This window comes from Maribacter spongiicola (assembly GCF_052119685.1).
In the GTDB taxonomy this organism is placed as follows: domain Bacteria; phylum Bacteroidota; class Bacteroidia; order Flavobacteriales; family Flavobacteriaceae; genus Maribacter; species Maribacter spongiicola_A.
In genome coordinates this window covers 1-110,102 of the sequence record NZ_JBGQOO010000015.1, presented here as the reverse complement: position 1 = coordinate 110,102, position 110,102 = coordinate 1, and the positions used below count along the sequence as shown (strand labels likewise).

Below are 110,102 nucleotides of genomic sequence, written 5' to 3'. Positions count from 1 at the left end.
GACAACGGACAACGGACAACGGACAACGGACAACGGACAACGGACAACGGACAACGGACAACGGACAACGGACAACGAAAATCTATTCTCTCACCTCTATATCCTCAATTCTCATATTTAAACTCACCTCTTGTAGTCACTCAAACTATCAATATCGAATTTTTGTAAGAAAAAGATTATTAACTCGATGAACTGCGCAAATACGGGGTCTAGCGGAAGATTATTTTGTAGGAAAACGGACTACAAAAAGAAGTAATACATCGAAAAGCAAACTTTTCATCGTAAAAACCGTACCTCTTGTCGAATTCAAAATACGTTTACTTACAAGTAGATGGTTATCTATAAACCAAATTTACCTACTTTATTATGCGTACAATTATTTTTTTATTCCTTGTTATCTGTTTGGGAACCCAGTCCCAAGCACAATCGAAGTCACCAGACATCAAAGTACAGACTATTGTTATGCCCATGGCAGATGTAACAATAAAATCTGACGTAAACGCTCAGGGTTTTCAAACAGCTGCAAGGTTTTTCAAAGTCAAAAATGCAAGAGTTAAACAAGCCTTACTTTTTAGAATAAGAGTACGAACAGTATTTTTTGCTTAGTTTAATTCTTCTACCAGTTCTTCGGTTACCTCTGTTCCCCCTTTAGGTAACACGATAGTTTTTAATATTTCCCAAACATTTTCGGTTACTATTCGCTGACCTTCTGCAGTTGGGTGAATTCCATCTTCTAAGTTTAATTTCGGAATTCCGGCAACACCTTCCAATAAAAAAGGAATCAACATTATATTATTCGATTCTGCCAAGGCAGGATACATCATCTTAAATTGAGATGCATAATCTGCACCCATATTTGGCGGTATTTGCATACCTGCCAAAATAATTTGAGTTTCCGAATTTTTATCTTTTACCATATCTATCATTTCCTGTAAGTTATTCATGGACTCTGTAATCGGTATTCCGCGCAATCCGTCGTTCGCACCTAATTCCAAAACAAAAATATCTACCGGCTGATTTAGTACCCAGTCTAAACGATTTAATCCTCCAGAGGTAGTTTCTCCGCTCAATCCGGAATTTATCACCTTGTAATCCAAGCCTAAAGAATCTAATCGTTGTTGAATTCTATTTGGGAATCCTTCCTTTGTATCTAGTCCATATGCAGCGGTAAGGCTATTTCCGTAGAATAATATCACGTTATCATCCGCAGAAACATCTTCCTTTTCAACATTACTTACAGCTTCTGTTTGGGTGTTAGATGTTTTCTTTTCTGTACTTTCTCCACATCCAACGAATAACAACGCTAATAAAAAATAACGAAACTTTAATACTTTCAACATAGTCTTACCTAATTAGATTCCAAATCATTTGCTTATTTTGTTGTCTTGTACCAAAATGATTTATGACAAAGATATTAAACGTAAGTAATCTAAAGAAAACGTATTCAAGCGGATCTAAAAATTTGACAGTAATTGATGATATTACTTTTTCTATTGAAGAAGGTGACACTTTTGCAATTGTTGGTCCGTCAGGTAGTGGTAAAACCACATTATTAGGACTCTGTGCCGGATTAGATGAAATCAACGAGGGAGTAATAGAACTTTGTGGGGAAGATTTAAGTGGATTAAATGAAGATCAACGTGCATTACTTAGAAATGAAAAAGTAGGATTTATTTTTCAAGACTTTCAATTACTGCCCACATTAACAGCTTTAGAGAATGTTAGTGTCCCGTTAGAATTACAAGGTGTTGCCAATGCTTCTAAAGATGCTATGGAACTTTTAAACAAAGTTGGTTTGGGTGATCGCTATGATCATTACCCATCTCAATTATCTGGCGGCGAACAGCAAAGAGTTGCTGTGGCAAGAGCATTTTCTAATAAGCCTTCTATACTTTTTGCCGATGAGCCAACGGGTAATTTAGACGAGGAAACTGGTGAAAAGGTCATTAAATTATTATTTGACCTTAATAAAGAGATGGGCACTACCTTGGTTATTGTTACCCATGATCTAGAATTGGCTAACCTGAATAAACATGTATTACGACTTAAGGGTGGTAAAATAGTAATCAACGAAACCACTTCTATATCTTGAATTTAACACAAAGAACATCAAAAGCCGGTTTTAATTGGTTGTTGAAAATGGCTTGGCGAGATGGCAAAGCTAGCGGTAAACGACTGTTATTATTCATGGCATCTATTATTCTAGGTATCGCAGCAGTGGTATCTATTCAATCTTTTAGCGATAATCTTAAAGATAATATTGGGTTACAATCAAAAGCACTTATGGGTGCCGATTTTCTTATAGATAGCAATCAGCCGGCAAATGAAAGGGTAACAGAATTAATGGATTCTTTAGGTGGCTACGATGCTAGAGAAGTCAATTTTGCTTCGATGGCAGCATTCCCTAAAAGTCTAGCTACAAAATTGGTACAGGTACGCGCTATTGAAGGTGATTTTCCTTTTTATGGCGAGTTGGAAACTGAACCTGCCTCAGCTGCAAAAGAATATTTAGAAAAAGGTGGTGCATTGGTTGATGCCACTGCAATGCTTCAATATAATTTAAAACCAGGTGATAGTGTAAAGTTGGGTACAACCACTTTTGCTATTGTTGGGTCTTTGATTACGGCACCTGGCAGTACAGGTATCGGTGCTACAGCTGCACCACCCATTATTGTGCCATTTCGTTTTATGGAAGAAAGCGGACTTTTGCAACGTGGTAGCCGTTTGGGGTACAATTACTATTTTAATAATGATAAGGCAGATCTAGAAGCACTGAGTAAAAAAGTAGATTCATTATTAGATGCTGAAAATGCAGATATGGATACTCATACAGATACTAGTGAGCGACTAGGTCGTAGGTATGAAAATGTAGGTAGGTTTTTAAATCTGGTAGCATTTATTGCACTTCTGTTGGGGTGTGTAGGTATTGCCAGCTCAGTGCATATTTACATAAAAGAGAAACTAAAGGCAGTAGCGGTTCTTAAATGTTTAGGGGCTACACGAAAACAAACGTTTTTAATTTATCTTATTCAAATTGCAGGAATGGGCTTGTTGGGCGGACTCATAGGTACGGTAATCGGTTTGCTGTTACAACAGACTTTTCCGCTTATACTGCAAGAGTTTTTACCTTTTCAGGTAGAAATATCCACTTCTTTTCAGGCGATATTCGTCGGTTTATTGTTGGGTGTATGCATGTCGGTTTTATTTGCTTTGTCGCCATTAGTAAATACATGGTTTGTTTCGCCTTTACAGGTATTACGTGTGCAAGAAGATACGAGTAAAAAGGCAAGACCTTATCAAATTTGGGTAGTGGTTGCTATTGTGCTTTTTGTATTATTATTCGCTTTTTGGTTATTGGGTAAATGGGAGTTTGCATTGAGTTTCGTAGCAGGAATACTGGTGTCATTTTCCATTTTAGCGGGAGTGTCAATTTTATTTATGCGATTGATAAAAAGATACTTTCCTAAGTCTTGGAGTTTTGCTGCCAGACAAAGTTTGTTGAACTTATTTCGACCAAATAATCAGACCGTAGTGTTGATTTTAGCTATTGGGATTGGTACATTTTTAATAAGTACTTTATATTTCACTAAAGATTTTCTACTTGCCAAAACCTCGTTCGAAGCGAGTGCTGAGAGTCCGAATTTGATATTATTTGATGTCCAGACGAATCAACGGGATGCTGTTGCAAATACTATTACTCCGAAAGGATTACCTGTCATAGATAACATACCGATTGTTACCATGCGTTTAGAGCGTATAAAAGATAGAGACGTTAATGATATTCGATTAGATTCGACAACCCGAGTAAATAAATGGATTCTTAACCATGAATTTAGGACCACTTATAGAGATTCTATAATCGGTTCTGAAAAGTTGTTGGAAGGGGAGTGGATACCCACTGTTGCCCCGAATGCCAAAGTAATACCTATTTCGTTGGCAGATAATGTAGCAAATGATGCTTTGGTAACAATTGGTGATACCTTATTATTTAATGTTCAAGGTAAACTAATGAATACGGTAGTTGGTAATATTCGTCAAGTAGATTGGGCGCGGATGCAACTTAATTTTTCTATTGTTTTCCCTAAAGGAGTATTAGAGAATGCACCCCAGTTTCATGTGGTAACTACTAATGCACCAGATAAAAAGTCTTCAGCTGATTTACAGCGAGAGCTGGTAAAGAAATTTCCCAATGTTTCTATCATCGATTTAAGACAGGTAGTAACGTTAGTTGAAGATATATTAGATAAGATTTCATGGGTCATATCTTTTATGGCATTCTTCAGTATTCTTACCGGTATCATTGTGTTGATAGGATCTGTTCGTAACAGTAAATACCAACGAATTCGTGAAAGTGTTTTACTAAGAACACTTGGTGCTCAGAGTAAACAAATATTAAAAATCAATGCTTTAGAGTATTTATTTCTTGGTGTCTTGGGCAGCGGAGTAGGAGTGTTACTTTCTTTAGTGAGTAGTTTTTTACTGGCGTATTTCATTTTCGACACACCATTCGTTCCTTCATGGGTGCCATTTTTAGTGGTGTTGCCGGGTATAACACTATTGGTTCTTGCCATTGGTTTAATGAATAGTAGAGGGGTCTTAAATAGTCCGCCATTACAAGTATTGAGAAAAGAGGGGAATTAAGAAGGTGTTTTTCAGTGGAAATGCTAACAATTGCATTTTTACTTTTCTACCTTTAATAGCATGAAAAAGCAACTATTCTTTTTATTGGTGACTACATTATTGGTTTGCTCTTGTAGTACCGATAGTGTAAAAGCAGATTTGATAATTACCAATGCCAATATTTGGACAGGTAATACTAATTCTCCAAAAGCCGAGGCTATGGCTGTAAAGGCAGATACTATTTTGGCTATTGGCTCTTTAGATGATATTCATAAGTTTAAAGGCTCAGATACCGAGATAAAGGATGTAGGAGGAAAATTCATCACACCAGGATTTATAGATACTCATGTGCATTTGTTAATGGGAGGTAATAGCCTTTTAAGTGTGCAATTAAGAGATGTAAGTACAAAACAGGAATTTATCGATAGAATTTCTGGGTTTACTAAAAAGATAAAACCTGGCCAGTGGATTGTTGAAGGTAATTGGGACCATACCCTCTGGGGAGGAGAACTACCTAATAAAGATTGGATTGATGAATTTACAGGTGATAATCCGGTTGCTATTTATAGAATGGATGGTCATATGATTTTAGCCAATTCTGCAGCACTCAAAATTGCAGGAATAGATAAAAATAGTGCCGATGTAGAAAATGGAGAAATTGTTAAAAATGCTGATGGAACGCCAACCGGTATTCTTAAGAGTGAAGCTATGTATTTAGTTTTGAATAAAATACCAAAGCTTACAGATTCTGAAACGGAAGAAGCATTAAATGCGGCGCAAGATTATTTAGTTTCTCAGGGCGTAACCACCGTACATGATGTAGATAGTTTAGGTGGTTACAAGATTTTAGATAAGATGAATTCTAATAAACAACTGAAGGTGAGAGTTTATGCTGCCGATCCTCTGAAGTATTGGAAAGCAGTATCTAAGGATACAAAAGATATAAAATGGTTGAAAAATGGACTCATGAAAGGTTTTGTAGATGGGTCTCTGGGGTCACATACGGCAGCTTTTGATGAACCGTATTCAGATAAGCAAGATGATAATGGTCTGTTTATTGTCGATGTAGATAGTTTAAATAGTTGGATCTCTAGTGCCGATAAAAAGCAATTACAAATTACCGTTCATGCTATAGGTGATCGAGCAAACAGTACTATTTTAAATATATATGATAGTGTAGTTCAAAATAATGGCAAGCATGACCGACGATTAAGAATAGAACATGCGCAACATTTAAATATAGAAGATATCAATAGATTCTCTAAACTAGATGTAATTACAAGTATGCAGCCATATCATGCAATTGATGATGGTAGATGGGCAGAAGAGCTTATTGGTCCAGAACGTATAAAAACCACCTATGCTTTTAAATCTCTCTTAGATGCAAATACTAAAATGGTATTTGGTAGCGATTGGCCAGTAGCACCTGCTTCTCCGTTATATGGCATGTACGCAGCGGTTACCAGACGCACATTAGATGGAAATAATAGTGATGGTTGGGTTCCTGAGCAGAAAATTAATGTGGAACAAGCATTAATTGCGTATACAAAAGATGCTGCTTACAGCTCATTTGATGAAGACATAAAAGGAACATTAGAACCAGGCAAGTTGGCGGATTTTGTTATACTTAGCGAAAATGTACTTCAAGTTGAACCAACGACATTAAAAGATGTGAAAGTTTTGGAGACTTATGTTGGTGGTAAGAAAATTTACAATAATGATTTAGATACAAATAGGTGATATATAAAATGTACTGATAAGAAAAGAACAAAAGCTGATTGGTTTAACACTTAATGTCTATTCGCCTTGAGTAGGTTTACCCATATAAATATAAAGTCTGTCATTTGTATTGGGATCAAGAAATCGAAACAGTTTTGTTCGTATTGTTGGGAGTTGAAAGTCTTCTTCATTATATACTTCTAATAAAAGTGATGCATAATTTGAACGCGAAAAACCTCCGTTTTTTGTATTAATTTCAGATACCCGTTGATTAAATAGCATGCTCTTTGATTGCGCTATATTTCTATAGTGTATTAATGGTATCGTTTTCATAGTTTTTGCCAGTTCGTAATTATAGCGCTGAGAATTTAGTGTTAGAGAATCTCCTAAAGCAAAATCACTAACTACTTCATAAGTACTATCATTGCTTATTTTGGTTAAGACTTTGACATAATTTTCATAGCTACCATCTGAAATTACTTTTTTAATAATAAGTTCTTGCTCAAAATCATCTAATACTTTTAGTAGTGCTGTGTGGTATTCTGGGTATTGTTTGGCAATGGCGTTATTAATTGCTTCATCATATGTCTTATTAGTCATTTGGGCAGAAGTTTTATTTATATATAAAAGGAATATCGATACGAAAAAGAGTGTAGTTGATTTCATTAGATATGAATAATCTGTTCTATTTGAAATATAATAATTTATGTTTATCCAATTAATAAAATCAATGTAAACTATTTTAATATGTCCTCCTGAAAAGAAAATGCCCTTAATCTTTTCGATTTAAAAGTCATATTTGACATAATTGCCGATAAATCTCTCACTTTATGTGATTTGTCAACTAATCGGCATAGCTTTGCGCTTTAATTACAAAAGTGATTGTTATGCCGTTGTTTACCGATTTAAAGATATCTAGAAACTTAGAAAAAGCACTTGAAGATCTAGGTTTTAAAAATACTACTCCAATTCAAGAGAAAGCTTTTCCTATTGTAATGAGTGGTAGTGATGTTGTAGGTATAGCCCAAACGGGTACTGGTAAAACTTTTGCCTATCTGCTTCCTATTTTAAATACACTGAGTTTTTCTAAAGAAATACATCCAAAGGTCATAATTCTTGTACCTACTCGTGAGCTTGTGGTGCAAGTTGTAGAAGAGGCAGAAAAACTAGCAAAATATGCAGGCATTCGTGTTCTAGGCGTATTTGGTGGTAAAAGTATGTTGCGCCAAAAAGATGCCTTGGCATTAGGTACAGATGTTCTTGTCGCAACGCCAGCAAGATTGTATGACTTGATCTTAACAAAGGCTGTTCAGTTAAAACAAGTAAAAAAACTTGTAATTGATGAGGTCGATGTAATGCTAGATTTAGGCTTTAGGTTTCAGCTCGTAAATATATTTGAGCTTTTACCACAAAAGAGACAGAATATTATGTTTTCGGCTACCATGACCGATGATATTGAATTGTTCATTACCGATTTCTTTACCGGTGTTCAGAAAATTGCGATTGCCGTTAGTGGAACTCCGTTAGAGAATATTACCCAATACGGGTACGCTACACCTAACTTTTATACGAAGGTAAATCTGGTAGTGAATTTATTACAGAATGTAGAAACGTATCATAAAGTTTTAGTATTCGTTTCAAGCAAGCGTAGTGCCGATTTACTGTTTAAAGAGTTGGCAGAATTTTTCAGTGAAGAAATCTGTATTATTCACTCCAACAAAACTCAGAATTACAGACTACGATCTATTAATCAGTTCGACGAGGGTAAGAACCGTATTTTGGTTACTACCGATGTTATGGCTCGTGGATTGGATCTACAAGAGATATCTCACGTTATAAATTTTGATACGCCAACATATCCTGAAAACTATATGCACCGAATCGGTAGAACGGGTAGGGCAGAGAAACAAGGTACTTCTATCTTATTATTTACTGAGCAAGAAGAAGAGGCTAAAGATGCTATTGAAGATTTGATGTCGCATAAAGTTAATTTATTGCCTTTACCTAATGATGTTGAAATTGCTACTAAACTTACTTTCGACGAGCAACCAAAGCACAAAGAGCACGAGAATCCTTTAAATATTAATGAAGATGAACGTGGAGCTAGTTTTCATGAAAAGTCTGAAAAGAATAAAAAGGAAAATCAAGGTGGTTCTTATAAACGTATCATTAAAAAGAAATACACGAAATCGAAAACTCGTGGCGACAAGAACTACGGTAAACGTGGAAGACATAAATTTTAAATCTACTTATTTCTTCATTTTGAAGCTTTGTTTTGGTAGCAAAGCTGTCTGATATTACTCAGTTTTGAGCTAACAGCTATAAAGTCCTAAATTAAAAATACCGATGAAATACACACCAAGTCGGTGTGGTGTTTTTAGGTCAAAAACCATTCGTCGACACTTTTTGTCGATTCATCACAGATTTTTACACTAGCCGAAAATTATAGCAGTTCAGCGAGGTCACAATGCTTAATCTTAGACCTCAAGGTACTTTTACATTGTTCAATATTACAATATGAAAGCACTAATAACCATACTAATAGTAATTTTCGCTGGCGCATTAGCAATAGCACAAACACCCCAAACAGATGATAAAGTTAACCCTACTGAAGTGGGTATTGTTTTGGTTGATAGCCTTAACGATATTAGCAACAAGAAAACGATTACAATTACTACTGAAACGTCAATAGCACGTTTATACAGATATAAGAATGCTAGAGTTAATAAAGAATTAGCATTTGTTACTAACAAGACTTATGGTAAGTTGGCATAATCTTTGCCATATATTAAAAGGTGCAATGAAGCACCTTTCAAATTTAAAATTATGATGTTACTTTCAATTATAATACCAGCACTTATCGTTATAGCAACAATTGCTTTTACTTCAAAAAACGAAAAAAAAGTACGTCCAATTAAAGTGCCGGTAGACAAACGTAAGTTTTAATTTTTTATACCAGGCTGCTTAATAGTATAGTTACTTTTAGCTTTAGCCTCATCTACTTGTCTTTTAACATCTGCCAATAATGCTTTGGAATCGTAAACGATTCCATCTTTGACGGTATATTTTACGCCACCAACACGAACCACCTCGTTATCATCGGTCAGTTTTATAGCTCCCGTACCATAGAGTACTTTGAAATTTTGAAGCGGATTTTCCTCAACAATGACGAAGTCTGCCAATTTGCCTATTGTCACCGAACCTAATTTGTCATCCATTCCTAATGCTTCAGCTCCATTTAAGGTTGCTGATTGTATAATTTCTAAAGGATGAAAGCCTGCTTCACGCATAAGTTCCAATTCTCGTATATAAGCAAACCCATACAATTGGAATATGAATCCAGAATCTGATCCTGTTGTTACTCTGCCACCTCTATTTTTATATTCATTGATAAAGGTCATCCACAGTTTATAATTATTTCTCCAGGCAACTTCTTGCTCTGTACCCCAATCATGCCAATAAGAACCATGAGATACCTTACTTGGTTGATAGAATTCCCATAAAGAAGGCAATGTGTAATCTTCATGCCATTCAGCTCTTCTAGCACGCTGTAAATCTCTACTAGCTTCATAAATATTGAAAGTTGGATCCATGGTGAAATCCAATGCTAATAATTCATTCATAACATTATTCCAATGCTCAGAATAAGGTTCTGCAGCTTGTGCCCATAATTTACCAGCATTCTCAAAACGGTGTTGTTCGTTTTGGTAATTATAGTCCAATGGAAAATCTTGTACGGTTCTATCATCGAACAAAGCTTCGGGTAAACCATACCAATGCTCCATAGAAGTTAGACCGGCTCTGGCGGAATGTAAAACATTCCAACGGGCTACACTCATTTGTGCATGGTGGCAGGCAGAGCCAAGACCTAATTTTTTATTTTCATCAAGTGCTGCGGCCATAATTGCGGGTTCGGCTCCGAAGAACTTAATACCATCTGCTCCCTTTTTTGCATTGGCACGAACCCATTCTCTTGCTTGTTCGGGAGTAGAAATCGGAATATCGTTTAGCGGATTGAATGATTTACTTGTTTGCCCAAATGCAGTGTAAGAAATAATTCGTGGTGCTATGATTTCGTTTTTCTCACTCTTGTGCTTTAGTTCCAACGTAAAATCAATACCCCTACCTGCAACTTCCCGAACAGTGGTAACACCATGTGCCATCCAAAGTTTAAATACATAATCTGGATCTGCACCTTGGGCATCGCCACCAATATGAGTGTGCATATCTATAAACCCAGGCATTAAATACATACCGGTACAGTCCAATTCTTTACCACCCGCTTTTAATTGCGGTCTTTTTGAATCATCAATGGCAACCCCAGGATAGCCCACAACTGAAATTTCTTTAATAACATTATTCTCAACTACAATATCAATGGGGCCTTGTGGTGGTGCTCCATTACCGTTAATGAGCATAACGCCCCTAATTATTAATTGTGAATGTGGACCATCGCCTTGCAATGATTGGGCATTGACCGTTAGCATGACAGAGAAGGTCATTGCTGTCGCAAGAATTAATTTACGTAACATAAAGTGGTTGTTTGAGTTAGTTACCTTAAATATAGATAAAGCAATAGAAATTATAGTAACTGTTAACCAACTTTAAATTGGAATAATGATTTTAGTATTTAAGAGAGGTATTCTTTAAGCTACAGGAGATAATTGCTGCTTTATTTCTTGAAACTTTATAATGTAATTAGTTCCCTTTTTAGAATTGTCACGTTTTATGGTTCCTCTTAATTGACGTGTAAGGTTATGAATTAATTTTAAACCTAATGATTTTGTGTTTTTATAATTGATCGTTTCTGGAAAACCTATTCCGTTATCACCAATCTCTAAAATATAACAGTGCTCTTTTTCTAAATCTTTCTGTAGTTTGATGCTGATTGCGCCATTATTTTCGCCTTCAATTCCGTATTTCAGAGCATTTGTCAAGGTCTCGTTTATTAATAATCCTAAAGGTATCGCTGTGTCTATGCCTAATTTAATATCAGGAATATCTATTAATAAATCTACATTGTTTTCATTTCCTTTTATTGAACGAATTAAATACTCTCCCAATTCTTGAACGTAAGATTTATACTCAATATGGCTAATATCGTTACGCATGTATAGCATTTCGTGAACCATTGCCATCGCAATAACTCTATTCTGAGTACCCTTCAAAAGCCCTCTCATTGGTCCTGCTTCTATATTTCGCGATTGTAGACTTAATAGACTAGAAACGGTTTGTAAATTATTCTTTACCCTATGATGTACCTCTTTTAAAAGATTTTGTTTTTCGCTTACCTGTATCGCTAAATCTTTCTTTGATCTGTACATGTCGTTATAAGTCTTCAACAGTGTTTTTACTAAAGTGTTACCTAAAATAAAGACTGAAAATAAAACAGAAACTAGACTAAATATAGCACTAGAGCTTTCTGGAACTACGTTTTCTGTAAAACTAAACTCAGGTATCGATTGTGAAAAAACTAAAAGTATGAGTACTACAATAATATTCAGATAGACTCTACCATATCGCGCACTTGTAATGAAACCACCAACGGCAATAAGAGGTATCATAAATATGAACGGACTATGAATGCCGCCACTATACAAGGTTACGATTACTGCGCATATCAATCCGAAAATTGATGAAATATTGAATGTTGGTAAAATGTTCTTATGAACTTTGAAATACAGTAAATTGATAATATTTAATAAGGCAAAGCCAAATAGTACAAATGGAATGACTTGGGTAATATTCAGAACAAAATAACACAATGCTCCAAAAAGGAACGAGATGATACTTGTGGTATAATTTACCCTTAAGAAAAGTTTGGTTTTATCCTGAAGACGTTCTTTGTCAATGGTAAATCCGGGCATAGATATTATTTAGGTACTATAAAATATACGAATTACGTAATGTAAATCTAATTATGTTTTTATCATTATACTAGTATTTTCTGCTTTAGTATGATAAAAACCAGGAATATTTTTTTGAATTACATATTTTTTTTACCTAAATAATGGTTAAAAATTTTAAATCAATTGTTAATTATAGTTTTCTCTGTATGATCATAAAATAGAATAAATATTTTCATTCTTTTCTATCATGTTTATTCATAACTCGTTAGAAAGAGCAAATTAAAAAGGCATCCGATTGGATGCCTTTTTAATACTAATACTATTATATAATTTAATCTTTGGTTAACACCCATGAACCATTTTGTAAAAGTGGTTCAGCTTGTTTGAACTTTACCGTTTTACTTTCACCGCTCATAACATTTTTAATGGTAACGCGTTCATTACGGCCAATTTTTGGTTGTTCTCTGGTAATAGTTTCTGTAACTGAAGGACGTTCAGCTTGATTTTGACTAACCGCTCTGCTACGTGCCGCCATTTCATCACTATTCGGAATTTCTTCTTTTGAAGTCTGTAAATTTTCTTTACGTTGAACGTTTCTTTCCTCTTGTATTGCATTCGGATTTTCAGAAGGTAGTTCTCCTTTGAACAAGAAAGAAACAACATCTTTATTCACCTTTTCGATCATTGATTTAAAAAGTTCAAATGCTTCGAACTTATAAATTAATAAAGGATCTTTTTGCTCGTGAACCGCTAATTGTACAGACTGCTTTAACTCATCCATTTTACGAAGATGTGTTTTCCACGAGTCGTCTATAATAGCCAATGAGATATTTTTTTCAAAATCGGTAACCAATTGCTTACCGTTACTGTCATATGCTTCTTGAAGGTTCGTTACTACATTCAAGCTTTTAATTCCGTCTGTAAAAGGAACTACGATACGCTCAAAGTTATTGGCATTATCTTCATGTACCTTTTTAATGACTGGAAAAGCCGCCGCAGCATTACGCTCCATCTTATCATTATAATATTCGTATGCAGCCTTATAAATTTTACCGGTAATTTCTTGAGCGGTCATTTTACCAAATTCTGCTTCATCTACAGGCGATGTAATCGAGAAGTATTTGATCAATTCAAATTCTAAATTCTTAAAATCACTTGCAGCTTTATTGCTTTCTACGATTACCTCACAGGTATCATAGACCATATTGGCAATATCTAGCTTTAAACGCTCGCCTTGTAATGCATGACGTCTTCTTTTATACACAACTTCACGTTGCGCGTTCATAACATCATCATATTCTAAAAGACGCTTACGTACACCGAAATTGTTTTCTTCCACTTTTTTCTGAGCACGTTCAATAGATTTGGTCATCATGCTATGCTGAATAACTTCACCATCTTCCAAGCCCATTTTATCCATCATCTTAGCAACCCTGTCAGAACCGAATAAACGCATTAGGTTATCTTCTAAAGAAACATAGAATTGAGAACTGCCTGGATCTCCTTGACGACCAGAACGACCACGTAACTGTCTATCTACACGACGAGAATCATGTCTTTCTGTACCTATAATTGCTAGTCCGCCTGCTTTCTTAACAGCCTCAGATAGTTTAATATCTGTACCACGACCCGCCATGTTGGTGGCGATAGTTACCACACCTGCATTACCCGCTTCGGCAACTACATCTGCTTCTTTTTTATGAAGTTTTGCGTTCAGTACATTATGAGGTACTTTACGTACACTCAATAATTTAGATAGCAATTCTGAGATTTCAACAGAAGTTGTACCTATAAGTACAGGTCTGCCTGCTTGACTTATTTTGGTTACTTCCTCAATAATAGCATTGTATTTTTCTCTCTTAGTCTTGTAAATTAAATCGTTTTTATCCTCTCTAGCAATAGGTCTGTTAGTTGGAATTTCCATAACATCTAACTTGTAGATTTCCCAAAATTCACCAGCTTCGGTAACAGCAGTACCTGTCATACCCGCAAGTTTGCTGTACATTCTAAAGTAGTTCTGTAAAGTTACCGTTGCAAAAGTTTGAGTTAATGCTTCAATTTTTACATTCTCTTTTGCTTCAATTGCTTGGTGTAAACCGTCAGAGTATCTACGACCGTCCATAATACGACCCGTCTGCTCATCAACAATCATTACCTTATTTTCCATTACCACATATTCCGTATCCTTTTCAAATAGGGTATAAGCCTTTAATAATTGGCTCATGGTATGTATACGCTCACTCTTAATAGTAAAATCTTTAAAAAGATCTTCTTTAAGTTCAGCTTCTTTTTCAATCTCAAGATTTTGATTTTCAATCTTGGCAATTTCTCCACCAATATCTGGCATAACAAAGAAATCTCTATTTTGCTCTCCAGAAATATAATCGACACCTTTATCTGTCAATTCTATTTGGTTATTCTTTTCATCGATTACGAACAATAAATCTTCATCAACAACCGGCATTTCCCTGTTGTTGTCTTGCATGTAAAAATTCTCAGTTTTCTGAAGTAATTGTTTTACACCTTCTTCACTTAAGAATTTAATTAATGCTTTATTTTTAGGTAAACCACGATATACACGAAGTAAAAGAAAACCACCTTCTTTGGTGTCACCTTCTGCGATTAATTTTTTAGCTTCTGCTAATACACCTGTTAAATGCTGACGTTGTTTTTTTACAATTTCGTCAACCTTTGGTTTCAGCTCATTAAATTCATGACGGTCACCTTCTGGTACCGGACCAGATATAATTAACGGGGTACGAGCATCATCGACCAAAACTGAATCGACCTCATCGACCATTGCATAATTGTGCGGGCGTTGTACCAAATCTTTTGGCGTATGCGCCATATTATCTCTCAGGTAATCGAATCCGAATTCATTATTTGTACCATAAGTAATGTCGGCATTGTAGGCTGCGCGTCTACCATCAGAATTTGGTCTGTGGTGATCAATACAATCTACCGATAAGCCGTGAAATTGAAATATGGGTGCCATCCAAGCACTGTCTCTTTTTGCCAAATAATCATTTACGGTTACCAAATGGGCACCGTTACCGCTCAAAGCATTTAAATATAAAGGTAAGGTTGCCACAAGTGTTTTACCTTCACCAGTTTGCATCTCTGCAATTTTACCTTGGTGCATGGCTATACCGCCAATAAGTTGTACATCATAATGTACCATATCCCAAGTAACTTCTTTACCGGCAGCGTTCCAAGAATTTTTCCAGATGGCATTAGCACCTTCAAGTGTGACATAATCTTTAGAGCCTGACAACGTTCTGTCATACTCAGAAGCAGTCACTTGTAACGTTTCGTTATTGGCAAATCGCTTGGCAGTTTCCTTTACTACAGCAAAAGCTTCAGGTAGTAATTTGTTCAAGGTCTCTTCAGAAATGGTATATGCCTCTTCTTTTAGTCTATCTATTTCGGTATAGATATCTTCATTCTTATCAATATCGGTAGAGTTTTTTACCTCTTCTTCTAAAGTGCTTATTTGGTCTGTTTTCTCTTTTATAGATTCTTTTATAACCTTCTTGAATTCTATTGTTTTCTGCCTAAGTTCGTCATGACTAAGACTTTCTAACTTTGATTCGAATGATCTTATTTGATCTACTAAAGGCTGTAGTTCCTTTACATCTTTTTGTGATTTATCACCGACGAATGCCTTTAGGATGGAATTAATGAAACTCATATATTTTAAACTATTAGAAATGAAATTTACCCTGCCATAATTATGACGAAGATTCTATTCAAATTATTATAGAGTCGACAAATATGCTCGACACGGTAAAATAGCAAAAGGTATTCCAGTCTTGTTTTTTGAACCGTTTAACCTAATAACCTGCCAAAATTACATAAAAAAAAAGCCTCCAAGGAGACTTTTTAGTAGTTATTATAATATCGAATATTAATATTCGTCCTCGTTCCAGAGGTAGTCTTCTTCCGTAGGGTAGTCAGGCCAGATCTCTTCGATAGATTCATATATTTCGCCACCTTCTTCTTCCATAGATTGTAAATTTTCTACTACTTCAAGAGGGGCTCCAGTTCTGATGGAGTAATCTATTAACTCATCTTTACTTGCCGGCCAAGGTGCATCGCTTAAATAAGATGCTAATTCTAATGTCCAATACATAGTAATTGTTTGATTTTAATTTTTTGCAAAAGTAATTTTTAAATCGAGACAGCAAAGAAATTAGTTAAAAATTTCATTTTTTTTTTTTCGATTTTTTTTGCATTTGTTTATTGATAACGAATAAATTACAGATTTATTAGTCCTTTTTTTTAGGAATCCATTTTATTTCATTCGCCTTTAAATCATAAGACAATTTTCGTGCCAATACAAAAAGATAATCTGAAAGCCTATTAATAAAAGATAGCACATTTTTATCAAATGGCTCATTTTGATACAATAAAGTGGAGATGCGTTCTGCTCTTCTGCATACAGTTCGTGCAATATGACAGTATGACACTGTTGTGTGACCACCAGGTAGAATAAAATGAGTCATTGGTGGCAATTGACTATCCATTTCATCTATAACTCCTTCTAAAAATTCAATTTCAATGGTACCTACTTTGGTAATCTTCAAGCGATTTTTACCATTTTTAAGTATTTCCTTCTCTGGGTCGGTAGCTAAAATAGCCCCAACGGTAAATAAATGTTCTTGAATGGCAGTAAGTTGTTGTTGGTAAATAGGGTCTATGTCTTGATCTCTAATGAGACCTAACCAAGAATTCAATTCATCGACTGTACCATAGCTATCGATACGAATATGATGTTTAGGTACACGGGTGCCCCCAAAAAGTCCGGTAGTGCCGTCATCTCCTGTTTTGGTATATATTTTCATTTTATAAATTGTAGAAAGTAGAGGTGTAGTTTACTTTATATAAATAGGGAGAATTATTGTGATATAAAATCTGAATGATTAATTCTCTTTCTTGTCTTTACGTTCATAATCTTCCATGAACTTTCTTGATTTTCGCTCGCTAGATTTACCTTTACTGGTAATACGTATAGCTAAGTAAATAGCGAAAACGACACCTAGGGTAATATAAATAGTATTACTGCTCATTAAAAATTTACTTTAGTCTAAAATTACTGGTTTAAATCCGTATTTTAAAATGTTCCTTTACTTGTTCTTTTCTGAAGAATAGAGCTCCGCAATAAAACATATCTATAGAAACGCGAACATGCTTTAATTCTGTAAGTTGTGTCCAGGTTTTAAAATTTTTACTATTGGTATGTATATTATCTAATAGTAACATGCAATCATTAGATAAATTGTTGATATCTAAATTAGTATCACTAAGGTCAGATATGTTGCAAACGATAACTTCGGCATTATTTTCTGTTATTGAAATAGTTGTAAAGTATTGTTTTATAATTTCTTCAGATGTTTTATAATCTCCAATTAGATATATGGAATCATATTTAAAATAGGCAATACTTTTTATGAGCACTTTTAAAGTTTTCGGAAGCTTAAGCTGCTTTTTCTTGTAAAGGCATTTGGTTATGTAACCATAAACAAAAGGTGAATGAACCCCATGTTGATTGGTAGAAGTAAGTATAAATTTAATTAAGGATATAAAACGGAACAAGATTTACTTTTTCAATGGATTTAAAAGTAAAGATAGTGCTTGAACTTAGAATTGTAATGATTTAAAAAGTAGGTTTTGGTAAGAAATGGGGTAGGTATACGTTTGGGGCGAAAAGGGTATTTGAAAATTGTATTAAGAAAGTTTAGCGTTGTTCATTTTTGTTGTGAATTCTAAAGCCTTGATTACTCTGTTGTTTTTGTTCTTGTATAATCTTGCAACTTCGATTGTGTTTTCAATTGTTGGAAGAACGATATCATTACTTTCAATTGTTTGAACCAGCTCTACTTGTATAGTTTCGATTTCTACAGAAATATTCTCGTTGTTAGCTTGCGCCTGTACTAAGAAAGTAGAGAAGAAAAGAGCGGTTAAAAGAATAATTGATTTCATACTATTTGTTTTACACTGCTAAAGTACAGGGATGAACAAACATATTTTGAAGCACGTCGTTGGGCGTCATTTATCTGTAGACGAATGGTAAAAATCATTCGTCTACGGTCAATGTAGCTTTAAAATATATTCGGAAATAAATGTGTTACTCTAATTTAACCTTCCATTAGTGCTGAAAGCTCGAACCAACGCTCGGTCTTACTTTCAATAGTGTCGGTTACTTCTTTAAGTTCTATACCTAGTGCTTTAATATCATCGCCACTTAATGAACCATCGGTGAACTTCTCTTGTAGCACAACTTTTTGTTTTTCTAATTTTTGAATTTCACGCTCCAGTTTTTTGAACTCCTGTTGGTCTGCGTAAGATATTTTCGGTGTATCGTCGGGTTCTTTCCAGCTAGTTTTTGGTGCACTTTGAATTTCTTTCTGCTCGCGTTTCTCCAATACCTGACTGTCTTCGTATGCTCTGTAGTCAGAATAGTTACCTGGGAAATCTTCAACTACGGCATCACCTCTAAATACAAATAGGTGATCTACAATCTTATCCATAAAGTAACGGTCGTGAGATACCACCATTAAACATCCTTGAAAATCTAACAAGAAGCTTTCCAATACATTTAGGGTTACAATATCTAAATCGTTGGTAGGCTCATCTAATATTAAAAAGTTCGGATTCTGAATTAATATGGTACATAGATATAATCGCTTTCGCTCACCACCACTTAGTTTGTCAACGAAATCATATTGCTTTTTTCTGTCGAAAAGAAAACGTTCTAATAATTGCTGAGCGGAAATCTGTCTCCCTTTCATTAAAGGAATGTAGTCTCCGAACTCACGAATGACATCAATTACCTTTTGACCAGGTTTTATATCAATACCTTTTTGTGTGTAGTAGCCGAATTTAATTGTTTCGCCTACAATTACTTTACCGCTATCTGGTTGGTCTCGTCCACTTAAAATATTTAAGAAGGTAGATTTACCGGTACCATTCTTACCAATGATACCAATACGTTCTCCTTTTTGAAAAACATATTCGAATTTGTCTAGAATAGGTTTGCCAGGGAAGGATTTAGAAATCTTATGAAGCTCAAGAATTTTACTTCCCACACGTTCCATATTCAACTCTAGCTGAACTTGATGATCTTTTCTACGTTGGCTAGCTTTGTCTTTAATTACGGCAAAATCATCTATTCTGGATTTAGATTTTGTAGTACGCGCTTTTGGTTGCCTACGCATCCAATCCAACTCCTTTTTAAATAGTAATTCTGTTTTATGTTGCTCTGTGGCTTCTTGCTCAATACGGGCTTCTTTCTTTTCTAAGTAGTAAGAATAGTTTCCTTTATACGGATAAAGCTTTCCGTTTTCTAATTCAATTATTTCATTACACACGCGCTCTAAAAAGAAACGGTCGTGCGTTACCATAAATAAAGTCATGTTCTCTTTGGCGAAAAACTCTTCTAACCATTCGATCATTTCTAAATCTAAATGGTTGGTAGGCTCATCTAATACCAAAAGGTCTGGCTTATTTATTAGCGCATTGGCAAGTGCCAAACGTTTCTTTTGTCCACCAGAGAGTTTGCCAACTTTAGCATCTAAATCTTCTAGTTTTAGCTTAGATAGAATTTGTTTGTATTGGGTTTCAAAATCCCAAGCTTCAAAACGATCCATCGCATCAAAAGCTTTTTGATAAGCATCTGCATCTTCAGGGTTTAATAATGCTTTTTCGTAATTTTCTAAGACTTTTAAAATCTCATTATCAGAAGCAAAGATAGTTTCCTCTACAGTTAAGTTGGGATCCATTACTGGCTCTTGATCCAAAAAAGATACGCGTGTAGATTTACGGTAGTTCACCTGACCAGAATCGGGAGTGTCAGCCCCTGACAATATATTCAGTATAGAAGTTTTTCCTGTACCGTTTTTAGCGATTAAAGCAATTTTTTGGTCTTTATTGATCCCAAAAGATAAGTTTTCAAAAAGAACATTTTCGCCATAGGATTTCGAAATATTTTCAACGGTAAGTAGATTCATGTAAAGTAACTTGATTTTTATTTTTTTGCTAAATATGTACTCTTAAAATAATAGATTAGATATAAATAGCGAATAGCTAATGCTAATAATACGATGATTAATAATATAGAAAACACTTGAATTTTGAACATCCAAAGTATACAAGTGATACCTAATAATATGATTAAAAATATGATGTAAGTGATCATCCATGACGGAATCTGCTTTTTAATCATAATAAATGCGATTATGACATTGGGTGCAAATGCCCACAACGAGTTAAAGTTTGCCTTCGTTGCCAAATGGTCTGTGCCAAACCAAAGGAATAAAATTAGAACGCCTGCTAACCCAGTAACCGCGAATAGTCCGAAGTCTAACCATTTATTTCTTCGTAAGTTTTTAAAATCTGTATAGGTGATATAACAAACCAATACCAGTAAGATGAAAAGCCAAAATAATGGGGTTAGAAATATAAGTGATCGGTATTCTTGTTCAGGTATATCTAAAATAACGGACTCACTTTTAACTATCGGCTTGCCATTTAGCGTAGAATGTTTCATCTGCTCGTACACATAAATTGGTAAGAACAAATGTTCGTATGGCGTTGCTTCTCTGTCAATTACGGATCCTAACGCAAGGTCAATACCGAAATTAGACCACGAATTCGGATTCAACTTCAAACGGATCAATTCTCGAAATGTCAGTTGATCTTCTAAATAATTATAATCAAAATTAAATGTGCTACCTAATGTCTTTTCAAATACCATTGGTATTCTGGTAGCGCAGTTGTCGAACAAAAAGTCATACTTATATTTCTTGTTTTCAGGTAGTAAGTTGTGCTCTAGAAAAGTGACGATCTGGTTGCGTTGTTCTAAGTTTACATCTAAAATTTGTTCTCTGATCCACCGTTTTTCTTGTTGGTATGAGTAATCGAAGTATTTGAACGGAATTCTAGATATGGTGTATGATAACTTACCTCTAGTAAAATTCAGATAAAAATTAGGGTCTTCAAAATCGTATGTACCATAACCGTAAACTTCATCTATGCCCAAAGTTGGGTCTTGTAGTCGTATAGCGCTATGTCCAAATTTGGCTGCTAAATCTTCACCTGTACCAACGGTTAGCAAACTAATTTTTGATAATGGCGAGAGTTCTACATTTTGAGAATGTCCCAAAAGTGCAATGAAAAATAGAAATAAAATTAAGATTCTTTTGAACATACGTATACTAACTCATAGCAGCTGCAAAGATGCGAATAATAAGATACTTAATTCTAAATGCTATTATAATTTACCATTGAAAATTTGTATTGATTTTTAGATTGGCGGTAAAACTGATTTTACTTTCTTAATTTAAAACTTAGAACCAGTAGAAATATCTTATTTTTATCGCAGATAATCAAGGTGTATATTAAGATATGTCCTTGTCATATTAAATAGGTACTTATTGTTTAATTTAGAATCAAATGAAAAAACATATTCCTAATGTTATTACACTTTTAAACGTATTTTGTGGCTGTGTGGCTACTATGTTCGCTGTCATGAATAGATTAGAACTTGCTGCAATTTTTGTTGCACTAGGTATTTTCTTTGATTTTTTTGACGGATTAGCAGCGCGTGTTTTAGATGTAAAAAGCGAATTAGGTTTGCAGTTAGATTCTTTGGCAGATATGATTACTAGCGGACTCGTACCAGGTATTGTAATGTTTCAATTATTGGCAATGTCACAAACTAGCGGATGGGGAGATGGTTCTCACTTTTTTATGGAAGCTGGTAAATTTCAATTTATTCATTTAATACCCTTTTTTGGTTTTATCGTTACCATGGCATCTGCATATCGATTGGCGAAATTCAATATTGATGAAAACCAGACGTCTTCATTTATTGGTTTGCCAACACCTGCAAATGCACTTTTAATTCTTTCATTACCATTGATACTTTTATATCAGAACAATGATTTTTTAAATAGCATCATCCTTAATCAATGGTTCTTAATCATTTTAACACTGGTAAGTGCATATTTGCTGAATGCTAATTTGCCGCTCTTTGCTTTAAAATTTAAGAATACGAGCTTTAAAGATAATGCCATGCGTTATATCTTTCTTATCATTAGTCTTGTGCTAATCGTTACCATGAAATTCATGGCTATTCCCTTAATTATTCTGTTTTATGTAGTAAGTTCTGTCATACAAGAGAGACTTTAAACTTAGATTTATTTAGGAAAACGATTATGGATAATGATGAATATGAGTTTTGGTTAAGCGGACCTATACAAGGTGTACCAGATTTATTACAACCTGCCGCACATGCATTATTGCAGTCTGAACGTGAATTGAAAAAATACACTTCAGATTTCCCTAAAGAGTTATTATGGGCAAAAACTGCAGGCAGAGCTTCCGTTGGTTTCCACATGAATCATATCACGGGAGTTTTAGATAGAATGTTGACCTACGCAAAAGGAGAATCGCTAACCGACGTGCAATTTCAATTTTTAAAGAAAGAAGGTGCCTTTAATTTAACTACCGATGTTGTTGATTTACAAGAGCAATTTTCAACTAAGGTTGAAGAAGCGCTAGCATACTTCAAAACGATACCAGAACAAACACTTACAGAGAAAAGAACTGTTGGTAGAAAGAAGCTGCCATCTACTGTAGTCGGACTCTTATTTCATGCTGCAGAGCATAGTCAAAGGCATATTGGGCAATTATTAGTAACTGCCAGTGTACTGCAATCTAAAATATCTTAGTCCGTCATTTAATCAGAATAACTTTATAGCATGAAAACATCGGTAGTAATTATCGGCGCAGGATTAACGGGTTTGTTAACTGCATATCGTTTACAAGAACTAGGTTTTGATGTCAAGGTTTTAGAAGCACGAGAAAGAATTGGTGGTAGAATTAACACTATAGTATCTGGGAAGGCAAAAGTTGAAATGGGTGCTACTTGGTTTAATGAAAGTCACTACCATTTATTAGATGTTATAGAGGAATTTAAAGTTCCTTATTTCGAACAATTTATGACCGGTACATCTTATTTTCAAACATTTTCAAATGTACCACCCCAAGAAATTGCGGTTCCAAATGATAGTCCGAGTTACCGATTTAAAAACGGGACTGTTGATTTGCTAAATTCAATAGCTGCTAAACTGAAACCAAATACTATCTTTTTAAATGAAGAGGTTAATGAGGTAAATGTGATTGATGATGATTTTGAAGTGAAAACCAATTCTCGCACTTTAAATGCTGATATTGTTATTACTACATTGCCACCAGCAGCATTAATAGATCAAATAACATTTACACCTCAATTACCTAATGAATTGGTTTCTTTAGCAGAACAAACCCATACTTGGATGCAAGATTCCATTAAAGTTGCCCTAACCTATAAAAAACCGTTTTGGAGAGCGCAAGGTAAATCGGGTACTATATTTAGTAATGTTGGACCGCTTACCGAGTTCTATGATCAATCTAATTTAGAAACGGGTTCTTACGCGCTGGTTGGTTTCGCATCTGGCAGTTGTGCTCGTTTTACAAAAGAACAACGCATAGAGAAAATAGAAGCACAGTTGAAAATGGTATTTGGTGATGAGGCTTTGCAATACGAATCGTATCACGAGACGCCTTGGTACAATGAAGAGTTTACCAAATCGAATAGGCAAGAAGAAAATTTATTTCCACATCAAAATGGGGGGCATGCACTGTATCAAGCACCCTTATTCGAGAATAAATTATTTATTTCTGGTGCAGAAACCTCAAAACATCACTCTGGTTACATGGAAGGCGCTATTTTTGCAGCTGAATCTGTTGTTGCAAAACTGAAAAGTTTGCACCTAACGCAGTAATATATACATGTCAGTTACCTTATTATCATCCCCATTACAGGGCTTTACCGATTTTAGATTCCGCAATGCGTTTCATAAATATTTTGGAGGTATCGATACCTTTTATGCGCCATACATTCGTTTGAATGGTAAAATGGTGATAAAAAACTCCTATCAAAAAGATTTACAGCCAGAGAATAACACTACGTTAGAAGTTATACCGCAAGTTATGACGGGTGATGCCGATGAGTTTCTGTTCGTTGTAAAGTATATTCAAAGTTTAGGATATAAGGAATTGAACTGGAATTTAGGTTGCCCTTACCCAATGGTAACAAAACAAGGTATGGGTAGCGGACTCATTTGTAATCCCGAAAAAATAGATTACATTTTAAAACGTGCTCATGAAGAAACTGATGTTGTAGTTTCTATGAAAATGAGAATGGGCTACGACAATGCAGAAGAGATTCTAGATGTTTTTCCTATTCTAGATAAGTACCCGTTAAAGAATATTGCTATTCATGCACGTATTGGAAAGCAATTGTATAAAGGCGGAGTAGACCTTGAAGCTTTTCAGAAGTGTGTTGAAAGTACCAAACATACATTATACTATAACGGCGATATTACTACGGTAGCGAAGTTTAAAGAAATGCAAGAACGTTTTCCTTCCATAGACCATTTTATGATGGGAAGAGGATTAATTGCCGATCCATTTCTGCCAAGTATGATCAAGAATAACACCACTGAATACCCGAAAGATCGATGGAAGATTTTCTCAGAATTTCACGATACCATTTATCAGCAATATGATGAAGCATTATCTGGACCAACGCCCATTAAAATGAAAATGCAGGGCTTCTGGGAATATTTCGCTCAATCAACTTCTAATCCGCAAAAGGCATTCAAGAAAATAAAGAAAGCAAATAATCCAAAGGCTTATCAACAAGCGGTATGTAAGATATTGAATAATGAATAAGCGAACAGTTATCTTTGCAGCATTGCTCTAAAATAACTTTGTGAAAGATCTCCTTTTAATAACACCACCTTTTACCCAATTAAACACACCGTATCCGGCAACGGCATATATTAAAGGGTTTTTGAATACAAAGGATATTTCTTCTTTTCAGTCCGATTTAGGGATTGAGGTTATTTTGTTCCTCTTCAATAAGAATACATTTCAGCAGCTATTTGACATGGCTTTTTCTTCAGATGCTATTGTGTCTGAAAATTGCCGGAGAATATATGCTCTCCGCCGAGATTATTTGAAAACGCTAGATTCCGTTATTCTTTTTTTACAAGGAAAAAATGACACCTTGGCAAGGCAATTATGTACCGATAACTTTTTACCGCAAGCATCTCGATTTAATCAGTTAGATGATTTAGAATGGGCTTTTGGTAACATGGGTATGCAAGATAAAGCCAAACATTTGGCGACTTTATTTCTTGAAGATTTATCAGATTTTATAGTAGAATGTATTGACCCAAATTTTGGGTTTAGTAGGTATGCCGAACGGCTTGGCCGTAGTGCCAATTCATTTGATGAGCTTTATGATCATTTAAATAATGCACCTACTTTTATTGATGAATTAACACTGAAATTACTAGCTAAGCAATTAGAAACCGTACAACCTAAACTGGTGTGTTTTTCAGTGCCTTTTCCTGGTAATTTATATAGTGCTTTTCGCTGTGCCCAATTTATAAAAGCAAATTATCCTGATGTGAAAATAGCCATGGGTGGCGGATTCCCAAATACGGAACTCCGTAGCCTTACCGATGTTCGCGTGTTTGAATTCTTCGATTTTATTTCGCTAGATGATGGGGAACTTCCTTTAGAACTTGTTCATCAATTTGTAATAAATGGCGAAGGAGAATTGAAACGCACTTTTATCTTAGAGGATAACCAAGTAGTTTATAAAAATAATAGAAGTCAACCAGATTATAAACAGCAAGATGTTGGTACACCAGATTATGCTGACCTGCAATTAAGCAATTACATTTCGGTCATTGAAATTGCCAACCCCATGCATAGTTTATGGAGCGATGGTCGTTGGAATAAATTGACAATGGCACATGGTTGCTATTGGGGGAAATGTACTTTTTGCGATATCTCTTTAGATTATATTAAAATATACGAACCTGTTGCAGCAAGTCTTTTGGCTGACCGAGTTGAAACATTAATGACCCAAACAGGTGAATCAGGATTTCACTTTGTTGATGAAGCAGCACCGCCATCATTAATGAAAGCTTTTGCATTGGAGATTTTGAAAAGAAATTTGACCATTACATGGTGGACAAATATTCGTTTCGAGAAAAACTTTACGCAAGACTTGTGCTTTTTGCTAAAAGCATCGGGTTGTATTGCGGTTTCTGGCGGATTGGAAGTGGCATCAGATAGACTTCTGAAACTCATAGATAAAGGCGTAACGGTAGAACAAGTTGCGCAAGTAACGCGAAATTTCACCGAAGCGAACATTATGGTGCATTCGTATTTAATGTACGGCTACCCAACGCAAACGATTCAAGAAACGGTAGACAGTTTAGAGATGGTTCGGCAGTTGTTTGAACTGGGAATCATACAATCGGGATTTTGGCATCAGTTTGCATTGACAGCTCATAGTCCGGTAGGTTTGCATCCTGAGGAATACGGAGTAATGCCAGATTTGAAATCTATCACCTTTGCTAACAACGACATTGATTTTAAAGACAAAACAGGAGTAGATCATAGTAAGTTTAGCTTCGGATTAAAGAAATCGCTCTTCAATTTTATGCACGGTATCGGTTTTGATATGAGCTTGCAAGAATGGTTCGATTTTAAAATTCCGACTTCAACTATATCCGCAGATTATATTTATAATTGCCTGCAGCAAGAATTGGTTTTGAATACGAAACCAACCGCAAAAATTGCGTGGATCGGTCCTTTGCCTTTAGCTACAGAAAGAGTAAAAAAGAAAAAAGGTGTGACTTGGCAGCAGTTAGATTTGGGTTTTCATACAAAGACTGATATGTATGAAATAACAGTAGATAAAGATAAAGGCGAATGGTTACTTGCTACGCTAGAACAATTGAAACCTGAGAATAAACCAGTAAGTTACGGTCAGTTAAAAAAAGATTACGAATCTCAGTTAGAAGATTTTGAACTTTTTTGGTACTCTAAACAAGTAGTAGGTTTACGTGATCATGGGTTGTTAGTTCTATAATTTAAGTAATGAGCATATGAAAATTGAAAACGTTCGAATAGAAGAAATAGATGAGATTTTCAGGCTATATGATATAGCTTCCGCTTATCAGAAGAGTAAGAAAACAGTTGTGGTGTGGCCAGAGTTTGATAGAGGTATGGTCACCAATGAAATAGTAGAAAACAGACAGTTTAAGTTATTAATAGACGATACGTTTGCTTGCGTGTGGGCTATCACTTTTTCTGATGCTCAAATATGGGAAAAGCGAAATGAAGACCCAGCTATTTATATTCACCGTATCGCAACGAACCCAGATTTTAGAGGGCATGATTTTGTAGGTGCAATTGTGAAATGGGCTAAAGATTTTGCTAAAACTCATGACAAGCAATATATACGTTTGGATACTATTGGTGATAATACCGGTCTAATCAATCATTATTGTAAGTGTGGGTTTAACTTTCTGGGTTTATTCGAACTACCGAATGTTGACGAATTACCACCACACTATAAAGAAGGTCCAGCTTGTTTGTTTGAAATAGACTTAAAAAAAGATGAAAATGACGGCTAGAATTGTTGATTTGAAACCTAAAAATCTTGTAGGTCTATTTCAAGAAATGAGTTTTGTTGATAATACAACGCTAGCACTTTGGAAGAATTTTAGATTGCGAAGTAAGGAGATTTTAAATAGGTCGTCAGATGATTTTATCTCGTTACAAAAATATCCTACTGACTATTTCCAAGTGTTTTCTCCTGCTAAAAAGTTTGTAAAGTGGGCTTGTGTTGAGGTTGCTGATGTAGGGCTTATTCCAGAAGAAATGAATAGTCTAGTATTGCAAGGCGGACTATTTGCTGTCTTCAACTATAAAGGAACTGCGCAAAATGCATCCGCTTTTTTTCAATATATTTATGGAGAATGGATTCCTAATTCGGAATATGAATTAGATGACCGTCCGCATTTTGAAGTGCTGGGTGCAAAATATAAAAACAACGATCCTAGCTCAGAAGAAGAAGTTTGGATTCCCATTAAAGCCAAGTAAAATAGCTTCTGATTGCATTTTCGTGATAGTCGTTGTCATTAGTTTTAGTGGCATTTAACGTTATTATACTACTCCTTTTAAGGTTACTATTGTTAGTTGTATTTTTACTAAGTAGTAGAATAACTGCGTTAAGTTACATTCAATTTTATGGCAAACCATTCAATGATGAATCAAAAAAATCTTAATTTATTATTATCAGGAATTATAGTCATCATCGCCGGTATAGTCTATGGTGGTCACCCAACGTATATTATGCCCGAACTTTTGGGTTTTGAAGTGGTTGATTTAGAGCTAAAGAATATGTTGCGTGCAGTAATGGGTATTTATATGGGTGTGGGTCTATTCTGGGTGTTAGGCTCTTTTAAAGCAAAACTTTGGTATGGAGCTACTGTCTGCAATGTTTTGTTTATGGGCGGAATTTCATTTGGTAGAATAGTAAGTACACTCTTTGACGGTGTATCACCACTATTTACGCCCGCCTTACTTTTAGAATTATTATTCTTCGGATGGGGATGGTATAATCTTAAAAAGTATTCGGAAATGGAGTAGGTGTATAGTGCTCTTTAGAAATCTAACTTCTTCTTACGAAGTTCAAAGTTCTGACCTAGATACACTTTACGTACCATTTCATCTGCAGCCAATTCTTCTGGTTCGCCAGATTTTAAAATACCACCTTCGAACATTAAGTATGAGCGCTCTGTAATAGCAAGTGTCTCTTGTACGTTGTGATCAGTAATAAGTATACCAATGTTTTTGTCCTTTAACTGCGCTACAATACGTTGTATGTCTTCTACAGCTACAGGATCAACCCCTGCAAAAGGTTCATCCAATAAAATGAATTTTGGATCGGTAGCCAAAGCCCGAGCAATCTCTGTTCTTCTTCGCTCACCACCAGATAATAAATCGCCTCGACTTTTACGAATATGACCTAAACCGAACTCTTCAATAAGCGACTCCATTTTCATGTGTTGCTCTTTCTTGCTCAATTTAGTCAATTGAAGTACGCTTAAAATATTCTTTTCAATACTTAGCTTTCTAAAGACAGATGCTTCTTGTGCCAAGTACCCAATACCATTCTGAGCTCTTTTATACATGGGAAATTTTGTGATTTCCATGTCATCTAAATAGATGCTACCGCCATTTGGTTTTATAAGTCCAACAATCATATAAAAGGAAGTTGTTTTACCAGCACCGTTTGGTCCAAGTAATCCTACAATTTCACCTTGGTTAACTTCAAGAGAAATTCCTTTAACCACCCTACGACCTCTGTAGGACTTCATAATATTGTCGGCACGTAACTTCATGTATTCAAATCTATTGGTTATTGGTCTGTTAGAAAAGTAATTAGGGATTATTTAACCTTGTTGGTTTTCTAATTCTTCCCAATACTCATATGCTCTTCTTAAATGTGGTACCACAATTGTACCGCCAACAAGAGTAGCAATACTTAAAGTTTCCATTACTTCTTCTTTAGAGGCGCCTTCTTTATGTGAGCTTTCTAAATGGTATTTTACGCAATCGTCGCAACGCAAAACTGCTGAAGCAACAAGACCTAACAACTCTTTTGTTTTAACATCTAAAGCACCCGCAGCATAGGCATTGGTGTCTAAATTAAAAATACGCTTAATTATCTTATTGTTATCGGCCAACAGCTTTTCGTTCATCTTAGAACGATAGGCATTAAATTCTTCAATTTGGTTTGACATTTCTATTTGCTTTTTTTTCTTTTTCAGCTTTTCTTCTTTCTTTTCTAAGTACCATGGCAGATATATAAATACTTATTTGGTATAAGAATATTACCGGTATGGCAACTATAATTTGACTTGTAACGTCTGGTGGGGTAATTACCGCAGAAAGTATTAGAACAATTACCAATGCAATTTTTCGATACTTTTTCATTAGTTCCGGTGTAACCAAACCTACCTTGGTCAAAAAGAAAATGATAATTGGTAGTTCGAACAAAATACCACAGGCAAGCACAGATATTTTTAAGGTGCCGATGTAAGAATCTAAGTCGAACTCGTTTAATACAGAATCACTAACAACGTAAGATCCTAAGAAATTGATAGAAAGTGGTGCTACAATATAGTATCCGAATAATACTCCAACAAAAAATAATAGAGAAGCAATAAGTATAAATCCTCGAGAATTCTTACGTTCGTTCGCATGAAGACCAGGACTAATAAATTTCCACATTTCATATAAAATATAAGGAAATCCGATAATGACACCTGCCCAAATAGAGGTCCAGATGTGTGCAGAAAATTGTCCGCCCATTTCACGGCTCTGAATAGTAAACGGAAATTCATCACCACAGAAAGAGGAATCTATTACGGTAAAAGATTGAATTTCATTTAACCATGTGGCTATATTGCAAAAGAAACGATAGGTAGGGAAATCCATGTTTTTAGGACCGAATATAATCGTGTCAAAAATGAAACCTTTCATTAAAAAGGCAACACTTGCAATTATGACAACAGCCAAAGTCGATCTAATTAAATGCCATCTTAGTTCTTCTAAATGGTCGAGAAAAGACATCTCGTTTGGAGGCGTGGTAGCTTTGGAACTCATTATAAAATACCTTCGTTTATTAAATTATGTAAATGGATAACGCCGACGTACGTGTCTTTGTCCATGGCTAATAATTGAGAAATACCCTTTTTCTGCATGTGTTCTAATGCTTTAATAGCCAGCGTATTTGCAGGTATAGTTTTAGGGTTGCTGGTCATAATATCTTCAGCGGTTAGGCCTTTAATATTGTCATGTTTATTTAGCATACGCCTAATATCGCCATCGGTAACGATACCAACAACTTTTTCGCCATCAAGAACAGCGGTAACACCAAGCATTTTTTTAGAAATTTCTACAATCACTTTTTTGACCTCTTCGCCTTTTTGAACTTGAGGCACTTGGTTTTTACTTACTAAGTCTGCAACTCTTAAATATAATCTCTTACCCAAAGAGCCACCTGGGTGGTATTTTGCAAAATCTGAACTACTGAAACCTTTAATTTCTAAAAGAACAATAGCCAAGGCATCGCCCATAACTAATTGTGCCGTTGTACTCGTTGTAGGTGCCAAACCATTAGGGCAAGCTTCTTTTTCTACATGGGTATTTAAAATATAATCGGCTTGTTTTGCTAAAAAAGATTCGGTATTACCGGTCATGGCAATTAGTTTGTTTGTTCCTCTTTTTATAAGTGGAACTAACATTTTAATTTCAGGGGTATTACCACTGTTAGAAATACAGATTACTACATCATTATCTTGTACTGTGCCTAAGTCTCCGTGTATAGCATCACCAGCATGCATAAAAATTGCGGGAGTACCAGTAGAATTAAGGGTAGCTACAATTTTTGTTGCGATAATGGCGCTTTTACCAATACCAGAAATGATAACGCGACCTTTAGCCTCAATAATGCAGTTGACTATTTTTGCAAAATCATCGGTTAAATGAGTGGTAAGTTGTGCTATAGCATCACGCTCAGTTTCAATGGTTTTTTTCGCTAAGTCAATAATGGTGTCCGTTGCAATCAATCTATTATTCAAATTATGGATTGTATTCCTAAAAGAATGTATTATCTTTAAGATGACAAAATTAAACAAACTTAATTTTATATGTCGATTATCACATAATAATTTAGAAACGCCAAGTCTGGTATTTTGTAATTTTGTTCGCTTATAAATTTAAAAGCAAGTAGTGTCCCCTTAAATGTAAAATGTGACAGACAGTAAAGAATTTGACAATATCGATTTACATTCCTCTTTAAAAAAGTTTTTTGGTTTCTCTCAATTTAAAGGACTTCAAGAAGAAGTAATCAAAAATGTTTTACGACAGAATAATACGTTTGTAATCATGCCCACTGGTGGTGGTAAATCTCTTTGCTACCAATTGCCGGCGCTTATGCAAGAGGGTACGGCAATTATTGTATCGCCGTTAATCGCTTTAATGAAGAATCAGGTTGATGCCATTCGTGGAGTTTCTTCTGAGGTTGGAATTGCCCATGTGTTAAACTCCTCTTTGAACAAAGGTGAGATCAAGCAGGTAAAACAAGACATAACAGATGGTGTTACCAAATTGTTATACGTGGCACCAGAATCGTTGACTAAAGAAGAGAATGTAGAATTCTTGCGTTCGGTATCGGTTTCTTTCGTAGCAGTAGATGAGGCACATTGTATTTCTGAATGGGGTCATGATTTTAGACCTGAGTATAGAAATCTTAAATCAATAGTGGAGCGTCTGGGAGAGAATATTCCGATTATCGGTCTTACTGCTACCGCGACACCTAAAGTACAAGAAGATATCATCAAGAATTTAGGTATTGGCGGTGCGAAGTTGTTTAAAGCTTCATTTAACCGACCTAACCTATTTTACGAAGTACGTACGAAAACAGAGAATATTGAAGCTGATATCATTCGTTTTGTAAAACAAAATTCGGGTAAATCAGGAATTATATATTGCCTTAGCCGTAAAAAAGTCGAGGAGTTAGCGCAAGTATTACAGGTTAACGGTGTAAGTGCCGTACCATATCATGCAGGTTTTGATGCGAAAACAAGATCGAAATACCAAGATATGTTCTTGATGGAAGATGTAGATGTGGTCGTTGCTACCATTGCTTTTGGTATGGGTATCGATAAACCAGATGTACGTTTTGTAATTCACCACGATATTCCGAAAAGTATAGAAAGTTACTACCAAGAAACCGGTAGAGCTGGTCGTGATGGTGGAGAAGGGCATTGTTTGGCGTATTACTCCTATAAGGATATTGAGAAGTTAGAGAAATTTATGTCGGGTAAACCGGTCGCTGAACAAGAAATTGGGAATGCACTGTTGCAAGAGGTAGTTGCTTATGCAGAAACCTCGATGTCTAGACGTAAATTCATGCTTCATTATTTTGGAGAAGAGTTTGATGATGTTAACGGCGATGGTGCCGAAATGGATGATAATACCAGAAACCCTAAAGAGAAAGAAGAAGCTAAAGATAATGTTGAAAAGCTGCTTAAAGTTGTAACGGGTACAAGTGAGAAATTTAAATCTAAGGAAATTGTAAATACATTGCGTGGTAAAATGAACGCAATTATTTCTTCGCATAAAACCAATGAAAAAGAATTTTTTGGCATTGGTTCAGATAAAGATAAAAGCTATTGGATGGCGTTGATTCGCCAAACCTTGGTTGCCGGACTTCTGAGAAAAGAGATAGAGCAATACGGCGTATTGCACGTAACTGATAATGGAAATGAGTTTTTAAGTAAACCATCATCTTTTATGATGACCAAAGATCATGTGTATAATGCAGAAAATGATAATGCCATTGTAGGTGCCGCTAAGTCTGGTGGTATTGCAGATGAAAAATTATTGAAGCAATTAAAAGATTTACGAAAAGCACAAGCGAAGAAATTAGGTGTGCCTCCGTTCGTAGTATTTCAGGATCCATCTTTAGAAGATATGGCGCTGAAATACCCAATATCGCATGAAGAGTTATTAAATGTTCATGGTGTTGGTGAAGGTAAGGCGAAGAAATATGGTAAACCTTTTCTAGCTTTTATAAATACGTATGTTGAGGAGAATGAAATTATAAGACCAGATGACCTTGTAGTAAAAAGTACAGGTGCAAATTCTGCGTTGAAATTATATGTCATACAGAATGTGGACAGAAAACTGCCCTTATCTGATATTGCTTCATCAAAAGGATTAGAAATTCCGGATTTGATTAAAGAGATGGAACAAATCGTATATAGTGGTACCAAGTTGAACATCAATTATTGGATTGATGAGATTTTAGACGAGGATCAGCAAGAAGAGATTCATGAATACTTTTTAGAAGCCGATACTGACGATTTAGAAGAGGCTATGGCCGAATTTGATGGTGATTATGAGGAGGAGGAATTAAGACTCTACCGTTTAAAATTTATTAGTGAAGTGGCGAATTAATCTCGAATAAATAATTTATTTACAAATCCATCAAACCCTCTAGGTAGTTTGATGGATTTTTAATTTGAATCTAATATAAATAGAATTTGATATGCTATTTATAATAGACTTTTTTGTGTGATAGGTGCTATTTGTCATACAAAAAGATTGATTTTAGGTTTTATATCTTTAATTTTACTTGTTAAGTGATTGATTATGAAATACTTAAAAATTGTTTAACTTTTTTATTAAAATTTTAAACAAAATTTAAGACTATTACTTGTAGTTCCGTTATACTTTTACAGAAATCTAAATAAAGAACTATGAAAATTTTAAAAATTACCTTACTAAGTGCAATTACATTATTTGCTACCAACATTTACGCTCAGTCAGAAACTATTGTAGATGTAGCGGTATCAAATGACAATTTTACAACTTTAGTTGCGGCTGTTACAGCTGCCGATTTGGTGGAAACATTAAGTAGTGAAGGACCGTTTACCGTTTTTGCTCCTTTAAATAGTGCATTCGAAGCTTTACCAGCTGGTACAGTTGAATCTTTGTTAGAGCCAAGCAGTAAAGATGCCCTAAGTGGTTTGTTAACGTATCATGTAGTATCTGGTAAATTTATGGCTGCTAATGTTATCAAAGCTATAACAGATAACAGTGGTTCTTTTGCTGTAAAGACTGTACAAGGTGGTACAATTACTTTATCATTGAATGGAGATAAAGTAATGTTGAAAGATGAAAAGGGAAATATGGCAACTGTTGTAATGGCTGATGTAGCTGCTAGCAACGGAGTTATTCATGCTATAGATTCTGTAGTAATGCCAAAATAAATATAACATACTACAAGTAATAAAAATCCCTTTGTAATTCTTTCAACAGAATAGCAAAGGGATTTTTTCTAAACACTACTTAAAATCTTTGTGTTTTTTAGCGTGCCGCTGTACCACTACCAGATTTGTCTTTTCGCAATTGTCTCTGTATTTTCTTAATCGCAGATTCAATTGATTTTTCAGGTTCTATGATATTGTATTCTCCCCAGAAATCTGGATCAGCAAAACCGATTGCCTCGTCACTTAATATAATAGATGACTTCATTCTATCTTTAGACTTTGGTATACTGTTATCAATATTCTTTTCCCAGTCGGTAATTGCCATTTCACAGCTCATACTGTAAACAGAATTGAACAAGCGCTTGTCCCAATTAATTTTAAATTCTAAAAGTACATTGCTATACCCATAGTACCATTTACCATTTTTCTCGCGGTAGTCAACTCGATACGAAACCTCTGTTGGCCAAACCTCGGCATTCTTCGGCTTTCTGCGCACGAACATTTGAGATGCTAATCTCTTATCGGTAATGTTTAAAGAATATACAGCACTGGTTAAAATTTTGTTCTTTGCATCTATATATAATTTGCCATTATATAAGGGATCAATAATTTCAGGCTTTTGTTTGAAATCGATAACATATATTAATTGATCGTTTACACGGGTGGATGTATTGAACGAGAAATCGTAATATTTCAATGTCTCTTCAGTGAATATATAATTTGGATACTTTACCATATCAACAAATAAGGTGTTGAACGGACCACCTTGTAATTTTAATGCAACCGTATCTAATTTAGAATAGTCGGTGCTTTTACGTGCTTTATAAAGCTCAAGAGCATCGGTCTTTTTAGAGGAATATGGAGTTTTATATATATTAACTACAGCCTCAGATAAACTAACATTAGTTTTTCTTTTCTTAATCGTTTCTCTATAAAATGCGGTCATTACCGTATTTTCATCAAGGTAATTATCCCCTTTTCTGTCGAGTGTTTCTTTGACTAAGGCTTCTGCATCGTTTGGAGCGTCGATACGCGCTTCAGCTAGTGCAACGACAAACTCATCCATAACTATTTTATTTTTCTCCAGTTCTAATTGAGAAATAGCTATTTGCTTGGTCTTATAACCTAGAAAGCTAATCGTTAGGTTGTTGCTAAGGTATTCTTTGGGTACTTTAAGGGAAAACTGTCCTTCAGAGTTTGTAATAGTAGTAACGTTGGTATTGTTAATCGTTAAGGTTGCAAAAACCAAAGGTTTTTTACTATCTGCATCTATAACTTCCCCAGAATACTCTGTAAAGTTATTTGTTTGCGCGGTAATGGTCGTAAATATAGATCCTGTTAAAAAAAACAGAACCAATACATACTTTAAACTAAGAGGTCTAATAATGTTGAGGTTTTTTCTTGACATAGCGTAACTTTTTGTTTTAAGATAGTGATTTTTAGTTAATTAAGGTGTTATTTTTATATTAATTAACTGTGCTGTCCTTTAGAAAAAATAGCTAGTATGTAATGATTATTTGTTGCTATCAAATGTTTTTGATGACGTACTAACTAATCTATTTATCTCTTTTAATTCTTCTTCGGTAAGATCACGCCATTTACCGACAGGTATATCTAGTTGAACATTCATAATCCTAATTCGTTTCAATTTCTTTACCCTATACTCTAAATACTCACACATTCTACGAATTTGACGGTTAAGGCCTTGGGTAAGAATTATTCTAAATTGGTATGTGCTCACTTCAAAGACTTCACATTCTCTAGTTACTTGGTCTAGAATAGGAATGCCTCTTCGCATCCGATTTAAGAAATCTATTGTAATGGGTTTGTCTACAGTTACCAAATATTCTTTTTCGTGGTTATTACGGGCACGCAAAATTTTATTCACAATATCACCATCATCGGTTAAAAAAATGAGTCCCTCACTAGGTTTATCTAATCTACCAATAGGGAAAATACGCTTTGGGTAATTAATATAATCTATGATGTTATCTTTTTCAACACCCGTATCTGTCGTACAAACTATGCCTACAGGTTTGTTAAATGCCAAATAGGTCGATTTTCCTTTTGGTTCTTTTATTAGCTCACCGTCAACTTTAACAATATCACCAGTAGATATTTTGGTACCCATTTCTGGCACCTCTCCATTTATAGTTACTCTACCCTGATCAATAAGTTTGTCTGCAGCTCTACGCGAGCAATAACCGGCTTCACTTAGGTATTTGTTAATTCTTGTTTTATTGGTGTCGTCTTGCATAGTCAACTTACAGTTCTGTTATTGTTTTCTGTTTACTTCTTGGTTATAGATCTCTCGTCCTAACTGCGCTAAAAACGGAATTCCGATTTCATCATATTCATAGGCGTCATCATTAAAGATACCATCTTTGTTTACCAAAATTGTTGCAGTTAAAAGAAAATCTATATTCTTTTCGGTGTCTTTTATATATGCGCAATCGGTTAACGTACCATAAGCAAATCCTACTTTATTATAAATTTCGATATGTTCGGGTATGTCATCCTTCTTATCGCCATACATGAAAAATTTACAATAGCCATCATAATATGTTGTTGGATCATAACCAACTTTTTGAGGTACGGTATGCATGGCTTTTAAGAGAAGATCTCGTTGTTCGGGATTAATATCAAAACGTTCTGATGCATCGAAATTCTCTGGGAATACTACTCGCTTTAATAAGTTGTGTTGTGATGATACAGGATAGTAGTTTTTTTGACTAAAATCGAATGGTTCTACAATTAGCTCATCGTCTTCATAATAACCTATTCCTTTTTCAATTTCTAATAGTTCTAGTTTGTCAGGGGTTTTATTTAGTATAGACTTTGTGATGCCCGTTGTTGAGTCGTTTAAATAAATAATTAGGGGTTTGGTTCTTAAGTCATCTGAATGATACCCTAATCGATGACTTATTCTAACTGGTGAAATACCTTTATTGGTTAAATTCTGATTTATTTCTTCAAAGCCTAAAAATTCGACCAGTCTATTATTTGCTAGATTATCGCTAACTGCAAAAATTTGAGATACATCTTTGGCTACCGTACTTTCAATTGTATCACCTTCTATGTAATATCTGGTGTTTAAGTTTAAGCTGTCTATTTGGTTAAGCTTTTCTAAAGCTAATACCGCCACGGGAAACTTTACCGAACTCGCTGGGTAAAAATACATGCTATCATTAATCTGAAAATCGTAGTCGGTAAAAATAACACTGTCGTTTCTTCGATCTATTTGTGTGTACCGTATTTGAACTTGATAAAGATCTAAGCTATCCATTACCCTTTTAATTCTTGAGTCATTTGAGGATAGTGCAACTTCAAGAAAATTTAAATTCTGCTTTTCTTGGGCGCAAGAGAATAAAAGTACAAGGCATATAAAAAAAAGAAAATGCTTCATAACCATATTTTAGGGGGTGTAAACTTCACCTCTGTGTGGTTTCAATCTATCTCTTACCGATATCATTTCTTTCTCCTCTACCACCATAAATGCAATGCTATACATATCATTAAGTTCTTTAAAACCCGTAATGTTCAATGCGGTTTTTTCAATAGCTATAAATTCATTAAGGTGCTTAACATGGTGTTCTGCAGTTTTTAATGCTGCAGGACCTCGAAAATCCCAAATTAATTTTATTTGTCTGTTCAAAAATATGCGGTGTTAAATTAAAAATATAAGTACACAAATTTACCTAAAAAATGGCAGTTTATGGTGAGTTCGCAGCCAGATTACAATTTTCTCAATTACTAATTTTAATTGATTATTAGGTAATTGTTATATCTTGTAATCCCTAAAAACGTGTTAAGTAAATCATGAAGCATTTGCACACGATTTGGTAATTACTATTTTTGCTCGATGTTTTTTAAGAAATCAATGTTTTTACTCCGCAAATTTTATCCTATAATAACCATAGGGTTAATTTCTATCGTCTTTATTTCATGCGACGGTCTTTTTAAGAAAGAAGAAGAAAGAAAAGTTATCGCTAGGGTAGGCGAGCGTTTTTTATATCAAGAAGACTTAGAGCCGTTGCTAACAGAAAATATGACAAAAGGGGACAGTGCTTCTTTTGCTACAAATTACATAAACAATTGGGCTTCTAAACAGCTACTGCTTTCTAAGGCTAAAATTAATTTGTCTGAAGAAAAACTTGCAGAGTATAATGCGTTGGTCGATGATTATAGAACCGATTTATACACACGTGTTTATAAAGAAGCTTTGGTTGCACAGGCTACAGATTCTTTAATTACCGATGAGCAATTGAAGGATTTCTACGAAAAAGGTAAAGAGAATTTTAAGCTTAAAGAACGAATTGCAAGAATTCGCTTTGTAGCACTACCTAAAGGTTTTTTAGATCAAGACGAGGTAGCTAAAAGACTAAAGAGATTTAAAAAAGATGATGTTCGTTATTTAGATTCCATTGGTGTTCAGTTCAATAAACTGAATTTTAATGATTCTATTTGGGTACGTTATACTAGAATATTCGAAGAAATACCGCCAATAAACGTCGACAACGCCAATAAGTACTTAAAAAATTCACAATTTTTTGAATTGGAGGATTCAATCGGGGTATATTTGGGACAAATAGAGGAAATTAAAGATGTTAATGATATTGCACCTTTGTCCTTTATAAAGCCTACCATAGAACAAGTTTTATTAAGCCGTAGAAAAATGGACTACCTACGCAAATTAGAAACTGAATTATTAGATGAAGCAATCAAGGATAATGAATTTGAACTTTTCGAAAACAAAAAATAGTATTTACATCGGTGCAGTGTTGCTGTTCTCAGGTATTGTAACAGCACAAGATTCTATACCAAATGTTCATGAAGAACAGATAGAGCCAATGGAAGCTATTGCAGAAGCTACTCCCGTTAAAAGAGACTCGACAATTAATTTCAAGAGAATTAAATTAGATGGTATCGCTGCAGTTGTTGGCGACTACGTAATCTTAGATTCTGATATTGAGAAAACACTTATAGATCTTAAAAGTCAAGGCGCATCTACAGAAGATATTACGCACTGCGGACTTCTAGGAAAGTTGATGGAAGATCGTTTGTATGCAAACCAAGCTGTTCAAGATAGTATTCTGGTGTCAGATGATGAGGTAAATGCTACCGGAGACCGTCAACTACAATCATTAGTACAACAGATCGGTTCTATGGACAAGGTGTTGAAGTACTACAAAAAAGAAGATGAATCTAGCTTTAGAGAAGAGCTGTATAAAATAAACAAGTTACGTATGCTGTCTGAGCGTATGCAACAAGATATTATTAAAGAAATCGAAATCACACCTGAAGAGGTTCGTCAGTTCTTTAATAAAATTCCTGAAGATGAGCGCCCGGTATTTGGTGCTGAGTTAGAAATTGCCCAGATTACAAAAGAGCCAGAACCATCTGATGAAGAAAAGCAGAAGGTAATTGATAAGTTGAATCAAATTAAGGCAGATGTTGATGATAATGATGCTAGTTTTAGTGTAAAAGCAATTTTGTACTCTCAAGATCCAGGTTCGAAATCGAAAGGTGGGTTCTACAGTATTACTAAAGAAACCGGTTTTGATAAGAAATTTAAAGATGTTGCTTTTAGTTTAAGAGAAGGTGAAGTTTCTGAACCTTTTGAAACTGCTTTTGGTTACCATATTATTTATATCGAAAAAATTAGAGGTCAAGAGCTAGATTTAAGACACATTTTGGTAATTCCTGAAATTTCGCAAAATGTTATGGAAGAAGCGAAAGCGGAGTTGGACAGTATTCGTAAGAAAATTATTGATGGAGAATTTACTTTTGCAGAGGCTGCTTTAAATTTCTCTGATGAAAAAGAAACGAAGTTTGATGGCGGATTGTTACGTAATCCCGTAAACTTCGATTCTAAGTTTGAGTTGACTAAAATGGATCCTACACTTTATAATCAAGTTCAGAACTTGAAGGATAATGAAATTACATATCCTGTATTAGAAGAAGATCCAAGAGGTGGTGCTCCGAAATATAAAATCTTGAAGATTACCAACAGGTACGATGAACATGTTGCCGATTTCTCTAAAGATTATACTAAAATCCAAGAATTAGCACTTACTGAGAAAAAATACAACGCCATTAAAAAATGGATGGACAAATATATTAAGGATACCTATATAAGCGTTAATGAAGAAAATCAAGATTGTGATTTCGCTAATAAATGGGTAAAAGAATAAATATATGTCAGACGTTGCAGCAATAGAACGCCTAGTAATAAAACATGCGGAGCTTAAAAAGGAAATAGCCAAAATCATTGTAGGTCAAGATGAGGTTATTGAGCAGATTCTGCTTTCTATTTACACAGGTGGTCACTCATTGTTGATCGGCGTGCCAGGCTTGGCAAAAACTTTAATGGTCAATACTATCGCCCAGGCAATAGGTCTTGATTTTAAAAGAATACAATTTACGCCAGATTTAATGCCAAGTGATATTCTTGGTAGTGAAGTGTTAGACCAGAATAGAAACTTTAAGTTTATAAAAGGTCCGATTTTTTCGAATATTATTTTGGCTGATGAAATCAATAGAACTCCCCCAAAAACTCAGGCAGCACTTTTAGAAGCGATGCAAGAAAGGGCGGTAACTATTGCAGGTCATCAACATAAGTTAGAATTACCATACTTCGTTTTAGCTACACAAAACCCAATTGAGCAAGAAGGTACTTACCCATTACCTGAAGCGCAGTTAGACCGTTTTATGTTTGCTATTGAATTAAAATACCCATCCATAGCAGAAGAAATTCAAGTAGTTAAAAATACGACTGCAGATAGAAAACAGGTGGTTAACCCGTTATTTAACGCACAAGATATTATTGATATTCAAGAATTGGTGCGTAGAATACCTGTTGCCGATAATGTTGTCGAGTATGCAGTTAAATTAGTAAATAGTACACGACCTAATTTAGACTCGGCTTCAGATTATGTAAAGCAGTATTTAGATTGGGGTGCTGGTCCGAGAGCTTCTCAGAATCTTATTTTGGGGGCAAAGGCAAATGCAGCTATTCATGGCAAATTCTCACCTGACATTGAAGATGTACATGCCGTGGTAAAGGGAATATTACGTCATCGTATCATTAAAAACTACAAAGCTGAAGCAGAAGGTATCAGCGAAGAAGATATTATAAATAAATTGCTTTAATGAGGTGCGTTTTTTAAAGTCTCTGTTACATTTATTAGTATATATCACGAATTTGTTTTAGAACACTTAGCTTTTTACTTCATTTGATAAAAAGCTCCTTATCATACTTATTTAGTTTTAAATGCGTTCTATAATGCGTAATTTTACTGAATTGCGTTAACCTAAAATTATATAACGGATGACTTTTAATATGATTATTGGCGACTATTCTGCTCTTATTCAACATAGTAGTATTCAAAAATCAAGGTTATCATTCAAATTGAACCAATTGTGATAGTACATTTATCTTCAATTCTACTGTTACGATGATGAAAATCGGACTTCAATTTTATTCCAAAATTAAAATTCAAATTACTTTTTAATGAGCATTTATAAAGATTACCTAAAGGAGATCGAAGATCGTAAAGGTCAGGGTCTTCACCCGAAGCCGATTGATGGAGCTGAATTACTTAGCAAAATTATTGAGCAGATTAAAGATGTAGATAATGAGTATAGAGAAGATTCTCTTCAGTTTTTTATCTATAACGTTTTACCTGGTACTACTAGTGCTGCCAGTGTTAAAGCTAAATTTTTAAAAGAAATTATTCTTGGTGAGTCGGTTGTAAAAGAAATTACGCCAGCATTTGCTTTTGAACAATTATCTCACATGAAGGGTGGCCCTTCGGTTAAAGTGTTATTAGATGTCGCTTTGGGATCTGATGTTATATTGGCAAAACAAGCGGCCGATGTTTTAAAAACACAGGTTTTTCTTTATGAGGCTGATACTTCTCGTTTAGAAGAGGCTTTAAAAAGTGGTAGTTCAATGGCAAAAGAAATTATAGAAAGCTATGCTAAGGCAGAGTTTTTTACAAAGCTTCCTGAAATAGAAGAAGAAATAGAAGTAGTTACCTATATCGCTGGTGTCGGTGATATTTCTACAGATTTGTTATCTCCAGGTGGTGATGCACACTCAAGATCAGATCGTGAGTTACATGGTCAATGTATGTTCGAGCATAACAAAGAAATGCAAAGGGAATTATTGGCTTTAAAAGCGCAACATCCTGATAAGCGTGTAATGTTGATTGCCGAGAAAGGAACAATGGGTGTTGGTTCTTCTAGAATGTCTGGTGTGAACAACGTAGCATTATGGACAGGGGTGCCTTTTAGCAAATATGTGCCTTTTATCAATTTTGCTCCAGTTATCGCTGGTACCAATGGTATCGCTCCAATTTTCTTGACAACTGTTGGTGTAACCGGTGGTATTGGTTTAGATCTTAAAAACTGGGTAAAGCAAAAAGATGCTGAAGGCAATACTATTGTCGATGCAGATGGTGAGCCAATTCTAAAGCAAATGTATTCTGTAGCAACGGGTACAGTTCTTACTATAAATACTAAAGAGAAAAAACTTTATCACGGTAAAGTAGAATTGAAAGATATTTCTGCAGCATTTACTCCGCAAAAAATGGAGTTTATGAAAGCAGGCGGATCTTACGCTGTTGTTTTTGGTAAAAAACTACAAACTTTTGCTTCTAAGGTATTAGGTATACCTGTAGTGCCTGTATATGCTCCTTCAAAAGAAATCACAATTGAAGGTCAAGGTTTAACAGCTGTAGAAAAAATATTCAATAGAAATGCTGTTGGTACATCAGGTGCAACTTTGCACGCTGGTTCTTATGTACGTGCAGAAGTAAATATTGTAGGATCTCAAGATACTACAGGTTTAATGACTTCTCAAGAATTAGAGATGATGGCCGCAACGGTTATTTCTCCAATTGTTGATGGAGCATATCAATCTGGTTGTCATACAGCATCAGTTTGGGACGATAAGTCAAAGGCTAATATTCCAAGATTAATGAGCTTTATGAACGATTTTGGTTTAATTACCGGTCGTGATCCTAAAGGAAAATATTTTCCGATGACAGATGTTATTCATAAAGTATTGAATGATATTACGGTTGGTGATTGGGACATCATTATTGGTGGAGATTCGCATACTCGTATGTCTAAAGGTGTTGCCTTTGGAGCAGATTCAGGTACAGTTGCATTAGCACTTGCTACAGGTGAGGCTTCAATGCCAATACCTGAGTCAGTTAAAGTAACTTTTAAAGGGCAAATGAAATCTTATATGGATTTCAGGGATGTGGTACATGCAACGCAGTCTCAAATGTTAAAGCAGTTTGGTGGTGAAAACGTATTTCAAGGTCGTGTAATAGAAGTACACATCGGAACATTAACCGCCGATGAAGCTTTTACATTTACTGATTGGACAGCGGAAATGAAAGCGAAAGCATCTATTTGTATTTCTGAAGATGATACCTTAATAGAGTCTTTAGAGATTGCAAAAGGTCGTATCCAAATCATGATCGAGAAAGGTATGGACAATGCTAAGGGAGTACTTCAAGGTTTGGTTAACAAGGCTGAAACTAGAATTACAGAACTTAAAACGGGAATAAAACCTTCTTTAAGACCAGATGCAAATGCTAAATATCATGCAGAAGTAATTATTGATTTAGATGAAATATCTGAACCAATGATTGCGGATCCAGATGTAAATAATGACGATGTTTCTAAACGATATACACATGATAATATTAGACCATTATCTTACTATGGTGGAACTAAGAAAGTAGATTTAGGTTTCGTAGGATCTTGTATGGTTCATAAAGGCGACATGAAAATATTAGCTCATATGTTGAAGAATTTAGAAGCTAAATATGGTAAAGTAGAATTTAAAGCACCATTAGTTGTTGCACCACCGACATACAACATTGTTGATGAGTTGAAAGAAGAAGGCGATTGGGATGTTTTAGTAAAATACTCAGGCTTCGAATTCGACGATAGCGCACCAAAAGGTTTGGCACGTACAAAGTACGAAAACATGCTATACCTAGAACGACCGGGTTGTAACCTATGTATGGGTAACCAAGAAAAAGCAGAACCAGGCGATACGGTAATGGCAACTTCAACACGTTTATTTCAAGGTAGGGTCGTAAAAGATTCTGGTGAGAAAAAAGGGGAGTCCTTATTGTCTTCTACTCCCGTAGTCGTATTATCTACAATTTTAGGTAGAACCCCTACTATGGCAGAATATGAAGCTGCAGTAGATGGTATTGTTTTAACTAAGTTTAAACCTTCAACAAAACAGTTGGTAAGATAACTAATTTCAAAATATATAGTAGTAAAAGAGCCTGAGTAGAAAACTCAGGCTCTTTTTTTTTGGTATTTTTTCTAGTTATTCTTTATTTCAAATGCGGTTCTTAATTCATTGTACATTTCGTATATTGTACAGGTAAGATAGAATAACAATTTATATAAATAGATTTTATGGCTTTTGACATAGATATGATTAAAAAGGTTTACGCTTCCATGTCGGATCGTGTAGACAAAGCAAGAGAGGTTGTGGGTAAACCGCTTACTCTTTCAGAAAAGATTTTATATTCTCACTTGTGGGAAGGCACGCCAACCAAAGCATTCGCGAGAGGAAAAGATTATGTTGATTTTGCTCCTGATCGTATTGCTTGTCAAGATGCAACCGCTCAAATGGCGTTATTGCAATTTATGCAGGCGGGCAAGCCAAAAGTTGCGGTACCAACAACTGTGCACTGTGATCATTTGATCCAGGCTAAAAATGGTGCCACTGCCGATTTAAAATCAGCAAATACTACAAGTGCAGAAGTTTTTGATTTCTTAGAATCTGTTTCGAATAAATACGGAATTGGTTTCTGGAAACCAGGTGCAGGTATTATTCACCAAGTAGTTTTGGAAAATTATGCTTTTCCTGGCGGGATGATGATCGGTACCGATTCACACACTGTAAATGCAGGTGGTCTAGGTATGGTCGCTATTGGTGTTGGTGGTGCAGATGCTGTTGATGTAATGGCAGGTATGGCTTGGGAACTTAAATTCCCGAAACTAATAGGTGTAAAGTTAACCGGAACTATTTCTGGATGGACAGCACCAAAAGATGTAATATTAAAAGTTGCCGAAATTCTTACCGTTAAAGGTGGAACAGGGGCAATCGTTGAATATTTTGGTTCTGGGGCTAAATCTTTATCATGCACTGGTAAGGGTACAATTTGTAACATGGGTGCAGAAATAGGGGCTACTACTTCTACTTTTGGATATGACGAATCTATGGAGCGCTATTTAAGAGCTACAGACAGAGCTGATATTGCCGATGCTGCAAATCAAGTAAAAGAATATTTAACTGCCGATGCAGAAGTGTATGCAAATCCTGAGCAATATTTTGATGAGGTAATTGAAATCAACTTATCTGAATTAACTCCATTATTGAACGGACCTTTTACTCCAGATTTATCTACAAAAGTAGGTAAAGACATGACAGAAAAAGCTACTTCTCACGAATGGCCGTTAGCTGTAGAATGGGGATTGATCGGTTCTTGTACCAACTCTTCATATGAAGATTTGTCTAGAGCTTCCTCTATTGCACAACAAGCAATTGATAAAGGAATAAAAATGAAGGCCGAATTGGGGATCAATCCTGGTTCTGAGCAAGTGCGTTATACTGCTGCGCGTGATGGTATTCTTGGAATTTTCGAGAAATTAGACGCCAAGATTTTTACGAACGCATGTGGTCCATGTATTGGTCAATGGGCTCGTTACAGTGATCCAAAAAATGCACCTAAGAATAGTATCGTTCACTCTTTCAACAGAAACTTTGCAAAACGTGCAGATGGTAACCCAAATACACATGCCTTCGTAGCTTCACCAGAAATTACTGCGGCAATTGCAATTGCCGGTAGATTAGATTTTAACCCGATGACGGATAAACTGATTAACGAAAAAGGAGAAGAAGTAATGTTCGACGAACCAACAGGGTGGGAGTTACCTCCGAAAGGTTTCGAAGTAGAAGATGCAGGTTTTCTTGCCCCAGATGCTGATGGCTCTGGTGTAGTTGTTAAAGTTGCAGCAGATTCTGAACGTTTACAGTTGTTAGAACCTTTTACACCTATAAAAGACGAAAGTTTAATGGGTGCGAAATTGTTGATTAAGGCATACGGTAAATGTACAACGGATCATATTTCTATGGCAGGACCATGGTTACGTTTCCGTGGGCATTTAGATAATATTTCTAATAACTGCTTGATCGGTGCTGTTAACGCATTTGGTCATAAGACCAACTTGGTTAAAAATCAATTGAATGGTGAATTCGGTGGTGTACCAGATACTGCGCGTGCATATAAAGCAGCAGGTGTAAGAAGTATTGTTGTGGGGGATCATAATTACGGTGAAGGTTCTTCTCGTGAGCATGCTGCAATGGAGCCTCGTCACTTAGGTGTTGCCGCGGTAATCGTTAAATCTTTTGCACGTATACACGAAACAAACCTTAAAAAGCAAGGTATGTTAGGGTTAACTTTTGCAAATGAAAGTGATTATGATCTTATAAAAGAAGATGATACTTTTAACTTTATAGATATAGCAGAATTTGCTCCTGATAAACAATTAACCATAGAAGTTGTTCACGCAGATGGTAGTAAAGATGTAATTAAAGTAAACCATACTTATAATGAAGCTCAAATTGGGTGGTATAGAGAAGGTTCTGCTTTAAACGTGATTAAGAGAGAAAATGCCTCTTAATTCAATACTTTAAAATTTATAAGGAAAACTCCTGATATTGTTCAGGAGTTTTTTAGTTTTGACCCCTATTAAACTTTTATGAAGAGACAAACGTTTTTTACCTTATTGATCATGGCTTTTGTGCTTTCTTTTTTTGTCACTCCTTTAGGTGATTATAGTAAGATTATGCTCAACAGGGTTTTTGCTACTTCTCCAACAATAATCAAACTAGATAAAAGAGGTAAGATAGCCAACTACGACTGGAAGTTAAAAGACGAAAATTGGAAATTCATAAATTTTAATGAAGCAAAAGGTAAAGTTGCTTTAGTTACTTTTTGGACTTCTTGGCACATGCCATCACAGGCGCAATTAAAAGACATTCAGTATCTTTTTGATACGTATGGTGATAAGGTTAGGTTTTATGTTATTACTAATGAGGAAAGAGCTCCTGTAGAGCTTTTTATGAGTGAGCAAGGATATACTTTTCCAGTAACCTATCAAATTATAGGCGAACCGAGTCCGATTTCATTATTAAAGCCACCAGGGTCTTATTTAATCGATAAAACTGGTACTATCGTTATACACCAAAATGCTATTGCAGACTGGAGTAATGAAAAGGTAAATAAGCTTTTAAACGAATTGATATCAGAGTGATCAGATGTCTCAGATTACAACAATAACTTTATTTAGGTATACTACTTTTTTTAATAAGTTCTGGGCTTTTGGAATGATGCAATTTGCGCACAGTCCATTAAAAAAAGTTAATGGGCTGCAAGAGTATAAACTAATGGGAAGCGGAAAGGACGGTTTTAATCCTTTTGCAGATTGGTCGGTTTATGCATTGCTTCAAATATGGGAAAATGAAGAAGCGGCAAATAACTTTTTTTCAACCTCTAATTTAATTGAGCGATATCTAGAAAGGACTGACGAACGGTATACCTTATTTTTAAAAAACACCAAATCTAGGGGGTTTTGGTCTGGTAATAATCCCTTTATAGAAAGTGATACTGTTAGTCAAAATAATCCTTTTATCGCGGTAATTACTAGGGCTACGATAAAAATTGGGTCATTATACAAATTTTGGAAGTATGTTCCAACTTCTCAAAGACCATTAGCAGGTAATAACGGATTAATTTATACAAAAGGAATAGGGGAAGTTCCCTTTTTGCAAATGGCTACATTTAGTATTTGGAAGGATGAAGAATCTTTAAAGCAATTTGCGTATAGAAGTAAAGAACATGCAAGTGCAATAGCAAAGACAAAAGAGCTAGACTGGTATAGTGAGGAATTATTTTCGCGCTTTCAACCCTATAAATCCATAGGAAGATGGAAAGGTATTGATGAGCTTCCTTTTTAAGCCTAGAAATAAAAATATAAAAAGAAGAGAAACTGTGCCAAATATAAATTCAGTGATAATATTCGATTGCCCTGAATATTTAAAATTTTTATAAAGGCCTGAAATATAATTCCCAGTAAAAACCAGGTCCAATAATTCTCAAAAGTTGGAACACCACCAGCGAATTCCCAAAAGTCAAAAATTGGTGCGCTTTTTTCCATTAAAAAGTCTAGAAGAACCATTAAACTTGCAGCCCCAATTATTTTAATTCTATAAGGTAGCTTTGTGAAGTCTAAAATACTTGCGGTAATAAAGGTTAAAAGTGCCCAGTAAGCTCCAATTAAATAAGGTACACCATCTAACTTAGGTCCAAAATTATTTCCATATTCATATTCTCCAAATAAAATTTGATAGTTTACCCCAAGCCATTCGGCAAACATACCGCCAATAAAAAATAAGAGTAAAGCACCAGTTTTTTTTAGGTTGTTAATTGGGTAAATTAATAAAAACAGTAAAAAAGATAACCCAAGATTTATGGGTGTTTTTTTTATGAACCAGTCTAAATGATCCAATGTTATTCCAATAATTGCCGATATATGAAATAGCCATATTATACCAACACTTAAGCGCACTTTATTTTTTACGAAGACATCAATCATATTCTTCGGATTTGGGCACAAGGTCGCCTATGATTTTAGCGGAAAGTAAGCATAAGGGTATGCCGCCACCTGGGTGAACAGAACCTCCACAGAAATATAAATTTTTAATTCTGTTAGAAAAATTTGGGTGTCTTAGAAATGCTGCAAATTTATTATTACTTGCCGCCCCGTAAAGCGCTCCACGATATGAACTTGTGTTTTTTTCAATGTTAACTGGGTCTAAAATATGTTCGGTGATTATTAATTTATCTAAATCAATATTCAGTACTTTATTAATTTTTGAAATAATATTTTGACGTGCTTTTACTTTTAACATTTCCCAATCTTGCCCATAATTTCCTGGGGCATTTATCATTACAAACCAATTTTCAGTACCTTCAGGAGCATCTGAAGGATTGTCTTTAGAGGTGATATTGATATATACAGTTGGGTCGTGGAATAGTGAATTATCATTAAAAATAGCATTAAATTCTTGTTCATAGAATTCACTAAAAAGAATATTATGTAAATCTAATTCTGTAAATTCTTTATTAATTCCCCAATAAAAAATAAGTGCAGAACTAGATCTTTCTTGGGTCAACGTTTTTTCCGGAGCTTTTTGCTTTCTTAATAAACGCCTATATGTCGGATAGATGTCCATATTAGAAACAACGATATCTGTCTTATAAGTATTTTTTGTTGAAAGAGCTCCAGTTACCTGATTATCGACTATGCTAATCTCTTGTACCTCTTCATTAAAATTGAACATGATGCCTTCATCTAAGGCTAATTTGTATAAACTTAAACTTATTTGGTGCATTCCACCTTTTGGGAAGAAAGTGCCAAAGTCCATTTCTAGGTGGGGTATCATTGACATGATGCCAGGAGTTCTATATGGTGATGAGCCGTTATATGTTGCAAAACGGTTGAATAACTGTACTAGTCTCGGATTGGTAAAAAATCGTTTATTGGTTTCGTTTAACGTATCATTTATATCTAAAATACCCATTTGAAAAATGGACTTTAAAGTTTGTATCGATAGGTAAGTATCTAATTTATGTAATGATTTTTCAAGAAAAATAGGAGCGGTTAAGTCGTACTTCTTTTTGTTTTTATCAATGTATCTTGAAATATTAGAATGAGGTTCGTCAAAAGTTTTTGAAGCTTGGGCTATAAAGTCATCTTTTTTGGAAGCCGCCGTAAAACGAAGTCCATCTTCCCAAAAGTAATTACAAATTGTTTCCTTTTGTTTGTATTGGAAATGGTTTTCAGAATTTTTGCCGAATAATTCAAATAGTTCTGTAACTAAATGTGGCATTGTAAATAAAGATGGACCAAGATCGAAACGAAACCCTTCTTTTTCGATAGCATGTAGTTTGCCACCTGGATATTCATTTGCTTCCACTACGGTAACATCGTACCCTTTTTTTCGTAAACGTAACGCACTGGCAATGCCGCCAATACCGGCACCTACGACCAGAGCTTTTGGCATTTTTATTTTTTAAAATATTTGAAAGGAACAAATAACATTCCAAAACATTCCCCATCACCCTTGCCTAAGTGTTTGTGATGCATTTTATGTGCTCTTCTTACACCTTTGCTATACCAATTATTGGCATTTCTAAATAATTTAAAACGTTGGTGAATAAATATGTCGTGCACTAAAAAATAGGCTATCCCGTAAGCTAGTATTCCAAAGCCTAAAGGATATCCATACCAAAATCCATTGGCGCCTGTATAAAATAAAGACATACTAACGATTGCATAAAAGATAAAGAATGCATCGTTTTTTTCGAACCATGAATCATGGTCTTTTTTATGGTGATCTTTATGAAGACTCCAAAGAAAACCATGCATTACATACTTGTGCGTAAACCACGCCATGAATTCCATAAACAAAAATGTTCCTAGAAAAATCAGAATTCCAATAACTATATTCATTATACCAAGTTCATTTTAAATTTAACGTAAGAACGAGCTAGTAATCCGAATTTCTGATAATTCGGGACTCTAATTCGCGCATTTTTAATTTCTAACGACGGTGTGCATTGTAATTTGTATAACAACTTATAATAGTATTTATAAGCTGTGTATACCCCGAATTTTGCTTCGGTAGGTAATCCTACAATTCCTTCGTACCCTTTTCTAAAGTCTGCTTTTATTTCATCGACAATGCGTTTTTTAGAGGCTTCGTCTAATTCTTTTAAATTGGTATTCGGAAAATAAGATCTATTTAATTCTTCAAAATCTGCTTTTACATCTCTTAAGAAGTTTACTTTTTGAAAAGCAGATCCCAGAGCCATAGCTGATTCTTTTAATTTGTTGTATTCTTCTACATCACCCTTGACAAAAACCTGAAGACACATTAAGCCTACAACATCTGCAGAACCATATATGTATTCTTTATACTCGGCATCGGTACGGTAAATGTTCTTTACTAGATCCATTCGCATACTTTTCATAAACGAGTCTACCAAATGCTTGGGAATATTAAAAGCATGGTAGGTGTGTTGAAAAGAGTTCAAAATAGGGTTAAGACTTATTTTATCTCGTAACGAAGCTTCAAGTTCCTCTTCAAATTTATTAAAGAGAATTTCTTTATCATAGTCATGAAAGGTATCTACGATTTCATCGGCAAAGCGAACAAAACCATATATATTATAGATATGACCACGTATCGATGAGTGTAACATCTTGGTGGCTAATGCAAAAGAAGTACTGTATCGTTTGGTAACAATCTTACTGCATTGGTATGAAACTTGGTCAAAAGTATCTTTCATAAATTAACTAATTATCCTTTATAATTAATTCTGACACTAATTTACCGGATATCAATGCGGGTGGTACACCGGGGCCAGGAACAGTCAGTTGTCCTGTAAAATATAAATCAACTACTTTTTTACTTCTTAAATTAGGTCTTAAAAATGCGGTCTGTGTTAAGGTATTCGCCATACCATATGCATTGCCCTTGTACGAATTGTATCTCTCTACAAAATCATTTACACAGAATGTTTCTTTGAATATAATATTTTTTCTAATGTTTTGTCCTGTTCTTTTCTCAAAACGATCCATTATTATGTCAAAATATTGACTTCTTAATGCTTCGGTATCTTCTAGAGCGGTGGCAATAGGTACTAGAAAAAAGCCAGTTTCACAGCCATCTGGTGCCATGCTCGCATCTGTTATAGACGGAAAATTGGCATAGAACAATGGGTTCGTTGGCCATTTAGGAGTATCATAAATTTCTTTTGCATGTAGCTCAAAATCGGTATCAAAAAATAGATTATGATGCTCAACATTATTTAATTTAGTGTCAAACCCAATATAAAATAATAGTGACGATGGCGCGAAAACCTTTTTATCCCAATAACTTTTAGAATACTGTTGGTGTTTTTCGTCTAATAGGCTTTCTGAATGCTGATAATCTGCTCCACTTAAAACAACATCTGCAGAAATCGTTTTACCATTGCAGATTACTCCCGTTGCTTTACCATTGGTTACTTCAATTTTTTCTATCCCTGAGTTCGTATGTACTTTTACACCAAGCTCTTTTGCAAGATTGTCCATGGCTTTTATTACTTCATACATGCCGCCTTTTGGGTGCCAAGTGCCTAAGCCAAAATCTGCAAAATTCATAAAATTATAGAAAGAAGGTGTTTTGCTTGGCTTAGCACCTAGAAACAATACAGGGAACTCTAAAGTAGATATCAATTTCGGATTTTTAAACGACTTACGCACTTGCGAGCTAATCGTTTTAAAAAATTGGTCAACTTTTAAAATGGTTTCTTTTGTTACCAATTCTAAAGGCGAAAGACCTGGTCTTAGAACTACTTTGTTAATGGCAATATCATAATTTTCTTGAGCTTTGTCGATAAACTTTTTTAAAGCTTTTGAGCTACCAGGTTCTATTCTTTCGAACTCAAGGCAAATTTTATCCATGCTGTCACCTATGGTAATAATATCATCACTAAAGAAAATTTTATAAGCGGGACTAAGCTTGTCTAATTGGTAGTAATCAGATGTTTTTTTATTGAAATCGGCAAAAAACTTATCAAAGATATCTGGCATCCAATACCAACTTGGTCCCATATCGAATGTAAAGCCGTCTTTTATGAATTGAGAAGCTCTACCGCCAACAGTATCATTTTTCTCATAAATTGACACATCCCAGCCGGCTTTTGCTAAGTAACATGCCGCTGATAGTGATGAAAAACCAGAACCAATTACGATGCAACTTTTATTCATTTGTATCAAAGGGATTATAAATTGTTTACCAAATTATCGATAGAAGTGAATGTTCTGCAAAATTTAGGTTTTGTAGCCGCTTCAATAAAATTTGTTTGCCTTCCTAAAATCCAGAAATTTGGGTTGTTATATTCTGCAACAAGTTTAGAGAAATCTTCTAAGTACTTGTTTATTTTGTCTTTTTCAGGAAATACAGTAAAATAAGATACGAAATAGATGTCATCGAAATACTTCAATACATCTTCTAGATTTTCCATAGGTATGGTAGGTCCTAAATAAATACACTTATAACCTTTTAAAATAATCTCGTAATTTAGATACAATAATCCTATATCGTGTATTTCATTTTCAGGTAAAAATGCAACAAACACTTTGTCTTTTCTGGTAGGCTCTAAATGTTGAAGCTTTTCGGTATTAAGAAGAATCTTCTGTTTTATTAAACTGCTCATGAAATGTTCGTGTGCCGGACTAATAGTGTCTGTTTGCCATAAAAGACCTAGTTCGTTCAAAAGAGGAATAAAAGTATCTTTAAATATTTCTCGGAATGAGTTTTCACTCAATAGCGCATTATACGTGTTAAAGAACATAGTTTGGTCAAAATTCATCATAGCCAATTTAAACGCATTGATGGCTTGGCTCTTATGACTGTGTTTTGCTACTATTTCGCGAACTACGTAGGGTATATCTTTATCAGATATTTTAGCAATTTTCGATATTTTGTGTCCGGTATTATACAACAATGTAACATTAAGTAACTTCTGTAGGCTCGAAAGACTATAAGTTCTAATGTTTGTGTCGGTACGTTCAGGAGATAAAAGATTGTATCTTTTTTCCCAAATTCTGATAGTATGTGCTTTTATACCAGAGAGGTTTTCAAGGTCTCTAATACTAAATTGCTTCTTTACATTGTTCATGTTTTCTGAAAAAGGATTAAACAAATCTACAATTTATTAAAATGTATTAGGGTACTTGATAGTTAAAATTATCAAAATAAAAAAAGGTTAGACCTAAATCTAACCTTTTTGTGCCCACGACTAGATTCGAACTAGCACGTCCTTACGAACACTACCCCCTCAAGGTAGCATGTCTACCAATTTCACCACGTGGGCATACTTAAAGTATATTGGAACGCAAATATAGAAACCTCTCATTTAATTTAAGATATATTGATGATAATTAATAAGGGAACTTTTCTATAGTACTAACGTTTTTTGATACTGGGTTGGGGTTAAGCCTTTTATCTTTTTGAATTTTTTATTAAAATTAGAAATGGAGTTAAAACCAGAAAGGTCAGAGATCATATTAATATTCAGTTCTTTTTTAGAATTTAATAACTGGCACGCGTGTTCTACACGAAGCTCTATTAAAAATTGAAAGAATGTTTTATTCGTGCGTTGTTTAAAAAAGCGACAAAAGGCATTTGGAGTCATATAGGCCATTTTGGAAATGTCATCTAATACTATAGGATGTTGAAAATTCTTGAAAACAAAATCAAAGATTTCTTGCAAGCGTTCCCCTTCGTTAGAACTTAAAGTTTTAGCATATATAAATCTACTTAAAGGCTCTGTAACTGCCTTGCTCAATTGTTCTAATAGCTCTAAAAATGATGTAAAGCGTTTTAGTTTATGTTGAGATTGTAGCGCTAGAAGTTGATGAGTTAATTGATTTTTGTTCGACTTAACTTTAAAACCAGAAGCGGCATTAATAAAGAAATTTTGTAAATCTTTAAAATAAGGTAGGGTAAAGAACTGTTCGCCAAAGGTACTGTTTGTAAAGAAAACCGTAAGCATATGGGCATCTTCATCACTTGCTATACTTTTAAAAACATGGGGTAGATTACTACCGATTACATAAATATCGCCGGTTGAAAATTGTTGTACACTATCACCCACCAACAATTTACCGTTACCATTTATAATATAACTTATTTGAATTTCTTCATGTTGATGTAAACGATTATAAAATATTGGTTCTTTATCGATTTGAACAATTAAATGCTCATCGATTGGTTTTGGTATTTTGAACGGGAAGACCTTCATATGCATCTAATTTAGCACAATATGTTGTCATAGTGTTACTAAGATGGTAAAATAGTACTATGTGTGGATAATATGAAAACAATTCAATTCTAATACTACCCGTAGATTTGAATATCATCAAAAACAATATATAATGAGTATTTCATGGACAGGCGTTATGCCAGCAGTAACAACAAAATTTACCGATAAAGATGAACTTGATTTAGATATGTTCTCGGTCAACATAAAAGCTCAACTAGATGCTGGAGTAAGCGGAATTATACTTGGCGGAACCCTAGGGGAAGCAAGTACCCTAACCTACGATGAGAAAAAGGTTCTGATGAAAGAAACCGTAAAGTTGGTAAATGGGCAGGTGCCGGTCATCATTAATATTGCCGAACAAACCACAAAGGGTGCTATTCATGCTGCTGAAGTTGCCGAAGAATGTGGTGCAACAGGCTTAATGATGCTACCACCAATGCGCTATAAAGCGAATGACCATGAAACGGTTACCTATTTTAAAGAAACGGCAAATAGTACCGATTTGCCTATCATGATTTATAATAATCCTGTGGATTACGGTATTTTGGTTACTCTAGATATGTTCGAAGAGCTAATGGTTTGCGATAATATACAAGCGGTAAAAGAATCGACCAGAGATATTTCTAATATTACCCGTATAAAAACAAGATTTGGAAATCGATTAAATGTGTTAACCGGAGTTGATACTTTAGGCTTAGAAAGCACATTAATGGGTGCCGATGGTTGGGTCGCTGGTTTAGTTTGCGCTTTTCCGGCAGAAACCTGTGCTGTTTTTGAATTGGCAAAGGCCGGTAGAATTAAAGAAGCATTAGAAATTTACAGATGGTTCTTACCATTATTAGAATTAGATATAAGTCCGCAATTGGTACAAAATATTAAAATGGCAGAGGTTGCAACAGGTATTGGCACCGAGAATGTTCGTGCGCCAAGGTTACCGTTAATTGGTGCTGAGCGAGAGAGAGTAGCAGCGGTTATAAAACAAGGTATGGCAACCAGACCAACATTGCCAAATTATAAAGGTTATAACTAATTGAAGCATAGTTTTATGTCTCCATAATGTTATTGGGCATATTTAGAAATGTAAAGAAAGAATCGAAATTTGTTTCGGCTTCTTTCTTTACTTTTGAGTAACATCAGAAAAATAGAAAATGATAAGCGGTACAAATGCAATCGGAAGTAAATCTTCTAAGCAAGGAACTAAAACTTTTAAGACCTTTAATCCTAAAGAAAATAAAGATACAGAATGGACTTTTTATGAAGCATCTTCAAATGAAATTAATGAGGCGGTAGCCTTAGCCACAGATGCTTTTAAAGCTTATAAAGATTTTTCAGGTGCTAAAAAAGCGGAGTTTCTAGAAGCTATCGCTGAGGAAATTGAAGCTCTTGGAGATGAACTCATTGATACCTATTGTAAAGAATCGGGTTTGCCAGATGGTAGGGCAAGAGGCGAACGTGGGCGTACGATGGGGCAATTACGCGCTTTCGCTAATTTATTAAAGGAAGGTTCTTGGGTAGAAGCGGTTATTGAAAAAGCCCAGCCGAATAGAGCCCCAATGCCTAAGTCAGATATTCGTAAAATGTTATTTCCGTTAGGTCCGGTAGTTGTATTTGGTGCTAGTAATTTTCCATTAGCATTTTCAACGGCAGGTGGCGATACAGCAAGTGCACTGGCAGCGGGTTGCCCGGTAATCGTTAAAAGTCACCCTATGCATGCAGCTACAGGTGAACTAGTTTCATCGGCAATTATAAAAGCAGCAGAAAAAACAGGAATGCCTAATGGCGTATTTTCAAACTTAAATAGCAGCGGTATAGAAGTAGGGCAGCAGCTGGTAAAACATCCAAAAGTAAAAGCTGTTGGGTTTACAGGCAGTATAAATGGTGGTACGGCGCTTTATAAATTAGCGAACGAAAGAGATGAGCCGATACCTGTATTTGCAGAAATGGGGAGTATTAACCCTGTTGTATTACTTCCATCTGCACTAAAGAACGAAGGTGATGCATGGGCTACTAAATATGCTTCTTCAATAACCATGGGTGCAGGGCAATTTTGTACCAATCCAGGGTTGGTATTAGGGCTGAAGGGAACAAATTTAGATAGTTTCATTAACACCATATCCGAAGAAATTCTAAAATTAGAACCAACATTTATGCTGCATCCGAATATATATGCAAAATACAACGAAGGCAAAAAAGAGCTATCTGCCCAAAAAGGAATTACCGTAACAGCAGATTATAAGAAAGCTACAAATCCGAATACAGCACAACCTTCTATTTTAAAAGTTAGCGGTGCCGATTTTTTAGCAAATACCAAATTGCATAAAGAGGTTTTTGGTCCTTTCTCAGTTGTGGTAGAATGTGAAAATACTGACGAAATGGAAACCATTTTAAATCATTTAGAAGGTCAGTTGACAGGCACTGTTTTAGGTTCTGAAGAAGATTTGGCTGCACATGCCGGTATCATAGATGCTTTGCAAAGTAGAGTAGGTAGAATTTTGTTCAATGGTGTGCCAACCGGTGTAGAAGTGAATTCTTCTATGGTTCATGGTGGTCCATTCCCTGCTTCTACAGATGCGCGTTTTACGTCTGTTGGTACATCGGCGATAAAGAGATGGGTGCGCCCTGTTTCTTTTCAAGACTGGCCAAATAAATTATTACCATTGGCATTGCAAAATGAGAATCCGCTGAAAATTACACGTCTTGTTGAAGGCGTCTATACTAAAAATTAGAATTATGAAAAGGTTGGACCGTAGATTAAAATATGTTTTGGCGTTTATTTCGTTAGTATGCGTTTTAGTCTACGGTCAAGCCCAGAGTTCTTCAGAAGCATTAACCTCACTAATTAAAGAAGTTGAAGATTATAGTGCGTATGACAGTGCTGATTTTCCGTTGGGTGTGTACCAAGAATCGCTGGAGCGCACGAATGCCGAGTTTGCAGAAAAACAACTTCGGTCTCTAGAAAAGTTGAGTGAAACCGATCTTTCAGAAACTGAACTTATATCTAAAGAGCTGTTGCGATTTCAGCTTCAGAATAGTGTAGATGAGTTTTCTTATAAAATGTATCTAAATCCTATTCAGGCTGATCAAGGCTTTCATTTAAATCTAAACTATCGTATTAAACCAATTCTTACTTACCAAGGTGCAAAAGATTATTTGAATATGCTTAGCGCTATACCACAATATGTCGATGAGCATTTGGTTTTGTTAAAAGAAGGTCTAAAACAAGGGCTCTCTCAGCCTAAAATAATTTTTAACGGTTATGAATCTACTTATGATACGCATATTGTAAGCGATTATAGCCAAAGCAGTTTTTATTCCCCGATTACTGACTTACCTGCAGCAATGACCCAAAAGCAGCAAGATTCTGTTACCAATGCGGCTCAGGTTCTTACTATAGAAAAAGTGGTGCCTGCTTTTAAAAAGATCAAAACTTTTTTTGAGACCGATTATATACCCAATACCAGAACAACTATTGGAGTTTCAGAAACACCAAATGGGACTGCATTTTATCAGAATAGAATTAATTATTATACAACGACTACTGAATATACAGCAAATGATATTCATGCTATCGGTTTATCTGAAGTGGCACGAATAAAGGCTGAGATGGAAAGTATAATCAACCAGGTCAATTTTGAAGGAAGTTTTTCTGATTTTCTAAATTTTCTACGGACAGATGCTCAATTTTATGCATCGACGGAAGATGAACTATTAATGCATGCCCGAGATATCGCCAAACGTATCGATGCAGAATTACCTAAGTTTTTTAAAACATTACCACGAAGACCATACGGGGTTAAAAAAGTACCCGACGCCATTGCACCAAAGTACACTGCTGGTCGTTATTCACCTCCTTCATCAGATGATCAGCCAGGTTTTTATTTGGTAAACACCTATAAATTAGAAAGTAGAACTTTGTATACTTTACCCTCATTAACTGCCCATGAAGCTGTGCCTGGACATCATTTACAGGGAAGTTTAAATAAAGAATTAGGCGATAGTATTCCCCAATTTCGAAGAAATATTTATTTATCTGCTTACGGTGAAGGCTGGGCTTTGTACACTGAGTTTTTAGGTAACGAGCTTGGTATCTACACCACACCTTATGAAGAGTTCGGTAAATTGACTTATGAAATGTGGCGTGCTTGTAGATTGGTAGTTGATACCGGTATTCATGTAAAAGGGTGGAGCAGGAGCGAGGTTGTAGATTTTATGCTGAATAATACAGCCTTGTCTGAACATGAGATAAATACAGAAACCGATCGTTACATTGCATGGCCTGGTCAGGCACTTTCTTATAAGATGGGAGAATTGAAAATACAAGAGCTTCGTAAAAAAGCAGAAAAGGAATTGGGTAGTCAATTTAATATTCGTGATTTTCATGAAGTTATTCTGGAGCAAGGCACTGTTACCTTACCTATTTTAGAACGTAGGGTCAACGCATATATCAACAAAACTAAATAAAGCAATATGTCTAGCAGCACATTTGTTTGTATCGATGCGCATACTTGTGGTAATCCTGTTCGGGTTGTAAAACATGGTGGTCCTGATTTGGTCGGAGCGACCATGAGCGAAAAACGCCAACATTTTTTAAAGGAATATGACTGGATCCGTAAAGGACTCATGTTCGAACCTCGTGGTCATGATATGATGAGTGGCAGCATTTTTTATGCACCGAGTGATCCCAATAATGATTTCGGAATATTGTTTATTGAAACCAGTGGATGCTTGCCCATGTGTGGTCATGGTACCATAGGTGCTATCACAATTGGTATTGAAGAAGGATTAATTATACCCAAAACACCTGGAATCGTTCGTATGGAAACTCCAGCTGGCCTGATACATATATCGTATCAGCAAACGGGTGCTAAAGTAGATTGGGTAAAATTGACCAATGTAAAGTCTTATTTGGCTGCCACAGAATTAACCATAGAATCATCTTATTTAGGTGACGTTGTTTTTGATGTATCCTACGGAGGTAATTTTTATGCTATAGTGGATTCTCAAAAGAATTTTAGTGGCATTCAAGATTACTCCGCAAGTCAATTAATTCAATTCAGTCAAGAACTGCGAGAGAAAATAAATCTGAAATATTCCGATTTATTTATCCATCCAGAAGATTCAACCATTAGAAATGTGAGTCATATGTTATGGACAGGCAATACTATTTCTGAATCTGCCACCGCAAGAAATGCCGTGTTTTATGGCGATAAGGCTATTGACCGTTCGCCGTGCGGTACAGGTACTTCTGCACGAATGGCGCAATGGCATGCAAAAGGTAAATTACATGTAGGTGAAGATTTTATTCACGAGAGCTATATAGGCTCTCAATTCATAGGTCGTGTTGAAGAAGAGACTACCTTGTTTGATACACCAGCTATAATACCGAGTATTACCGGTTGGGCAAAAATATATGGTCAAAATACCATTACTATAGACGACAATGATCCATATGCTTATGGATTTCAAGTAATTTAAACCACGCTAATAAGATGATGTACAAACGAATTTTTCTGGTGTTATTTTTAGTATCTGGGTGGTGTAATGCTCAAGAGCCTAAATTGGAAGAAACTCTTATTGACCGAGTTTCAGAACAATATGAATATTTATATCATTATTCCATCAAATTTTTAGATACGGATAAACCCATGCCAAGAACATTAGTTGAGGGTAAATTACATGCGGTCAGTATTTATGATTGGACTAGCGGATTTTACCCAGGTTCTATGTGGAATTTATACGGACTTACAAATAATACAGAATGGAAAAATAGAGCTAATTATTATACCAAACTTTTAGAACCTTTACAGTTTTATACCGAAACTCATGATTTGGGTTTTATGATAGGGGATAGTTATGGTAATGCATTAAAGTATATGGATAACCAAGATTATGAAATGGTAATCGTTCAAGCTGCAAAATCGCTTTCATCACGTTTTAAACCAAAAGCCGGCATCTTACAATCTTGGAATTCGAATGATAAGTGGCAATGTCCTGTTATTATAGATAACATGATGAATTTAGAAATGCTTTTTGAAGCAACAAGAATTTCTGGTGATTCAACCTATTATAATATTGCTGTAGCTCATGCCAATACAACTATGCGTAACCATTTTAGAGATGATTATAGTTCGTATCATGTATTGGATTATGATATAAATACGGACAATATCTTGAAAAGAAATACTGCACAAGGATATAAAGATGAATCGGCCTGGGCAAGAGGTCAAGCTTGGGGCCTTTATGGTTATGTTATCATGTACCGAGAAACTAAAGATGCGAAATATCTGGCACAAGCAAATAACATCGCAAATTTTATAATCAATCATAAAAATTTACCTGTAGATAAAATACCTTATTGGGATTATGATGCCCCTGTTACAAATAAGACACCTAGAGATGCCTCTGCGGCAGCAATTACCGCATCAGCTTTATATGAACTTAGCACCTATGTTAATAATGATTTGAACGCACTTTATGTTAATAGGGCAAACAATATATTGCAGTCGTTGGCAGCTGAGCCTTACTTGGCAGAAGTAGGAACTAATGAAGGTTTTTTGTTAAAACATTCTACGGGTCACCTGCCCATTAATTCTGAAATAGATGTTCCTATTAATTATGCAGACTACTATTTTTTAGAGGCACTTTTACGTCAACGCAACTTGAATAAAGATAATTAGTATGAAAAAAAACGTCCTTATTATTGGCGGAGGTATTGTTGGTTTAAGCACCGCCTATTTTTTAACTAAAGAAGGTTTTGAGGTTACCGTAATAGATAAAAGTGATATCACATCTGGTGCTTCTTTTGTAAATGCAGGGTATATAACCCCAAGTCATATTATTCCGTTAGCATCGCCAGGTATGATTGCAAAAGGGATAAAAATGATGTTTAATTCTGCTAGTCCGTTTTACATGAAACCAAGACTAGATGTCGATTTTTTGAAATGGTCTTGGTATTTTAACAAGTCTTCTACAACGGCAAAAGTTGAAAAGGCGATTCCTTTAATTAAAGACATAAACCTTATTAGCAGAGAACTATTTACAGATATTAAAAACTCGGGCGATTTAGGCGATTTTCAACTTGAGCGAAAAGGTTTATTGATGTTGTATAAAACTGAAGCTAGTTACTTACATGAAAAACATGTTGCCGAAAAGGTAGCTTTTGAAGGGCTAGAGGTAACTGAGTTAAACAAAGCAGAACTACATAAATTAGAGCCTAATGTGAATATCGATGCAGAAGGTGCTATACATTATGAATGTGATGGGCATACCACCCCAACAGAAATAATGCCAAAGTTAGTAGCATATTTAAAGAGTAAAGGTGTTATTTTTAAAACAAATGAAGCGGTACTAGATGTTAAGATTTCTGGAGAACATATAAAAGAAATAATAACCGATAAAGGTTCTTACCAGCCAGATGAGGTTGTTTTAGCTGCCGGGTCATGGAGCGGCGAATTGGCTAAAAAATTACAATTAAAGTTACTACTGCAAGGTGGTAAAGGGTATCGCATAGATGTAAAACGTGAAACAGGTATTTCTATGCCCGCTATATTGATGGAATCTAGCATGGCGGTTACACCCATGAACGGATTTACAAGATTTGCCGGTACGATGGAGTTTTCTGGTTTAAATGACATTATAAGAAAAGAAAGAGTAATGGCAATCGCGAAAGGTGCACATGCTTTTTACCCGAATATTGAAATAAATGACACCGAAATAAAAAATGTGAAAACAGGGTTGCGACCAGTTTCTCCAGATGGTTTACCCTACATCGGTAAATCTACAAGAATTAAAAACCTAACCATTGCTACTGGGCATGCTATGATGGGGTGGAGTTTAGGACCCGCTACAGGTAAACTAGTTTCAGAGTTATTGTGTGGTACTAAGACGGCTATGAACATCGCGGCATTTAGCCCTGATCGAAGATTTTAAATAATGTTGAAAAATACTCGTCGGTAGAGAATTACCATTCACCGACAGTAAACTGCCATTCACCCATAGCAGATAATTTATACGATAAGATTGTCAGACTTTTGAATCTCAAATATTTATGTTATGGACATATTACTTATCGAAGACGATTTAATAGAAGTTATGAAGTTGAAACGTACCGTTTCTAAACTTAACTTAAAGCATTCGATTATAGAAGCTAAAAATGGTGAAGAAGCTTTGGTTTTTTTAAGGTCTGGCGAAAAATTACCTGATATCATTCTTTTAGATTTGAATATGCCAAGAATGAACGGTATTGAATTTCTAGCTATTTTAAAGGCAGATGAATTACTTCAATATTTACCTACGGTTATTTTAACAACCTCAGAAAATAGGGCAGATTTGTTGAAATGTTATCAAGCGGGTATCGCTGGTTACGTTATCAAACCATTGAAATATGAAGATTACGAGTACAAATTAAATGCTGTTTTAGAGTACTGGAATGTTAATCAACTAGTGAAAGGCTAACAAAAAAGCTCATTTCACAACATTTTTTCCTATTTACGTATTAATTTTCCTACGTTTGAGTGTATTTAAAAAATTCAAATGAAAGGAATCGTATTTACCGAGTTTTTAGAAATGGTCGAATCTGAGTTCGGTTTAGAAACAGTCGACAATATCATTGAGAAATCAAATTTACCTTCAGAGGGTATTTACACCTCTGTCGCTACCTATGAATTTAATGAAATGGTAGCGCTTATCACCCAACTAAGTAAAGAAGTAGATTTACCTGCCGGAGATTTAATTTATGCATTCGGTCTTTACTTGTTTTCAAGTTTAAAGAATGCACACCCAGAGGTTATACAAAGCTACAAATCGCCAATAGGGTTATTATATTCTATTGAAGATCATATACATGTTCATGTAAAAAAGCTTTATCCAGAAGCTGAATTGCCTACCTTTAAAATTCTTGAAAAGACCGATAATTCTATTTCTATGATATATTCTTCATCTAGGGGGCTATATAGATTGGCACACGGTTTAATTGAAAAAGCATTTGAACACTTTAATGGCAAAGCCGATATTACTTATGAACTTCTTAAAGAAGACGGTACTGAAGTGAAATTTGATGTCGTACAACATGGATAATAAAGAAGTACTTCTCTTAAAGAAAGCGCTTGAAAGACAGAAAAAAGCGCGGCAACAGGCTGAGAATATCTTGGAGCAAAAATCTAAGGAGCTGTACGATGTTACCAGTCATCTAAGGGAATCTAATAATAAACTTGAAAATTTATTAAGTGAAAAAACATCTGAATTAGATGGTGTTTTTATAAATATTATTGATCCATATGTAGTAATGGATCTTCAGTTCAATGTAATTAATATGAACAGGTCGGCCAAAGAATTCTTAGGTTTTGATCATGTTGAAAAATTAGTTAACCTTTCTCAATTTATTCATCCAGATTTTTTAGAGTATACCCAAGAATCAATGGCTTCAATGTTAGAGGTCGGTAGTTTAAAGAATTACCGTGCCAAGATTTTTGTTGCTGACGGTGAAGAAAAGTGGATTCAGATCAATGCTAGTCTTATTTATGATAAACATAGAAGACCAATTGCGGCACAAGGTATTATTAGAGATATTACCCAAGAAACAGAAGTAAAAAGACTTGTTGCAGAACAAAAGGCGCAATTAGATATCATCGTTGAGAACTCTCCATTAGGTATTGTTTTGGCAATAGATGGTAAAATTGTTAAAACTAACAGTACATTTACCAATATGCTAGGGTATAAAGAGTTAGCGCTTAAAAATGTATCGTTTAAAGCTATTTCTGTACCAGAAAATGAATTAGAAGATAATCTTTCATTAGATAAAATGTGTGCCGGTAAATTAAAAAAATTTACTGAAATCTGGAAATTTAAGAAAAACGACGGTTCTACCATTATGGCTAAAACCATGATGACCGCTATACACGACGAACATAGAAAAAAAGATTATCAGGTTGCCATTATAGAAGATATCTCTAGCCAATTGGAAGCCGATAGAAAATTAAAAGCTTCTGAAAATAGATTATCTGCATTGATTTCGAACTTACAGACAGGGGTGTTATTAGAAGATGAAGATGGTAAAATTGCACTGACCAATCAAATGTTCTGTAATATATTCGGTATTAAAGATAGTCCAGAAAACCTTATAGGTTTAGACTGCGCAGAATCTGAAGAAGAAAACAAGAAATTTTTCAAAAAACCTAAGGCATTCGTTAGTAGAATAGAAGAGATTCTTGCTAAAAAAGAGCCTGTTCTAGCCGATGAGTTAGAGATGATTGACGGTAGAATTTTATCAAGAGATTTTATTCCTATTAAACATGAAGGTGATTATAAAGGGCACTTATGGGCTTATCAAGATATTACTATAAGTAAAAATTACAGAAAAAATTTAGAGACACAGCGAGAAAAATATAGTAGCATTATCGCTAATATGAATTTAGGTTTGGTTGAGGTCGACAATGAAGATTACATACAAATGGTTAACCAAAGCTTTTGTAATATGAGTGGCTTTGAAAAAGAAGAACTTATTGGTAAAAAAGCTTGTAACGTTATACAACTTAAAGACTCGAATATAATTGAAAAGAAAAATCAGAATAGACTAGAAGGTAAATCTGAATCTTACGAAGTCGAAGTAATCGGTAAAAATCAGAATATAAAACACTGGCTTATTAGTGGAGCACCTAGGTATGATGATGCCGGTGTTGTTATAGGCTCTATTGGTATTCATTTAGATATTACAGATCAAAAACTATTAGAAATTCAGAAAGAGAAATTATTAAAAGATTTAGAGAATAGTAACCAAGGTTTACAAGAGTATGCCCATATTGTTTCTCATGACCTTAAATCGCCACTTAGAAGTATAAGTGCATTGGCAACTTGGTTAAGTGATGATTACAAAGATGTTCTAGATGAAGGTGGTCGACAGAATCTTGAGTTAATGCAAGAGAAGGTTGCCTCTATGGATAAGTTGATTCACGGTATTCTTGAATATTCAACAGCCAATAGCTCTGCCTTAGATGATTCTAAAGTTGATCTAAATACGGTTATAACCGATATTGGCGAAACAATATATATTCCAGAACATGTACAATTAGTAGTACCAGCGCCATTACCAACGATAATGGCGGACAGAATTAAAATGCACCAAGTTTTTCAAAATATTATCGGTAATGCCGTAGTGCATATCGAAAGAGAAGTAGGGCTTGTAGAAGTTCTCTATAAAGATGATGGCGAATTCTGGCAATTTACCATTAGCGATAATGGGGTGGGTATACCAGAAGAATATCATAAAAAGATATTCGACATATTTCAATCTATAGGTAATAATGAACGATCTACCGGTATAGGGCTATCGATAGTAAAGAAAATAGTTGATCGCTACCAAGGTAGCGTTTGGGTAGATAGTGTAGTTGGCGAAGGTACCCAATTTCATTTTACCATTAAAAAAGACCATAACTAATATATTAATGATGAAAATAGTTCAAGCAATAAAGAAGCCTAATGAGTCTTTTGTACTCACTGATTCAAAAAAACTAGAAGAACCTTTAGTGTTGGTTTTTGGTAATAGATATATGTTAGAAAGTGAACATATTTATGATGAGGTAAAACAGTTGTTCCCGAACGGGCATATTGTTTTTGGTACAACCTCTGGTGAAATTATAGATGATAATGTTTTAGACGGATGCGTTGTTTTAACTGCTATAGAATTTGAAAAAAGTTCCATACTGGTCAAAAGAAATAATGTAGCAGATTTTAAAAATGATGATAAAAAACTAGGAGAGAGTCTTATAGCAGAATTCCCTAAAGAGAATTTGAAACATTTATTTGTAATATCGGAAGGTAGTACCGTTAATGGAAGTGCTCTTATTGAAGGACTCGAACATTTAGGTAATACACATTTCGGACTCTCTGGTGGATTATGTGGTGATGATGATCGTTTTGAAAGAACGTTGGCAGCTTATAACGAAAACCCTAAAGAAGGTGAAATAATAGCTATAGGTTTTTATGGTGATACCTTAGAAATTACAAGTTCTAATTACGGGGGTTGGACCACTTTCGGACCAGAACGTATTATTACAAAATCAGAAGGTAATATACTATATGAGTTAGATGGTAAACTTGCATTAGATCTTTACAAAACCTATTTAGGTGAAAAAGCAGATGAGTTGCCAAAGTCTGCATTGCTATACCCGTTGAGCGTTAAGGTGAGCGAAGATGCTGAACCTTTGGTGAGAACGATTCTTAGTATAGATGAAAAGGAGAATACTATGACACTTGCAGGTGACATTCCAGAAGGAGCAAGGGTTCAATTAATGATGTCTTCTGTAGATGATATAGCAAATGGAGCTTTTCATGCAGCAGAGCTCGCTATGGGTGGTAGAATAAAGTCTCCAGAACTTGCATTATTGATTAGTTGTATTGGCAGAAAGTTGGTCATGGATCAACGTACAGAAGAAGAAATCGAAGAAGTTAAATCGGTAATTGGAGATAGTACGGTAATAAGCGGATTTTATTCCTACGGCGAAATGGCACCTTTTAGTGGTCAAGATAGTTGTAAATTGCACAATCAGACCATGACTTTAACCTTATTTAGCGAATAATGCATTCCCTGTTAAAAAGACAAATTCGAAAATATTTACCTGAAGATATAGAATCGCATCCTGCATTGGTACCCTTTTTAGATGCTGTAGAAAAGTCGTATGAAAATTATGATGATAAATTTTCTATGCTTCATAGAGCTTCTACGATAAGTTCAGATGAATTATTTGAAGCCAATAAAAAATTACGAAAAGAGGCTGACCAGCAAAAAAAAATTCTAGTATCCCTAGAAAATACTATTCGTAGTCTTACGGAGAACTTAAGTGAAGAACAACTTTTCGGTGAAAATGTTAAAGATGACTTCAATGCAGAAGATTTGGCCGCATACATAAGTAATTTGGCAACGAAGGTTTCTGAGATGACTACAGAAAAAGATAAACTTCTAAAGAGTTTAGAAAGCCAAAATCAATCTCTAAACAACTATGCGCAAATGGTTTCGCATGATTTAAAATCGCCCATAAGAAACATCAATGCGTTAATGAGCTGGATAATGGATGATGAGAAAGAAAAGTTTTCTGCGGTCAGTAAAGACAATTGCTCATTGGTATCGCAGAACCTTACTAAGATGGATAAGCTAATTACAGGCATTCTTAACCATGCAACCATGGGCGAAACTGAAGAACATAGGGTTACATTTAGTTTAGAAGAGAGCTTAAAAGATATTGAACAAACTATTTATGTTCCTGAAAATATATCTTTTGAGTATGCAGATAACTTACCGCAAATGGTTTTTGAAAGAGCTCGCTTAGAGCAGTTGTTCATGAACCTTTTTACCAATGCCGTTACCGCAACAGAAAATGTTGAAAAAGGAGTTATATCAGTTGGTTATGAGCCAGATGACGCCTATTGGAAATTTAGTGTTTCTGATAATGGCAAGGGAATACCAGAAAAACATCAAAAAGGAATTTTTGAAATGTTTAAAAAGCTGGAGACAGCCAATAATGCTACCGGCATCGGACTTGCAATTGTGAAGAAAATTGCAGTACTTTATGAAGGCGATGTTCGGTTAGAATCAGAAGAAAACGTTGGTACTACGTTTTATATCACATTAAAAAAGAATTCATGATAGAACAACCTAACCTTAATTATGTAGACGAGCTCGCTGGTGACGATATTGCTTTCAGAAATCAGTTTCTTGATATCATTAAAATGGAGTTTCCTTTAGAAAAAGAAGAGTACTTTGGTCATGTAAAAAATACGAGAGTAAAAGAAGCTGCCGAAATCGTTCATAAGCTAAAGCATAAGTTCAATATTTTAGGAATGGAAAATTCTTATAAGCTAGCAGTAGCCTATGAAATGGAATTATTGAACGGAAAGCACGGTAGTCAATCTAAATTCGTTGAAGTATTAGATACTATTGAAGAATACATTAAAACTATTTAAATGAACTGTATTATAATCGATGATGAAGCTACGGCAAGATTAGTTGTTAGGCAACTTTGTTCAAAAATACCCGAGCTTGATGTTATTGAAGAATTTGACAACGCCATTTCGGCAATCAAGTTTTTAAATCAACAGAATATTGATGTAATTTTTCTAGATATTCACATGGCTGGTTTTAGTGGTGTCGATTTTATACAAACACTTAAAGATCCACCAAAAGTAGTTATGACTACTTCTGACACCGATTTTGCAATAGCTGCTTATGAATATGAATGTATCGTTGACTACTTAGTAAAACCGATTACGTTAGAGCGCTTTGAAAAAAGTATAGAAAAAATTAAGAATACTTCTGCTAAAAAGCCACAAACGCAGGCAGCAACACAACAAAATTCATCTGAAGGTGAAGATTTGTATATTAATATTGACAGAAGGTTGATTAAGTTGAAACTCAATGAAATTTTGGTTATTGAAGCCAAAGGCGATTACATTGATATTAAAACAGAGAAAGAAGAACACAGGGTACATACTACCTTGAAAAAAATAAAAGATAAATTACCTGAAAAGTTATTTATTCAAATACACCGATCTTATATCATCAACTTTACCAAAATTATTGATATTGAGGATAATAGTGTGCTTATAGCTAAAAACGTGGTACCCATAAGTCGATCTAATCGCCCAGAGTTAATGAGGCGATTAAATTTGCTTTAAGTTTTTTAAACCATTATCTACCAATTTTCGTGGTAAATCTTTTTGAATATTTCTGCTAGCTGAACTTTATTTACCGGCTTTATTACATACCCTGTAAGCTCTTCAAAGTCAGAGGCTCTTTTTATATCGCTATCGCGCATAGATGAGCTAACCATGTAAATATTAATGTTATTAATAATTTTAGGTTTTAGTTTTTTGAATTCGTTTAAAAAGCCCCAACCATCTAAAAATGGCATATTAATATCTAAAAATATAACCTCTGGTAATTCAACCTTTTCTTCAGTACATTTTGAGATATATTCAACAGCTTGTTCTCCGTCTGTAAATGTTGTAACCACCAAATCTTTTGATAATTGATGTATGGTTTTTTCCATTAAATACAAGTACAGTTCGTCGTCATCTACTAGTAAAATGTTTGGTTTTGTGTTCATTTTTCGAATATTAATTTAAATGTAGTTCCTTGGCCTACTTTACTATCTATTGTTATTGTTGCATTAAGTGCTTCTAATTGAGATTTCACCAAAAAAAGTCCCATCCCTTTACCAGAGATGTTTCTATGAAAGCGTTTGTATAGTTTAAAGACATTATCGCCATGTCTTTCTAAATTTAATCCTATTCCATTATCTCGTACATACAACACCTTTTGCTTATTTTCTATTGCAGATTCGAATTGTATGTACGAAGAGACATTTTCTCTTCTGTATTTAATAGCATTAGATATGAAATTGTGAACAATACTCTGTAAATAGAATTTAGAATATGAAATATGGTTCCAAGCCGCTAAATTAAGTTGAACTTCAAAACCAGAATTATCTAAAAGTGTTTCTGTAAATTCATTTTTAACCTCAAGTATCAATTCTTGTAAATCGATATCAACTATTTTTATTTCTTTAGTATCAAGTATAGATACATAGTCATTTATGTCTTCTGTCAAGTTTGTTATGCTTTTGGCTACTTTATCTAGCTTGGGCAGTAACTGATGTAATAATTCTGGATTTTTTTCTTTTTGTATCATCTCAACAATTACAGACATACTTGTAACTGGTGAGCGTAAGTTATGAGAAATTAAATAGTTGAAATCGCTTAACTGCTTATTTCTAATTTCTAAGCTATTGTTCATTTCATTGACCATTACATTATTCTCTTCTAATTGGTCTTTACTTCTAGTCAATAATATATTTTTGCTTTCTAGTTCTTTATAGAATAATTCTTTTTGTTCTCTATTTTTTTGGTAGATATATGATAATCCAAAAAGAACTAGAATTGTGATAATATTAAATATCATCAGACTTTCATATACAGGTGATAGGTAATCTTCGAGAACACTTGGTGGTGTTTCTTGCGCAAAAACCCAATTGGTAGGTGTTATTACAGTTAACGAGTCTTTAGAACTACTACCATAAGGCTTTAGCGGTCCACTTAACATTAAGGCTTGTTGAGACCAAATGTGATCGCCATCGACATAGGTACTATCTTTAGTTAAAGTCTTGAATTTGGCAGAGCGAATCTCAGATAAAATTTTTCCTTTATTGTCGATTTCATAAGGTATGTCTATAGAAGATGTACTCGCAGTTATGATATTTGAATTTTTATCTAATAGATATATATTGTTTTGTACGATTCGCGACTTCAATTGATCAAGAATTCGCTTCATTTTAAAATTGATTACTACTAAACCAATTTGATTATTTTCGATATCGAAAATTGGAGCAATACCTCTAATTACGGGTTTGTAAGGTTTTTCTATAACCCCATTTTCTCGATTCAAACCAATTTGAGATAAATACAATTCATTGCGTTTTAATGCAAGACCAGCTTTTACATAATCTCGTTCTCGCTTATTTTGTAAGTTCCCTACCACTATAGAATCTGTGCCTTGTCGAACAGCTCTAAAGATTTCTTTACCATGTAGATCGAGTATACGAAATTGGTCGTAATCTGTAATTTTTTTTATCATTTCTAAATACGGTAGCATTATAGCTTCATGCCGCCCCATGGGATCAAAATCTTTTGGATATTCTAAAGTTGACCAATAGTGGGTATTATTCAGAAAAGAATGTAATTGTTTTTTAAAATTAATTATTTTGAATGATGTAGCTCGTGACTGAAATTCTGATAATTGCGCTATTTGTTTTTGCTTCTGTGTATAGTATAGAAACACGGTTAAAGCCAATAAAGGAATATAAAGGCCAATTAACATTTTAAAAACTCTTTTCCACATATAAGCTCGATTAGAGTTTCATTTTCAATTGTATCTCTCGAATAATAAATGCGTCTTAGACTCACACTAAAGTAAGTAAAATTCTTACAAAATTGATTTTTTATCTATAAAATTTAGTGCTGAACACCTTATTTTGTAAGTATTTTTAAAAGGATTACAAGAAATATATATAAGCTTCAACAATTCTATTTAACTCTTTAAAAGTTTTTCTATAAATATTGAAATAAGTATATGTTAAAAATTAATTATGTAGCCGTATTAAAACTAATCTAAGTTTAACTTTTTGTGGAATAATGGTTTACTTAGAAACAACCATTTTGCTTTTAATCCGATTTCGGTAAACTCGAATCCGGCTGCTGTGGCAGAGGCGATATTACTATACTTGCCATACACATTTAAGCTAAATCGTTTCGAGAATTGACGTTGTACAGAAGCTTCAGCCCTAAAAATAGCCGTTTTAGCATCATCCTCCACTTGTTGAATACCTGTGGCGGCACTAGCCATATACGTTGTTTTTTCTGAGATGTTACCTCGTATATCTGCAAATAATTCGACTGCTTTGTATACTTCTGGACTAAAATAAATGGTAGGTACTTGGTCTTTAAATGTAATATACTGAAAGTTAACTCCCATTTTTAATGCAGGTTTACGCAGAACATTATAATATAAAGAGGTAAATAATAAGTTTCTAACGTTATCATCGCTCTGTTGGGTGTGCATTAGTTGCGTATACCAACCAAAATTTACATTAGTACCAAGGTTATAATTAAGTCCGTAATGGTTTTGTACAATTTCACGTTCTATTAATTCAGCGTTAAAACTCTGTACTTCTCTTTGATACCCAAGTGTTAAGTTTTGCAATTTAAAAGGTTGCATGTCTAATTTAATATCTAAAACCGGTTGTGTATATGCATCATCTAAAAACCTAGAGTTGTTTAAACCTAGTACCGTCTTTAGCACCGTTTTCGGAAATAATTTGTATTGTAAGCCGGCCAATAAAACATGAGAGGTTGCTTTATTATCGGTAACACTATTTTCTGTTGTTCTAAAAAAGTAAGAAACCGTAGTTCTAAATTTTGTGCTAAAAGGGACATCAACAGTAGTATTGGTAAAAAATGCGACATTATTACCATTGTCAAAAGTATAGGCTGCATGCTCTTCTATGGTCGGTGTATGCATTAAATTCAGCTTCTCAATAAAGCCTTTGGCATCCTTTTGATTTTCATAAAATTTTAGTGTTTGGTTCGCCATAAAGTAAGCTGGTAAAATTTTGTCAGATGCGAATAATGCATTTGCCTTACCCAAGTTACCATCAAAAGAAGCGCTGTCATTAACTAGAATTCTATCATAACTTTCAACACTAGATTTTGCATCACCGGTGTATAACCCTAAGGTGGCTTTTAAAGCTAAAATCCAATTTTTATTAGGGTAATGAACTTCTAGACTATCAATCTTATTTCTGGCAGAAATAAACTTTCTGTTCCATATTAAAGCTTGAACATAGCGATCATAAGTGCTTTCGGTTAATTTAATATCATCAATTTTATCAACCTTTACTGTAGCTGTTTTAGAAATAATAAGTGCCTCTTTATCATTTTCATCGATATGTTCTGCCAGTGCGATACCGTTTAAAGCCGTAATAGAATCTTTTGGGGTAGTTGCATATCTAACATAAATATCTTTTGCCTTGTCTGCCTCTTTTATAATGAGATACAAGTTCGCCAAATTGATTAATACATCTTTATCTTCAGGAAAATCTTCAAAAATCTTTTTTAAAGTTTGCTCTCCTTTACCATATTGCTGATTGTTTACAAACTGATTTGCATAACCTAAACGCATAAATTTTCGAGAGACCTTTGCACTTGCATTTTCTGGATCTAGCGCAATTGCTTTTTCAACCCAACTTAATGCCAGTTCATATTCTTTTAAATTACTTAAGGTATTGGCATACCCTAATACTGCACCGAATTTAGTCGGAAATTTTTCTACCAAATCTGCATACAAAGGTTTTGCTTGTTCATACTCTTTCGCCCATAAATAAGATTCGTTGTAATTAATTAAAATTTCAAAATCACCAGGGTAGTCTTTTAAAAGGTCAGCGAACAAACCAGTTGATTTTTGTGGTTCTCCACTCAAACCAACTGCACGACCATAACAGAGCAATGCCGTTTTATTATTTGGGTCTGTTTTAAGATAGTCACCAAAAAAAAGTTCTGCTTCTTGAAAATCACCTTTCTCTAATAAACCAAAGCCTTTGGTCATATCAGATTGTGCCTTTAAGAAGGATGAGGTTAAAAGAATAAGGAATACTAAATTACGAATCATTCAAAGTGAGATTAATACTACAAATACCTAACGGTAATTATTGCGATTTATTTGTCTTTTTCAATATTGTAAAGATAAAATTGACTTCACCATTACCGAAGTACGATAATTGCTATTCGTCTACAGTAAATGGTCAACGACCTAAAGCCCTTATAATTTAAGGTTAGCCTTTATGATATTTGATGTAGAACCAAGTCAATATTTAGACTTAAAAAAATATGATTATGACAGCTATTAGACTAGTACTATATAACATATCTCCTGAAAAATTATTTATTGGAAGCGTACTTGTCGTAAATGGTGGTAATTATCTATATAATCTTATTTTGGGTAGATTGCTTGGTCCGGCTGTATATAGTGAGGCTGCTTTGCTAATTACTTTCCTATTGGTGCTTTCTTTTTTAGGTATGACTTTTCAACTTGCTACCGCTAAGTTTGCAATCTTGTTCAGCAATGATGATTGGGTTGCTTTAGAACAAATGCTCTATAAATATGCTTTAGGTTTTGGTTTACTAATAGGTATTCTACTATTTGCCTTTGCAGATAATTTACAAGAATTATTTCATACAGAATCTTCTTTATTATTTAAGACCTTCGCTGTTTCAGTGCCTTTATATTTTTTTGTGTCGGTCAATAGAGGTAAATATCAAGGCAAGCAAGATTATCAGAAATTATCGCTTACATACCAAGCAGAAATGTGGGGAAGATTGGTGGTTACACTTGCTTTATTGTGGGTAGTGCCTTTTAAACCAACTTTTTTAGTAGCATTAGGTATCGCATTGTCGTTTGTTTTCGGGTTGATTCCTACCGATTTTAATATAAAGAGAATCATTAAAAAGTTTAAGTTGTCTAAAGAAAATAAAAGAAAAGTAATGACTTTTATAGCACTGACCGCCTGTTATGAACTAACCCAAATTATAATAAATAATAGTGATATTCTTTTAGTAAAACACTATTTCGATACCTTCAATGCCGGACTCTATTCTTCTTTAGCCTTAATTGGTCGTGTCGTTTATTTTGTCGCTTGGATGTTCGTAATGCTATTATTGCCTACCGTTGTTCAAAAACAAAAAGATGGAGAAGCAACAGCTCCTATATTAATAAAATATGTTAGTTATATTAGTCTATTAGCTATCGCTATAATTTTCTGCTGTGCGGTTTTTCCTGAATTCATAGTTCAATTAATGTTTGGCGAAGCTTATGTTTCAATGGCACCGTTATTATGGCAATATGCCTTGGCGACTTCTTTATTCGCAATTTCAAATATTTTTGCCTATTACTTCTTGTCGCTAGATAAATATATACCTGTAATACTTTCTGGAGTTTTGGGTATATCGCAAATTGTCATGATCATGTTCTTTCATAGTACATTATATATGGTGGTACAAGTTCAAATAATAGCCATGGTTGCTTTGCTGGTGGCTCAACTACTATATTTTGCTCATAATAACATACTGAACAAGACCTCTTAATACTTTAATATTAGGTGAGTCTAGCCCGAAGAAATCCCCCATCTTCGGGCTTTTTCAATTATTATAGTTTCAGATTATTTAAGAAGTATCAATTGTATTACCGATAAATCAATTTTAAGAATGGCTTAACCAATAAGAACTTCCATTCGTCTACAGTAAGGCTTCATCCACCTAAAATCACCTGAAAATCCTACATCATAGTTAGATATTTGTAGAAGAAATAACCCAATAGTATAGTAAACCTTAACCTATGAGACTTGCAATTGTAACTGCCTACCCACCAAGTAAAGTAACATTGACGGAATACGGTTATCACTTGGTGAAAAATTTTAGACTTCAAAAAGAAGTAACAGAAATAATTTTAATTACCGATAAGACGGAAGGTGAAAAAGACCTTAGTTTTAATGAAAACGGATGCAAGATAACCGTTAAGGAGTGTTGGAATTTTAATGATTACAAAAACATATTTAAGATTAACCGTGCTATTTCACAAACAAAGCCCGATGCTGTACTTTTTAATCTGCAGTTTTTAAAATTCGGAGATAAAAAAATTCCCGCAGCACTTGGTTTAATGTTACCATTAATGTGTAAGCTAAAACGCATACCTACTATTTCTTTACTACATAATATATTAGAGCAAGTAGATTTAGAGAATACTGGTATTACCTCAAATAAAGTGCTGCAGAAAGTTTATAACGGTATAGGTAATGTATTAACAAGGTTTGTATTGGCTTCAGATGTTGTTGCGGTAACTATTAGTAAATATCAATCTATTTTAGAAAACAAATATCAATCTAGAAATGTGGCTTTAATTCCGCATGGCTCTTTTGAAACTCCGCCAACCCCAGATTATAGTTTACCTGCAGGACCAAAAAAAGTAATGGCTTTTGGTAAGTTCGGTACGTATAAACAGGTCGAAATAATGATTGAAGCGATCGAGTTAATTAGACAACGTACGAATGAAGATATAGAAATTGTAATTGCAGGTACAGATAGTCCAAATACACCTGGTTACTTAGAAAGTATGAAAAAGAAATATGCTCATGTAAAACAGTTAGTTTTTACGGGTTATGTTGCAGAAGAAGATGTACCAGAATTATTTGGTGAAAGCGCTGTAGTTGTTTTTCCATATACATCAACAACTGGTAGTTCTGGTGTATTGAACCAAGCTGGTAGTTATGGTAAAGCGGTTGCGTTGCCAGATTTAGGTGACCTTAGTATACTTGTAAAGGAAGAAGGCTATAAAGGAGAGTTCTTCGAACCTGAAAGTGCAACTTCATTGGCAGGTGCCATTGAAAATATTTTAATGCATGATTCTTATAGAACATATTTGGCTAAAGCTAATTATAGAGCAGCGTGTTCTTTTCCAATGGAAGATATTACGAAAATGTATGTAGAATATTTTAAAGTATTACAAGTTGCAAAACTTAAAGGGTTCACTTTAGATGTACCCATGGTTGAAAAAGAATTAATGGCATAAACTTTTTGGTTAGGTTTTGTGAAAAAGGGGGTAGTGTGGTTAGCTACTCTCTTTTTATTTTTTCTAAAAGGTTTTTCATAATGTTTGATTTACTTTTTATTAAAAACAAGAAATATTACCATCAAGGTTTTATTTAGTGCAACTACTGGTTTTTAGTTACAAACCAAGCGTATAGATTTATTATTCTCAAAATAAAATTTTTAATTTTTTTATGAAAACTACAATTTTCACAAATTTCGACGTTATATGTAAGTAAAATCCCACTTGCTTAAACTATGAAAATATTAACAATAGATGATCAACAGCTTATTTTACTATCTGTTGAAAAAAGACTTACCGAACTAGGTTATGATGTAAAAACGGCTGATTCTGGTCAAAAAGGAATTGAATTATATGACGCGTTTGAACCAGATTTGGTTCTTGTAGATATAAATATGCCAGATATGTCTGGGTTAGATGTTGTTAAGCATATTAAAGAAGGTTCTAAAAAAGAAACCCCTGTTTTGGTAATGTCAGGTAATACCGATGAAACCATTATTACCGATGGCTTTACTTTAGGCATCGACGATTATATGAAAAAACCAGTGAGTTTGTCTGAAATGGCAGCTCGTATCAAAAGACTTATTGGCGCCCCGGTAATTGAATTAAATTCTCAAGATTCAAATAGTGGCAGAATGCTACAAAAAAACTGTGTTGGCGTTGTTATACCTTGTTATAATGAAGAAGAACGTCTTTTAGGTAAAGAGTTCAGAGACTTTGCACACAGTAACCTTGGCTACCATCTTTGCTTTGTAAATGATGGTAGTACCGATAAAACCTTGGAAGTTTTAGAAGAATTAAAGAAAGGCAACGAAAGCAATATCAGTATTTACGATTGCGAGAAAAATGGTGGTAAGGCCGAAGCGGTTCGTTTGGGTATGCTACACTTGGCAAAAGATCCTCAATTAGATTATATCGGATTTTTAGATGCTGATCTCTCTACCGATTTTAGAGATTTTGACGATTTAGTCGAAACTTTAGACAACTCTGAATTTAAGATAGTTAGTGGCTCGAGAATGAGTAGAATGGGTGCAGATATTACTAAAGAATCTGCGCGAAAGGTTATTAGTATGACTATAAACCTGATTATTAGAACCATTTTAAGAATGCCATTTAATGATACCCAATGTGGTGCAAAAGTGATGGATCGCTCAGTAGTTCCTTTACTTTTTAGTAAACCTTTTATTACCAAATGGTTGTTCGATGTTGAAATGTTTATTCGAATGAGAAAGTATTATGGTAAAACGGAAGCGAAAAAACTTATTTGTGAGCAGCCGTTAAAAAGATGGATACATGCCGATGGTTCTAAACTTTCAATGAAAGATTCTGTAAAGATTGTTGGTCAGTTGGCAAAAATCGCTTTTGTCTACAGATAAAATAAGTACTATCGAACCCCCGAAAACCCTATCAAATTCATGACAGCAATTAAATTGGCTTTAAAGCGTATCTCCCCAAAACATTTGTTTATGGGTAGTGCTGTGCTGGTAAATGGTGGCAACTATTTATACAATTTACTTTTAGGTAGATTGCTAGGTCCTGAGGCTTTTGCCGATGCCGCGCTTTTGGTAACATTACTATTAGTGTTGTCTTTTGTTGGTATGACTTTTCAATTGGCAACCACAAAATTTGCTGTGTTATTTACAGATTATACCTGGATCGCATTTAAGAATACTATGTATAGATATGCATTGGTATTCGGTGTATTTACAGGTATTCTTGTACTTATTTTTTCTAAAAATTTACAAGCACTTTTTAATACGCAAAACCATTACATGTTCATGATTTTTGCTGTCGCCATACCCTTATACTTTGTTATGAGTGTAAACAGGGGTAGGTTTCAAGGTAAGCATGACTTTGGTAAATTGGCAGGTACCTACCAAACAGAAATGTGGAGTAGGTTATTGATTACTTTTGCCTTATTGTTATTGGTACCCTTTGAACCGGGAATGTTAATTGCAGCGGGTATTGCACTTTCTTTCGTGTTTGGACTTTTTCCGTCAGATTTTAAAGGTGTTCAAGTTTTTTCTAAAGATAAATTAGCTGCGGTAGAATTAAAGCAAGTCTGGCTTTTTATTGGTCTTACGGCTGGTTATGAACTTACGCAGATTATTATAAACAATAGTGATATTCTATTGGTCAAGCATTATTTTGATGATAAACAGGCTGGCTTGTATTCATCATTGGCATTGATAGGTAGGGTAGTGTACTTTGTCGCTTGGATGTTTGTAATGTTATTAATGCCAACAGTCATTCAAAAACAAAAAGATGGCGAGCCAACGGCTCCTGTACTTTTTAAGTATGTATTTTTTATTGGTGGCTTATCGACCTTTATAGTTTTTGTATGCTTTCTATTTCCGAATTTGATTATTACGTTGATGTTCGGTGATGCGTATTTGTCTATTGCACATTTACTTTGGAAATATGCTTTGGCGACTTCATTATTCGCAGTCTCTAATATTTTTGCATATTACTTTCTGTCCTTAAATCAATATTCCCCTGTCATATTATCAGGTTTGTTAGGCTTTTCTCAAGTGGCACTAATTATGCTTTATCATGATAATCTTGAAACCGTAGTTCACATGCAAATTATTGCCATGGTTATACTATTGGTAGCACAGTTACTATTTTTCATCATCAAGAATAAAAAGGATTCATCAGCCTTAAAAAAACAAAATAATTTGGTCTAGCACTGCTTTTCCAAAACAAAATAACCCTGTATACTAAAATTTAGTTCAAATGAAATTAGCAATCGTAACCGCCTATCCGCCTAGTAAAGTAACTTTAACAGAGTATGGTTATTACTTGGTAAAACACTTTAGACTTCAAGAAGAAGTGACCGAATTAATTTTGATCACCGACCGAACCGATGAACCTAAAGATTTAAACTTTGAAGAAAGCGGTTGTAAGATTACGGTAAAGGAATGTTGGAGTTTTAATAGCTACAGCAATATCTTTAGTATTAGCAAGACTATTTCTCAAACAAAGCCAGATGCCGTATTGTTCAATCTTCAGTTTTTGAAATTCGGAGATAAGAAAATACCGGCGGCACTAGGTCTAATGCTTCCATTTATTTGCAAGTCTAAGGGTATACCAACAATATCACTTTTACATAATATTCTAGAACAGGTTGATCTAGAAAATGCAGGTTTTACTAAAAACAAGCTGTTACAAAGTATCTATAATTTCATAGGTACAACGTTGACCAAATTTGTACTGGCGTCAGATATTCTTGCCGTTACTATTAGTAAATATGTGTCAACGCTTGAAGATAAATATAAGGTTAAGAATGTAGCATTAATTCCGCATGGCGCTTTTGAAACTCCGCCAGAGCCAGACTTTAAACTTCCGGCTGGTCCAAAACAGGTGATGGCTTTCGGTAAATTTGGTACGTACAAAAAAGTAGAAATACTTATTGAAGCTGTAGAAGAAATTAGAGCTAGAACCAATGAAGATATAGAAATCGTTATTGCAGGTACAGATAGTCCTAACACCCCTGGTTATTTAGAAGAAATGAAACAGAAATATAGCCACGTGCCTCAAATTAGGTATACAGGTTATGTAGCAGAAGAAGATGTGGCGAAAATATTCGATGATAGTGCGGTAACTGTATTCCCATATACCTCTACAACAGGTAGTTCTGGTGTATTGCACCAAGCAGGTAGTTATGGTAATGCCGTTGCCTTACCAGATTTAGGTGATTTAAGTGTTTTAGTTAAGGAAGAAGGGTATGTAGGCGAATTTTTCGATGCACATGATACTTCATCTCTGGCAAATGCAATTGAGAAAATTATTACCGATGATGCTTATAGAATTCAATTGGCGAAACAAAATTATAAAGCGGCATGCTCTTTACCAATGTCTGCAATTACTCAAATGTATATAGACTACTTTAAGGCTATACAGAAATCGAAAGAAACCGGTTTCAATATAGATATAGCAACTATGGAGAAGAAATTGGTTCATTAAGAATCGATATGGTTAGTATTTGAGGGCTGGTGTGGTAACCAGCCTTTTTTTTCCTCATTTTTCGATAGCTATTATTGAATTGGATAGCGCATAAAAATGGCTATTTACTTTTTTATCGCTAGTTCAAAATATGCTGGTTTTTTATTTCCTAAAGAATCTAAACAACCAAAGAAATGTTGTTTTTTGGTTTTCCAAGGTAGGCTACCAGCAACCGAACTAGGTACTTTTTCAAAATCATAGAGCGTCCAAAATAAAAAGGGAATGTTTTCTTTTTCTAAATAGCCTTGCATTTCTTTGTAATAAGCTGCTTGTTTTTCATCAGAACCTAAGAATCCGCTCCACATACCATCATAAGAAGAGTCGCCATATTCTTGTAAAACAATGGGCTTATTGGGTGTTAAGTATTTCAAAATCTTATAAGATTCTATAAAGTATTGCGGTTTTTTATAATAGTGAAAAGAAATAAAATCTACTTCATCCGATAGGTTTAATGCTGCTTCTGGGGTAGACCAACCAATGGTTATAGGGTTCTTTTTATCCCATCTTCTAATTTCTAAAATCATTTGATTCAACCATTGAATTACCGTATTCTCTCCTCGAGAATCAAAATCTAGGTCGGGTTCATTTTTTATATCCCATCCTAAAAGGGCAGGGTGGTCTTTAACCGCATTTACAATCGCTTCTGCATGTCTGTGGGTGAGTGTCCAGTTAGAAATATCATAATCCCCATAGAAATCAAATAAAGTAATCAAAACATCTAATTTGTGTTCTTGTGCTTTATCCAATAGTATCTTTAAAAGTTCAAGTTTTTTTTCATCGACCCTGTTTTTTCCAAAATCTTCATATTGTAGAAATACACGAATCGTATTTAAACCCATATCTTGAATGATCTGAAAATCTTGATCAATTATAGTATCATTAAATCTTTTACCAAAAGTATCCCAAGGGGAATCTTTAGGGTAGTAGTTAATGCCTTTCTGGTTCTTTATTTTTTTAAGTTTTGGCGCTATGTTCCGTTCAATTACTTCAACTGTATCTGCAGGCGTAGGTATTTCTTTTAAGTGTCTAATACGCCAAAATCCGTCTTCTAAAAGCATCATGACTTGGTAGCTGGTCGTATTTTTTTCTTTGAGAATAAGTGTTTCACCTTCGTACGTTTCTTGGTACTCTTCAACATTATAATCTTTGAAGACGACCATGGTACCATCGGCAGTATAAAAATCTAAAGCAGAATTGTGGTTTAAGGTTGTACGCTTGTACCAGTGGTTATTCTTTTTGTTGAGGTCAATGTTATCGTAAAGTCTAGCTCTTGCACTATCGGTGTAAAAATCTTCAATACCGTAACGGTCATTTTTCTTAAATGCGATATTACGAACGTGCCATGCGTTCATGTAATCGTTGGTAATTTCGCCCAATGCTTGCTCTTCCATTGGCCGCCCTGGGTTATCTAAATTTGACCATTCTAGATTAGGTTTATACACATCTTCCATAGGTACTTCTAAATGCAGCATAGAAGTTTTATCTGCACCGGTATTCATAAATGCCCATGCAGCGCCTATTCCGTAAAGAATAAGTCCGTTGATAGCCAAAAAGGTGACTATTAATACGGTTCTGTATAATGTTTTATTTAACTGTATCGCCATGTATACTTTTTGTAAATTCTTTTGTGATGCCTGCAGCCGTTATTTTAAAGACATAATCACCATCCGGTAAAAAATACTCGCCCAAGAAAATATTACAAACCCCACTTTTAGTAGTTGTTATTTTAGATTCTATAAACTTTCCTTCTGTATCATAAATTTTTAGTTGTAATAGGAGTCCGTCAGGAATAAGCTGTTTCATAAAGCTCTCGAACGGACCAATATCTATATTTCTATTTCCTTGTGAGAAATGAACAGGATAGTCTTTTATGGCAGCTTTAAACTCAAATGCTGTGGTATTACTTTCTGCGGCACCAGTTACAAAAGCCTGTATCTCCCAAGAAGAGGCTTTATCTGGATGTAGTGTTTTCGCCTCGGCAATACCGTTTATAGTAGTACCGATAGTATACAGATAAGAGTCATCTTCATTTTTAATGACAAAGGTTACCAAGGTGCCATTGGTGACCACATTACCAAATTCATCTTTTATAATATCTGATGTAAACGTTACAATTTGATTGCCATCTGCAAAGTTGTGCGCACTAGAACTGCTGATGTTAAAGTTGACCGCATTCGCAGGATAAACAATTGTTGCCAGTTCTTTTGAAGTGGTACCGTTACATTCAGATGTAACCAATATTCTCCCCGATTTTAAAGTAGATGCAACATTGTACCAAGCAATAAAGCTTTCCGTGGTTATTTTTAACTCGTCGATATTCTCTAAAAATTGATATTTAACCGTTACCTCGGTGCCATCATCTAAGGGGTTGTCATAAGCATCGGTTGGCGATATGGTCAGCATAGAGAAGTCATTTCTGCCTGCGGTAACGCTTCGTGGTCCAAAATACGATTCTATATAGGTGGCTTTCGTTGCGTTCGTTGCAATTTCATGAGTGCCATTGCGTAAGGTCACATCGTGTAATAATAACTTCCATCGAAACGGACCCGCAATTCTAGTAAAGTTTGTAGGGACGTTAAAAGTGATGTTTTGATCAGTTGAAATCTCAGGATTTAATAACACATTACCGTATGCATTTTTTATTTGTAGCTTATAATTTGCATTCGGTATATCTGTACTAAAAGCCAAAGTAATAGCCTCGCCTGCTACACTCGTATTTGTTGTTGTAATTAATGCAGTATTTGGGGTGTTCGTTTCCTTTGGTTGTTCTTTCTCTTTACTAGAACAACCAAGCAGTACAAGACTTAAAATCATTAAAATTTTAATACGCATACTATTTAGGATTACCGATATAACTGTTAATCTCAAACTTTATGTACTCATAACCTTTTCCTTTAAAAGGCTGTGCTTGCTGCATACCATGTTCTAATTTTCTATTGGGGAATAATTTATCGGCTATGGCTTTATTAGGCGAACCGTTTACGAAGCAATTTTCTAAACTACTACTTACAACGGCTAAACTATCCAAATCTAAAGGTTTGTAATTAAAGAACTGCTTACGCTGTATTCGTACCCCTTCGGTTACAAATTTATGATCTACCCAAAGTAACTTGCCCTCTGCATCATAATACGAAATTATAAGTTGCGGTATAGTTACTTCTTGCACGCCCGAATTAAATAGTACACCATTAAAACCTTGCTCTGTGTATACCAAATCTTGTAAAGCAACATGCTTATACAAATCAGTATTGGCAGTGTTACCTGCAGATTGCAAATTGAATTTTGTAGGTTGTTCTTCGAAACTAACGGGAGTAAACTCGTCTGGATTAAAAGTTGGCGGTAAAGTGTCTTTGGTAGAAGACCACGCTATACCTTCAAAGTTAATTTTGAACGTTGTTGTTTCTTTTGGCATCAACTTATGTTTAATTTGATGCTTGGCGTTGTAATTCGCTAATTCTTTGTTGTTATCATTATACAAGGTTGCTTTTATGACAATATCTGCAGGAGTATTGTCAACATTTTGTAACTCGCCAATAATGCTATATTGCCCTTTAAATTTTACCAGTTTAGCAGATAAAATTTCTAGTACAGGCTGTTTTAATACATCTTCATGATAGGTTTCTTGGGTCGTAATTTTTCGTCTACCGTGGTTGTAATATGTTGTGCCGTTTGCTGTAAAAAGTTGATCTGGCGGAATGTCATTATCAACTTTTGATGATTTAATGTACCACTTATTTTTTCGCTTTACCAGTTCGTGGTGGTCGTTGTTGAAAACATTTTCTAATGGAGTGATCCACCTTGTTGATACTTTTGCTTTTGCGCCATTTTCGGTTTTATCGTAAATTTCAATACCTAATGAATCTAGTTTTGCATATGAACTTAAGATCCCATCGGTCACCGAAACCTCTAGCATATACTGGGCAATGTCTATATTTTGCTCTGGATCTATGTATGAATGTGCTCTAGAGAATTCTTTAAAATCTAAAGCATCATAATAAGATTCAACCACATTGTTCGGTGATAATTGCGTAACATTTTTAACGTAAAAAATGTACATGCCATAGCCCATACAAATCAATATTATCAATGCCCACCAATGTGAGAAGGTTAATAGCTTTGAGGGGAATTTATTGTACGGCAGTTCTAATTTCATAAAAGAATGCACCGGAACTTTTTTGGACTTTAAAAGCCGCACCCATATCATTTGAATATTTACGAATATGGCAATCAGTACTGTCGATAGCGGAATGATACCCCACATAATCTTCATTATGGTAGGTACATCTTGCTTGGGCATGATTTGCGGTATGGGTGCCACATTCAACTTCTCCCAAACCATAATACCGTTTTCTAATTGCTGCAGCCGTTGCCAGCCACAATAGTAGAGAATAGGGTCATAGAATTTATCGTTCGAGAAAATGTATTTTAAATTATATTTTTCAGGTACGGTCAAAAATTGCTGTAAAGATCCGATACCTTCAACACCTCTAAATTTAGAGTTTTCTATGCGTTCTATCGCTCTGGTAGTTAATTCGGGTAATCGCCGTGCAGAGTGGTAATTTCCATCTACGGTCATTGCGCCTGTTTGTGCAGATAACCATGCCATCTGATCACCGAAACCTAGTGGTAAATACCGCCAAGAATCATGCGAATCTGCCCCCAGAAAGTTGACAATGGGTAGCATCTTTATTTTAGCCGGCTGCGAGGGTCTAAAATAGCCCAAGGTCATGGTAAAAAGTACCATAAACAGCATTCCACCAGCAATTAATCCGCCTAAGACCCTATGATATACTCCGCCGAATCTTTCTTGAATCAGCACTTTTAAATCTCCTTCAACCATCCGGTAGGCAAATTCTGCGAATATGGGGAGTGCCATAATAGTTGCCCATAACGTAAACCTATCTAACGTAAGAATATTGAAAGCCATTTCACCCAACATCATACGCGGAATAGGAGTAGTGCCACCGGTTCCTAAAATTGTTAATAGCGCAAAAGACAATCCGAAGAACACATACCTTTTACTAAAATATCTGTAAAAGAAATAAGGCAGAATAAATAGAAATACTCCCCACGGAATTATAAAGAAAACAAGCCCTGAGGAAGTAATTTCCAAGAAATTATCTCTTGACCCATGAGGTATGGCTACCTGGGTAATAGGGTTTCTTTTAGAATTATACCAGTAAGGAAAAATACAGAATATGAGTAAAAATATTGCGGTACCACCAAACTTGGCTATGCGCCAAAAGTGCTGTAAAGTGGTGCCCCAAAATACTTTAAATGTAAGCGCTTTGTAAGATTCGACTTTTTCTCTAGCGGCATCCATAACCGCCATACCCATTAAAGGTGCGATGAAAAAGACCATACCAAAAAGCGGAGTTACATGATGTGAGGTAACGGTTACGGCAAGCATGGTCGCCGATGTTATAAAGTACCGCGTTTTGCCTGTTTTGATATACAGGTATATTTCGGTCATAGAATGAAGTAGTATCGATAATGCCGAGATGCTGGGTAATTGTCCGAAGATATGAAGGGTTTCTACAAATGTAGATGAGAAAACAGCCATAACTGCACCATAACCTGCTATTCGCCGGCTTCCGGTCATTAAAAGGGTAAACCTATATGCCCCAGTAATAAATAAGACAATTGCAATTAATGCAACGGTGTACATACCGAATTTTAAGCCGCCAATGTAAGAGAGAATACCAATAAGTTGATGTACTAATGGTGGGTACGACTGTACGGTAAAACCTGTATACCAGCGATATTCCCACGGATCAAACCAACTATTGGCATAGTGATCGGCGAAAAATAGGTGAATTAGTGCGTCGTAAGTAGACTCTAACGTAAAGAAAATAGCAGAACCATGAAAAGCTAGCCCTACGATTAAAGCTAATATTAAGAGGGTATTGGTTTTTTTTTCCAAAGGTTAAATTAGAATCAAATTCTATATAAAGGTATTAAATATATGAGATGATAAATACATTAAAAAGGGATTAGTTGAAATTTTAATAATAGAATACCTACAATATACCGTTCTGTTATTATCAATTCGTAATAATAGCAAGGACTATAATTTTAAAATTAAGTCGTTATCTAATGTTATAAACCACTCGTCTATAGTAAACAGTTATCCATCTTTTTTGAACCGAATTTGCCGTACGTGCCAAGTAAATTTGTAACCGTAAACCAAGCATAACCAAAATTATAGTAATGAAAATTCTAGCCATAGACGACCAAAAACTTATTCTACTTTCTGTTGAAAAACGATTATCGGAATTAGGTTATGAAGTAGAAACTGCTAATTCTATTGAATTTGGTATAAAATTATTTAATTCATTTAAGCCCGATTTGGTTTTACTAGATATGAATATGCCCGAAATGTCAGGTACAGAATTGGTTTCGTGTACCGGTACCGAGGTGGTGAAATATATTAGGTTATTCATGAAAAATGAAACGCCAATTCTTGTAATGTCCGGTAATACAGATGAGAAGCTTATTATGCAAAATTTTGATTTGGGCGTAAACGATTATCTGAAAAAACCGGTAAGCTTAGACGAAATGGCAGCTAGAATAAAAAGAATAATAGGTGCTCCTGAAAATAAGGGTGTCGTTACTTCGAAAATATCAGATACCCGTATACTACAAAAGAATTGTGTAGGTGTGGTGATACCTTGTTATAATGAAGAAGAGCGACTTTCTAGTGAGGAGTTTAAAGACTTTGCGCATAAAAACCTTGGTTACCACCTATGTTTTGTAAACGATGGCAGTACAGATAATACGTTGTCAGTGCTTCAGAAATTAAAAAAAGAAAATCCAGATAATATAAGTATTTATAATTGTAAGCAAAATGCAGGAAAAGCTGAAGCTGTAAGACTAGGAATTCTACATTTGGTAAAAGACCAACAGTTAGATTACATAGGGTTTTTAGATGCCGATCTATCAACAGACTTTAGAGATTTTGATGATTTGGTAAAAACTATTGAAAGTTCAGATTTTAAAATAGTAAGTGGTTCTCGTATCGCAAGAATGGGGGCTAATATTACAAAAGAATCTGCTCGCAAGATTATTAGTATGACAATCAACTTAATCATACAAACTATTTTAGGCATGCCTTTTAAAGATACCCAATGTGGTGCAAAAGTGATGGATCGCGAGATTGCTTCTAAAATGTTTAATAAGAAATTTGTTACTAAATGGCTTTTTGATGTAGAGCTGTTTATGAGAATGAAAAAGGATTTTGGTAAAACCGAGGTAAAAAGCATGATATGCGAGCAACCTTTAAAAAGATGGATACACGCCGATGGTTCTAAACTGTCTATGAAAGACTCGGTTAAAATTGTGGGTCAACTAGCACAAATCGCTGTTCATTACAGATAGTAAGACTTAAAATTTAGATTCCCATTTTTTAAGATATTCAAAAGGTGTTGAGATTTCATTATCTCAGCACTTTTTGTTTTTTTGTAGTTAATGCGTCTTACTACCAAAGTGTATCTTTGTACCTGATTCTATAGGTGTTGAACAAAATTCAAAATTTCATTTCTGTTTCTTTCAAAGAACTACTACAATATTTGGGTAGTACTAGTTTTTCTAAGTCGGTACTTACCGTAGTTGCCGTTATTACACCTTTGTCTATTGGTATTTCTACTGGGTATACCGAAATAGGCGTTGCCATATGTTTTGGTGCTTTTTGGTGTAACCCTAGTGATGTAAATGGCAGTCAAAAACATAAAATTTACGGTATACTTTTTTCTGCTGCTTTAGTAATGGTCGTTAGCTTTATTGGTGGGTATTTACACTATGCTACTTGGCTTGCCCTACTTATTTTAGGGGTTGCAAGTTTTGCTATATCGTTAATATCATCTTACGGTTTTAGGGCTTCACTAATAAGTTTTTCAGGACTTTTAGCTTTGATTTTAAGTTTTGCCCATACACCTGATAAGTTGAAAATTTATGAATATGCTTTGCTAGTTGGGCTTGGTGGTCTCTGGTACTTGGCATTGTCATTATTATGGCATAAAATAAACCCGAAGGGGCAGACCGAAGAAATTTTATACGATACCATAGGGCGTACCGGTAAACTTTTAAAGAATCGTGCGCAGCTAATAGATGGTCGATCTAATAGAAAAAAACTGCAGCAAAGGCTGTTTCTACTTCAAAGCGAACTTACAGAACAACATGATACGTTGCGTGAAATTCTTATCCTTTCCCGTAAAAACTCTGGCAGGTCTACATACAATGGTAAGCGGGTTTTGGTATTGGTGCAATTGATAGAGATGCTCGAAACAGCAGGTGCGAATCCGGTAAACTATACGAAGATGGATGAGCAGTTTAAACTGTATACAGAATTTACCAAGTTGTTTCAAAACCTGACTTTTGAGATGGCTAATCAATTGCAATTAATTTCTGCAATTGGTAACAAGCCTAGTCAAATGCCAAAGCATGATGCGCTAACGAATCATTTTGAAGAATTACGAATTAAGATTTCTGAGCTTGGTACGGTAAAAGACGCAAAGGCGTACGAAGCTTTTATTATGTTTCAGAATTTGTTAGAATATCAAGAAAAGCAATTCGACAAACTTAAAAGAATGAAGTGGTTGCTTAGTGATCACGATGTAGCCTCGGAAGAATTTATAGATAAGGAAATTCTAAAACGTTTCTTAATATCTCAAGATTATAGTCCGCGAATATTATTGCGAAACCTTAGTTTTAGGTCTACCATATTTCGACATTCATTACGTTTAGCGGTTACCTTAATGATCGGATTTGTGGTGGGTAATGTATTTGAATTTCAGAATCCATATTGGATACTTTTAACCATCATATTAATTATGAGACCTAATTATGGTCTTACAAAAACACGATCTAAAGACCGAACTATAGGTACTATTATCGGTGGAGTTATTGCTACTGGTATCGTTTATTTAGTTCAAGATGTGTATGTATACGCAGTATTAGCATTGATTTCGTTTGTTGTTGCGCTGTCTATGCTACAGAAAAATTACAAATTGTCGGCAATCTATGTAACCTTAAGTATTGTATTCATTTACGGAATTTTGCAGCCCGATGTAATGACCGTAATTCAATACCGAATTTTAGATACGCTTGTTGGTGCAGGATTATCTTATTTAGGATTTCTTTTTCTATGGCCCAGCTGGAGCTTTCAAGAAATTCAAAAAGATGTTACCAAAAGTGTTGAGGCAAACCGAATGTACCTAACTGAAATTGCGGATTTTTATAGACACAAGGGTAGTGTGCCTACCAGCTATAGATTAGCGCGTAAAAGTGCTTTTCTAGAAACTTCGAACTTAAGCTCGGCATTTCAGCGTATGACCCAAGATCCCCATTCAAAACAAAAAAATCTGAATAAAATATATGAGTTGGTAGAGTTGAACCACAACTTTTTGTCATCTCTGGCATCATTAAGTATTTATATTCAGTATCATACCACCACAGAAGCTTCAGAACGTTTTAATAGCATTGTTTTTAAGATAGATGAAAACCTGAGTTTAGTGATGAAAACGCTTTCTAATAGCATTGCTACTGGCGATGGGCCGAATTTTGAAGAAGTTGGTTCGTTTGAGAAACAACTGCCCAAGTTTGAATCTGAAAATGTGAATTTGAATGCAGAAGATAATAATGCGTTAAAACGAAATCATCAAGAAGAGCAACTTATTTGGGAACAATTGCGCTGGCTATATTCTTTAAGTTCTACGATGATGAAGTTGACTTCAGGTTTGTGATAAGTAGTTGTTTTATGCTAATCCTTAGTAACATCTGAACTCTTAAATTCTATACTTTTAGCTTCTAGGTAATCCCAAATTTCTGCCATATTGCCTGAGTCAGATAATGCATTAAAATCGGGTTGCGAAAGGCAATAGGTAAGAAAGCCGTTTACGTTCGATTCTGGTATGTCAAAATTTTCTGCTATTGTTTGCTTTGAAAATTTATAAATAATTTCTTTTTCTAAATTCATGTTTTGGTCGCGCTCCACCATTTCTTCTAATGATTTAGTTCTGCCAGAAACTTTGTTCATGATTTTATGGGTATTTACCTTAACACTCAAACCAACGTAACTCAAAATTTCATTTAGCTTACCGTACTCATCCATTGTTTGGAGACTTACATATTTTCCTCTATCAGCTTCTTGTAACAGCCTTTCACTTTGGGTCATTTTGGTGACATCTGCATTTTGTAGCCCTAAGGAATATGAAGTTACAGTGGGTTTTATATGCAGCCTATCTATATCTCTGTCAATATCTCCGGTTAAATTATAAGGGGTAACGGTAACTTCATTTAAATCAATAATATTATCAATGAGTTGAATAGTGATTAAACTACTATTTATGTGAGATTCACTAATTACTATTTCTTTTGGCAGGTATTGTACGGCAGTAATACGTACAGAGTCTTTTAACTTTACCTCAATAGAAAATAAACCTAGGGAGTCTGTTATGGTAGATTTTTTAGAATTGAGATTAACGATTAATACATTAGAGACATCATTTTTAGAACTTGAAACCTTAGCATTTAGTAGGGTAGATTTGTCTTGACCAAACCCTAAAAAGGAGGCTAGTATTGCTACAAGTAAGAATATTGAATGCTTAGGCAATGGTTGTGTTTGTGCTAAAAATACTATGCCTTTATTAAAAAAATGAAAAGATTAAGTTAAAACAGGAATACTGATTATTAATGTTTTAGAATTGCTTAAGGTGTTTAATAAGCAGAAAATGAGAAATAAAAACTATAGGCACTATGCAAGTGGGTAAGAAACTATAAGGGAATTCTAAAAGAGCCACATTTGGTTGATCAAACGCAAATTTCTGAATAGGTAGAGGCGAAGATAAAATGGCAATTAAAACTATGACTGAAAGAAATAATAGCCCAATTAGATTCCAAAATAAAAAATATGATTTTGCTAAATTCTTCTTTTTTACGGATTGATAAATTAAAATAACAACGGCAGAAAGCCCGATTAAAATATCAAAATTCCAACCGGTAAAAGTCATAATTTCAGGAATTTGACCTTTAAGAAAAAGTTGATACAGGCATAATTCTACTGGAATTCTTATAATGTGTATTCCTAGCACGTAGTTTGTGTTTAGCTTTTCAATTGAAACCATCTTAAAACTCAAAAAAGAAAGTAGGGTAGTGGCAATGATTGCTAGCGGGAATAATAGCGGCTTTTCTTTAAAGACTTCAAAATATGACAAAATCCCTATTAAAATCTGCCAAGCAATAAAAATTAATACTATCCTTATGTTTTTTCCTGTTCCGGTATAAAACAAGAATAAGGTCAACAGGGTAATGAGTAAGAATATTGCTTGTAACATCATATGTTATTATCTGCCAAATTGCTTTAAATGGTGATCTGTATGTTTGTAAACAAATATGCCAATTTCATCATTGGTCATTTTTCCGAAGAATGGATGAATAAAGTTAGAGCTTGAATAACCGTTATAATCATTTAATAAACCCATCCATTTTTCTTTCTCATTATTGAAATTTCCGGTTCCAGATATTTTAAAATCCGGATGCGTAGGCTGATTTTTTTTCATTGGAAGCTCATTATTTATAATTCCCTTTAATGCTATTCCGCCAAATAATCTACCAATAAATAGCCTTTTATAATCCTTTTTACCTTGAAACATTTCTTCGCCCAACGTACAATGTTTTAGCATTTGATATGCGTTCATTTTACCCCATTGCGCATTGTCAGATTCTTTCAGGGTTTGAATTCGTTCAATCAGTTCGCTATTAGAGTTCTTATTAAATATTGTTTTCATAAAGTGGTTCTATATTATTTGCCTTTTGAACAGCCGTGGTTATAAAGACAAATATATGTGGCACTTTTCACTAAAAAATTGCCTATGGCAAAAACGGACTTTACGATACTATTTCTTTGCGAATACGACTTAACGAATACTTAGTAATGCCCAAATATGTAGCAATATGTTGTAACGAAACGTTTTTTATTATATGTGGATTCTCTTGAACCAATCGTAGATAGCGTTCTTTTGCTTCATCTGCAATGAACGATACTCGCTGATTTTTAAGTGCAAAATAACTACCGACCAATTTTTTACGACCTTGTTCTCTAAAGGGTTCAATACTATGAAACAGCTGTTGAAAAGTCTCAAAGTCTAATTGCCAGCAAACAATGTCGGATAAAGCTTGAATGTTTTCTCGGGTAGGGTTGCGAAGAAAAAAGGAAGACCAATCTATGGCGATTTCGCCTTGCCCATAAAAGTCAGTAGTAATATCGTTGCCTTTGGTGTCATTAACAAACGAACGGGCAAAACCGCTTTCTATAAACCAATAGTGGTTTTCAGTTTTACCTTCTTTTAAGAGAAAGTCGTTTTTACGAAAGCTTACCTTTTTGAATTTTGGAATAATGGTTTTCAATTCGCTTTCTGAAAAAGTAGTAGGGGAGAAAATATTTTTTAGGAAGTGTTCGGTTTGCATTATAAATGGTGGTTTTTAAAATAGATTAATGCTGATTAATTTATTTCTAAACTACTTATAATTTGTTTCTGACCGATTACTAACATTATAAAATTTGTTAATTTTTCTTGAGTAGGTTATCCCTCATTTTTTATTTGCTCAATACCTTCTCGATATGTGGTAACCGCAAAATCTGGGAATCTATTTTTAAATTTGGTAGAAACGAATATGTTATCGCTCTTATATCTTGGTAGCAATTCTTGCAATTCTTTCATTTGTGTTTTGAAAACACCACCTATTTTAAAAACGATTTTAGGCACCACTGAATAGGGGAATGATTTGCCATAGACATCTGAAGTTAAAGCGATAAACTGTTTGTAGGTAAGCCGAGAATCATCGCAGGGTAAGTGCCAAGTTTGATTATAGGTGTCGGGTGTATTACCAATTAATGCCATAGCCTTACTGGCATCTGGTGTCCATATTAATGTTCTTAGCGTAGCGTCGCTTATAAATACCTTTAGTTTTTTGCCTTGCTTTATATTATCAAATATAATGGCGTTGGTGATACTCTGTGTTTTTCCAGGACCATAAAATTCCGGTGCTCTGCAAATAACCACTTCTAAATTATTTGCGGCCATTTCATCTAAAAGCATAGTAGTAATTTCAGCCCTCACTTTTCCTTTTTGTCCCACAGGTGCAAATTCACTCTCCTCGGTTAGGGGAGTTTCGTTTTGCGCATACATATAGGTGTTGTCAAAGAACACCAATTTCGTATGGTGCTTTTTGCAAGCATCGATGACATTACGCATCATTATAGGGAATTGGTCTACCCACATTTTAGTATTCATCGGTAGACCAACGGTTAGGTAGGCGATTTCACTCCCTTTTACCGCTTCTTCAGTTTTATGCTTGTCTAATAAATTGGCAGAAAAAAGCGTGTCAGTATCGTTTACTTTTTTCGGATTTCGACTAACGAGTCTTATGTTAGAAGTGTACTTCTTTTTCAACTCTTTCGCCAATTCTATAGCTATTTGACCATTAGCCCCTAGTATCGTTTGCATCTGAGTATTTATTGCTTTCTGATCCAGTATTGGGTTCTTCCTAGTAACGAAAAGCCTAAATAACCTCTCACTTTCAATTTGTTAGATTCTTCTAGTTCTAAATAACACTTATACTCTTTACCGTTTTCTGGATCTAGAATAGTACCGTCGTTGTACTCATCACCATCTTTCTTAATGTCTTCTATAATTACTAGACCTCTTATTTTTTGTCCTTTTTTAGCGCCTTTACAGTTGTCGCAAACTTTGTCTGCATCACTTTTATAACTATTAACTATTTTGGCGAAATAGGTGTCGTTTGTTTTATAGATTTCAATGAGTGCTTTTTTCTCGTTTGTTTCCTCATCGAAGGTTTCCCATTGACCTGTAATTGTTTGTCCGTAGCTGATAAAGCTTATTGTCATTACTAATAGGAAGAATAAATTTTTCATTTTTGAATGCTATTTTTTATTGTTAAAAGATGTATTACCCTCTTTTCGTTATTGAACAATTGAATAAAAGGGAGTAAAAAATAAAGATACTATTTCTACTATTACTCTTAGTCCTTGAACTTTTATTGCATTAAAAATTCAACTAGAATTTCAAGAACGTATAAGATTTATGCAACTCGATTTCAGTTGTTTATAATTATTAAAGCGTAAGTAGAGTATTTTGTAAAAAAAACTTTTACCGTCCTAACCAATAACCAATAACCAACAACTAAATACCAGTTTTTTTCTGCCGCTTCTGTTTAAAATAAGCTTTATCAGCGATGTAAATTGTTTTTCTAACCTCGCAAAAAACTTGGCTTTTCTCTTTATTGGTAAGCTGAGTGATTTTAATAATATCAATTTCTTTCTTTTCGGCTACTTGCGCTCTAATTTCTGCAAGCTCATTCTCAGAAAAATCGAAATCTGCATATAAATTTTCTTTTGCGGGTTTTTTAAAGAATATTTCTGCAGATTTATCCCAGACTACATAGTCGTTTCCCATAATACTTAATAGTTGAATCATGGGTATGGGATCAACGGCTGAGAACATACTACCGCCAAAAATGGAGTTCACGTAATTTTTGTTCTTGTAGCTCAATGGTACTATTATTTTTACATGCAATAGGTCTTCTGAGACCTCAATTAATTTTGCGGTACTTCTTTTGTACATAGGCGACAGATTGAAGCCATATCTAAATATGGTATTTTTCTTAAACACTTTTGATGCTAATGCTTCAACTTTCTGATAAACTGACATATTGTTTTTATAATTTAAAAAAGGAATTAAAATTAGAGGAACTTCTAAAGTTCCTCTAATTTTCTAACTGATAATTTTGTCGCCACAACACTAATTATCAGTATTTGTATGGCATGAAATAGCATGAGCGGTAATAATATAATACCAATAGATGCCATGTTGCCAAATAGTATTTTTGAGAAAACGGTACCATGTACCAACGATTTTTTAGTGCCGCAAAATTGGGCGGTAATTTGGTCTTCTGTATTGAGATGTAGTTTTCTTGAGAATAATTTGGTGAGATAAAAGACAATAGTAAACAAGATGATGACACCTATTAAAATGAGAAGTAAATCTAATATGGAAACAGCACTAAAAATATTCTTTTCAAATGACTCGCAAAAGCTTTTATAGATAATCAATAAAATTATCGATTTATCGAACAGTGTTATTTTGCTATTATGTTTCTGTACAAAAGAACCAAAAAAGCGATGCAAAAGAAGACCTATAATTACCGGTATTATTATTTGAACAATTAGTTTAATGTAAATATCTGTAAAATCGAAATCTGTTTGTAAATCACTTACAAAAAGTCCCATCCATAATGGGGTAAGGGCAATACCTATAATGCCAGAAATGCTGGCGTTGAAAATTGCTGCTGGTATATTCCCTTTTGCCAGCGAGACCATAAGAACTGAAGATGAAACTGTAGATGGTAGTGCAGCCAAAAAAAAGAATCCCAACCAAATGTATTCTTGTTCTTCATTTTGAAGAAACGGATGTGCCAGTAAAACCAATAAAGGAAAAAGCAAAAAAGTAGCTCCTTGAACCAACAAATGTAATTTCCAGTTTTTGAGTCCTTGCTTTAATTTTTCGGGACTTAACTTGAGTCCGTAAAAAAAGAAAATAAGTGAAATGCCTATACTACTAATTGCGTTTATCGGAAGTTTACTTTCTTGTATTCCCCATTGTGGAAATAAGTATGCTAATACTATGGCAATAATTATAAAAAAGACAAACTTATCAATCTTCAATTTCATGAATATTCTTTACCGCAAATAACTGAATTTTATTTGATACCCTTGGTGAAGAGGTTTTTCTATATGGAACGAATTAACATATACTTAGTATTAACCCCTCTGCCTTTATAAATTCTAATCTGAAGATGTAGTCGCTACACCTACCGGAATTTCATATACCTGTAAATCAAAATAGGGTAGGGCAGCTAGTAGGTGGTCAAAAATATCAGCCATTACATACTCGTAATTCTCCCAACGTTTGTCTGAACTAAAAGCGTATACCTCTAACGGTATACCTTGCGGCGTTGGTGCTAATTGGCGTACCATTAAGGTCATACCCTTATTTACGGCAGAATGGTTTTGAAGATAATCGATCACATATTTTCTGAACACACCAATATTGGTCAAATTCCGACCATTTATGGCTAGTTCTTTATTAATGTTATTTGCGGTATTATAAGTGCTGATCTGCTCGCTACGTGTTATAAGATAAGGCTGAATTAGTTGTATTTTTTGAAATTCTGCCACATCAGTTTCCGAAAGAAAACGAATGCTTTTCTGACTAATAATCAGAGCTCGTTTCATACGTCTTCCGCCAGATTCTTGCATTCCGCGCCAGTTTTTAAAAGAATCTGATATTAACGCGTAGGTTGGTATGGTGGTAATGGTATTATCAAAATTTCGGACTTTTACCGTTGCAAGCGATATTTCTACCACATTGCCATCGGCACCGAATTTATCAAAACTGATCCAGTCACCAATGCGAACCATATCATTGATGCTAACTTGTATACTCGCTACTAGACCAAGAATGGAGTCTTTGAAAATCAATAGCACTACTGCCGATCCTGCACCTAGGGCAGTAAAAAACTTCCAAATTTGTATTTCTGTAATAATGGCGAAAATGGTGAATATACCTACTACCCATGCGAAGATCATAAATACTTGAATGTAGCTGCCCATTGGTTTATCTCTAAACCGGGGTTTTGTTTTTAGGTAGTCGTTAATACTTCGAAATACACTTTTTACAACGTAAAGCGTAAGTACTACGAAGAGTACATTTAGAAATTTTAATGCGATTTGGGCGGCATAATCGAACCCAATGAAACCGAACGGCACTAATTCTACCAATATACTTAACGGAATTATATGCGCCACATATCTCGGAACTCTATTGGCCACCAGAAAATTATCGAAATTGGTTTTAGATTTTCGAGCTAGTTTAAGCGATACAGATCGTAACACCTTCCAGATGATTAAATCTAAAAACCATGCTAGTACCAATGCAGCTACTACCAAAATGGCAAGGTTTAAATACGCTGCAACATTTTCGCTTAGTCCGGTTTCTACAAGGTAGTTATATAGTATTCTGTGAAAATCGTCGTTCATTGTCCTTGTTCATTTTACCATACAAAGGTACGCTATGTGACTGCCAGAAACGACGATGGTGGTGGTAAAAAGCTTATTTTGAATGAAGTGCCAAAACGGGGAGGTCGGCATAGTACCCAAGCTTGTTAAGCGATAGTTTGCCAAAACCAAGTCGTTCTAAAAAAGAAGGTTTTTTATCTATGTAGCTGATCATATTAGAATTTCTAATTTCAACAAAGCAGCTTAAGGCTATTGCCATTTTTACATTTTTAAGCGAATTAAAGTTATATGCAACTTCTTTTATTTGTGTGCGAATAAATACTTTGTTTCTCTTTTGTTCAAAACTCAATTTATGTGCTGGTGATAGGCTTAAAACTTGAATACTGGCATTGCTCAGTTTTGCTATTTCAACCAAGTATTTAATTTCTGATGATTTAATTTTAGTATTAAAATTAGTAGTCAAAACAATTTCTTTGGGGTGATTGAAATCGACTTTCGTAGGAACTACCAGAACCGGACATTTTCTAATATGCTTTAAAATTTCTAGGGTGTTTTTACCGTACGATTTTCCTTTCTTGTTACCTACGCCTCTTGCTCCCATAACAATCATATTAAATTGAATTTCTTTATTCAAGTTTTTAACGGCACTCAATAAAAGGGTCGATTCTGATACTACATGAAATTCGTGATTTTCATTATTTTTAATTCTCGATAACTGTATCATAATATCACCCAAGCCTTGTCTTGATCTTAATTCAGACAATTTATTAAAAGCTTCATCTGGGTCTAATAATGTTAAACTATCTAAGCCATGGGTTTCTTTAGAATAGGCATGCAAAATGTAAAAGGTGCATTTTTTATCTTCAAAAAGTTTTATGGCATACTGTATGGCTAACCATGAGTTCTTTGAAAAATCTGTTGGTAATAGTATGCTGTTATCCATGTCGCTTTGATTTATAACCCTATGATTTTTGATTGTTTTAGGGTCGATTATACATCTATATTGTTCACTTTACTTGCTTGCCTTTAATAGAATTTGCGATAATACTCTGATTTTTAGATTCCTATAATTTTGTATAAAAGCGATATAAGTATCTCTTTTCTTTTCATGATGATTTAAATAGTAGGCATCACAATCTACCGTATCACATTCAATGGCCTTGCCAAGGGTGCTTTCGTAACGATATAATGCTGCCAATAACAGCGCACTTTCTCTACGAACACCATGTAACTCTTGGTACAGTTTTGAACTGTGGATCATACTATCTTCAATGTCTAAATAATAGTCTAACTCTTTATTTAAATATTCGAGTTCATCTGTCCAATTATTAATTTCTAATCGATCTTTTTTTACCATGATCTTTTTATCAGATTCATGCGGATAGAAATGTCTAGATGCGATCATAATACCATATTTAAATTCATATGTTCATTCTCTTGTTCTACTTTTTCAATAACTAGTTTTTGTTCACCTGTTGGAAAATCCCATATAATGGTGTCACCTTCGCTATAGCCCATTACAGCAGCACCCATAGGGGTTAGTATAGATATTTTGTTGTTTTTTATATCGCTATCGGTAGGCATTACCAACCTAAATTTTTTGTGCCATCCGTTCTCAGATGTAATGGTGATCGTAGTGTTGAATCGAATAACATCGGCATACATCTCTAGCTCATCTTTAATTATGGCAGTTTCCATTTCACCTACCAATTTTCGTACAGATTTACGTAATGTATCATCTTTGTAATACCCCGATAGGTTCATTAATCGCTTAAGTACCACGTATTCTTTTTTCTCTATAACTAGATTTCCGTACTTCATTTTCTAATTGTGTTTTTGAGATAAAGGCGCTGAAAACTAATGGTACCCATATGAGCGCGGTCGAGAAGGGTAGCTAACTTTCTACACATAATTTCGACCGCGCCCTATTTGGTACTATTTAACCTTTATTCTTTGTTATAAATCGTTTCTAATTGATCAAGGGAAAATACCACGTTGAACATAAGCTTCTTCTAATCGCTCAATGGCAATTATAAATGCTGCAGTACGCATGTCTACATTTCTCTTTTTCGAGGTTTCTAGAACGGTGGTGAAAGACTCTTTCATTTTCTTTTCTAATTTTTCCATCACTTCATCTAAAGACCATATTTCGCCGTTACGGTTCTGTAACCACTCAAAGTAGCTACCTATTACTCCGCCAGAGTTGCATAGAATATCTGGTATAATATCGATGCCCTTTTTCAACAGAATTTCTTCTGCGTCAACATCTGTTGGTCCGTTAGCACCTTCAGCAATCAAATATGCTTTTATCTTATGGGCATTTTTAGAGGTAATTTGATTACCTAAGGCTGCAGGTATACATATATCGCAGTCTAACGAGAAGAAATCTTTACTATCTATTGTTTTTGCCTTTGCATATCCAAGTATGCTACCTTTATTACCTTTTTGATATTCGAATAATTGTTCAACATCGATACCTTCTTCATTTGCGATACTGCCATAGGCATCTTGCACCGCTGTTAAAATGGCACCTTCGTTTACTAAGAAATATGAGGTCCAATAACCTACATTACCGAAACCTTGTACTATGAATTTTTTGTCCTTCAAATCTATGTTATGACTTTCTGCCCAAAATTTAATGGTTAGAAATACGCCGAAACCAGTAGCTCTGTCTCGACCTTTTGAGCCACCGGCACCTATTGGTTTACCAGTAACTACGTGCATATTGGTAGATCGTTCTGCAGGCGATTTGGTAGACATATATGTATCAAGGATCCAAGCCATCGTCTGCGGATTGGTATTTACATCGGGAGCGGGAATATCCAATTCCGGTCCAATATTATCGCCCAACGCATAGGTGAATCTTCTAGTGATGCGCTCTAACTCAGTATCTGAGTATTTGTTAGGATCTAATTGAATACCACCTTTTGCACCACCATACGGCAAACCTGCTAAAGAGGTTTTCCAGGTCATCCACATTGCCAATGCTTTTGCAGCATCGATATCTACGGTTGGGTGGTAACGTAGTCCGCCCTTGTAGGGTCCAAGTGCATTGTTATGCTGCACACGGTAACCGGTAAAGATTTCGACCTCGCCATTATCCATCCGTACGGGAAAATGAACAACTATTTCATTATTGGTTACCTCTAATATTTTTCTAATATTAGTGTTTAGGTCAATAATGTCTGCGGCATTATCAAATTGTCGCATTACGTTTTCAAGCATACCTTGTTTAGGTGCTTTTTTAGATGCTACTTTTGCTATCATTATATGTAGTTTAATACTAATTCTCTTTCAAATTCTTTACTTGCCATTTCATTAGAAATGATCAATGTTGGTTCATTGGTAATATCCAATACATGCACATATTCGCTACATGAAACAATGGAGTTCTTATCTTTTGTTAATGAGCAATATGCCATATAAGTACAGGTAGAGCATATGCTACGAATATAATTTTTCATCGAGCTCATAGTAAAATGTATTTAATTGTTTCTCAATTGAGGATGGGTTGTTTTCTTTTTAAGGGATAAAAAATTAATGCCAATAGAGCTAGACCGATAAGTATTAAAAAGCCAAGTGATAGATTAGACATGAGCAAGTTGCTCTCTAAAGCTTTATTAGATAGCTGTGTCATTTGCTTGCTTTCTTCTAACTGTATTGTTGCCAGTACATCTAATTTGTTTTCTATTTCCTTAAGTGTTTGTAGTGATAAAATGGTAACCCCATTGCTAAGATTATCTTGAGATTCCAATACCTTATTTTCAAATATTTTAAGCTTTTGAAATTGTGTGCTCAATGCGTTCAGTGCACTGTACTCTTTTGTAGTTAGTTCTGTAAGTGCAAATTGAGAAATTAATTTTTCTGCTTTTTTATTTTCAGTTGCTACAGAGGTAAAATTGTCTTCAGTAATGAACCGAAGCCTTTTTGAATGAAAAATGTTGTTCAATTGATATATGTAACCTTGAACTTTAACCCGATCTTCATAAACAGAGTTTACCGTGTTCTGTAGGGTAGAAAAATGTCTGTGGTATAATCTATTAGAACCCAAAACCAATAAAAATGCGATGGCCAATATAAAGCCAGTATGCATTCTTTGTTGTGTTTTAAGTTTTGTAAACATGAGTTCAGTTTTAGATAATAGCGTGTAATTCGTTTTAAAGGAAATCCACTTGGTCTCTTTAAATCAGCCAACTTATTTAAAGAGACCAAGTGGATTATCAATCAACTAAAAAAAATTATAAAGCCTGTAATTCGCCAGACGTAATCGCTTCGTTAAAGTCTGCAGTTACTACAGTATGGCTACCGAAAAAACGACCACCATCATTTCTTTTTATTTTAATTTCTGTGGTACCATCTTTTTTTTCCTTAACGGCAGTAACCACAACTTCTTCACCTTGGGCACGCCTATAATTGGCAATACCGCCGCGTTTGATAATGAAATTTTCTCTCGGAAAATCTATGTGTTTGTATTTGTTCGTTTCAGGTTTACCTATTTCAAAAACATCTCCTACGCTTACATTAGTTGATGTAGTTAAAGAATCTTGTGCATTTAATACACTTACTGAAAACAAAAGGGCAATTGCATACTTCATCATAATTTTATTTTTTAATAATTAATAAATAGATATTTCTTTTGGTTTTCTAATATTTAAGGTTGGATTGGTTTTGGTACTATTTTCTGGTTGTTTTACTTGCTCAATTTTTAGGGTGATGACATCGCCCGGTAGTCCATAGGTAATTTGGTCACCTTCAGCTCTACCAATTAAGGAAGCACCCAAACTGCTCAAAACTGCTATTTTTTTCTGCTGAATATCTACCTTAATAGGTTGAACAATTTGAAACGTTTGGTGGTTGCCAGACGTTGTGGTGACTTTAATTATCGAATTTATTTTTATGATATCGAAGGGGATGTCTGCAGATTCTAATACCAATGCGGTAGCCATGTTTTGGCAAAGAAGTTCTAACACATTTTTGTGCGCATAATCTTCAACCGTTACATTATTATCGTGATAATCTTTAATCATCAAAAATTCACTTTCCTCAAAAACTAAACTGCCGTATTTCATTTGATACTATTTAAAATTCTACATCTTACGCATACTACTTTTAATCTTTTGGTAGATGTCAAGTGGTTTATGTAATCGAATTCTAAATAGCAATTGATATGCCTAGAAAATATGGAATGCGTGCCAAAACATGTAATGTATTGGTAATCAGTGTTAAATAATAATTTGGAATTTTAAAAGGAAATAGATGACTGGGGAAATATTACTCGGTCGGGGAGAAATTACCCGGTACTATTTTAGTTTTTCGCGCAAGGTTTTGCGGTCTATTTGAAGAATTTCGGCTGCTTTGGTTTTGTTACCGTCTGTATGATTCAAAACACGCTGAACATATTCTTTCTCTATTTCACGTAGCGGACGCAGCTTATTATCAGAAAAATTAATTTGATACTTTAAAAAATCTGGCAGGTCTTTGACATCTACAATACCATCGGACATGATAACAGCTCTTTGAATAATATTTTCAAGTTCTCTAATGTTACCGGGCCAATTGTAACGTTGAAGAATTTGTAATGCTTCCGGAGAAATACGAAGCAACCGGTCTTTAAATTCTATTCCGTATTTACGAAGAAACTTATCGGTTAAAAGCGCAATGTCAGATTTACGTTCGCGTAGGGGAGGAACGTTAATTTCTACGACCGTAAGCCGGTAATACAGATCTTCTCGAAAAGTATCGTTTTTAATATCTTCTCTTAAATCAGCATTGGTAGCTGCTATAATTCTAATATCTACTTTCTCTACTTTTTGTGATCCTACCCTGGTAATTTCTTTTTCTTGGAGCGCGCGTAGTAGTTTGGTCTGCACTGCTAATGATGCCGTACCAATTTCATCTAAAAACAAGGTGCCACCTTTCGCAGCTTGAAAGAAGCCGTTTCTATTTTCGTTTGCTCCGGTAAATGCACCTTTCATGTACCCGAAAAGCTCTGCTTCCTGAAGATTTTCTGGTATTGCAGCGCAGTTGACCGCAATGAAAGGTTCTCGAGAAAACTTGCCGGAATAATGAATAGCCCTTGCTACTAATTCTTTACCTGTACCACTTTCGCCGGTAACTATAACAGTTGCTTTGTTATCTTTTACGCGTTCAATAATCTTAGTGACCTTTCTAAATGCCTCAGATTCACCTACCATATCAGCATAGATATTCGGGTTTTGATTTATGGCTTTTGGTACTAATTTTTTACGTGCTTTATTTTGTTTCAGCGCTTTTTCTACAGCTTCTTTAAGTTCTAATTTAGTAAATGGTTTGGTCAAATAATCTGTGGCTCCAGATTTAATAACTTCTAAAGTACCTTCAACAGATGGGTATCCGGTAACCACAAGTTTCGGAATTTCAGGATAATGCTCATTCGCGAATTTCAATAATTGGAGTCCGTCTATTTCGGGCATTTGTATGTCGGTAATCAGCAGATCTATGAACGTATCTTTAAGTATAAACAGTGCTTCTTTTACAGAAACAGCTTTATAGGTATGATAATCCATCGACTGTAGATGCCTGTGTAAAAGCTCTAGAATATCAATATCATCATCAACAATAAGAATGTTTTCTTTGCGCAGATCCATCAGTTTAATTTAGGAAAGTCGACCGTAAATATAGTCCCTTTCGGTGTATTACTTTTGTGCTCAATTTTGCCTTTGTGGCTAGTAATAATTCCGTGAACAACACTGAGTCCTAAACCAGAACCTTCGCCAATTGGTTTGGTAGTAAAAAAAGGCTCAAATACTTTATCTTCTAATTCTTTAGGTATGCCATTACCTTCATCAAAAATTTCAATACTTATATGACTTTCGGTTTCTAAAACATGTACGGTAATAGTGCTACCCTTGGGAGAATAGTAAATGGCATTCATTATTAAATTAAATAATACCTGAGTCAGCTGTACTGTATCTACCCTAAGTTCAATATTTTCATTATCAAAAGCTTTAGTTAGTTTTAAATTCTTAGAGCGTAAAGAAGGTTCAAGTAGTTTTATAACACTGATAACAATAGGTATAAGCTGTACCCTTTTCATTTCTTGTGGCATCTCGCAAGCAAAGAACATCAGTTTTTTAACGATTTCTCTGCTGAAAATAGCACTGTCCATTATTTTTTCTAGATCTCTAACAGTCTCTTTATCGGTAATCTTATCTGTTAACAATTCAGCAAAGCCAAGAATATTGGCAAGGGGAGTGTTTAATTCATGAGCAATGCCTGCGGTAATTTCGCCAAGAATATGCAAACGATCTGTACGTTCCATCTTTCTTCTGGTAATGGCTTCACTATCGCGAATTTGTTTACGTTCAATTAGGTTACCAACATCTAAGGCCACATTATTTAGCAGCGTTTGTTCTTCCTCTAAAAAATCGTTAATAGAAAATTTTTTTGACGGATAACCAACCAAAATTTCACCTTCTATCTTGTTAAATACTTTAATTTTTGATATCAGCATGACCATGTCATGGGTGAAATCATCGGTACGTACTTCGTATTCGCCTACTTTTAAAAAAGCTTCGGTTACATTTTCGTACTGCCATGCTCTTTTCAGGCAATATACGATGGCTTCTAATGAGGCGTCTAATTGGTCATAATCAGAATTTACTATGATAGAGGTAACCTCATAAAGACAGGTGAGTTCTTTTACACGCTCTTTTAACTTCTCTTCTGCTGTCGTCATACCAATTAACATTTGTATCCTATAATAAAGATCAGCAATAATTGTGAGTTACAGAAATAACTTGGTTAGCTTTTAAAATGATATCAATTGAAAGAATAATATAAAGCTTTTAGCTGATACAATGGAGTAATAATGAGCGAAACCGAGCTTATCAATGGTTGCAGAAATGGTGTGCCTTGTAGCAAAGTGAACCATCAACCCTACAGAAGATCGGAGTTTATCGTGGTAGAATAACCAACATAAACCAATACATATTGAAAAGGGAAGGAGCATAGCTCCTTCCCTTTTTTTGTTTTGTTTATAAATTGGACTACAAAAAAAAAGTGTTGTACATCCGATTTTTAAAAGAGAAATTAGAATAATATTCAATTAAGACTACAAAAACATAGAATTCTTACAAAAGCAGAAGTTATTTAATTCCTTTAAAATTATGTTTTTATCGATGAAATACATCTTTTAGATAAATTTTCATATACAAAAATGATTATTTCGCAACAAATTGGTGTTGGCAGACAACATATGTTAACAACTAATTGAGTTCTCTCAATACTTTTAAGAAAAATTACTAAAACAATGTAGTCTAAAACCTACTTTATAATTGTAAGCTAACTTGAATTTATGAATTCTGTTGTTGATAGTAGCGAACCTCAAATTTTAAGTAAAATAATTGACGAAGAGAATTATCGCATTAAAATGAAGATGGCAATAAAAAAAATAATACCGTTCACCTACACTTTTGGTTCGTTGACCTTCGTAGAATTACCAGCTGTATTGAAAAATCAGTTTTTAAATCCTATAACATCTTTCTTTGGTATCATCAATCCAAACCAAACCTAGCTAAATATTAGTTTTTATAAAATTTAAAATTCCCCTGAATACGTTCCCCATATAATAACCACTATGAAAAAATCACTACGAATTACAGACACTTCATTCATAAAGTATCTAAGTTTATTTATTTTATATTTAGGTTTTTATTATCCTTTAGAATTACGCTCCAATACTCCAATTGATAGTAGTTCTAGTTTTGCTATGAATACTAATAATCCAATTGGTAAATCTATTTTAGATGTTGGTTTTTATAATTATGCGTTACCAGTATTAGATTTAAATAGCGCTACAGTGGGTAATAATTACGCATATAATGTTGATCCTACCACTAGTAATGTATACCCTATAAGTTTAAATTCATCCTTAACTTCTGATACAAATACAATTCTAAACGCAACTATTACCGTATCGGGCGTTGTAGATACCCCCAATGGTGAGTTGTTATCCTTTAATGACGGGACAAGTGGATTTATTTTGTTTTATTTAAATGGAACACCACCATTTCCTACTAGATTATATAATTTTGCTGGTACCAGTATACGGATTACTCAAGTTACAGCGACAAGTTTTCTAATTACAGAAGCTTCTGGTAACCCAATACCTAATGCTGTATTTGAAGCTGTAATGGCAGGTGGCTATTATGGTAATTTATCAGCTTCTCAAACAGATGGTTTACGAACTATCGATATTCAAGTTACTGATACAGCTTCGCAAACCAGTACTTCACAAACATTGATTACGGTATACACTGCACCAGTTGCTACTGATAATGTAAACGCTATTGCTGCCAATAATACAGGTACTATAGCCGGAAATGTCTTAACAGACGGCACACCAGATACAGGGAATAATATTTCTGTATCTGAAGTTGATGTTTATCCTACTCAAGTGGGTGTTCCCTACGAAACCCTATATGGTAGTGTTACCATACAAGCAAATGGTAGTTATACTTATGATGTTAATGAAACAAATTCATCGGTTACGGGTTTAAAGAATGGTGAAAGTCTTCAAGATATAGTTTCTTATACTATAGAAGATGCCGGCGGTTTTATAGATTATGGTATTTTGACAATTACTATAAACGGGGTTGATGAAATGCCCGTAGCTTTGGACAATACGGATGATATTACCGTTTTGACAGAAACTAATGCTTCTGGAAATATTATAACAGACATTGGTGTCAATGGTGCCGATTATATTGATAGAGGTTTATCTACTTTAGTTTGGGAAAATGAATTCAGTGCTCCGGGTGGTGTATTTACAAATTTATCTGCGCCAGTAACTGGTACAACAAGAACTATTGACGGAGTTTTAGTAAGTTTCACCTCTACTGATCCTTCTGGAATAGGTATTGTTAATCAAAATCAAGTTGTATACCAAACAGCTACCAATGGAGGGCATACCGGCTATTTGGGATATGCTATAAATTCAACCACCAATCCTGTTAATGATACAGAGCTAACCATAACTTTTGATGAACCTGTATTTAATTTAGGCTTCTTATTAGTTGATATAGATTATTCACAGGGTACTTCATGGCAAGATCAAATTAAAATTAATGGGTTTTTAGATGGTGTTGCATCCAATTTTAAGTTTGTAACCACAGGCGGGGTAGTAGATGCAGGTAGTAATACCTTTTACGGAACAGGAAATGCAATTACTTCAGATGCTACCGGTAATGTGAATGTTTTTTTTGAAGAACCTATTAATCAATTGACATTAAGTTATAACTATGGTCCCAATGTTACAGATGCAGACCCTGCAACACAAATTGCAGGTGTATCAGATATATACTGGCAAGGTGGTGCGAATAATGTTCTTGTTATAGAAATAGATGGTAGCCCTGTTGTTGTAGGTTCTACATTTGTAGGTACTTATGGAACTATTGTTGTAAACCCCGACGGTAGTTACACCTACACACCAGATACCAACAACCCTGCTGTGGCAAATTTGCTTATTGGGGAAACACTAACTGAAACATTTCAATATAGATTATCGGATGGTACTAATTCAGATACTGCTAATTTAATAATTACGTTAAATGGATCAAAAAATCCTCCTACCATTTCGATCACCACTCCAATAGAAGGGGACAATATCGTAAATGCATCGGAAGACGGCGATGTAACGATATCGGGAACGACCACGGGAGTAGAGGACAATCAAACCGTAACGGTAACCTTCTCAGATGGTACGACCACCGTAACGACAACGGCAACAGTAAGCGGAGGAACATGGACCGCAACCGATGCGGATATCTCCGCATTGACCAACGGAACGATCACGGTAACGGCGAACGTGACCGATGTAGCATTGAA

Annotated in this window: 96 protein-coding genes and 1 tRNA gene; 44 read left to right on the top strand and 53 right to left on the bottom strand. The window is 34.8% G+C overall.

Features of this window, described 5'->3' with window-relative positions; all coding sequences use genetic code 11:
- Window positions 1-602: 602 nt before the first annotated feature.
- Entirely contained in the window at window positions 603-1,340 is a 738-nt protein-coding gene (locus tag ACEN2N_RS17365; protein ID WP_441825502.1) for an arylesterase, read from the bottom strand.
- A 62-nt stretch (window positions 1,341-1,402) separates the two neighbouring features.
- Between ACEN2N_RS17365 and ACEN2N_RS17360 the strand changes: the two genes are divergently transcribed.
- From ACEN2N_RS17360 to ACEN2N_RS17350, 3 genes are read left to right on the top strand one after another with little or no spacing between them, the layout of a single operon-like run.
- Window positions 1,403-2,092, top strand: a complete 690-nt coding sequence (locus tag ACEN2N_RS17360; protein WP_441825501.1) for an ABC transporter ATP-binding protein — start codon at window positions 1,403-1,405, stop codon at window positions 2,090-2,092.
- A gap of 47 nt (window positions 2,093-2,139) precedes the next feature.
- The gene (locus tag ACEN2N_RS17355; RefSeq protein ID WP_441825505.1) at window positions 2,140-4,641 is read left to right on the top strand and encodes an ABC transporter permease; all 2,502 of its coding nucleotides are present in this window, start codon (window positions 2,140-2,142) and stop codon (window positions 4,639-4,641) included.
- 60 nt (window positions 4,642-4,701) lie between these two features.
- Window positions 4,702-6,360 (top strand): amidohydrolase, encoded by a 1,659-nt coding sequence (locus ACEN2N_RS17350; RefSeq protein ID WP_441825500.1) that lies wholly within the window; start codon window positions 4,702-4,704, stop codon window positions 6,358-6,360.
- A gap of 57 nt (window positions 6,361-6,417) precedes the next feature.
- Here the strand turns inward: ACEN2N_RS17350 and ACEN2N_RS17345 are convergent, their stop codons facing one another.
- Window positions 6,418-6,939, bottom strand: coding sequence for a hypothetical protein (locus ACEN2N_RS17345; RefSeq protein ID WP_441825499.1), 522 nt, complete (start codon window positions 6,937-6,939; stop codon window positions 6,418-6,420).
- Window positions 6,940-7,226: 287 nt separating this feature from the next.
- Between ACEN2N_RS17345 and ACEN2N_RS17340 the strand changes: the two genes are divergently transcribed.
- Both ACEN2N_RS17340 and ACEN2N_RS17335 read left to right on the top strand, forming a co-directional pair.
- The gene (locus ACEN2N_RS17340; protein WP_441825498.1) at window positions 7,227-8,582 is read left to right on the top strand and encodes a DEAD/DEAH box helicase; all 1,356 of its coding nucleotides are present in this window, start codon (window positions 7,227-7,229) and stop codon (window positions 8,580-8,582) included.
- 274 nt (window positions 8,583-8,856) lie between these two features.
- On the top strand, window positions 8,857-9,114 hold the full coding sequence (locus ACEN2N_RS17335; RefSeq protein WP_441825497.1) for a hypothetical protein: 258 nt from the start codon (window positions 8,857-8,859) through the stop codon (window positions 9,112-9,114).
- Between the two features lie 167 nt (window positions 9,115-9,281).
- Here the strand turns inward: ACEN2N_RS17335 and ACEN2N_RS17330 are convergent, their stop codons facing one another.
- The 10 genes from ACEN2N_RS17330 to ACEN2N_RS17285 form a co-directional block, all read right to left on the bottom strand.
- Window positions 9,282-10,841 (bottom strand): amidohydrolase family protein, encoded by a 1,560-nt coding sequence (locus ACEN2N_RS17330; protein ID WP_441825504.1) that lies wholly within the window; start codon window positions 10,839-10,841, stop codon window positions 9,282-9,284.
- Window positions 10,842-10,985: 144 nt separating this feature from the next.
- Window positions 10,986-12,206: a sensor histidine kinase gene (locus ACEN2N_RS17325; protein WP_423998477.1), complete on the bottom strand. Its 1,221-nt coding sequence runs from the start codon at window positions 12,204-12,206 to the stop codon at window positions 10,986-10,988.
- 313 nt (window positions 12,207-12,519) lie between these two features.
- On the bottom strand, window positions 12,520-15,879 hold the full coding sequence (secA, locus tag ACEN2N_RS17320) for a preprotein translocase subunit SecA (protein ID WP_441825496.1): 3,360 nt from the start codon (window positions 15,877-15,879) through the stop codon (window positions 12,520-12,522).
- 216 nt (window positions 15,880-16,095) lie between these two features.
- Complete coding sequence (locus ACEN2N_RS17315; RefSeq protein WP_027064442.1) at window positions 16,096-16,320, bottom strand: DUF2795 domain-containing protein; 225 nt, start codon at window positions 16,318-16,320, stop codon at window positions 16,096-16,098.
- A 136-nt stretch (window positions 16,321-16,456) separates the two neighbouring features.
- Window positions 16,457-17,032, bottom strand: a complete 576-nt coding sequence (locus tag ACEN2N_RS17310) for a cob(I)yrinic acid a,c-diamide adenosyltransferase (RefSeq protein ID WP_441825495.1) — start codon at window positions 17,030-17,032, stop codon at window positions 16,457-16,459.
- Between the two features lie 78 nt (window positions 17,033-17,110).
- Entirely contained in the window at window positions 17,111-17,257 is a 147-nt protein-coding gene (locus tag ACEN2N_RS17305; RefSeq protein ID WP_441825494.1) for a hypothetical protein, read from the bottom strand.
- 31 nt (window positions 17,258-17,288) lie between these two features.
- The gene (locus ACEN2N_RS17300; protein WP_441825493.1) at window positions 17,289-17,645 is read right to left on the bottom strand and encodes a hypothetical protein; all 357 of its coding nucleotides are present in this window, start codon (window positions 17,643-17,645) and stop codon (window positions 17,289-17,291) included.
- A 270-nt stretch (window positions 17,646-17,915) separates the two neighbouring features.
- Complete coding sequence (locus ACEN2N_RS17295; protein WP_441825492.1) at window positions 17,916-18,170, bottom strand: hypothetical protein; 255 nt, start codon at window positions 18,168-18,170, stop codon at window positions 17,916-17,918.
- 155 nt (window positions 18,171-18,325) lie between these two features.
- Window positions 18,326-20,197 carry an ABC-F family ATP-binding cassette domain-containing protein gene (locus ACEN2N_RS17290; protein WP_441825491.1) on the bottom strand — a complete coding sequence of 624 codons (1,872 nt, stop codon included), beginning with the start codon at window positions 20,195-20,197 and terminating at the stop codon, window positions 18,326-18,328.
- A 17-nt stretch (window positions 20,198-20,214) separates the two neighbouring features.
- Complete coding sequence (locus ACEN2N_RS17285) at window positions 20,215-21,396, bottom strand: lipoprotein N-acyltransferase Lnb domain-containing protein (RefSeq protein WP_441825490.1); 1,182 nt, start codon at window positions 21,394-21,396, stop codon at window positions 20,215-20,217.
- Between the two features lie 245 nt (window positions 21,397-21,641).
- On the opposite strand from ACEN2N_RS17285, the gene ACEN2N_RS17280 reads away from it, so the two are divergent.
- From ACEN2N_RS17280 to ACEN2N_RS17245, 8 genes are all read left to right on the top strand, one after another.
- A complete protein-coding gene (locus ACEN2N_RS17280; RefSeq protein WP_441825489.1) occupies window positions 21,642-22,379 on the top strand; it encodes a CDP-alcohol phosphatidyltransferase family protein in 738 nt (245 codons plus the stop codon).
- Window positions 22,380-22,405: 26 nt separating this feature from the next.
- Window positions 22,406-22,921 (top strand): DinB family protein, encoded by a 516-nt coding sequence (locus tag ACEN2N_RS17275; protein ID WP_441825488.1) that lies wholly within the window; start codon window positions 22,406-22,408, stop codon window positions 22,919-22,921.
- A 30-nt stretch (window positions 22,922-22,951) separates the two neighbouring features.
- A complete protein-coding gene (locus tag ACEN2N_RS17270) occupies window positions 22,952-24,016 on the top strand; it encodes a flavin monoamine oxidase family protein (protein WP_441825487.1) in 1,065 nt (354 codons plus the stop codon).
- A gap of 7 nt (window positions 24,017-24,023) precedes the next feature.
- Window positions 24,024-24,968 carry a tRNA dihydrouridine synthase gene (locus ACEN2N_RS17265; RefSeq protein ID WP_441825486.1) on the top strand — a complete coding sequence of 315 codons (945 nt, stop codon included), beginning with the start codon at window positions 24,024-24,026 and terminating at the stop codon, window positions 24,966-24,968.
- 40 nt (window positions 24,969-25,008) lie between these two features.
- Window positions 25,009-27,189 (top strand): B12-binding domain-containing radical SAM protein, encoded by a 2,181-nt coding sequence (locus tag ACEN2N_RS17260; RefSeq protein ID WP_441825485.1) that lies wholly within the window; start codon window positions 25,009-25,011, stop codon window positions 27,187-27,189.
- Between the two features lie 16 nt (window positions 27,190-27,205).
- Window positions 27,206-27,736 carry a GNAT family N-acetyltransferase gene (locus tag ACEN2N_RS17255; RefSeq protein ID WP_441825484.1) on the top strand — a complete coding sequence of 177 codons (531 nt, stop codon included), beginning with the start codon at window positions 27,206-27,208 and terminating at the stop codon, window positions 27,734-27,736.
- Window positions 27,726-28,205, top strand: coding sequence for a GyrI-like domain-containing protein (locus ACEN2N_RS17250; RefSeq protein ID WP_441825483.1), 480 nt, complete (start codon window positions 27,726-27,728; stop codon window positions 28,203-28,205). Before ACEN2N_RS17255 ends, ACEN2N_RS17250 begins: the two co-directional genes overlap by 11 nt.
- Before the next feature lie 147 nt (window positions 28,206-28,352).
- Window positions 28,353-28,754, top strand: a complete 402-nt coding sequence (locus tag ACEN2N_RS17245; RefSeq protein WP_441825482.1) for a DUF4345 domain-containing protein — start codon at window positions 28,353-28,355, stop codon at window positions 28,752-28,754.
- A gap of 14 nt (window positions 28,755-28,768) precedes the next feature.
- Here the strand turns inward: ACEN2N_RS17245 and lptB are convergent, their stop codons facing one another.
- Genes lptB through ACEN2N_RS17225 form a run of 4 tightly spaced genes read right to left on the bottom strand, consistent with a single transcriptional unit; the run spans window position 28,769 to window position 31,753 of the window.
- The gene (gene lptB / locus ACEN2N_RS17240; protein ID WP_027064458.1) at window positions 28,769-29,509 is read right to left on the bottom strand and encodes an LPS export ABC transporter ATP-binding protein; all 741 of its coding nucleotides are present in this window, start codon (window positions 29,507-29,509) and stop codon (window positions 28,769-28,771) included.
- 51 nt (window positions 29,510-29,560) lie between these two features.
- Window positions 29,561-29,911, bottom strand: coding sequence for a carboxymuconolactone decarboxylase family protein (locus ACEN2N_RS17235; RefSeq protein WP_133686936.1), 351 nt, complete (start codon window positions 29,909-29,911; stop codon window positions 29,561-29,563).
- Complete coding sequence (gene tatC, locus ACEN2N_RS17230; protein ID WP_423998496.1) at window positions 29,895-30,776, bottom strand: twin-arginine translocase subunit TatC; 882 nt, start codon at window positions 30,774-30,776, stop codon at window positions 29,895-29,897. The genes ACEN2N_RS17235 and tatC overlap by 17 nt, the downstream gene beginning before the upstream one ends.
- Complete coding sequence (locus ACEN2N_RS17225; protein WP_441825481.1) at window positions 30,776-31,753, bottom strand: KpsF/GutQ family sugar-phosphate isomerase; 978 nt, start codon at window positions 31,751-31,753, stop codon at window positions 30,776-30,778. Before ACEN2N_RS17225 ends, tatC begins: the two co-directional genes overlap by 1 nt.
- 172 nt (window positions 31,754-31,925) lie before the next feature.
- Between ACEN2N_RS17225 and ACEN2N_RS17220 the strand changes: the two genes are divergently transcribed.
- Together ACEN2N_RS17220 and ACEN2N_RS17215 are read left to right on the top strand one after the other, a co-directional pair.
- Complete coding sequence (locus ACEN2N_RS17220) at window positions 31,926-34,136, top strand: RecQ family ATP-dependent DNA helicase (RefSeq protein WP_441825480.1); 2,211 nt, start codon at window positions 31,926-31,928, stop codon at window positions 34,134-34,136.
- Window positions 34,137-34,438: 302 nt separating this feature from the next.
- Window positions 34,439-34,951: a fasciclin domain-containing protein gene (locus ACEN2N_RS17215; RefSeq protein ID WP_441825479.1), complete on the top strand. Its 513-nt coding sequence runs from the start codon at window positions 34,439-34,441 to the stop codon at window positions 34,949-34,951.
- Between the two features lie 97 nt (window positions 34,952-35,048).
- Here ACEN2N_RS17215 and ACEN2N_RS17210 read toward each other — a convergent pair whose 3' ends face one another.
- The 4 genes from ACEN2N_RS17210 to ACEN2N_RS17195 form a co-directional block, all read right to left on the bottom strand.
- Window positions 35,049-36,359 (bottom strand): carboxypeptidase-like regulatory domain-containing protein, encoded by a 1,311-nt coding sequence (locus tag ACEN2N_RS17210; protein ID WP_441825478.1) that lies wholly within the window; start codon window positions 36,357-36,359, stop codon window positions 35,049-35,051.
- A 105-nt stretch (window positions 36,360-36,464) separates the two neighbouring features.
- A complete protein-coding gene (gene rluF / locus ACEN2N_RS17205; RefSeq protein WP_441825477.1) occupies window positions 36,465-37,208 on the bottom strand; it encodes a 23S rRNA pseudouridine(2604) synthase RluF in 744 nt (247 codons plus the stop codon).
- Window positions 37,209-37,226: 18 nt separating this feature from the next.
- A complete protein-coding gene (locus ACEN2N_RS17200; protein ID WP_441825476.1) occupies window positions 37,227-38,357 on the bottom strand; it encodes a serine hydrolase in 1,131 nt (376 codons plus the stop codon).
- Window positions 38,358-38,366: 9 nt separating this feature from the next.
- Window positions 38,367-38,606, bottom strand: a complete 240-nt coding sequence (locus ACEN2N_RS17195; protein ID WP_441825475.1) for a hypothetical protein — start codon at window positions 38,604-38,606, stop codon at window positions 38,367-38,369.
- A 207-nt stretch (window positions 38,607-38,813) separates the two neighbouring features.
- Here ACEN2N_RS17195 and ACEN2N_RS17190 point away from each other — a divergent pair, with 207 nt between their 5' ends.
- From ACEN2N_RS17190 to ACEN2N_RS17160, 7 genes are all read left to right on the top strand, one after another.
- Entirely contained in the window at window positions 38,814-39,713 is a 900-nt protein-coding gene (locus ACEN2N_RS17190) for a peptidyl-prolyl cis-trans isomerase (RefSeq protein WP_441825474.1), read from the top strand.
- Window positions 39,682-41,145, top strand: a complete 1,464-nt coding sequence (locus tag ACEN2N_RS17185) for a peptidylprolyl isomerase (protein WP_441825473.1) — start codon at window positions 39,682-39,684, stop codon at window positions 41,143-41,145. The genes ACEN2N_RS17190 and ACEN2N_RS17185 overlap by 32 nt, the downstream gene beginning before the upstream one ends.
- A gap of 4 nt (window positions 41,146-41,149) precedes the next feature.
- The gene (locus tag ACEN2N_RS17180) at window positions 41,150-42,103 is read left to right on the top strand and encodes an AAA family ATPase (protein WP_441825472.1); all 954 of its coding nucleotides are present in this window, start codon (window positions 41,150-41,152) and stop codon (window positions 42,101-42,103) included.
- Window positions 42,104-42,464: 361 nt separating this feature from the next.
- Entirely contained in the window at window positions 42,465-45,239 is a 2,775-nt protein-coding gene (locus ACEN2N_RS17175) for a bifunctional aconitate hydratase 2/2-methylisocitrate dehydratase (protein ID WP_441825471.1), read from the top strand.
- A gap of 167 nt (window positions 45,240-45,406) precedes the next feature.
- On the top strand, window positions 45,407-47,680 hold the full coding sequence (locus ACEN2N_RS17170; RefSeq protein ID WP_441825470.1) for an aconitate hydratase: 2,274 nt from the start codon (window positions 45,407-45,409) through the stop codon (window positions 47,678-47,680).
- A 78-nt stretch (window positions 47,681-47,758) separates the two neighbouring features.
- Window positions 47,759-48,313 (top strand): TlpA family protein disulfide reductase, encoded by a 555-nt coding sequence (locus ACEN2N_RS17165; RefSeq protein WP_441825469.1) that lies wholly within the window; start codon window positions 47,759-47,761, stop codon window positions 48,311-48,313.
- Window positions 48,314-48,317: 4 nt separating this feature from the next.
- Window positions 48,318-49,016: a DUF3291 domain-containing protein gene (locus ACEN2N_RS17160; RefSeq protein ID WP_441825468.1), complete on the top strand. Its 699-nt coding sequence runs from the start codon at window positions 48,318-48,320 to the stop codon at window positions 49,014-49,016.
- A 2-nt stretch (window positions 49,017-49,018) separates the two neighbouring features.
- Here the strand turns inward: ACEN2N_RS17160 and ACEN2N_RS17155 are convergent, their stop codons facing one another.
- The 8 genes from ACEN2N_RS17155 to ACEN2N_RS17120 all read right to left on the bottom strand — a co-directional run bounded on the left by ACEN2N_RS17155 (window position 49,019) and on the right by ACEN2N_RS17120 (window position 55,917).
- Entirely contained in the window at window positions 49,019-49,654 is a 636-nt protein-coding gene (locus ACEN2N_RS17155) for a carotenoid biosynthesis protein (RefSeq protein WP_441825467.1), read from the bottom strand.
- Window positions 49,647-51,125 carry a 1-hydroxycarotenoid 3,4-desaturase CrtD gene (gene crtD / locus ACEN2N_RS17150; RefSeq protein ID WP_441825466.1) on the bottom strand — a complete coding sequence of 493 codons (1,479 nt, stop codon included), beginning with the start codon at window positions 51,123-51,125 and terminating at the stop codon, window positions 49,647-49,649. The genes ACEN2N_RS17155 and crtD overlap by 8 nt, the downstream gene beginning before the upstream one ends.
- 2 nt (window positions 51,126-51,127) lie before the next feature.
- Window positions 51,128-51,574, bottom strand: a complete 447-nt coding sequence (locus ACEN2N_RS17145) for a beta-carotene hydroxylase (protein WP_441825465.1) — start codon at window positions 51,572-51,574, stop codon at window positions 51,128-51,130.
- The gene (locus ACEN2N_RS17140) at window positions 51,574-52,413 is read right to left on the bottom strand and encodes a phytoene/squalene synthase family protein (protein ID WP_441825464.1); all 840 of its coding nucleotides are present in this window, start codon (window positions 52,411-52,413) and stop codon (window positions 51,574-51,576) included. Before ACEN2N_RS17140 ends, ACEN2N_RS17145 begins: the two co-directional genes overlap by 1 nt.
- A 7-nt stretch (window positions 52,414-52,420) precedes the next feature.
- On the bottom strand, window positions 52,421-53,878 hold the full coding sequence (locus ACEN2N_RS17135; protein ID WP_441825463.1) for a phytoene desaturase family protein: 1,458 nt from the start codon (window positions 53,876-53,878) through the stop codon (window positions 52,421-52,423).
- Window positions 53,879-53,892: 14 nt separating this feature from the next.
- The gene (locus tag ACEN2N_RS17130; RefSeq protein ID WP_441825462.1) at window positions 53,893-54,792 is read right to left on the bottom strand and encodes a MerR family transcriptional regulator; all 900 of its coding nucleotides are present in this window, start codon (window positions 54,790-54,792) and stop codon (window positions 53,893-53,895) included.
- Between the two features lie 111 nt (window positions 54,793-54,903).
- Window positions 54,904-54,987: transfer RNA gene (locus ACEN2N_RS17125), tRNA-Leu, on the bottom strand.
- Window positions 54,988-55,071: 84 nt separating this feature from the next.
- A complete protein-coding gene (locus ACEN2N_RS17120; protein WP_441825461.1) occupies window positions 55,072-55,917 on the bottom strand; it encodes an AraC family transcriptional regulator in 846 nt (281 codons plus the stop codon).
- A 133-nt stretch (window positions 55,918-56,050) separates the two neighbouring features.
- Here ACEN2N_RS17120 and ACEN2N_RS17115 point away from each other — a divergent pair, with 133 nt between their 5' ends.
- From ACEN2N_RS17115 to ACEN2N_RS17055, 13 genes are all read left to right on the top strand, one after another.
- On the top strand, window positions 56,051-56,968 hold the full coding sequence (locus ACEN2N_RS17115) for a dihydrodipicolinate synthase family protein (protein ID WP_441825460.1): 918 nt from the start codon (window positions 56,051-56,053) through the stop codon (window positions 56,966-56,968).
- A gap of 118 nt (window positions 56,969-57,086) precedes the next feature.
- A complete protein-coding gene (locus ACEN2N_RS17110) occupies window positions 57,087-58,664 on the top strand; it encodes an aldehyde dehydrogenase (NADP(+)) (protein ID WP_441825459.1) in 1,578 nt (525 codons plus the stop codon).
- Between the two features lie 4 nt (window positions 58,665-58,668).
- A complete protein-coding gene (locus tag ACEN2N_RS17105) occupies window positions 58,669-60,399 on the top strand; it encodes a DUF885 domain-containing protein (protein WP_441825458.1) in 1,731 nt (576 codons plus the stop codon).
- Between the two features lie 6 nt (window positions 60,400-60,405).
- A complete protein-coding gene (locus ACEN2N_RS17100; protein ID WP_441825457.1) occupies window positions 60,406-61,413 on the top strand; it encodes a 4-hydroxyproline epimerase in 1,008 nt (335 codons plus the stop codon).
- A gap of 14 nt (window positions 61,414-61,427) precedes the next feature.
- Window positions 61,428-62,615, top strand: a complete 1,188-nt coding sequence (locus tag ACEN2N_RS17095) for a glucuronyl hydrolase (protein WP_441825456.1) — start codon at window positions 61,428-61,430, stop codon at window positions 62,613-62,615.
- Between the two features lies 1 nt (window position 62,616).
- Window positions 62,617-63,867 (top strand): NAD(P)/FAD-dependent oxidoreductase, encoded by a 1,251-nt coding sequence (locus ACEN2N_RS17090; RefSeq protein WP_441825455.1) that lies wholly within the window; start codon window positions 62,617-62,619, stop codon window positions 63,865-63,867.
- 123 nt (window positions 63,868-63,990) lie between these two features.
- Window positions 63,991-64,392: a response regulator gene (locus tag ACEN2N_RS17085; protein WP_441825454.1), complete on the top strand. Its 402-nt coding sequence runs from the start codon at window positions 63,991-63,993 to the stop codon at window positions 64,390-64,392.
- Between the two features lie 78 nt (window positions 64,393-64,470).
- Window positions 64,471-65,013, top strand: coding sequence for a heme NO-binding domain-containing protein (locus ACEN2N_RS17080; protein WP_441825453.1), 543 nt, complete (start codon window positions 64,471-64,473; stop codon window positions 65,011-65,013).
- Window positions 65,006-67,369 carry a PAS domain-containing sensor histidine kinase gene (locus tag ACEN2N_RS17075; protein WP_441825452.1) on the top strand — a complete coding sequence of 788 codons (2,364 nt, stop codon included), beginning with the start codon at window positions 65,006-65,008 and terminating at the stop codon, window positions 67,367-67,369. Before ACEN2N_RS17080 ends, ACEN2N_RS17075 begins: the two co-directional genes overlap by 8 nt.
- A 10-nt stretch (window positions 67,370-67,379) precedes the next feature.
- The gene (locus ACEN2N_RS17070) at window positions 67,380-68,510 is read left to right on the top strand and encodes an FIST signal transduction protein (protein ID WP_441825503.1); all 1,131 of its coding nucleotides are present in this window, start codon (window positions 67,380-67,382) and stop codon (window positions 68,508-68,510) included.
- Window positions 68,510-69,574, top strand: a complete 1,065-nt coding sequence (locus ACEN2N_RS17065) for a sensor histidine kinase (protein WP_441825451.1) — start codon at window positions 68,510-68,512, stop codon at window positions 69,572-69,574. The genes ACEN2N_RS17070 and ACEN2N_RS17065 overlap by 1 nt, the downstream gene beginning before the upstream one ends.
- Window positions 69,571-69,891, top strand: coding sequence for an Hpt domain-containing protein (locus tag ACEN2N_RS17060; protein ID WP_441825450.1), 321 nt, complete (start codon window positions 69,571-69,573; stop codon window positions 69,889-69,891). The genes ACEN2N_RS17065 and ACEN2N_RS17060 overlap by 4 nt, the downstream gene beginning before the upstream one ends.
- Window positions 69,892-70,602, top strand: coding sequence for a LytR/AlgR family response regulator transcription factor (locus ACEN2N_RS17055; RefSeq protein ID WP_441825449.1), 711 nt, complete (start codon window positions 69,892-69,894; stop codon window positions 70,600-70,602).
- Between the two features lie 17 nt (window positions 70,603-70,619).
- On the opposite strand, the gene ACEN2N_RS17050 is transcribed toward ACEN2N_RS17055, so the two are convergent.
- The 3 genes from ACEN2N_RS17050 to ACEN2N_RS17040 all read right to left on the bottom strand — a co-directional run bounded on the left by ACEN2N_RS17050 (window position 70,620) and on the right by ACEN2N_RS17040 (window position 75,148).
- Window positions 70,620-71,033, bottom strand: coding sequence for a response regulator (locus ACEN2N_RS17050; protein ID WP_441825448.1), 414 nt, complete (start codon window positions 71,031-71,033; stop codon window positions 70,620-70,622).
- Window positions 71,030-72,823, bottom strand: coding sequence for an ATP-binding protein (locus ACEN2N_RS17045; RefSeq protein ID WP_441825447.1), 1,794 nt, complete (start codon window positions 72,821-72,823; stop codon window positions 71,030-71,032). Before ACEN2N_RS17045 ends, ACEN2N_RS17050 begins: the two co-directional genes overlap by 4 nt.
- 264 nt (window positions 72,824-73,087) lie before the next feature.
- Entirely contained in the window at window positions 73,088-75,148 is a 2,061-nt protein-coding gene (locus tag ACEN2N_RS17040; RefSeq protein ID WP_441825446.1) for a tetratricopeptide repeat protein, read from the bottom strand.
- A 224-nt stretch (window positions 75,149-75,372) separates the two neighbouring features.
- On the opposite strand from ACEN2N_RS17040, the gene ACEN2N_RS17035 reads away from it, so the two are divergent.
- From ACEN2N_RS17035 to ACEN2N_RS17015, 5 genes are all read left to right on the top strand, one after another.
- Entirely contained in the window at window positions 75,373-76,620 is a 1,248-nt protein-coding gene (locus ACEN2N_RS17035; RefSeq protein WP_441825445.1) for an oligosaccharide flippase family protein, read from the top strand.
- 250 nt (window positions 76,621-76,870) lie between these two features.
- A complete protein-coding gene (locus ACEN2N_RS17030; RefSeq protein WP_441825444.1) occupies window positions 76,871-78,100 on the top strand; it encodes a glycosyltransferase in 1,230 nt (409 codons plus the stop codon).
- Between the two features lie 275 nt (window positions 78,101-78,375).
- On the top strand, window positions 78,376-79,515 hold the full coding sequence (locus ACEN2N_RS17025; protein WP_441825443.1) for a response regulator: 1,140 nt from the start codon (window positions 78,376-78,378) through the stop codon (window positions 79,513-79,515).
- 39 nt (window positions 79,516-79,554) lie between these two features.
- A complete protein-coding gene (locus ACEN2N_RS17020) occupies window positions 79,555-80,826 on the top strand; it encodes a sugar isomerase (protein WP_441825442.1) in 1,272 nt (423 codons plus the stop codon).
- A gap of 49 nt (window positions 80,827-80,875) precedes the next feature.
- Window positions 80,876-82,105, top strand: coding sequence for a glycosyltransferase (locus tag ACEN2N_RS17015; protein WP_441825441.1), 1,230 nt, complete (start codon window positions 80,876-80,878; stop codon window positions 82,103-82,105).
- Between the two features lie 104 nt (window positions 82,106-82,209).
- On the opposite strand, the gene ACEN2N_RS17010 is transcribed toward ACEN2N_RS17015, so the two are convergent.
- Genes ACEN2N_RS17010 through ACEN2N_RS17000 form a run of 3 tightly spaced genes read right to left on the bottom strand, consistent with a single transcriptional unit; the run spans window position 82,210 to window position 88,067 of the window.
- Window positions 82,210-83,748 carry a glycoside hydrolase family 2 TIM barrel-domain containing protein gene (locus ACEN2N_RS17010; protein ID WP_441825440.1) on the bottom strand — a complete coding sequence of 513 codons (1,539 nt, stop codon included), beginning with the start codon at window positions 83,746-83,748 and terminating at the stop codon, window positions 82,210-82,212.
- Complete coding sequence (locus ACEN2N_RS17005; protein ID WP_441825439.1) at window positions 83,729-84,976, bottom strand: hypothetical protein; 1,248 nt, start codon at window positions 84,974-84,976, stop codon at window positions 83,729-83,731. Before ACEN2N_RS17005 ends, ACEN2N_RS17010 begins: the two co-directional genes overlap by 20 nt.
- Before the next feature lies 1 nt (window position 84,977).
- Complete coding sequence (locus tag ACEN2N_RS17000) at window positions 84,978-88,067, bottom strand: hypothetical protein (RefSeq protein WP_441825438.1); 3,090 nt, start codon at window positions 88,065-88,067, stop codon at window positions 84,978-84,980.
- 287 nt (window positions 88,068-88,354) lie between these two features.
- On the opposite strand from ACEN2N_RS17000, the gene ACEN2N_RS16995 reads away from it, so the two are divergent.
- Both ACEN2N_RS16995 and ACEN2N_RS16990 read left to right on the top strand, forming a co-directional pair.
- Window positions 88,355-89,521 carry a response regulator gene (locus ACEN2N_RS16995; RefSeq protein WP_441825437.1) on the top strand — a complete coding sequence of 389 codons (1,167 nt, stop codon included), beginning with the start codon at window positions 88,355-88,357 and terminating at the stop codon, window positions 89,519-89,521.
- A gap of 134 nt (window positions 89,522-89,655) precedes the next feature.
- Complete coding sequence (locus ACEN2N_RS16990; RefSeq protein ID WP_441825436.1) at window positions 89,656-91,884, top strand: FUSC family protein; 2,229 nt, start codon at window positions 89,656-89,658, stop codon at window positions 91,882-91,884.
- A gap of 17 nt (window positions 91,885-91,901) precedes the next feature.
- On the opposite strand, the gene ACEN2N_RS16985 is transcribed toward ACEN2N_RS16990, so the two are convergent.
- From ACEN2N_RS16985 to ACEN2N_RS16895, 19 genes are all read right to left on the bottom strand, one after another.
- The gene (locus ACEN2N_RS16985) at window positions 91,902-92,753 is read right to left on the bottom strand and encodes a hypothetical protein (protein WP_441825435.1); all 852 of its coding nucleotides are present in this window, start codon (window positions 92,751-92,753) and stop codon (window positions 91,902-91,904) included.
- An 85-nt stretch (window positions 92,754-92,838) separates the two neighbouring features.
- Window positions 92,839-93,477, bottom strand: coding sequence for a hypothetical protein (locus ACEN2N_RS16980; protein ID WP_441825434.1), 639 nt, complete (start codon window positions 93,475-93,477; stop codon window positions 92,839-92,841).
- Window positions 93,478-93,483: 6 nt separating this feature from the next.
- A complete protein-coding gene (locus ACEN2N_RS16975) occupies window positions 93,484-93,927 on the bottom strand; it encodes a DUF1569 domain-containing protein (protein WP_441825433.1) in 444 nt (147 codons plus the stop codon).
- 100 nt (window positions 93,928-94,027) lie between these two features.
- Window positions 94,028-94,606, bottom strand: coding sequence for a Crp/Fnr family transcriptional regulator (locus ACEN2N_RS16970; protein WP_441825432.1), 579 nt, complete (start codon window positions 94,604-94,606; stop codon window positions 94,028-94,030).
- Window positions 94,607-94,722: 116 nt separating this feature from the next.
- The gene (locus tag ACEN2N_RS16965; RefSeq protein WP_441825431.1) at window positions 94,723-95,646 is read right to left on the bottom strand and encodes an NAD-dependent epimerase/dehydratase family protein; all 924 of its coding nucleotides are present in this window, start codon (window positions 95,644-95,646) and stop codon (window positions 94,723-94,725) included.
- Between the two features lie 8 nt (window positions 95,647-95,654).
- Window positions 95,655-96,074 (bottom strand): DUF2147 domain-containing protein, encoded by a 420-nt coding sequence (locus ACEN2N_RS16960; protein ID WP_441825430.1) that lies wholly within the window; start codon window positions 96,072-96,074, stop codon window positions 95,655-95,657.
- Between the two features lie 268 nt (window positions 96,075-96,342).
- Window positions 96,343-96,870, bottom strand: coding sequence for a PaaI family thioesterase (locus ACEN2N_RS16955; RefSeq protein ID WP_441825429.1), 528 nt, complete (start codon window positions 96,868-96,870; stop codon window positions 96,343-96,345).
- 44 nt (window positions 96,871-96,914) lie between these two features.
- Window positions 96,915-97,889, bottom strand: coding sequence for a bile acid:sodium symporter family protein (locus ACEN2N_RS16950; RefSeq protein WP_441825428.1), 975 nt, complete (start codon window positions 97,887-97,889; stop codon window positions 96,915-96,917).
- A 114-nt stretch (window positions 97,890-98,003) separates the two neighbouring features.
- Window positions 98,004-99,257, bottom strand: coding sequence for a mechanosensitive ion channel family protein (locus ACEN2N_RS16945; protein WP_441825427.1), 1,254 nt, complete (start codon window positions 99,255-99,257; stop codon window positions 98,004-98,006).
- Window positions 99,258-99,330: 73 nt separating this feature from the next.
- The gene (locus tag ACEN2N_RS16940; protein WP_441825426.1) at window positions 99,331-100,179 is read right to left on the bottom strand and encodes a universal stress protein; all 849 of its coding nucleotides are present in this window, start codon (window positions 100,177-100,179) and stop codon (window positions 99,331-99,333) included.
- Window positions 100,180-100,248: 69 nt separating this feature from the next.
- On the bottom strand, window positions 100,249-100,641 hold the full coding sequence (locus ACEN2N_RS16935; protein WP_441825425.1) for a hypothetical protein: 393 nt from the start codon (window positions 100,639-100,641) through the stop codon (window positions 100,249-100,251).
- A complete protein-coding gene (locus ACEN2N_RS16930) occupies window positions 100,638-101,057 on the bottom strand; it encodes a GreA/GreB family elongation factor (protein WP_441825424.1) in 420 nt (139 codons plus the stop codon). The genes ACEN2N_RS16935 and ACEN2N_RS16930 overlap by 4 nt, the downstream gene beginning before the upstream one ends.
- 156 nt (window positions 101,058-101,213) lie before the next feature.
- Window positions 101,214-102,503, bottom strand: a complete 1,290-nt coding sequence (locus tag ACEN2N_RS16925) for a Glu/Leu/Phe/Val family dehydrogenase (RefSeq protein ID WP_441825423.1) — start codon at window positions 102,501-102,503, stop codon at window positions 101,214-101,216.
- Window positions 102,503-102,700 (bottom strand): hypothetical protein, encoded by a 198-nt coding sequence (locus ACEN2N_RS16920; protein ID WP_441825422.1) that lies wholly within the window; start codon window positions 102,698-102,700, stop codon window positions 102,503-102,505. The genes ACEN2N_RS16925 and ACEN2N_RS16920 overlap by 1 nt, the downstream gene beginning before the upstream one ends.
- Window positions 102,701-102,732: 32 nt before the next feature.
- On the bottom strand, window positions 102,733-103,359 hold the full coding sequence (locus ACEN2N_RS16915; protein WP_441825421.1) for a hypothetical protein: 627 nt from the start codon (window positions 103,357-103,359) through the stop codon (window positions 102,733-102,735).
- Between the two features lie 115 nt (window positions 103,360-103,474).
- Window positions 103,475-103,834 carry a hypothetical protein gene (locus tag ACEN2N_RS16910; RefSeq protein ID WP_441825420.1) on the bottom strand — a complete coding sequence of 120 codons (360 nt, stop codon included), beginning with the start codon at window positions 103,832-103,834 and terminating at the stop codon, window positions 103,475-103,477.
- A gap of 18 nt (window positions 103,835-103,852) precedes the next feature.
- The gene (locus ACEN2N_RS16905) at window positions 103,853-104,305 is read right to left on the bottom strand and encodes a GreA/GreB family elongation factor (protein WP_441825419.1); all 453 of its coding nucleotides are present in this window, start codon (window positions 104,303-104,305) and stop codon (window positions 103,853-103,855) included.
- A 231-nt stretch (window positions 104,306-104,536) separates the two neighbouring features.
- Window positions 104,537-105,862, bottom strand: coding sequence for a sigma-54-dependent transcriptional regulator (locus ACEN2N_RS16900; protein WP_441825418.1), 1,326 nt, complete (start codon window positions 105,860-105,862; stop codon window positions 104,537-104,539).
- Complete coding sequence (locus ACEN2N_RS16895; protein WP_441825417.1) at window positions 105,862-106,953, bottom strand: sensor histidine kinase; 1,092 nt, start codon at window positions 106,951-106,953, stop codon at window positions 105,862-105,864. Before ACEN2N_RS16895 ends, ACEN2N_RS16900 begins: the two co-directional genes overlap by 1 nt.
- Window positions 106,954-107,571: 618 nt before the next feature.
- Here ACEN2N_RS16895 and ACEN2N_RS16890 point away from each other — a divergent pair.
- Window positions 107,572-107,790, top strand: coding sequence for a hypothetical protein (locus ACEN2N_RS16890; RefSeq protein ID WP_441825416.1), 219 nt, complete (start codon window positions 107,572-107,574; stop codon window positions 107,788-107,790).
- 63 nt (window positions 107,791-107,853) lie between these two features.
- The coding region (locus tag ACEN2N_RS16885) for a beta strand repeat-containing protein (RefSeq protein WP_441825415.1) at window positions 107,854-110,102 on the top strand (2,249 nt) is incomplete at its 3' end.

What these genes read in the sequence shown, in the direction of transcription:
- ACEN2N_RS17365 (WP_441825502.1), bottom strand. Translation starts at nt 1,340, where the DNA reads ATGTTGAAAGTATTAAAGTTTCGTTATTTTTTATTAGCGTTGTTATTC.
- ACEN2N_RS17360 (WP_441825501.1), top strand. Translation starts at nt 1,403, where the DNA reads ATGACAAAGATATTAAACGTAAGTAATCTAAAGAAAACGTATTCAAGC.
- ACEN2N_RS17355 (WP_441825505.1), top strand. Translation starts at nt 2,140, where the DNA reads ATGGCTTGGCGAGATGGCAAAGCTAGCGGTAAACGACTGTTATTATTC.
- ACEN2N_RS17350 (WP_441825500.1), top strand. Translation starts at nt 4,702, where the DNA reads ATGAAAAAGCAACTATTCTTTTTATTGGTGACTACATTATTGGTTTGC.
- ACEN2N_RS17345 (WP_441825499.1), bottom strand. Translation starts at nt 6,939, where the DNA reads ATGACTAATAAGACATATGATGAAGCAATTAATAACGCCATTGCCAAA.
- ACEN2N_RS17340 (WP_441825498.1), top strand. Translation starts at nt 7,227, where the DNA reads ATGCCGTTGTTTACCGATTTAAAGATATCTAGAAACTTAGAAAAAGCA.
- ACEN2N_RS17335 (WP_441825497.1), top strand. Translation starts at nt 8,857, where the DNA reads ATGAAAGCACTAATAACCATACTAATAGTAATTTTCGCTGGCGCATTA.
- ACEN2N_RS17330 (WP_441825504.1), bottom strand. Translation starts at nt 10,841, where the DNA reads ATGACCTTCTCTGTCATGCTAACGGTCAATGCCCAATCATTGCAAGGC.
- ACEN2N_RS17325 (WP_423998477.1), bottom strand. Translation starts at nt 12,206, where the DNA reads ATGCCCGGATTTACCATTGACAAAGAACGTCTTCAGGATAAAACCAAA.
- secA (WP_441825496.1), bottom strand. Translation starts at nt 15,879, where the DNA reads ATGAGTTTCATTAATTCCATCCTAAAGGCATTCGTCGGTGATAAATCA.
- ACEN2N_RS17315 (WP_027064442.1), bottom strand. Translation starts at nt 16,320, where the DNA reads ATGTATTGGACATTAGAATTAGCATCTTATTTAAGCGATGCACCTTGG.
- ACEN2N_RS17310 (WP_441825495.1), bottom strand. Translation starts at nt 17,032, where the DNA reads ATGAAAATATATACCAAAACAGGAGATGACGGCACTACCGGACTTTTT.
- ACEN2N_RS17305 (WP_441825494.1), bottom strand. Translation starts at nt 17,257, where the DNA reads ATGAGCAGTAATACTATTTATATTACCCTAGGTGTCGTTTTCGCTATT.
- ACEN2N_RS17295 (WP_441825492.1), bottom strand. Translation starts at nt 18,170, where the DNA reads ATGAAATCAATTATTCTTTTAACCGCTCTTTTCTTCTCTACTTTCTTA.
- ACEN2N_RS17290 (WP_441825491.1), bottom strand. Translation starts at nt 20,197, where the DNA reads ATGAATCTACTTACCGTTGAAAATATTTCGAAATCCTATGGCGAAAAT.
- ACEN2N_RS17285 (WP_441825490.1), bottom strand. Translation starts at nt 21,396, where the DNA reads ATGTTCAAAAGAATCTTAATTTTATTTCTATTTTTCATTGCACTTTTG.
- ACEN2N_RS17280 (WP_441825489.1), top strand. Translation starts at nt 21,642, where the DNA reads ATGAAAAAACATATTCCTAATGTTATTACACTTTTAAACGTATTTTGT.
- ACEN2N_RS17275 (WP_441825488.1), top strand. Translation starts at nt 22,406, where the DNA reads ATGGATAATGATGAATATGAGTTTTGGTTAAGCGGACCTATACAAGGT.
- ACEN2N_RS17270 (WP_441825487.1), top strand. Translation starts at nt 22,952, where the DNA reads ATGAAAACATCGGTAGTAATTATCGGCGCAGGATTAACGGGTTTGTTA.
- ACEN2N_RS17265 (WP_441825486.1), top strand. Translation starts at nt 24,024, where the DNA reads ATGTCAGTTACCTTATTATCATCCCCATTACAGGGCTTTACCGATTTT.
- ACEN2N_RS17255 (WP_441825484.1), top strand. Translation starts at nt 27,206, where the DNA reads ATGAAAATTGAAAACGTTCGAATAGAAGAAATAGATGAGATTTTCAGG.
- ACEN2N_RS17250 (WP_441825483.1), top strand. Translation starts at nt 27,726, where the DNA reads ATGACGGCTAGAATTGTTGATTTGAAACCTAAAAATCTTGTAGGTCTA.
- ACEN2N_RS17245 (WP_441825482.1), top strand. Translation starts at nt 28,353, where the DNA reads ATGGCAAACCATTCAATGATGAATCAAAAAAATCTTAATTTATTATTA.
- lptB (WP_027064458.1), bottom strand. Translation starts at nt 29,509, where the DNA reads ATGAAGTTACGTGCCGACAATATTATGAAGTCCTACAGAGGTCGTAGG.
- ACEN2N_RS17235 (WP_133686936.1), bottom strand. Translation starts at nt 29,911, where the DNA reads ATGTCAAACCAAATTGAAGAATTTAATGCCTATCGTTCTAAGATGAAC.
- tatC (WP_423998496.1), bottom strand. Translation starts at nt 30,776, where the DNA reads ATGAGTTCCAAAGCTACCACGCCTCCAAACGAGATGTCTTTTCTCGAC.
- ACEN2N_RS17215 (WP_441825479.1), top strand. Translation starts at nt 34,439, where the DNA reads ATGAAAATTTTAAAAATTACCTTACTAAGTGCAATTACATTATTTGCT.
- ACEN2N_RS17210 (WP_441825478.1), bottom strand. Translation starts at nt 36,359, where the DNA reads ATGTCAAGAAAAAACCTCAACATTATTAGACCTCTTAGTTTAAAGTAT.
- rluF (WP_441825477.1), bottom strand. Translation starts at nt 37,208, where the DNA reads ATGCAAGACGACACCAATAAAACAAGAATTAACAAATACCTAAGTGAA.
- ACEN2N_RS17200 (WP_441825476.1), bottom strand. Translation starts at nt 38,357, where the DNA reads ATGAAGCATTTTCTTTTTTTTATATGCCTTGTACTTTTATTCTCTTGC.
- ACEN2N_RS17190 (WP_441825474.1), top strand. Translation starts at nt 38,814, where the DNA reads ATGTTTTTTAAGAAATCAATGTTTTTACTCCGCAAATTTTATCCTATA.
- ACEN2N_RS17185 (WP_441825473.1), top strand. Translation starts at nt 39,682, where the DNA reads ATGAATTTGAACTTTTCGAAAACAAAAAATAGTATTTACATCGGTGCA.
- ACEN2N_RS17180 (WP_441825472.1), top strand. Translation starts at nt 41,150, where the DNA reads ATGTCAGACGTTGCAGCAATAGAACGCCTAGTAATAAAACATGCGGAG.
- ACEN2N_RS17175 (WP_441825471.1), top strand. Translation starts at nt 42,465, where the DNA reads ATGAGCATTTATAAAGATTACCTAAAGGAGATCGAAGATCGTAAAGGT.
- ACEN2N_RS17170 (WP_441825470.1), top strand. Translation starts at nt 45,407, where the DNA reads ATGGCTTTTGACATAGATATGATTAAAAAGGTTTACGCTTCCATGTCG.
- ACEN2N_RS17165 (WP_441825469.1), top strand. Translation starts at nt 47,759, where the DNA reads ATGAAGAGACAAACGTTTTTTACCTTATTGATCATGGCTTTTGTGCTT.
- ACEN2N_RS17160 (WP_441825468.1), top strand. Translation starts at nt 48,318, where the DNA reads ATGTCTCAGATTACAACAATAACTTTATTTAGGTATACTACTTTTTTT.
- ACEN2N_RS17155 (WP_441825467.1), bottom strand. Translation starts at nt 49,654, where the DNA reads ATGATTGATGTCTTCGTAAAAAATAAAGTGCGCTTAAGTGTTGGTATA.
- crtD (WP_441825466.1), bottom strand. Translation starts at nt 51,125, where the DNA reads ATGCCAAAAGCTCTGGTCGTAGGTGCCGGTATTGGCGGCATTGCCAGT.
- ACEN2N_RS17145 (WP_441825465.1), bottom strand. Translation starts at nt 51,574, where the DNA reads ATGAATATAGTTATTGGAATTCTGATTTTTCTAGGAACATTTTTGTTT.
- ACEN2N_RS17140 (WP_441825464.1), bottom strand. Translation starts at nt 52,413, where the DNA reads ATGAAAGATACTTTTGACCAAGTTTCATACCAATGCAGTAAGATTGTT.
- ACEN2N_RS17135 (WP_441825463.1), bottom strand. Translation starts at nt 53,878, where the DNA reads ATGAATAAAAGTTGCATCGTAATTGGTTCTGGTTTTTCATCACTATCA.
- ACEN2N_RS17130 (WP_441825462.1), bottom strand. Translation starts at nt 54,792, where the DNA reads ATGAACAATGTAAAGAAGCAATTTAGTATTAGAGACCTTGAAAACCTC.
- ACEN2N_RS17120 (WP_441825461.1), bottom strand. Translation starts at nt 55,917, where the DNA reads ATGAAGGTCTTCCCGTTCAAAATACCAAAACCAATCGATGAGCATTTA.
- ACEN2N_RS17115 (WP_441825460.1), top strand. Translation starts at nt 56,051, where the DNA reads ATGAGTATTTCATGGACAGGCGTTATGCCAGCAGTAACAACAAAATTT.
- ACEN2N_RS17110 (WP_441825459.1), top strand. Translation starts at nt 57,087, where the DNA reads ATGATAAGCGGTACAAATGCAATCGGAAGTAAATCTTCTAAGCAAGGA.
- ACEN2N_RS17105 (WP_441825458.1), top strand. Translation starts at nt 58,669, where the DNA reads ATGAAAAGGTTGGACCGTAGATTAAAATATGTTTTGGCGTTTATTTCG.
- ACEN2N_RS17100 (WP_441825457.1), top strand. Translation starts at nt 60,406, where the DNA reads ATGTCTAGCAGCACATTTGTTTGTATCGATGCGCATACTTGTGGTAAT.
- ACEN2N_RS17095 (WP_441825456.1), top strand. Translation starts at nt 61,428, where the DNA reads ATGATGTACAAACGAATTTTTCTGGTGTTATTTTTAGTATCTGGGTGG.
- ACEN2N_RS17090 (WP_441825455.1), top strand. Translation starts at nt 62,617, where the DNA reads ATGAAAAAAAACGTCCTTATTATTGGCGGAGGTATTGTTGGTTTAAGC.
- ACEN2N_RS17085 (WP_441825454.1), top strand. Translation starts at nt 63,991, where the DNA reads ATGGACATATTACTTATCGAAGACGATTTAATAGAAGTTATGAAGTTG.
- ACEN2N_RS17080 (WP_441825453.1), top strand. Translation starts at nt 64,471, where the DNA reads ATGAAAGGAATCGTATTTACCGAGTTTTTAGAAATGGTCGAATCTGAG.
- ACEN2N_RS17075 (WP_441825452.1), top strand. Translation starts at nt 65,006, where the DNA reads ATGGATAATAAAGAAGTACTTCTCTTAAAGAAAGCGCTTGAAAGACAG.
- ACEN2N_RS17070 (WP_441825503.1), top strand. Translation starts at nt 67,380, where the DNA reads ATGAAAATAGTTCAAGCAATAAAGAAGCCTAATGAGTCTTTTGTACTC.
- ACEN2N_RS17065 (WP_441825451.1), top strand. Translation starts at nt 68,510, where the DNA reads ATGCATTCCCTGTTAAAAAGACAAATTCGAAAATATTTACCTGAAGAT.
- ACEN2N_RS17060 (WP_441825450.1), top strand. Translation starts at nt 69,571, where the DNA reads ATGATAGAACAACCTAACCTTAATTATGTAGACGAGCTCGCTGGTGAC.
- ACEN2N_RS17055 (WP_441825449.1), top strand. Translation starts at nt 69,892, where the DNA reads ATGAACTGTATTATAATCGATGATGAAGCTACGGCAAGATTAGTTGTT.
- ACEN2N_RS17050 (WP_441825448.1), bottom strand. Translation starts at nt 71,033, where the DNA reads ATGAACACAAAACCAAACATTTTACTAGTAGATGACGACGAACTGTAC.
- ACEN2N_RS17045 (WP_441825447.1), bottom strand. Translation starts at nt 72,823, where the DNA reads ATGTGGAAAAGAGTTTTTAAAATGTTAATTGGCCTTTATATTCCTTTA.
- ACEN2N_RS17040 (WP_441825446.1), bottom strand. Translation starts at nt 75,148, where the DNA reads ATGATTCGTAATTTAGTATTCCTTATTCTTTTAACCTCATCCTTCTTA.
- ACEN2N_RS17035 (WP_441825445.1), top strand. Translation starts at nt 75,373, where the DNA reads ATGACAGCTATTAGACTAGTACTATATAACATATCTCCTGAAAAATTA.
- ACEN2N_RS17030 (WP_441825444.1), top strand. Translation starts at nt 76,871, where the DNA reads ATGAGACTTGCAATTGTAACTGCCTACCCACCAAGTAAAGTAACATTG.
- ACEN2N_RS17025 (WP_441825443.1), top strand. Translation starts at nt 78,376, where the DNA reads ATGAAAATATTAACAATAGATGATCAACAGCTTATTTTACTATCTGTT.
- ACEN2N_RS17020 (WP_441825442.1), top strand. Translation starts at nt 79,555, where the DNA reads ATGACAGCAATTAAATTGGCTTTAAAGCGTATCTCCCCAAAACATTTG.
- ACEN2N_RS17015 (WP_441825441.1), top strand. Translation starts at nt 80,876, where the DNA reads ATGAAATTAGCAATCGTAACCGCCTATCCGCCTAGTAAAGTAACTTTA.
- ACEN2N_RS17010 (WP_441825440.1), bottom strand. Translation starts at nt 83,748, where the DNA reads ATGGCGATACAGTTAAATAAAACATTATACAGAACCGTATTAATAGTC.
- ACEN2N_RS17005 (WP_441825439.1), bottom strand. Translation starts at nt 84,976, where the DNA reads ATGCGTATTAAAATTTTAATGATTTTAAGTCTTGTACTGCTTGGTTGT.
- ACEN2N_RS16995 (WP_441825437.1), top strand. Translation starts at nt 88,355, where the DNA reads ATGAAAATTCTAGCCATAGACGACCAAAAACTTATTCTACTTTCTGTT.
- ACEN2N_RS16980 (WP_441825434.1), bottom strand. Translation starts at nt 93,477, where the DNA reads ATGATGTTACAAGCAATATTCTTACTCATTACCCTGTTGACCTTATTC.
- ACEN2N_RS16975 (WP_441825433.1), bottom strand. Translation starts at nt 93,927, where the DNA reads ATGAAAACAATATTTAATAAGAACTCTAATAGCGAACTGATTGAACGA.
- ACEN2N_RS16970 (WP_441825432.1), bottom strand. Translation starts at nt 94,606, where the DNA reads ATGCAAACCGAACACTTCCTAAAAAATATTTTCTCCCCTACTACTTTT.
- ACEN2N_RS16965 (WP_441825431.1), bottom strand. Translation starts at nt 95,646, where the DNA reads ATGCAAACGATACTAGGGGCTAATGGTCAAATAGCTATAGAATTGGCG.
- ACEN2N_RS16960 (WP_441825430.1), bottom strand. Translation starts at nt 96,074, where the DNA reads ATGAAAAATTTATTCTTCCTATTAGTAATGACAATAAGCTTTATCAGC.
- ACEN2N_RS16955 (WP_441825429.1), bottom strand. Translation starts at nt 96,870, where the DNA reads ATGTCAGTTTATCAGAAAGTTGAAGCATTAGCATCAAAAGTGTTTAAG.
- ACEN2N_RS16950 (WP_441825428.1), bottom strand. Translation starts at nt 97,889, where the DNA reads ATGAAATTGAAGATTGATAAGTTTGTCTTTTTTATAATTATTGCCATA.
- ACEN2N_RS16945 (WP_441825427.1), bottom strand. Translation starts at nt 99,257, where the DNA reads ATGAACGACGATTTTCACAGAATACTATATAACTACCTTGTAGAAACC.
- ACEN2N_RS16940 (WP_441825426.1), bottom strand. Translation starts at nt 100,179, where the DNA reads ATGGATAACAGCATACTATTACCAACAGATTTTTCAAAGAACTCATGG.
- ACEN2N_RS16935 (WP_441825425.1), bottom strand. Translation starts at nt 100,641, where the DNA reads ATGATCGCATCTAGACATTTCTATCCGCATGAATCTGATAAAAAGATC.
- ACEN2N_RS16930 (WP_441825424.1), bottom strand. Translation starts at nt 101,057, where the DNA reads ATGAAGTACGGAAATCTAGTTATAGAGAAAAAAGAATACGTGGTACTT.
- ACEN2N_RS16925 (WP_441825423.1), bottom strand. Translation starts at nt 102,503, where the DNA reads ATGATAGCAAAAGTAGCATCTAAAAAAGCACCTAAACAAGGTATGCTT.
- ACEN2N_RS16920 (WP_441825422.1), bottom strand. Translation starts at nt 102,700, where the DNA reads ATGAAAAATTATATTCGTAGCATATGCTCTACCTGTACTTATATGGCA.
- ACEN2N_RS16915 (WP_441825421.1), bottom strand. Translation starts at nt 103,359, where the DNA reads ATGTTTACAAAACTTAAAACACAACAAAGAATGCATACTGGCTTTATA.
- ACEN2N_RS16910 (WP_441825420.1), bottom strand. Translation starts at nt 103,834, where the DNA reads ATGATGAAGTATGCAATTGCCCTTTTGTTTTCAGTAAGTGTATTAAAT.
- ACEN2N_RS16905 (WP_441825419.1), bottom strand. Translation starts at nt 104,305, where the DNA reads ATGAAATACGGCAGTTTAGTTTTTGAGGAAAGTGAATTTTTGATGATT.
- ACEN2N_RS16900 (WP_441825418.1), bottom strand. Translation starts at nt 105,862, where the DNA reads ATGGATCTGCGCAAAGAAAACATTCTTATTGTTGATGATGATATTGAT.
- ACEN2N_RS16895 (WP_441825417.1), bottom strand. Translation starts at nt 106,953, where the DNA reads ATGACGACAGCAGAAGAGAAGTTAAAAGAGCGTGTAAAAGAACTCACC.
- ACEN2N_RS16890 (WP_441825416.1), top strand. Translation starts at nt 107,572, where the DNA reads ATGAATTCTGTTGTTGATAGTAGCGAACCTCAAATTTTAAGTAAAATA.